General features: G+C 62.5%; 100 protein-coding genes, 3 tRNA genes and 1 pseudogene (1 of these 104 running past the window's edge). 48 read left to right on the top strand and 56 right to left on the bottom strand.

Annotation, left to right across the window (positions count from 1 at the left end; translation table 11 throughout):
* Positions 1-12 precede the first annotated feature (12 nt).
* The 5 genes from sufD to NKI24_RS15635 all read right to left on the bottom strand — a co-directional run bounded on the left by sufD (position 13) and on the right by NKI24_RS15635 (position 5370).
* A complete protein-coding gene (sufD, locus tag NKI24_RS15655; protein WP_352746449.1) occupies positions 13-1281 on the bottom strand; it encodes a Fe-S cluster assembly protein SufD in 1269 nt (422 codons plus the stop codon).
* 43 nt (positions 1282-1324) lie between these two features.
* Positions 1325-2080 (bottom strand): Fe-S cluster assembly ATPase SufC, encoded by a 756-nt coding sequence (gene sufC, locus NKI24_RS15650; RefSeq protein WP_352746447.1) that lies wholly within the window; start codon positions 2078-2080, stop codon positions 1325-1327.
* Positions 2073-2489 (bottom strand): hypothetical protein, encoded by a 417-nt coding sequence (locus NKI24_RS15645; protein ID WP_352702516.1) that lies wholly within the window; start codon positions 2487-2489, stop codon positions 2073-2075. The genes sufC and NKI24_RS15645 overlap by 8 nt, the downstream gene beginning before the upstream one ends.
* Complete coding sequence (gene sufB / locus NKI24_RS15640; RefSeq protein WP_352702518.1) at positions 2486-4003, bottom strand: Fe-S cluster assembly protein SufB; 1518 nt, start codon at positions 4001-4003, stop codon at positions 2486-2488. Before sufB ends, NKI24_RS15645 begins: the two co-directional genes overlap by 4 nt.
* 188 nt (positions 4004-4191) lie before the next feature.
* Positions 4192-5370 (bottom strand): cysteine desulfurase family protein, encoded by a 1179-nt coding sequence (locus tag NKI24_RS15635; RefSeq protein ID WP_352746443.1) that lies wholly within the window; start codon positions 5368-5370, stop codon positions 4192-4194.
* 255 nt (positions 5371-5625) lie between these two features.
* On the opposite strand from NKI24_RS15635, the gene NKI24_RS15630 reads away from it, so the two are divergent.
* Together NKI24_RS15630 and NKI24_RS15625 are read left to right on the top strand one after the other, a co-directional pair.
* On the top strand, positions 5626-6300 hold the full coding sequence (locus NKI24_RS15630) for an alpha/beta hydrolase (protein ID WP_023674683.1): 675 nt from the start codon (positions 5626-5628) through the stop codon (positions 6298-6300).
* A 6-nt stretch (positions 6301-6306) separates the two neighbouring features.
* Positions 6307-6957, top strand: a complete 651-nt coding sequence (locus NKI24_RS15625) for an FMN-binding negative transcriptional regulator (RefSeq protein ID WP_352746440.1) — start codon at positions 6307-6309, stop codon at positions 6955-6957.
* A 35-nt stretch (positions 6958-6992) separates the two neighbouring features.
* On the opposite strand, the gene NKI24_RS15620 is transcribed toward NKI24_RS15625, so the two are convergent.
* Entirely contained in the window at positions 6993-7325 is a 333-nt protein-coding gene (locus tag NKI24_RS15620) for a lipid-A-disaccharide synthase N-terminal domain-containing protein (protein WP_023674681.1), read from the bottom strand.
* On the bottom strand, positions 7318-8046 hold the full coding sequence (locus NKI24_RS15615) for a glycosyltransferase family 2 protein (protein WP_352717322.1): 729 nt from the start codon (positions 8044-8046) through the stop codon (positions 7318-7320). The genes NKI24_RS15620 and NKI24_RS15615 overlap by 8 nt, the downstream gene beginning before the upstream one ends.
* A 385-nt stretch (positions 8047-8431) precedes the next feature.
* On the opposite strand from NKI24_RS15615, the gene tyrS reads away from it, so the two are divergent.
* The gene (gene tyrS, locus NKI24_RS15610) at positions 8432-9697 is read left to right on the top strand and encodes a tyrosine--tRNA ligase (RefSeq protein ID WP_352746436.1); all 1266 of its coding nucleotides are present in this window, start codon (positions 8432-8434) and stop codon (positions 9695-9697) included.
* 378 nt (positions 9698-10075) lie between these two features.
* Here the strand turns inward: tyrS and NKI24_RS15605 are convergent, their stop codons facing one another.
* A complete protein-coding gene (locus NKI24_RS15605; RefSeq protein ID WP_352746434.1) occupies positions 10076-13453 on the bottom strand; it encodes a hypothetical protein in 3378 nt (1125 codons plus the stop codon).
* Between the two features lie 96 nt (positions 13454-13549).
* On the opposite strand from NKI24_RS15605, the gene NKI24_RS15600 reads away from it, so the two are divergent.
* The 14 genes from NKI24_RS15600 (at position 13550) to NKI24_RS15535 (ending at position 26625) form a co-directional block, all read left to right on the top strand.
* On the top strand, positions 13550-14017 hold the full coding sequence (locus NKI24_RS15600) for a peroxiredoxin (protein ID WP_352619156.1): 468 nt from the start codon (positions 13550-13552) through the stop codon (positions 14015-14017).
* 138 nt (positions 14018-14155) lie between these two features.
* Positions 14156-15448, top strand: coding sequence for a M23 family metallopeptidase (locus tag NKI24_RS15595; protein ID WP_352746431.1), 1293 nt, complete (start codon positions 14156-14158; stop codon positions 15446-15448).
* Between the two features lie 212 nt (positions 15449-15660).
* On the top strand, positions 15661-17097 hold the full coding sequence (locus NKI24_RS15590) for an FAD-binding oxidoreductase (protein WP_502901460.1): 1437 nt from the start codon (positions 15661-15663) through the stop codon (positions 17095-17097).
* On the top strand, positions 17094-17834 hold the full coding sequence (locus NKI24_RS15585; protein WP_352449366.1) for a FadR/GntR family transcriptional regulator: 741 nt from the start codon (positions 17094-17096) through the stop codon (positions 17832-17834). Before NKI24_RS15590 ends, NKI24_RS15585 begins: the two co-directional genes overlap by 4 nt.
* A gap of 2 nt (positions 17835-17836) precedes the next feature.
* The gene (locus NKI24_RS15580; protein ID WP_352746427.1) at positions 17837-18274 is read left to right on the top strand and encodes a VOC family protein; all 438 of its coding nucleotides are present in this window, start codon (positions 17837-17839) and stop codon (positions 18272-18274) included.
* Positions 18275-18364: 90 nt separating this feature from the next.
* Positions 18365-19393, top strand: a complete 1029-nt coding sequence (locus NKI24_RS15575; protein WP_352449437.1) for an ABC transporter substrate-binding protein — start codon at positions 18365-18367, stop codon at positions 19391-19393.
* Positions 19393-20166 carry an ABC transporter ATP-binding protein gene (locus NKI24_RS15570; protein ID WP_352449364.1) on the top strand — a complete coding sequence of 258 codons (774 nt, stop codon included), beginning with the start codon at positions 19393-19395 and terminating at the stop codon, positions 20164-20166. The genes NKI24_RS15575 and NKI24_RS15570 overlap by 1 nt, the downstream gene beginning before the upstream one ends.
* Complete coding sequence (locus NKI24_RS15565; protein WP_352746424.1) at positions 20163-20918, top strand: ABC transporter permease; 756 nt, start codon at positions 20163-20165, stop codon at positions 20916-20918. Before NKI24_RS15570 ends, NKI24_RS15565 begins: the two co-directional genes overlap by 4 nt.
* Before the next feature lie 121 nt (positions 20919-21039).
* Positions 21040-22206 carry an ROK family transcriptional regulator gene (locus NKI24_RS15560; protein ID WP_352746421.1) on the top strand — a complete coding sequence of 389 codons (1167 nt, stop codon included), beginning with the start codon at positions 21040-21042 and terminating at the stop codon, positions 22204-22206.
* Positions 22203-22967 carry an ATP-binding cassette domain-containing protein gene (locus NKI24_RS15555; protein ID WP_352746418.1) on the top strand — a complete coding sequence of 255 codons (765 nt, stop codon included), beginning with the start codon at positions 22203-22205 and terminating at the stop codon, positions 22965-22967. Before NKI24_RS15560 ends, NKI24_RS15555 begins: the two co-directional genes overlap by 4 nt.
* 39 nt (positions 22968-23006) lie before the next feature.
* Entirely contained in the window at positions 23007-24047 is a 1041-nt protein-coding gene (locus NKI24_RS15550) for a sugar ABC transporter substrate-binding protein (RefSeq protein ID WP_352449361.1), read from the top strand.
* Between the two features lie 162 nt (positions 24048-24209).
* Positions 24210-25205 (top strand): ABC transporter permease, encoded by a 996-nt coding sequence (locus NKI24_RS15545; RefSeq protein ID WP_352449360.1) that lies wholly within the window; start codon positions 24210-24212, stop codon positions 25203-25205.
* On the top strand, positions 25202-25972 hold the full coding sequence (locus tag NKI24_RS15540) for an SDR family oxidoreductase (RefSeq protein WP_352745740.1): 771 nt from the start codon (positions 25202-25204) through the stop codon (positions 25970-25972). The genes NKI24_RS15545 and NKI24_RS15540 overlap by 4 nt, the downstream gene beginning before the upstream one ends.
* Complete coding sequence (locus NKI24_RS15535; protein ID WP_352746414.1) at positions 25969-26625, top strand: GNAT family N-acetyltransferase; 657 nt, start codon at positions 25969-25971, stop codon at positions 26623-26625. Before NKI24_RS15540 ends, NKI24_RS15535 begins: the two co-directional genes overlap by 4 nt.
* Before the next feature lie 178 nt (positions 26626-26803).
* Here the strand turns inward: NKI24_RS15535 and NKI24_RS15530 are convergent, their stop codons facing one another.
* On the bottom strand, positions 26804-27166 hold the full coding sequence (locus tag NKI24_RS15530) for a hypothetical protein (protein WP_156937277.1): 363 nt from the start codon (positions 27164-27166) through the stop codon (positions 26804-26806).
* A gap of 187 nt (positions 27167-27353) precedes the next feature.
* Positions 27354-27429 (bottom strand) — tRNA-Val (locus NKI24_RS15525).
* 217 nt (positions 27430-27646) lie between these two features.
* Here NKI24_RS15525 and NKI24_RS15520 point away from each other — a divergent pair.
* A tRNA-Asp gene (locus NKI24_RS15520) sits at positions 27647-27723 on the top strand.
* A gap of 94 nt (positions 27724-27817) precedes the next feature.
* On the opposite strand, the gene rbsK is transcribed toward NKI24_RS15520, so the two are convergent.
* The 3 genes from rbsK to NKI24_RS15505 are packed head-to-tail and all read right to left on the bottom strand — an operon-like array spanning position 27818 to position 30306.
* Entirely contained in the window at positions 27818-28759 is a 942-nt protein-coding gene (gene rbsK, locus NKI24_RS15515; RefSeq protein WP_352745748.1) for a ribokinase, read from the bottom strand.
* Between the two features lie 4 nt (positions 28760-28763).
* Positions 28764-29216, bottom strand: coding sequence for an RbsD/FucU family protein (locus tag NKI24_RS15510; protein WP_352745750.1), 453 nt, complete (start codon positions 29214-29216; stop codon positions 28764-28766).
* A 31-nt stretch (positions 29217-29247) separates the two neighbouring features.
* On the bottom strand, positions 29248-30306 hold the full coding sequence (locus NKI24_RS15505) for an ABC transporter ATP-binding protein (protein WP_352449436.1): 1059 nt from the start codon (positions 30304-30306) through the stop codon (positions 29248-29250).
* A gap of 293 nt (positions 30307-30599) precedes the next feature.
* Here NKI24_RS15505 and NKI24_RS15500 point away from each other — a divergent pair, with 293 nt between their 5' ends.
* The 3 genes from NKI24_RS15500 to NKI24_RS15490 all read left to right on the top strand — a co-directional run bounded on the left by NKI24_RS15500 (position 30600) and on the right by NKI24_RS15490 (position 34429).
* Entirely contained in the window at positions 30600-32264 is a 1665-nt protein-coding gene (locus tag NKI24_RS15500) for an ABC transporter substrate-binding protein (protein ID WP_352575956.1), read from the top strand.
* Positions 32265-32376: 112 nt separating this feature from the next.
* Entirely contained in the window at positions 32377-33498 is a 1122-nt protein-coding gene (locus NKI24_RS15495) for a carbohydrate ABC transporter permease (protein WP_352746409.1), read from the top strand.
* A gap of 13 nt (positions 33499-33511) precedes the next feature.
* On the top strand, positions 33512-34429 hold the full coding sequence (locus NKI24_RS15490; RefSeq protein ID WP_352614125.1) for a carbohydrate ABC transporter permease: 918 nt from the start codon (positions 33512-33514) through the stop codon (positions 34427-34429).
* Positions 34430-34479: 50 nt separating this feature from the next.
* Here the strand turns inward: NKI24_RS15490 and NKI24_RS15485 are convergent, their stop codons facing one another.
* Together NKI24_RS15485 and hxlB are read right to left on the bottom strand one after the other, a co-directional pair.
* Entirely contained in the window at positions 34480-35223 is a 744-nt protein-coding gene (locus NKI24_RS15485) for a creatininase family protein (RefSeq protein ID WP_352745753.1), read from the bottom strand.
* 5 nt (positions 35224-35228) lie between these two features.
* The gene (hxlB, locus tag NKI24_RS15480; protein ID WP_352746404.1) at positions 35229-35795 is read right to left on the bottom strand and encodes a 6-phospho-3-hexuloisomerase; all 567 of its coding nucleotides are present in this window, start codon (positions 35793-35795) and stop codon (positions 35229-35231) included.
* A 184-nt stretch (positions 35796-35979) separates the two neighbouring features.
* Here hxlB and NKI24_RS15475 point away from each other — a divergent pair, with 184 nt between their 5' ends.
* A complete protein-coding gene (locus tag NKI24_RS15475) occupies positions 35980-37002 on the top strand; it encodes an aldo/keto reductase (RefSeq protein WP_352746402.1) in 1023 nt (340 codons plus the stop codon).
* A gap of 87 nt (positions 37003-37089) precedes the next feature.
* Here the strand turns inward: NKI24_RS15475 and NKI24_RS15470 are convergent, their stop codons facing one another.
* From NKI24_RS15470 to NKI24_RS15455, 4 genes are all read right to left on the bottom strand, one after another.
* Entirely contained in the window at positions 37090-37362 is a 273-nt protein-coding gene (locus NKI24_RS15470; protein WP_023674657.1) for an HU family DNA-binding protein, read from the bottom strand.
* A 196-nt stretch (positions 37363-37558) separates the two neighbouring features.
* A complete protein-coding gene (gene lon / locus NKI24_RS15465; protein ID WP_352746399.1) occupies positions 37559-39970 on the bottom strand; it encodes an endopeptidase La in 2412 nt (803 codons plus the stop codon).
* Positions 39971-40236: 266 nt separating this feature from the next.
* Positions 40237-41511: an ATP-dependent Clp protease ATP-binding subunit ClpX gene (clpX, locus tag NKI24_RS15460; protein WP_352449349.1), complete on the bottom strand. Its 1275-nt coding sequence runs from the start codon at positions 41509-41511 to the stop codon at positions 40237-40239.
* Between the two features lie 305 nt (positions 41512-41816).
* Positions 41817-42446: an ATP-dependent Clp protease proteolytic subunit gene (locus NKI24_RS15455; protein WP_023674655.1), complete on the bottom strand. Its 630-nt coding sequence runs from the start codon at positions 42444-42446 to the stop codon at positions 41817-41819.
* A 346-nt stretch (positions 42447-42792) separates the two neighbouring features.
* Here NKI24_RS15455 and NKI24_RS15450 point away from each other — a divergent pair, with 346 nt between their 5' ends.
* Complete coding sequence (locus NKI24_RS15450) at positions 42793-43383, top strand: hypothetical protein (protein WP_352746396.1); 591 nt, start codon at positions 42793-42795, stop codon at positions 43381-43383.
* A 4-nt stretch (positions 43384-43387) separates the two neighbouring features.
* Here the strand turns inward: NKI24_RS15450 and NKI24_RS15445 are convergent, their stop codons facing one another.
* Complete coding sequence (locus NKI24_RS15445; protein WP_352746394.1) at positions 43388-44491, bottom strand: NAD(P)/FAD-dependent oxidoreductase; 1104 nt, start codon at positions 44489-44491, stop codon at positions 43388-43390.
* A gap of 96 nt (positions 44492-44587) precedes the next feature.
* Here NKI24_RS15445 and NKI24_RS15440 point away from each other — a divergent pair, with 96 nt between their 5' ends.
* Positions 44588-45835 (top strand): cytochrome P450, encoded by a 1248-nt coding sequence (locus tag NKI24_RS15440; RefSeq protein WP_352746391.1) that lies wholly within the window; start codon positions 44588-44590, stop codon positions 45833-45835.
* A gap of 161 nt (positions 45836-45996) precedes the next feature.
* Here the strand turns inward: NKI24_RS15440 and NKI24_RS15435 are convergent, their stop codons facing one another.
* The gene (locus tag NKI24_RS15435) at positions 45997-46911 is read right to left on the bottom strand and encodes a LysR family transcriptional regulator (RefSeq protein ID WP_352449345.1); all 915 of its coding nucleotides are present in this window, start codon (positions 46909-46911) and stop codon (positions 45997-45999) included.
* A gap of 109 nt (positions 46912-47020) precedes the next feature.
* Between NKI24_RS15435 and NKI24_RS15430 the strand changes: the two genes are divergently transcribed.
* Positions 47021-48478 (top strand): LVIVD repeat-containing protein, encoded by a 1458-nt coding sequence (locus NKI24_RS15430; RefSeq protein WP_352449344.1) that lies wholly within the window; start codon positions 47021-47023, stop codon positions 48476-48478.
* Between the two features lie 159 nt (positions 48479-48637).
* Here the strand turns inward: NKI24_RS15430 and NKI24_RS15425 are convergent, their stop codons facing one another.
* From NKI24_RS15425 to NKI24_RS15405, 5 genes are all read right to left on the bottom strand, one after another.
* Positions 48638-48988 (bottom strand): cupin domain-containing protein, encoded by a 351-nt coding sequence (locus NKI24_RS15425; RefSeq protein ID WP_352449343.1) that lies wholly within the window; start codon positions 48986-48988, stop codon positions 48638-48640.
* 5 nt (positions 48989-48993) lie between these two features.
* Positions 48994-50274, bottom strand: a complete 1281-nt coding sequence (locus tag NKI24_RS15420) for an O-acetylhomoserine aminocarboxypropyltransferase (protein ID WP_352449342.1) — start codon at positions 50272-50274, stop codon at positions 48994-48996.
* Between the two features lie 154 nt (positions 50275-50428).
* Positions 50429-50950 (bottom strand): CoA-binding protein, encoded by a 522-nt coding sequence (locus NKI24_RS15415; protein WP_352571446.1) that lies wholly within the window; start codon positions 50948-50950, stop codon positions 50429-50431.
* Positions 50951-51026: 76 nt separating this feature from the next.
* Positions 51027-51449, bottom strand: a complete 423-nt coding sequence (locus NKI24_RS15410; RefSeq protein WP_352449340.1) for a VOC family protein — start codon at positions 51447-51449, stop codon at positions 51027-51029.
* Between the two features lie 9 nt (positions 51450-51458).
* The gene (locus NKI24_RS15405; RefSeq protein WP_352449339.1) at positions 51459-52280 is read right to left on the bottom strand and encodes an enoyl-CoA hydratase; all 822 of its coding nucleotides are present in this window, start codon (positions 52278-52280) and stop codon (positions 51459-51461) included.
* Between the two features lie 151 nt (positions 52281-52431).
* Between NKI24_RS15405 and NKI24_RS15400 the strand changes: the two genes are divergently transcribed.
* The 6 genes from NKI24_RS15400 (at position 52432) to NKI24_RS15375 (ending at position 55513) form a co-directional block, all read left to right on the top strand.
* The gene (locus tag NKI24_RS15400; RefSeq protein ID WP_352746384.1) at positions 52432-52887 is read left to right on the top strand and encodes a PaaI family thioesterase; all 456 of its coding nucleotides are present in this window, start codon (positions 52432-52434) and stop codon (positions 52885-52887) included.
* Positions 52888-52943: 56 nt separating this feature from the next.
* Positions 52944-53126, top strand: coding sequence for a type II toxin-antitoxin system HicA family toxin (locus tag NKI24_RS15395; protein WP_352449435.1), 183 nt, complete (start codon positions 52944-52946; stop codon positions 53124-53126).
* 27 nt (positions 53127-53153) lie between these two features.
* On the top strand, positions 53154-53552 hold the full coding sequence (locus NKI24_RS15390; RefSeq protein WP_352449337.1) for a type II toxin-antitoxin system HicB family antitoxin: 399 nt from the start codon (positions 53154-53156) through the stop codon (positions 53550-53552).
* A gap of 257 nt (positions 53553-53809) precedes the next feature.
* Positions 53810-54274: a 50S ribosomal protein L13 gene (gene rplM / locus NKI24_RS15385; RefSeq protein WP_023674645.1), complete on the top strand. Its 465-nt coding sequence runs from the start codon at positions 53810-53812 to the stop codon at positions 54272-54274.
* 1 nt (position 54275) lies between these two features.
* Positions 54276-54758, top strand: coding sequence for a 30S ribosomal protein S9 (gene rpsI, locus NKI24_RS15380; RefSeq protein ID WP_023674644.1), 483 nt, complete (start codon positions 54276-54278; stop codon positions 54756-54758).
* A gap of 224 nt (positions 54759-54982) precedes the next feature.
* Complete coding sequence (locus tag NKI24_RS15375) at positions 54983-55513, top strand: hypothetical protein (protein ID WP_352449336.1); 531 nt, start codon at positions 54983-54985, stop codon at positions 55511-55513.
* A gap of 87 nt (positions 55514-55600) precedes the next feature.
* Here NKI24_RS15375 and NKI24_RS15370 read toward each other — a convergent pair whose 3' ends face one another.
* Complete coding sequence (locus NKI24_RS15370; protein WP_352501538.1) at positions 55601-56509, bottom strand: LysR family transcriptional regulator; 909 nt, start codon at positions 56507-56509, stop codon at positions 55601-55603.
* A gap of 94 nt (positions 56510-56603) precedes the next feature.
* Between NKI24_RS15370 and NKI24_RS15365 the strand changes: the two genes are divergently transcribed.
* A complete protein-coding gene (locus NKI24_RS15365) occupies positions 56604-57482 on the top strand; it encodes an aldo/keto reductase family oxidoreductase (protein WP_352746379.1) in 879 nt (292 codons plus the stop codon).
* A 355-nt stretch (positions 57483-57837) separates the two neighbouring features.
* On the opposite strand, the gene NKI24_RS15360 is transcribed toward NKI24_RS15365, so the two are convergent.
* Positions 57838-58896, bottom strand: a complete 1059-nt coding sequence (locus NKI24_RS15360; protein WP_352746377.1) for a glycerophosphodiester phosphodiesterase family protein — start codon at positions 58894-58896, stop codon at positions 57838-57840.
* 305 nt (positions 58897-59201) lie between these two features.
* Here NKI24_RS15360 and speB point away from each other — a divergent pair, with 305 nt between their 5' ends.
* Genes speB through NKI24_RS15345 form a run of 3 tightly spaced genes read left to right on the top strand, consistent with a single transcriptional unit; the run spans position 59202 to position 62002 of the window.
* Positions 59202-60209 (top strand): agmatinase, encoded by a 1008-nt coding sequence (gene speB / locus NKI24_RS15355; protein ID WP_352746374.1) that lies wholly within the window; start codon positions 59202-59204, stop codon positions 60207-60209.
* A gap of 29 nt (positions 60210-60238) precedes the next feature.
* A complete protein-coding gene (gene argC / locus NKI24_RS15350; protein ID WP_352746372.1) occupies positions 60239-61165 on the top strand; it encodes an N-acetyl-gamma-glutamyl-phosphate reductase in 927 nt (308 codons plus the stop codon).
* Positions 61166-62002, top strand: a complete 837-nt coding sequence (locus NKI24_RS15345) for an aminoglycoside phosphotransferase family protein (RefSeq protein WP_352746369.1) — start codon at positions 61166-61168, stop codon at positions 62000-62002. It abuts the gene before it with no gap.
* On the opposite strand, the gene NKI24_RS15340 is transcribed toward NKI24_RS15345, so the two are convergent.
* Entirely contained in the window at positions 61992-63086 is a 1095-nt protein-coding gene (locus NKI24_RS15340) for a COX15/CtaA family protein (protein WP_352745893.1), read from the bottom strand. The two genes, NKI24_RS15345 and NKI24_RS15340, sit on opposite strands and share 11 nt — an antisense overlap.
* A 151-nt stretch (positions 63087-63237) precedes the next feature.
* Here NKI24_RS15340 and NKI24_RS15335 point away from each other — a divergent pair, with 151 nt between their 5' ends.
* Positions 63238-63465, top strand: coding sequence for a DUF2842 domain-containing protein (locus tag NKI24_RS15335; protein ID WP_023674629.1), 228 nt, complete (start codon positions 63238-63240; stop codon positions 63463-63465).
* On the opposite strand, the gene NKI24_RS15330 is transcribed toward NKI24_RS15335, so the two are convergent.
* A complete protein-coding gene (locus tag NKI24_RS15330) occupies positions 63462-64520 on the bottom strand; it encodes a polysaccharide deacetylase family protein (RefSeq protein ID WP_352449326.1) in 1059 nt (352 codons plus the stop codon). The genes NKI24_RS15335 and NKI24_RS15330 overlap by 4 nt on opposite strands.
* Before the next feature lie 90 nt (positions 64521-64610).
* Between NKI24_RS15330 and NKI24_RS15325 the strand changes: the two genes are divergently transcribed.
* Entirely contained in the window at positions 64611-65840 is a 1230-nt protein-coding gene (locus NKI24_RS15325; protein ID WP_352745894.1) for a GNAT family N-acetyltransferase, read from the top strand.
* 23 nt (positions 65841-65863) lie between these two features.
* Here NKI24_RS15325 and NKI24_RS15320 read toward each other — a convergent pair whose 3' ends face one another.
* The gene (locus NKI24_RS15320) at positions 65864-68113 is read right to left on the bottom strand and encodes a GumC family protein (RefSeq protein WP_352491883.1); all 2250 of its coding nucleotides are present in this window, start codon (positions 68111-68113) and stop codon (positions 65864-65866) included.
* A gap of 255 nt (positions 68114-68368) precedes the next feature.
* On the opposite strand from NKI24_RS15320, the gene NKI24_RS15315 reads away from it, so the two are divergent.
* The 7 genes from NKI24_RS15315 to NKI24_RS15285 all read left to right on the top strand — a co-directional run bounded on the left by NKI24_RS15315 (position 68369) and on the right by NKI24_RS15285 (position 74482).
* Positions 68369-68932: a polysaccharide biosynthesis/export family protein gene (locus NKI24_RS15315; RefSeq protein ID WP_023674625.1), complete on the top strand. Its 564-nt coding sequence runs from the start codon at positions 68369-68371 to the stop codon at positions 68930-68932.
* A gap of 12 nt (positions 68933-68944) precedes the next feature.
* Positions 68945-70069 (top strand): glycosyltransferase family 4 protein, encoded by a 1125-nt coding sequence (locus NKI24_RS15310; RefSeq protein ID WP_352746363.1) that lies wholly within the window; start codon positions 68945-68947, stop codon positions 70067-70069.
* A 116-nt stretch (positions 70070-70185) separates the two neighbouring features.
* Positions 70186-71721, top strand: a complete 1536-nt coding sequence (locus NKI24_RS15305; RefSeq protein WP_352746361.1) for an undecaprenyl-phosphate glucose phosphotransferase — start codon at positions 70186-70188, stop codon at positions 71719-71721.
* The gene (locus NKI24_RS15300) at positions 71718-73007 is read left to right on the top strand and encodes an O-antigen ligase family protein (protein WP_352746359.1); all 1290 of its coding nucleotides are present in this window, start codon (positions 71718-71720) and stop codon (positions 73005-73007) included. Before NKI24_RS15305 ends, NKI24_RS15300 begins: the two co-directional genes overlap by 4 nt.
* A gap of 36 nt (positions 73008-73043) precedes the next feature.
* Positions 73044-73120 (top strand) — tRNA-Pro (locus tag NKI24_RS15295).
* A gap of 786 nt (positions 73121-73906) precedes the next feature.
* Complete coding sequence (locus NKI24_RS15290) at positions 73907-74140, top strand: hypothetical protein (RefSeq protein WP_352449320.1); 234 nt, start codon at positions 73907-73909, stop codon at positions 74138-74140.
* Positions 74141-74287: 147 nt separating this feature from the next.
* Complete coding sequence (locus NKI24_RS15285; RefSeq protein WP_023674517.1) at positions 74288-74482, top strand: hypothetical protein; 195 nt, start codon at positions 74288-74290, stop codon at positions 74480-74482.
* Positions 74483-74520: 38 nt separating this feature from the next.
* Here the strand turns inward: NKI24_RS15285 and NKI24_RS15280 are convergent, their stop codons facing one another.
* Together NKI24_RS15280 and NKI24_RS15275 are read right to left on the bottom strand one after the other, a co-directional pair.
* On the bottom strand, positions 74521-74979 hold the full coding sequence (locus tag NKI24_RS15280) for a YbaK/EbsC family protein (RefSeq protein WP_352449319.1): 459 nt from the start codon (positions 74977-74979) through the stop codon (positions 74521-74523).
* Between the two features lie 119 nt (positions 74980-75098).
* Entirely contained in the window at positions 75099-75377 is a 279-nt protein-coding gene (locus NKI24_RS15275; protein WP_352449318.1) for a helix-turn-helix domain-containing protein, read from the bottom strand.
* A gap of 317 nt (positions 75378-75694) precedes the next feature.
* Here NKI24_RS15275 and NKI24_RS15270 point away from each other — a divergent pair, with 317 nt between their 5' ends.
* Entirely contained in the window at positions 75695-75886 is a 192-nt protein-coding gene (locus NKI24_RS15270) for a hypothetical protein (RefSeq protein ID WP_023674514.1), read from the top strand.
* A gap of 126 nt (positions 75887-76012) precedes the next feature.
* On the opposite strand, the gene NKI24_RS15265 is transcribed toward NKI24_RS15270, so the two are convergent.
* The 7 genes from NKI24_RS15265 to NKI24_RS15235 form a co-directional block, all read right to left on the bottom strand.
* The gene (locus NKI24_RS15265) at positions 76013-76354 is read right to left on the bottom strand and encodes a hypothetical protein (protein WP_023674512.1); all 342 of its coding nucleotides are present in this window, start codon (positions 76352-76354) and stop codon (positions 76013-76015) included.
* 74 nt (positions 76355-76428) lie between these two features.
* Positions 76429-76971: a MerR family transcriptional regulator gene (locus NKI24_RS15260; protein WP_023674511.1), complete on the bottom strand. Its 543-nt coding sequence runs from the start codon at positions 76969-76971 to the stop codon at positions 76429-76431.
* Positions 76972-77216: 245 nt separating this feature from the next.
* Entirely contained in the window at positions 77217-77540 is a 324-nt protein-coding gene (locus tag NKI24_RS15255) for an integration host factor subunit alpha (RefSeq protein ID WP_023717292.1), read from the bottom strand.
* 105 nt (positions 77541-77645) lie between these two features.
* Positions 77646-78617, bottom strand: a complete 972-nt coding sequence (locus NKI24_RS15250) for a beta-ketoacyl-ACP synthase III (protein ID WP_023674509.1) — start codon at positions 78615-78617, stop codon at positions 77646-77648.
* A 9-nt stretch (positions 78618-78626) separates the two neighbouring features.
* Complete coding sequence (plsX, locus tag NKI24_RS15245; RefSeq protein ID WP_352449317.1) at positions 78627-79697, bottom strand: phosphate acyltransferase PlsX; 1071 nt, start codon at positions 79695-79697, stop codon at positions 78627-78629.
* A gap of 123 nt (positions 79698-79820) precedes the next feature.
* Positions 79821-80369 carry a YceD family protein gene (locus NKI24_RS15240; RefSeq protein ID WP_352681620.1) on the bottom strand — a complete coding sequence of 183 codons (549 nt, stop codon included), beginning with the start codon at positions 80367-80369 and terminating at the stop codon, positions 79821-79823.
* Positions 80370-80409: 40 nt separating this feature from the next.
* Positions 80410-80949 carry a ubiquinol-cytochrome C chaperone family protein gene (locus NKI24_RS15235; RefSeq protein ID WP_023674506.1) on the bottom strand — a complete coding sequence of 180 codons (540 nt, stop codon included), beginning with the start codon at positions 80947-80949 and terminating at the stop codon, positions 80410-80412.
* Positions 80950-81063: 114 nt separating this feature from the next.
* Between NKI24_RS15235 and NKI24_RS15230 the strand changes: the two genes are divergently transcribed.
* Positions 81064-81597 carry an outer membrane protein assembly factor BamE gene (locus tag NKI24_RS15230; protein WP_352449315.1) on the top strand — a complete coding sequence of 178 codons (534 nt, stop codon included), beginning with the start codon at positions 81064-81066 and terminating at the stop codon, positions 81595-81597.
* Between the two features lie 124 nt (positions 81598-81721).
* Here NKI24_RS15230 and NKI24_RS15225 read toward each other — a convergent pair whose 3' ends face one another.
* Entirely contained in the window at positions 81722-83863 is a 2142-nt protein-coding gene (locus NKI24_RS15225) for a sodium-translocating pyrophosphatase (protein WP_352746354.1), read from the bottom strand.
* A 253-nt stretch (positions 83864-84116) separates the two neighbouring features.
* Positions 84117-84617 carry a DUF2165 family protein gene (locus tag NKI24_RS15220; protein ID WP_352746351.1) on the bottom strand — a complete coding sequence of 167 codons (501 nt, stop codon included), beginning with the start codon at positions 84615-84617 and terminating at the stop codon, positions 84117-84119.
* Positions 84618-84696: 79 nt separating this feature from the next.
* On the opposite strand from NKI24_RS15220, the gene NKI24_RS15215 reads away from it, so the two are divergent.
* On the top strand, positions 84697-84930 hold the full coding sequence (locus NKI24_RS15215; RefSeq protein ID WP_352746349.1) for a hypothetical protein: 234 nt from the start codon (positions 84697-84699) through the stop codon (positions 84928-84930).
* A 27-nt stretch (positions 84931-84957) separates the two neighbouring features.
* Here NKI24_RS15215 and NKI24_RS15210 read toward each other — a convergent pair whose 3' ends face one another.
* The 13 genes and pseudogenes from NKI24_RS15210 to NKI24_RS15150 all read right to left on the bottom strand — a co-directional run bounded on the left by NKI24_RS15210 (position 84958) and on the right by NKI24_RS15150 (position 97432).
* The gene (locus tag NKI24_RS15210) at positions 84958-85707 is read right to left on the bottom strand and encodes an ABC transporter permease (RefSeq protein WP_352746346.1); all 750 of its coding nucleotides are present in this window, start codon (positions 85705-85707) and stop codon (positions 84958-84960) included.
* Positions 85704-86642, bottom strand: a complete 939-nt coding sequence (locus tag NKI24_RS15205; RefSeq protein WP_352746344.1) for an ABC transporter ATP-binding protein — start codon at positions 86640-86642, stop codon at positions 85704-85706. The genes NKI24_RS15210 and NKI24_RS15205 overlap by 4 nt, the downstream gene beginning before the upstream one ends.
* The gene (locus NKI24_RS15200; RefSeq protein ID WP_352746341.1) at positions 86639-87814 is read right to left on the bottom strand and encodes an ABC transporter permease; all 1176 of its coding nucleotides are present in this window, start codon (positions 87812-87814) and stop codon (positions 86639-86641) included. The genes NKI24_RS15205 and NKI24_RS15200 overlap by 4 nt, the downstream gene beginning before the upstream one ends.
* A gap of 43 nt (positions 87815-87857) precedes the next feature.
* Positions 87858-88769 carry a glycine betaine ABC transporter substrate-binding protein OsmF gene (gene osmF / locus NKI24_RS15195; RefSeq protein ID WP_352449308.1) on the bottom strand — a complete coding sequence of 304 codons (912 nt, stop codon included), beginning with the start codon at positions 88767-88769 and terminating at the stop codon, positions 87858-87860.
* Positions 88770-88928: 159 nt separating this feature from the next.
* A complete protein-coding gene (locus NKI24_RS15190) occupies positions 88929-90146 on the bottom strand; it encodes an MFS transporter (RefSeq protein ID WP_352449307.1) in 1218 nt (405 codons plus the stop codon).
* The gene (gene nusB / locus NKI24_RS15185) at positions 90143-90643 is read right to left on the bottom strand and encodes a transcription antitermination factor NusB (protein ID WP_352746338.1); all 501 of its coding nucleotides are present in this window, start codon (positions 90641-90643) and stop codon (positions 90143-90145) included. The genes NKI24_RS15190 and nusB overlap by 4 nt, the downstream gene beginning before the upstream one ends.
* Positions 90640-91134 carry a 6,7-dimethyl-8-ribityllumazine synthase gene (gene ribH, locus NKI24_RS15180; protein WP_352449305.1) on the bottom strand — a complete coding sequence of 165 codons (495 nt, stop codon included), beginning with the start codon at positions 91132-91134 and terminating at the stop codon, positions 90640-90642. The genes nusB and ribH overlap by 4 nt, the downstream gene beginning before the upstream one ends.
* Positions 91135-91264: 130 nt before the next feature.
* Positions 91265-91882: a riboflavin synthase gene (locus tag NKI24_RS15175; RefSeq protein WP_352746335.1), complete on the bottom strand. Its 618-nt coding sequence runs from the start codon at positions 91880-91882 to the stop codon at positions 91265-91267.
* A 30-nt stretch (positions 91883-91912) separates the two neighbouring features.
* Entirely contained in the window at positions 91913-93043 is a 1131-nt protein-coding gene (gene ribD, locus NKI24_RS15170; protein ID WP_352449303.1) for a bifunctional diaminohydroxyphosphoribosylaminopyrimidine deaminase/5-amino-6-(5-phosphoribosylamino)uracil reductase RibD, read from the bottom strand.
* Positions 93044-93045: 2 nt separating this feature from the next.
* Complete coding sequence (nrdR, locus tag NKI24_RS15165) at positions 93046-93555, bottom strand: transcriptional regulator NrdR (RefSeq protein ID WP_023674492.1); 510 nt, start codon at positions 93553-93555, stop codon at positions 93046-93048.
* A 152-nt stretch (positions 93556-93707) separates the two neighbouring features.
* The gene (locus tag NKI24_RS15160) at positions 93708-94286 is read right to left on the bottom strand and encodes an invasion associated locus B family protein (protein ID WP_502898579.1); all 579 of its coding nucleotides are present in this window, start codon (positions 94284-94286) and stop codon (positions 93708-93710) included.
* 76 nt (positions 94287-94362) lie between these two features.
* Positions 94363-95676 (bottom strand): serine hydroxymethyltransferase, encoded by a 1314-nt coding sequence (gene glyA, locus NKI24_RS15155; protein ID WP_352681642.1) that lies wholly within the window; start codon positions 95674-95676, stop codon positions 94363-94365.
* 116 nt (positions 95677-95792) lie between these two features.
* Positions 95793-97432 (bottom strand): annotated as a pseudogene (locus NKI24_RS15150) (Na+/H+ antiporter).
* Between NKI24_RS15150 and NKI24_RS15145 the strand changes: the two are divergent.
* Positions 97427-97564: a hypothetical protein gene (locus NKI24_RS15145; protein WP_352449299.1), complete on the top strand. Its 138-nt coding sequence runs from the start codon at positions 97427-97429 to the stop codon at positions 97562-97564. The pseudogene NKI24_RS15150 and the gene NKI24_RS15145 sit on opposite strands and share 6 nt — an antisense overlap.
* Here NKI24_RS15145 and NKI24_RS15140 read toward each other — a convergent pair.
* Positions 97561-98073: the 3' end of a L,D-transpeptidase family protein gene (locus NKI24_RS15140; RefSeq protein ID WP_352746331.1), read on the bottom strand. Its footprint extends 741 nt past the window's final position; only the last 513 of its 1254 coding nucleotides appear in the window; its start codon lies beyond the right edge, outside the window — the gene reads right to left on this strand; it ends in the stop codon at positions 97561-97563. The two genes, NKI24_RS15145 and NKI24_RS15140, sit on opposite strands and share 4 nt — an antisense overlap.

Below are 98073 nucleotides of genomic sequence, written 5' to 3'. Positions count from 1 at the left end.
CCCTCATCCACTTTATCCGTGCGCCACGAACCAATTATCGAGTCTCGCTTCCAGCGCCTCGACGATGGCCTCGTCGTCCAGTTCCTCGATCACCTCGGCGACGAAGGCCTTGACCAGCAAGCCGCGCGCGGTCTTCTCGTCGACGCCGCGCGCCATCAGGTAGAACAGATGGCTGTGGTCGATCTCGGTGACGGTCGCGCCATGGCCGCAGACGACGTCGTCGGCGAAGATTTCGAGCTCCGGCTTGGTCGAGAACTCGCCGTCATCCGACAGAAGCAGCGTGTTGCAGGCCATCTTGGCGTTGGTCTTCTGCGCATATTGGTGGACGTTGATGCGGCCCTGGAAGACGCCGCGCGCCTTGCCGGTCACCACATTGCGGATGACTTCGGTCGAGGCTGTGTGCGGTACGGCGTGGTCGAGCACCATAGTGACATCGGTATGGGTATCGCCGGCGAGCAGATTGATGCCGCGCAAGGTGAATTCGGCGCCCTCGCCGGTCGTCTTCACAACGACCTCCTGGCGCACCAGTCTGCCGCCGGCATTCATGACGAACAGCGTCAGTTTCGAATTCTTGCCGAGATGCGCCTTGAACTGGGCAAGGTGCGTCGCCGTATCCGGATGCTCCTGCACGATGAGCCATGTCACTTCGGCGCCCTCGCCAAGCACAAGCTGGCTGACCGAACTGACCAGCGCCGCCCCCTCGCCTGCCTGGCGCTCGACGACGACAGCCTTGGCGCCGGCGCCGACACGGACGGCCAGCCGTACATGCGTCTGTCCACCGGCCTGCAAATTCTGCAATTCGATCGGCTTTTCCAGTTGGGCACCGTCGGCGATGTCGACGAAATAGCCGTCGGCGACAAAGGCGGTGTTGAGCGCGCCGATGGCATCGTCGCTGCCATAGGAATCCAGCCCCGGGGCGATGCTGCCGTCGGTCAGCTTCTCCGACAGGCGCTGCACGGCAACGCCTTCGATACCGGGCAGTTTCGTAGTCGAAACGCCGTTCAGCACCGGCAAAACGCTGGACCCTTCGACGATCGGCGCAATGGCTTTCGCGACCGCTGCCGGATCGAAGTCCGGCACCGAGGTCAGCAGCCGGCGCAGGTCCGTATAGTGCCAGGATTCGATGCGCCGCGTCGGCAGGCCGCTCTTGATCGCCTCGATGGCGTCGTCGCGCTTTAGCATCACCGCGCCGTCGCCGGGCAGCAGCGACAGCCGCTCGCCAAAGGCGTCGATCAGCGCCGTTTCGGCTAATGTCCGCTGGGGTGTCGTGTGCATATTCATCAGTATCGCCTTGTTTGGCTTGCCTTCCGGGCCCGCTTGCATCTCACGCGGCTTGCCCGATCACGCCGGCATAGCCATTGGCCTCGAGGTCGAGCGCCAGCGACTTGTCGCCCGACTTGATCACCTGGCCCCTGTAGAGCACGTGCACCGTATCCGGGACGATGTATTGGAGCAGGCGCTGGTAGTGGGTGATGACGACAATGGCCCGGTCCGGCGAGCGCAGCGTGTTGACGCCGTCCGCGACGATCTTCAGCGCATCGATATCGAGTCCGGAATCGGTCTCGTCGAGGACACACAGCTTCGGCTCGAGCAGCTTCATCTGCAGGATCTCGGCGCGCTTCTTCTCGCCGCCGGAAAAGCCGACATTGAGCGGCCGCTTCAGCATCGCCATGTCCATGTTGAGCGAGGCGGCAGCTTCCTTTACGCGCTTGAGAAATTCCGGGATCTTCAGCGGTTCCTCGCCACGCGCCTTGCGCTGCTCGTTCATCGCCACTTTCAGGAATTCCATCGTCGCCACGCCCGGTATCTCCATCGGATACTGGAAAGCGAGAAAGATGCCGGCGGTAGCGCGCTCGGCCGGATCCATGTCGAGGATCGACTGGCCGTTATAGAGGATGTCGCCCTCGGTGACCTCATAGTCCTCGCGGCCGGCGAGGATATAGGACAGCGTCGATTTTCCCGAGCCGTTCGGGCCCATGATGGCGGCGACCTCGCCGGCCCTGACCGTCAGGTTCAGGCCGCGAATGATCTCGGTGCCGTCGTCGACGATACGGGCATGGAGGTTTCTGATTTCAAGCATTCTCTTGCTCTATCGTTCCGTTAACTACATATCGCCGAGCTAGGGCAACGGCGACGTCGCTTTCAAGTTCAGGTGCCAAGTCAAATCGCATACTTCCGTCCTCGACGGCGTCGGCGGGATTCGGCCACCTGGTGATTTCAAAAATCTCAGGGCCGTAGACGGTGATCATCAACTCCGTGCCGTCTTCGCGCCCAGCGCTAATTCGGTTGGCTTCGACTTCGATCCTGACGACAACTTTCCTTTCGGCAGCAAAGCTTCGAAGGTAGTTCCCGAGCGACGTTGCCAATTCTCCGCAAATCCGCTCATCGAGGTCGGCCCGATAGTTGTCGGGTAGCTCACCAGAATGCCTGTCAAACTGGTGAACGCGTGCGACCAACGGCGGACCGTCCTCTGCCTCATCATCACTCACCCAACACTCCCCTCAAGACTAATCCCGATCAGCTTCTGCGCTTCGACCGCGAATTCCATCGGCAGTTGCTGGATGACGTCCTTGACGAAGCCGTTGACGATCAGCGCGATCGCCTCTTCTTCCGGAATGCCGCGCTGCATCACGTAGAACTTCTGGTCCTCTGAAATCTTCGAGGTGGTTGCCTCGTGCTCGAACTGCGCGGTCGAATTCTTGGCTTCCATGTAGGGCACGGTGTGCGCGCCGCACTGGTCGCCGATCAGCAGCGAATCGCAGTTGGTGAAGTTGCGGGCGTTGGTTGCCTTGCGGTGCGCCGAGACCTGGCCGCGATAGGTGTTCTGCGAATAGCCGGCGGCGATGCCCTTGGAGATGATGCGGCTCGACGTGTTCTTGCCCAAATGGATCATCTTGGTGCCGCTGTCGACCTGCTGATAACCATTCGACACGGCAATCGAATAGAACTCGCCGCTGGAATCGTCGCCGCGCAGGATGCAGCTCGGATATTTCCAGGTGATGGCCGAACCGGTCTCGACCTGCGTCCAAGAAATCTTCGAACGGTGGCCACGGCAGTCGCCGCGCTTGGTAACGAAATTGTAGATGCCGCCCTTGCCTTCGGCGTCGCCGGGATACCAGTTCTGCACCGTCGAATATTTGATTTCGGCGTCATCGAGCGCGATCAGCTCGACCACCGCGGCATGAAGCTGGTTCTCGTCGCGCTGCGGCGCCGTGCAGCCTTCGAGATAGGAGACGTAAGCCCCCTCCTCGGCGATGATCAGCGTGCGCTCGAACTGGCCGGTGTTCCTCTCGTTCATGCGGAAATAGGTCGACAGTTCCATCGGGCAGCGCACGCCCTTGGGCACGAAGACGAAGGAGCCGTCGGTGAACACGGCCGAATTCAGCGTCGCGTAGAAATTGTCGGAGGTCGGCACGACCGAGCCGAGATACTTCTTCACCAGCTCCGGATGCTCGCGGATGGCTTCCGAGATCGAGCAGAAGATGACGCCGGCCTGCGCCAGTTCCTTCTTGAAAGTGGTGACGACGGAGACGGAATCGAACACCGCATCGACGGCGACGCGGCCCGACTTGTAGACGTTGTCGCTGGCTTCCTCGAGCTCCGACGCATCGGTCTTCTGCACGCCGGCGAGGATTTCCTGTTCCCTGAGCGGAATGCCGAGCTTCTCATAGACCTTCAGCAATTCGGGGTCGACCTCGCTGAGCGAAGTCGGACCCGGCGTGCTCTTGGGCGCCGCGTAATAATGGAGATCCTGGAAATCGATTTTGGGATAGTGGACGCGCGCCCATTTCGGCTCGTCCAGCGTCAGCCAGCGGCGATAGGCTTCCAGGCGCCATTCCAGCATCCAGGACGGCTCGTCCTTCTTCGCCGAAATGAAGCGGATAATGTCTTCGCTCAGGCCCTTGGGGGCCTTGTCCATCGCGATTTCGGTCTGGAATCCGTATTTATACTGGTCGACATCGATCTTTCGAACTCGATCGATCGTCTCCTGCACAGCAGGCATCAGCGTTCTCCATCCACGCCGGGGTCAAGGCCCGGCAGTTTTCAAACTATGGCACCGCAAACGAGCACCCATCAGGCACCCGAGGCGGCGTAGGTGTCATATAGTGCGTTCATGCCGGAAATTCACCCGGCCAAATTCGAACGCACGGCTCTACCAGGCCGCAAGGCCCTACATTTCGTCTGCCGCGCTCAGGCGGCTCGTTCCCTGCTTGCCTTTTCCTTACCGGCTTGGCGCGCGACGATCGTCGCCAGCGCCGAACGGAACAGCTCAATGTCTTCGGCGCTGGTCGCGTGGCCGATGGACACGCGCAACGCGCCGAGGCCGTCACCGTAACCCATCGCTTTCAGCACATGGCTCGGGCCGACCTTGCCCGACGAACAGGCCGATCCCGCCGAGAGCGCCACACCGGCCAGGTCGAAGGCAATCTGCGCCGTCTCGGCCTTGATGCCGGCAATAGCGAAGAATGTCGTATTGGCAAGCCTTGGCGCGCCGGTCCCGAAGATTTCGGCGTCCGGAACAAGCGTTTTCACGATCGCCTCGATTTCGTCGCGACGCTGCCGCACCGTTTCGATCGTTTGCAAGCCGGCAGACGCCTCTCGCGCCGCCGCGCCAAACCCGGCAATCGCCGCTAGGTTTTCGGTGCCGCCGCGATGGCCTTTTTCCTGGCCACCGCCGCTGACCAGCGGCTTTGGCATCATCAGGTCCGACGCCGCGACAATGGCGCCGACGCCCTTGGGGCCGCCGATCTTGTGCGAGGAGAGAATCAGATAATCTGCGTAACCCGCTGACATATCAAGCGGAATGCGGCCGGCCGCCTGCACGGCATCGACAACCAGGATGCCACCCGCCGCCTTGACGATTTCGGCAATGCGGCCAACCGGCTGGATCACGCCGGTCTCATTGTTGGCAGCGTGGATGGCCACCAGCGGCAAGCCTTCGGCCTTGTCATGCTGGGCGAGAGCCTCGGCCAAAACGTCGAGCCTGACGACGCCGTCGGCGTCGACGCCGATCCGCGTTACCTGCCCCGTGGGGAAACGCCCGCCGTTCAGCAGGCAGGGATGGTCGGCCTCGGACACATGGAGCCGGCTCATGCGGACAGCGCCGCGCCCCATCTGCCAGTCCGGCGTCAGCAGCGTCGAGGCCGTTTCCGTCGCGCCGGAGGTGAATACGACATGCTCGGCCCTGGCGTTGGCCAGTCGAGCCACGTCGCGCCTGGCGTCCTCGATCAGCCGCCGTGCAGCGCGGCCCTCGGCATGAACCGAGGACGGGTTGGCGGCGACGTCGAGCGCAGCCACCACCGCCGCGCGCGCCGAGGCAAGCAGCGGCGCGCTGGCGTTGTAGTCGAGGTAGGCGCGTGCTCCGGCCATTTCCGTCCAACTGGTCCCTTCAAAAGCCGTTCCGCGAAGATAGCGCGTTATTTCCTTGAAATTGCAAGGCAAGACGTCCTATTTACGCGGCTTGCGGCGCGGGTGGCCGAGCCACAATTTTTGGCCGCCCAGTTTTGAACAATTCTAAACTAGCTTCTAGAAAGACGCTCGCCCTGCGTCAAGGCCTAGGGAAGACTGGGGCCAGAGGAAGAGTTGTTCCGGGCGCCGCGCAATTTATGCCAAGTGGAGTATTTCATGCCTGAGGTCATTTTCACCGGTCCGGCCGGCCGCCTGGAGGGTCGTTATCAGCCCTCGAAGGAAAAGAGCGCGCCGATTGCCATCGTCCTGCACCCGCACCCCCAGTTCGGCGGCACGATGAACAACAAGATCGTCTACGACCTCTTCTACATGTTCCAGAAGCGCAATTTCACCACGCTGCGCTTCAATTTTCGCGGCATCGGCCGCAGCCAGGGCGAGTTCGACCACGGCACCGGCGAATTGTCCGACGCCGCCGCGGCGCTCGACTGGGTGCAGTCGCTGCATCCGGATTCCAAGAGCTGCTGGGTTGCCGGCTATTCGTTCGGCTCGTGGATCGGCATGCAGCTTCTGATGCGCCGGCCGGAGATCGAGGGCTTCATCTCGGTCGCGCCGCAGCCCAATACCTATGATTTCTCGTTCCTGGCGCCATGCCCGTCGTCCGGCCTGATCATCCACGGGGACGCCGACAAGGTCGCGCCGCCCAAGGACGTGCAGGGCCTGGTCGACAAGCTGCACACGCAAAAGGGCATTACCATCACCCAGAAGACCCTGCCCGGCGCCAACCATTTCTTTGCCAACCATGCTGAGCTTCTGATCGAGGAATGCGCGGACTATCTGGATCGCCGGCTGGCCGGGGAACTGTCCGACCCACGGCCGAAGCGGCTGAGATAATCGGCGATGTACCAACCGCCTCACTTCCAGGAAACCCGGCCGGACGTCCTGCACGGGCTGATCCGGGCGCATCCGCTTGGCCTGCTGGTGTCGAACGGCGTCGAGGGGCCGGTCGCCAACGCGATTCCCTTTCTTCTAGACGCGGATGTGCCGCCGAACGGCAGGCTTCGCGCCCATTTGGCCAAAGCCAATCCGCAATGGCGGCTTTTGGCCGACAATCCCCTGGCGCGGGTGCTGGTCGTCTTCCAGGGCGCCGATGCCTATGTGACGCCGTCCTGGTACGAGACCAAGCGTGAAACCGGCAAGGTGGTACCGACCTGGAACTACGCCATCGTCCAGGTGCGCGGCATCGTCACGGTGATCGAAGACCAGGATTGGCTGGCCGAGCAGATTTCCGATCTGACGATGTCGCAGGAGGGCAGCCGCTCGGCGCCGTGGGCGGTGACCGACGCGCCGGCACCCTTCATCCAGTCGCAGATCAAAGGCATCGTCGGCCTGGAGATCGAAATCACCGAAATCAGCGGCAAATGGAAAGTCAGCCAGAACCGCCCGGCCGCCGACCGCGTCGGTGTCGCCGAGGGGCTCGAGAGCGAGACTGCCAACTCGGCCGACATGGTCCGGCTGGTAAGGTCTTACGGCGGGCTGGACGGCAAGTAATCTGGATTGCTTGCTCGACCGGTTTCGGTCGGGGCTCAATCGACCTTCGTCATCGCCGCCTTGCGCTCGTTGGCGATCAGCCAGAGATTGCGGATATAGATCAACAGGCCCATGGCCTGGCCGGCGATGAACACCGGATCCTGACGCTGGATGGCGTAGATCAGCAGCAGGCCGCCGCCGAACAGCGAAAAGAACCAGAAGGCGATCGGCACGACGCTGCGCTTGGCCTTTTCCGACGCTACCCACTGCACCAGAAAGCGCATGGTGAAGAAGAACTGGGCGACGAAGCCAAGCAGAACCCAGGCATCGAATTGCTTGACGAAAACATCGTGAAGCCAGGTCGCCAATTCCTGAAGCACGTTACCCATGCCTGATTTCCTCTACTTTGGGCATTCTGCGGCGCCTGCGGCGCAGCCACCAGACGCCGGCAAGATCAAGCACGCCCTGCAGGCCGCGATCGAAGATGCCGTAATTCGATTTGCCGTGACGGCGGGAGCGGTCGACGACGTCGCAATGGACGACGCGGTAGCCCTCCTGGATGACCAGCGCCGGAACAAAGCGGTGGGTGCCGTCGAAGAACGGCAATTTCCGCAAAATGTCGGTATGGATCGCCTTGAGGCCGCAGCCGGTATCCCGCGTCTCGTCGTGCAGGATGGCCTTTCTCAGTCCGTTGGCGAAACGCGACGCCAGCTGCTTAATCTTGCTGTCGCGGCGCTTCAGACGCTGTCCCTGCGCGGCCCCGACATCTGGACCAGCCTGCCGGAGCGCGTCAATCAACACTGGGATATAGCCGGGGTCGTTCTGGCCGTCGCCGTCGATGGTGGCGACGATATCGCCGCGCGCCGCCCAGGCGCCCGAACGCACCGAGAGCGACTGGCCAGCGGATTTCGCATGCCTGAGATGGCGCAGCGGGAACGCGCGAAGCGCTGCCTGGGCGGCGAGCACCGAAGGGGTATCGTCGGTTGAGCCGTCATCGACGACGATGACCTCGAAGTCGCGCCCGGCCATCGCGGCGCCGATCTCGTCGAGCAGAAGCGGCAGGTTCGCCGCCTCGTTCCGGCAAGGAATGACGATGGATATCTCCGGCATCTCGACTCTGTCATAGGATATGGCATTCGATCGATGCCGTGCGGTCCAGCGGATGAGACCCGTTGGCGGCGCCTCATTACGCCAGCCGAAACGATGACGCAAGCAGGCCGCACGCTTGGGGTTCTCCCTTCTCCCCTTGTGGGAGAAGGTGGCCGCGCGAAGCGCGGTCGGATGAGGGGTGTTCCAGCTTGGCATCACCTGCACTCCGTCCAGCACCCCTCAACCGTTTTGGCGCTGCGCGCCAATCCACCTTCTCCCACAAGGGGAGAAGGAAAGAGGGTGTCGCAAAATCGAATTCCACTTTTGCTGATCGCGCTTGAGTGCTAAACGCCCGCCTTCATGCATACCCGAGCCGCATTCGGCCGGAAGCCTTCGGGAAAGAAAAATGTCCGCCTTCAAATCCGATTTCCTGCGCACGATGAGCGAGCGCGGTTTCATCCACCAGACCTCGGACGATGCCGCCCTCGACCAGCTTTTCGCCACGGAAACGGTGAGCGCCTATATCGGCTTCGACGCCACCGCGAGGAGCCTGCATGCCGGGTCGCTGATCCAGATCATGATGCTTTACTGGCTGCAGCAGACCGGCCACCGGCCAATCGCGCTGATGGGCGGCGGCACCTCGATGATCGGCGATCCGTCGTTCAAGGACGAGGCGCGCAAGCTTTTGACGCCGCAGGACATCGAGGACAATCTCGCCGGCATCCGCCGCAACTTCACACCCTACCTCAAATTTGGCAGCGGCCCGAACGACGCCGTCATGATCAACAATGCCGACTGGCTGATGGACATCAACTACGTCAATTTCCTGCGCGATGTCGGCCGGCATTTTTCGGTCAACCGCATGCTGGCCTTCGATTCGGTCAAGCTCCGGCTGGAGCGCGAGCAGTCGCTGTCGTTCCTCGAATTCAACTACATGATCCTGCAGGCCTACGACTTCGTCGAGCTCTACAAACGCTTCGGCTGCCGGCTGCAGATGGGCGGCTCCGACCAGTGGGGCAACATCGTCAACGGCATCGATCTCGGCCATCGCATGGAAGGCGCGCAGCTTTATGCGCTGACGACGCCGCTGCTCACCACCTCCTCAGGCGCCAAGATGGGCAAGTCGGCCTCGGGCGCGGTCTGGCTCGATGCGGAGATGCTGAGCCCGTACGAGTTCTGGCAATACTGGCGCAACACCGAGGATGCCGACGTCGGCCGTTTCCTGAAGCTCTACACGACCCTGCCACTCGCCGAAGTCGCACGCCTCGAACGGCTCGGCGGCTCGGAGATCAACGAAGCCAAGAAGATCCTCGCCACCGAAATCACCGCCATGCTGCATGGCCGCGAGGCGGCGGAGGAGGCAGCTAGGACGGCAGAAGCGCTTTTCGAAAGAGGTCAGTCAACCGAGTCATTGCCGACAGTAACCATCGACAAAGGACAGGATGACAAATGGCAATTTGGCAGGTCGAATGCAGCAATTGCCGTCGCGTCGGGACTTGTGCCGTCCAATTCGGAAGCTCGGCGCAAGATGGCGGAAGGTGCTCTACGAATCAATGACAGGGTCGTCACCGACCCGAACGAAATTGTCTTGTGGACCGACCTGTACGAAAACACCGGAGCATTCAAAGTTCAGTTGGGAAAGAAGAAGGTCATTCTGGTACGGCCGGTCTGACCTCTGCTGAGGCTCAGGTGAGACCGAGCCGGCGACGGGCACAAGCAATGGATCGCTGCATTCCTCGGCAACTGTAACGGCATGGATCCTAGGGTCTCCGCGACGTCGCTTCGCTCCTGCTGCGCCCTAGGATGACGAAGGCATGGTGGCTCAAGGCTAGTCGCGGATGTCGGAGAGCGAGGCGGTCGCGTGGCGGCCGATGGCAAACGCGACCTTCGAGATTCGCTGAAGTCTCCCCTCGCTTCGTCATCCTAGGGCGAAGCAGGAGCGAAGCGACGTCGCGGAGACCCTAGGATCCATGCCGTTACCTCTAGGCGGTGCTACGCTGAACAGCACTTCACCCGGCCTTTTTGGCGCCACCCGCCTACCCTACCCGCCTCAGCGATACTCGAAGATCGACCGGAAAATCCCGGGCGCTATCACCGATAGCGGATTGACCTCCAGGTTCGGCTTGTTGGCGTTGCCCTTGAGCCTGTAGGTGACGCCGATCAGGCCGCGGTCGCGGCCGTTGCCGAGCAGCGCGCCGATCAGCGGCAGTTCGCCGAAGATGCGGTTTACGCCGTAGGCCGGCATGAACGTGCCGGTCATGTCCATATTGTTGTTCTGGTCGTAGAGCGTGCCCTGGAAGGTGGTGCCGATGCGCGAGCCGCGCAGCACGCCGTTGCGCAGCTTGAGATAGCCGCTGCCCTTGTCGATCTCGCTGAAACCGCGCTCGAACTTCACCCTCGACGTGTCGAGATTGCCTTTGACCGCCTCGTTGAGGCTGCGGTTGTCGCCGGCCGGCGTCGTCGACACGATCGAGGCGAGCTTCGGCTCGTTGACGATAAAGAAGTTCTTGGCGTCGACCTGGCCTTTCATCGGACCGTCGCCGGCCCCGGTGAGCGCCAGCGTGATCGAGCCGCCTTCCATATGCTCGTAGATGTTGAGGAAGCGCAGTATGGCGCCGGCGTCGGCCGACTTCATGTTGAGCGTGCGCAGGCCGCCGCCGGTCGTGTTGCTGATGGTGATGGCGGCTCCCGAACTTGCCGTGGCGCTCACCTTGAGCCCGTTCACCCGGGAGCCTGCGGCGCTGTAGTCGAGCTTCAGATTCGACAGCACCTCGTCGTGGAAGCCGGTCAGGGAGCTGACGTCGGCGCTGACCGAGATCGCATCGACGCCGGTGGTCTTGGTGGCGGTGTCGACATCGGACGTGAATTGCTTGATCAGCGAGCGTGCGTCCAGCGCGCTGCCGCTGACCTCGACAGCATAGGCCTTGCCCGACCGCTTCACCGAGACGGCGACGTCGTCGCCCCTGTTCAAGGTGACCTTGCTGAACCGGGCCGAGGACAAGGCGCCCTTGACCAGCACCGCGCTGCCGTCGATGGAAAAGGTCTTGCCATCGAGTTCGAAATTGGAGAGCGTCGTGGTGTCGCCGGTCTTCGCCATGGCGAAGACGACCTTGGCGGGAATGCCAGGCCCCTTGCTCCAGCCGGCCCAGGGGATGTCCAGCCTGGCATTGGTCAGGTCGGCCGACACGTTCTGGTTGCCGGTGCCACTCTTGTCGATCGCCACCTTGATGGTTCCGGAAAGCAGCGTCGACAGGCCAGGCATGGCGGTGGCGCGCGTCTTGTCGTCGAGCACCAGCGCCACTTTACGACTGCGCGGCGGGCCGCCATCCCTGAGCGGCTCGATCAGGTCGAGCTCGGCCGGAATGCCGTTGAGCAGCGCCTTCGCCGAGATCACCGCCCGGTCGGGCGCGACCGTGATCGAGCCGTCGGCATGGCTGACCGTCTGGCCCTCGAACGGCTTGCCCAGCGACAGGTCCTTGTAGTCGAGCGCCACCAGCCAATCGAGTTTGGAAGAGTCGACACCGGACTGCAACGGAATATCGGCCTTGACGTGGCCGGTCACCGTGCCGGACAGGTCGTCCGGCAGCAGGCCGACATGGCGCATGGCGTTGATCGGGTCAAACGATGCCAGTTCGGCGATTGCCGGCGCCTCGCCGGCGACATCGATGTCGAGCGCGCCGATCACCGGCGGATGGTTCGCGGCCTTGACGGTGAGCGTGCCGTTGCTCGCCGCCACCGTGCGGCCGCTCGGCATATAGACGCTGCCCGACGACAGCGCGACGTCGACGTCATTGCCGTGGAAGCCGACGACGCCGACGGCATCGCGGATCGGCGGAATGCGGCCGGCCGTGTCGAAGCGCGATCCTTCGACCTGGAATCGGCCGAACACTTCATCGGCGGAAAGCGGCACGCCGTTGCCGAGCCGTCCGGGCACGACCTGGAACTGCAGGCTGCCATCGACGACGCGGCCGCCGAACAGGTTCTTAAGCACCCACAGCCTGGCATTGCGCGCCGAAAACCATGGCCATAATTGCTTGACGTGCGAGACGGGCATGTCGTGGACATTGAGCGCCACCGATATGCCCGGCGCCTGGTTGGCGACGAATGAAACCGAAGCCGTGCCCAGCACTTCGCTGCCCGGTCCGGACCGGACGCCGATCTGCTCGGCGACCAGCTTTTGGCTCGTCGGCTGGTAGACGCCGGCAATACGGGCAATGAAGCTGAGCGCCGGCTCCGGCGAATCCGAAGGCGCCAGGGTCGAACCGTCGCTGGTCAGGTCGTAACGATAGGATGGCTCCTCGCCCGCTGCGCCGGTAGCGGGCTTCGGGCCGATCGAACCGGCGAAATCGAAGGTCGAGCGGCCGGTTTTCACCAGCAAGCTGTCGACCTGGATCTTGTTCGACCCGGCGACGAGCGTCGCATCGAGATCGATGTCGGCCGGAAGCAGGCCGCGCGAACCGAGATCGAGCACCGACCCGGTCAGTGACAGGGCAGCGGTCAGCCGCGAACCGTTGTCGCCGGTCCCTTCCGACCCCGCCAGCTTCAAGGCGATCGTGCCCAATTTGCCGCCTGCTGCCGCAGCTTCGGCATCCGCCGCCTGGATGCTGGCGTCCAGCGTGGTGATGCGTCGCGTCGCCGGATCGCGGGTGGCGGAAGCGGCGATGGTAAGTCCCCTGCCGTCGACATCCGCATCGGATGAAAACTCCATGCTTCCCGGTCCCGTCTGCGACACGGAGGCCTCGGCGATGGTGACCGACTTGACCGATCCGGTCTCGGGCAGTGCCAGCTCGACGTTGCGCAGATCGATCTGGCGCACCGAATCCTCGCGCACCGCATCGAGCGCGCGGTTGACGTTGGCGAAGACGGCGGCGGAAAGTTTTTCCGGATCGATGAGGCCGTCCTGGTTGCGCAGCCCGGCCGTCCAGTCGCCGCCGGACGGCATCGCGGCCATGACGATGTGCGCGTCGGAAATCCGGGCGCTGGTCAGCCGTACCTCGCCCGAAAGCAGCGGGATCAGCCGGATGCCGAAGCGGACCCGGCCGGCATCGGCCATCGGTTTGCCGTCGGCGGTCTTGAGGCTGACGTCGCTGACCTGCAGCGCAATGAAGCTCGACCCGTCAAGCGTCAGCCGGGCTGGCCCGACGGCAACGTCGACATCGAAGCCGGCCAATCTCTCGATTGCCGTTTCGGCTTCCGCGCGAAGCCGCTCCGAGCCGAAGCCGGACACGCCGATCGCGTAGACGCCGGCGCCAGCCAGCAGCACAAGGGCGACAAGGCCGGCAAACAGCCGCGCCATCAAACGGACGCCGCGACCGATCGACGCCTGGCCGAGCGGCGGGACGCGGCACGCGGACGGAAAGGTTCCCAGGTCGGTGATCTCGTCACGCCTGAACCTGATCTTCTCGTGCTGCGGTAGCTCCTGATCCACGCAATCTTCCGTTGAAACGAATTCGATCGTGGACGAATCCCCGCTCGACATTATATCGATGCAGCCTGGCGCGTAACCTCAAACAAGGGCATCGGTATGGCTGACCTCGACGTGGGCGATGTTGCGCCGCAGTTCGATCTTCCGCGCGACGGCGGCGGTTCACTCAGCCTCGCCGCATTGCTGGGAAAACCCATCGTACTCTATTTCTACCCACAGGACGACACCACAAGCTGCACCAACGAGGCGATCGGCTTTTCGCAGTTGAAGCCGGAGTTCGAAAAGGCCGGCGCTGTCGTCATCGGGCTCTCGCCGGACAGCGTCAAGAAACACGACAAATTCAAGGCGAAATACGATCTGAGCGTCAACCTTGTCGCCGACGAAGAGCGCAAAGTGATCGAGGCTTACCATTTGTGGGTGGAAAAGAAGCTCTACGGCCGCACCTATATGGGCGTCGAGCGGGCGACGTTCCTGATAGGCCGGGACGGACGCATCGCCAGGATCTGGCGCAACGTCCGCGTCAAGGGGCACGCCGAAGAGGTGCTGGAGGCGGTTCACGCCCTTTGAGAGCTGCGCCAGCCCGCTGCAATTCGATGCCCGTTTTGCGCGAAGACCTTTGGTTGTCGTTCGATCCGGCAAAACTTTGTTAACCCTAATAATGTGTAATCAGGCTCGTCGTTGGTGTCGTAACGAAAGCTTGGTCCCGTGAACGTAGCCAGTCAGTCAGCGGTCTTCGGCAGACGCAAAGAGCCCCACACGGTCATCATCGCCCGGGGCGACCAGATAAGGCATTTCACCATACGCCCGTGGCTTGCGGCATTTTGCGGCTCGGCGCTGGCGGCGATCGTCATCGGCTACCTGCTGGCGACCTCCTATCTGGTGCTGCGCGACGATCTGATCGGCGCCACGACGGCGCGGCAGGCGCGCATGCAGCAGGCCTACGAAGACCGCATCTCGGCACTGCGCAGCCAGGTCGACCGCATCACCAGCCGCCAGCTACTCGATCAGCAACTGATGGAAACCAAGGTCAGCGAGCTGCTGGAACGGCAGAGCCAGCTCAGCCTGCGTCACGGCCGCCTCGGCCCCATCCTCGAACGAGCCGAAAACGAGGTCGCAACGCCGCCCGCGCCGGCGGCAAAGCCGGACGAACATGCCGACGCGACCGGCAGCATCCAGCCGACGGCGTATACTGTCGCCAGCCTTGCCGCCCCCCTTGCCGCTCCTGTGGGCGTTGACGACACCAGGCCGTTCTCGCTGTGGTCGACCCGCGCCGATCCGCTGCCGAGCGAAAGCGCGGCCGACCGGGCAGACAAGCTCTTCGTTTCGATCAACAACTCGCTGAAGGCCATCGAGAGCCAGCAGCTCACCCGCATCGCCACACTTGCCGACAATGCCTACAAGAGCGCCGACGCGATCTCGCAGGCGCTCGAGGCCGCCGGCCTGCCCGTCGATAGCGAATTCGAAAAGAGCGACGTCGGTGGCCCGCTGATACCACTCGACAGCTCGTTGGTCTTCGACAGCAAGGTCAAGGAGTTGGACGAGGCTCTTGACGCGCTGGATCATCTTAAAAAGGAAGCGCGCCGGCTGCCGCTCGCCAACCCCGCCCCCGGCCGCAGCGTTACCAGCCCATTCGGCGTGCGCACCGACCCCATCCTCGGCACGGCCGCCTTGCATTCCGGCATGGATTTCAGGGCGCCGGTCGGTATGCCGGCCAAGGTCACGGCAGGCGGCGTTGTCGTCAAGGCCGGCTGGAACGGCGGCTACGGCCGCATGATCGAGGTCGACCACGGCAACGGTTTTGTGACGCGTTACGGGCATCTCAGCGAAATCGACGTCGCCGTCGGCCAGAAGCTCGATGCCGGAGACATCATCGGCAAGACCGGCAACAGCGGCCGCTCGACCGGCCCGCACCTGCATTACGAGGTTCGCCACAATGGCGAGGCAATCGACCCGCTACGGTTTCTGACGGTCGGCAAGAAGGTCGAGCGGTATCTGTAGAGCCGGGCTGCTCCCATCAATTGACCGGCATCGGCTGGCGCAGCCACACCAAGGCGGCCTCGCCTAAGTATCCTCGGGCGATCGCCCTCCGCTCTCTTCTCCCAGCAAACATTTCGCCTCCAGCCCTTGAGGGCTTGTGCCTCACAGCGTTGACTTCGACGCAGTTGTAGGATGATATGTATAAGCCTATCCCTTGGCCCAACAGGCTTGTAATGTCCGTTCATGGTATCCCGCCTGAAATTCTGAACGCCCTGGAGGGCGCCGTCGGACAAAGCGGCGTGGCCGCCGACGCTGGCGGCATGGCGAAATACCTCTTGGACTGGTCCGCGGATAATCGCGGCGGAGCCCTTGCGGTGCTGAAGCCTGCTTCCGTCAGCGAAGTCCAGGCTGTGGTGCGACTCTGCGGTACGCTCGGGCTCGGAATCATCCCGCAGGGCGGGAACACAGGGCTGGTGGCGGGCGCAATCGACATCGACAGCCGTGGCGCGGTGGTCGTCAGCCTGGAGCGGTTGAACGGCATCCGTCTCGTCGACGCCGACAATTTCATCCTGCAGGCCGACGCCGGCTGCATCCTGCAGCACATCAAGGATGCGGCAGAGGCACAGGATTGCCTGTTTCCGCTGGCGCTCGGCGCGCAGGGAAGCTGCCAGATCGGCGGCAATGCGGCCAGCAATGCCGGCGGCACCAACGTGCTGCGCTATGGCATGGCGCGCGATCTCATCCTCGGCCTCGAAGTCGTCCTGCCCGACGGCGAATTGTGGAGCGGCTTTTCCGGCCTGCGCAAGGACAATCGCGGTTACGACCTGAAGCAACTCTTCATCGGCAGCGAAGGAACTCTCGGCATCATCACCGGAGTCGAGCTCAAGCTGTTTCCGAAACCGGCCCGGGTCGAGACCGCCTATCTCGGTCTCGCCTCGTTCGAAGCGGCAATCACCTTGTTCCGGCAGGCTCGCCGGGCCTCATCCGATCTGATTTCTGCCTTCGAGATCATTGGTTCGGAGTGCATCGACCTCGCGCGCTTGATCGATGCCGATATCGTTTCGCCGGTCGAAGCTCCCGTCCACGTGCTGATGGAACTCTCCGCAAGTGCTGCGGTCGATCTGCGCTCCATGCTGGTCGATTTCCTGGCCGGAGCGATGGAGAGCGGTCTGGTTGCCGACGCCGTTCTTGCTGAAAGCATCGCGCAAGCCAGGGCGTTCTGGGCCATTCGCGAGGGCTTGGTCGAGGGCCAGGCAAGACGCGGCTACCATGTGCGCACCGACCTTGCGGTCAGGATATCGGACATCCCTGCCCTCATCGGTCAGGCCCGCCAATTCGTGGCGCTGGAACATCCCGGTTGGCTGCCGCAGGCCTATGGCCATGCCGGCGACGGCAACATCCATTTCAACGTCCTGCCACCGCCTGGGCTAGCCGAGGGTGAAGCTCGTGCCCAGGGCGCGGAGATCACCGCCGGGCTCTACCAGATCGTCGGCGCGCTTGGCGGCTCGATCAGCGCCGAGCACGGTATCGGCCGCACCCGTCATCGCACTTTCTGGGCCGGCCTGGCGCCTGCCCATCGCCGGCTCATCACGGCCCTCAAAACAACGATGGACCCTCAGGGATCAATGAATCCCGGCTGCCTTCTGCCATCGACGGAGACCTTTCCATGAAGCAAAGACTGGCCGCTATCGGCACGGTGGAGGCGCTGCCGCATCGCGTTGCCGCGTTCCTCAGCCGCGAGATCGAATCCGGCGAGCTCAATCCGGGCACGCGGCTGCCGACCGAGCAGCAGCTCTCGGAAAAATTCGGCGTCAGTCGCAATGTGGTGCGCGAGGCGATCGCTCAACTCAGGGCCGATGGCATGATCGAAGCCCGGCAAGGCGTCGGTGCCTTCGTGCTGGCGCCGGAGCAGCGCGCGTCGATCCGCATCGATGGCGAGGCGCTGAAAGCGACCGGGAATATGGAACGGCTGTTCGAGCTGCGTTGCATACTGGAAGCCGAGTCAGCCGCGCTCGCCGCCGAACGGCGCGGGCAGGAGCACCTCGACGCAATCAAGGCGGCGCTAGACCGGATGAGCGGCGAGGAGCGCTGGGAAGAAGGCAGCATCGACGCCGACCTTTTGTTTCATCGCGAGATCGCGCGGGCGACCGGCAACAATTACATCCACACCTTTATTTCCTTCGTTTGCGAGCAGATCCGCCGCTCGATCCACTACGCGCGCCTCACCAATCCGCTGCACGACCTGGTCGAAGTCAATGTCGGGGAGCATGTGCGCATCTACGAGGCGCTGGTCGCGGGCGACCCCACGGCCGCCGAGGCGGCGATGCGCGCCCACATCGTCGGCGCCGCCGACCGCGTCGGCGTCAAGCTGCCGGCATCGCGCGCCGCGCACAGCACAGGGAAGTAGCCATGCCGCTCGGAGGCGCCTATGCGATTTCGGACGTCTGCCTGCTCGTCGAAAACATCGAGCGGACGGTTGAATTCTATGTCGAGAAACTCGGCTTTCGCCTGCGGCGCCGCGCCGAGGGCTTTGCCGACTTCCATGGCGAGGGCGTCACGCTGGCGGCATGGGAGATCGATCACATCAACCGGCACACCGGCGTCTCGAAGTTGAGGTCGCCGCGCCACGCACACAAGGTCTGCGTGGCGGTCAGGCTAGACGCGCCCGGCCAGATCGACCGGCTCCATGACGAACTGGCAGCCAAGGGCGTGCCCTTCTACGGCCCGCCGGAGGATTATGTCTGGAAGGCGCGCTGCGCTTATTTCACCGATCCAGACGACACGCTTTGGGAATTATACGCCTGGCTCGACGGCGGCCCCGGCGACTATCACGACGAACAGCCGTAGACGACGCCGCGCCACGGGAACGGCGCGCAATGAAGAGACGAGAACGTCTTGCAACAGGAGCGAAAAATGAGTGGGAACAGAGACTACGACATGAACCGCCGCAGCTTCGTGAAAGCCGGCTTCGCCGCCGTCGCGGCAGTTTCGACCGGAACGCAGCTCGTGCTGACGCCCGGCGCCAGGGCTGCCGGAAAGATCGTCGTCCAGTATGACTGGCTGATGTCCAACGGACAGATCGGCGACATCGCGGCCGTCGCCAACGGCTATTTCAAGGACGTAGGTCTCGAGGTGGAATTCAGCCCGGGCGGTCCCAATGCGGCGACGGTGCCGCCGGTGATTTCGGGGGCCGCGCAACTCGGCCAGTTTTCCGAAACACCCCAGCTCTACGCGGCGCGTGCCAGCGGCGTGCCGGTGAAGATCATCGCCTGCGGTTTCCGCACCGGTCCCTATGCCTTCACCTCGAAGCCTGCCAAGCCGATCCGCGGCGTGGCCGATCTCAAGGGAAAGAAGATCGGCATCCAGCCGACGGCGCGCTTCGTCATCGATGAGATCCTGGCCAAGAACGGCATTGATCCGTCCGAGGTCACCGTCGTCAATGTCGGCTTCGACAAGGCGCCGCTGGTGCGCGGCGACGTCGACGCGATTGGCGGATGGATCACCAACACCCAGGCGCTGAGCGTCGTCGGCGACGACAGGATCGATCTTCTGGTGCGCGATCTCGGGCTGAACTCCTATGCCGACGTCTATTTCGCTACCGACACCGCGATCGAACAGCATGCGGAAACGCTGGCGAAATTCATCGGCGCCGTCGCCAAGGGCTGGGGCTGGGTACACGCCAATCCACAGGAAGCCGTCAAGAAAATGGTCGCGGCCTATCCGGAAATGGACTTCGGCTGGGAGCAGAAGACGATCGATCTGGTGCTGAAACTTTCCTTCGACGGTGCAACCGCCAAGGACGGATGGGGAACCTTCGACCCCGCCTCGATCGAGGAGCAGCTGGCGCTGCTGGACAAGGTCGGCCAATACCCGAACGGCCGGCCCGCAGCAGCCGACGTCTACACCACCAAGGTACTCGAATTGTCGGCCGCTGACCGACCCAAGCTCGACGCGCCCGCCGCTTGATGGCGAACGCGATCGAGGCCCGCAGGCTGGATGTCGGCTATGGCGGCCGGCAGCCGATGGTGAAAGTGCTCTCCGCTCTCGACCTGTCGGTCGAGGCCGGCTCCTTCCTGTCGATCCTTGGACCTTCGGGATGCGGCAAGTCGACCCTGCTCCGTGTGGTCGCGGACCTGCTCGATCCGCTCGGCGGCTCGATCAGCGTGCTTGGCGACACACCGCATGCTGTCCGTTCGCGGCGCGATGTCGGTTTCGTCTTCCAGGACTCGACCCTGCTGCCCTGGCGCACCGTGCGCGACAACGTCCGCCTGCCGCTCGATGTCGGACAAGGCCGGCTTACCCGGACAATAGACGATCGAACCGACGAGCTGCTTGATCTGATGGGGCTTGCCGGGTTCGGTGAGCGTCTGCCGCACCAATTGTCCGGCGGCCAGCGCCAGCGCGTGGCGATCGCTCGGGCGCTGCTCGGGCAACCCAGGCTGCTTTTGATGGACGAGCCTTTCGGCGCGCTGGACGAGATCACCCGCGACCGCCTCAACGATGAGCTTCTGTCCTTGTGGCGGCGCACCGGCGCGACCATCCTTTTCGTTACCCATTCGATCGCCGAAGCCGCCTATCTCGGAGAACGGGTCATCGTTCTCGCCACCAATCCGGGCCGCCTGGCCAGGGACCTCGATATCCGGCCGTTCAAGCAGGAGGGCAACCGCTGTTCGCGCGAGGATCCGGCGATCGTTGCCGCGATGGCCGAACTGCGCGGCGCGCTGGAGCAGGCCTCATGAGGCAGGCGCCCTTGCCATCGGCGCTGGCCGTCGCCCTGCCCGTTTTTGGCGCGGCCTCGATTCTGCTCGCCTGGCAGTTTCTGCTGCCATGGCTCGGCGTGCCGGCCTATATCGTGCCGACGCCGACGGCCATATCAGGCGTATTCCGGAAGAGTCTTGCTTTGCTGCTCAGCAATCTCTGGCCGACGCTGATCGAGGCGCTGGCGGGATTTGTCATCGGCAACCTTGCCGGTGTGCTGCTGGCGGTGCTGTTCGTGCATAGCCGCATCCTGCAGGCCGCCTATTTTCCGATCGTGCTGTTCTTCAACACCATTCCCATCCTGGCGCTGTCCCCGATCATCATCCTGATCTTCGGGCTCGGCATGACGCCGAAGATCGTGATTGCGGCGGTGATCTGCTTCTTCCCGACGCTGGTCAACATGATCCGCGGGCTGAACTCGGCCAGCGACAACGAGCACGAACTGTTCCGGGTGCTATCGGCCACGCGCTGGGAGATCTTGTGGAGCCTGCGCCTGCCAAGAGCATTGCCGATGCTGTTCTCCTCGTTACGAATCGCTTCGGCCACGGCCGTGATCGGCGCCATCGTCGGCGAGTGGATCGGGTCGGATAAGGGCCTCGGCGCGCTCATCATCCAGGCGACCTTCAACTATCAATCAGACCGGCTCTATGCGGCGATCGTGCTGTCGTCGTCGTTGTCGATCGCGATCTTCGCAATCGTGGTTCTGCTGGAGCGCCGTGCCATCCGCTATTGACCATGCCTCTGAGCGGCCATCCGCCAGCTTCGCTCTGCACGGGCTGTCAATTTTATTTTTGAATTCCATTTGACTGAATAAATCTTCAGTGCCAGTCTAGCCTCTCTCGGGGGCACAAGGCATGGCATTGCGCGGGACCAATCAGGAGTTCGGGCGGCCGTATAACCGGCGGATCGTGCTCGAATCCATCCGCCTTCACGGACCGATCGCCCGCGGCGACATTGCCAGGCGGGTCGGGCTCACCGTGCAGACCGTGTCTACCATCGTTCGCGAGCTGGAAGAGCACGGTTACGTGTTGTCGCTGCGCGAAGAGCCCAAGGGGCGCGGCCTGCCACCGGCAACGCTGCGCATCAATCCGGAAGGCGGCTATGCCGTCGGCATCCACGTCACCCCGCTGGGCATCAATGCCGCCCTGATCAACCTAAGCGGCGATGTTATCGAGAGCACCTACCGCGAAGCCCCAAATGCAACGCCCGACCACGCTTTCGAGCTGATCGGCGCCATGGTGCTCGAATTGACGGCATTGCGGCCCGGTGGCCGCGTTCTCGGCATTGGCATGGCGCTGCCCGGACCGTTCGGCGTGGAGTCCATGAGCTTTGTCGGGCCGACCACCATGACCGGCTGGAAGGATGTGGCGCTGCGCGAGCGGCTGGCCGCCTCGACCGGACTGCCGGCCTTTTTCGAAACCGATATGGCGGCGGCTGCTATCGGCGAGCGCCTCTACGGCCTCGGAACGGCATATTCCGAGTATTACTATCTTTATTTCGGCGTCGGTCTCGGCGGCGTCATGGTGCATGACGGGGCGGCATTGCGCGGCGCCTGGGGAAACGCCGGTGAAATCGGCCACATTCCCGCGGTGCCGGGCGGCGAGCCCTGTCCGTGCGGCAATCGCGGCTGCCTCGAACGGTATCTCTCGCTCGAGGCGCTGCGGCGCCGCAACATCGCCGACGCCGACTGGGTGAGCGAGATTGCACCGATCTTCCGCAACGCCGTCACCATCATCGAAAACCTGTTCGATCCCGAAACCATCATCCTCGGCGGGCTTGCCTCCACCGACCTGCTCGAAAGGCTTGCCGGCGCGGCCGCGCACCTGCCCAATTCGGTCTCGGCGCGAAGCGACCGCGCGACCCCCCGCGTCACCGTCGCACGCGGCGGCCAGCATGCGGTGTTGCGCGGCGCCGCCGCGCTTGCCGTCTCAGGAGTGCTTTCGCCACGCTTCGGCCAGATCTTCACCGCCGAGCGCGAACGCGGACGAGATCTCTTGCATAACAAGGGGATCGCGGCATGAGCGAACCGCTGCTGGTGCTCGACAACGTCGCCAAGAATTACGGCGCCATCGAAGCGCTGAAAGGCATCAGCTTTTCGATCGGCAAGGGCGAAGTGGTGGCGCTTCTGGGTGACAACGGCGCCGGCAAATCGACGCTGGTCAAGATCATTGCCGGCGGCCTGGAGCCGACCTCCGGCCGCATGCTGTTCGAAGGCAAGGAATTCCTGGCCAAATCCCCCGCCGAGGCCAAGGCCGCGGGGATCGAGACGGTCTACCAGGACCTGTCGCTTTGCACCAATGTCGACGTGGTCGCCAATTTCTTCATGGGCCGCGAGATCAGCAGGAAGGTTCTCGGCATTCCAGTGCTCGACGAGCGCGCCATGGAGCAGGTGGTACAAAAGGCACTGGCCAGCGCCGGCACCCGCATTCCCTCGCTTCGCACCAATGTCGAGCATCTTTCCGGCGGCCAGCGGCAGGCCATCGAGCTCAACCGATTCGTGCATTTTGGCGGCAAGCTGGTGCTTCTCGACGAGCCGTTCGCGGCACTCGGCGTCGAACAGACGCGGCGCGGCCTCGACATGATCCGCCAGGTGGCGAGCCAGGGCATCGGCGTCGTCATCATCACCCATATCATGCAACAGGCCTTCCAGGTCGCCGACCGGATCGTGGTGATCCGGCAAGGCGTCGTGGCGGGCGACGTCGCACGCAACAAAACAAGTCCCGACGCGGTGATCAAAATGATCACCGGAGAGACGCTCGCCGGTGCCGGACCGGCAAGCTGAGGGACATATGAGGGGTCCGGCGCAAGAGGAGCGAACGACATGAAGAAAATACTTCTTTCCGTCTTCGGTATCCTGGCACTGGCCTTTGCCACGCTCACGCCGGCATTCGCCCAGTCCAAGGGCACCGTCTACTACATGGTGCCGACATTGCTCGATGAGTTCCAGACCGGCTCGGTGAGCGCGCTGGAATTGTTCCTGAAGCAGGTCGGCTACGAGATGAAGACGCTGAACGCCGACAACAAGACCGACGCTCAGCAATCGCAGATGAACGACGTCATCGCGCTGAAGCCGTCGGCGATCATCCTAGCCGCCGTCGATTTCAATGCGCTGAAACCGTCGATCGAGGCCGCCCGTGCCGCCGGCATCCCGGTCGTCGAGTTCGACCGCCAGATCACCTCGACCCCGTCCGACTTTACCTCGGTGGCCGGAACCGTCGAGATCGGCTACGTCGCCGCCGATCAGGCGCAAAAGCTCCTGACCGCGAAAAACGGCTCGGTGAAGGGCAAGATCCTGCAGGTGCTCGGCGATCCGGGCGACCCCTACACGCTCGATATCCAGAAGGGTTTCGAGGAGAAGATGAAGGCGTTCCCGGACGTCAAGATCATCTCGCTGCCGGCCATGCAATGGGAGGCCAGCAACGCCGGCACCATCGTTGCCGACCAGATGCTCGCCAATCCCGACATCGACCTGATCTTCAGCCATGCCGCGCATCTTTCGGTCGCTGCCGTCGCCTCGCTCGAGGCTGCCGGCAAAAAACCGGGCGACGTCATGCTGATGAGTTCGAACGGCGCTCCGGTCGGCCTCGACCTGATCCGCAAGGGCTGGCTCAACGTCGAAGTCGAGCAGCCGCTCTACGCCCAGGCCGCGGCCGTCGCCATGTTCATGGACAAGGTGGTCAACAAGCAGGAGATCAAGCCCGGCGAATACGACGTGCTCGGCCTGAAGTCGACCGTGACCAAGGAAGCCTGGGGGCCAAACATCAAGATCCCCGGCGCTGCGATCACCAAGGAAAATGTCGATAACCCGGCCTTCTGGGGCAACATGAAGCCGCCGACCGAAACCATAAAGCCGGTCGAATAGCAACTCGCCAAACGCTCCGGGCCACAGGCCCGGAGCCTTAGCCCTGCAGCTGTGCGCGTTAGAACGGACGCGCACGGGAATGCTGCAGTAATTTTCAACCGCGCCTGATCTTTCCGAAGAACCGAGTGGTTTTTTGGGCTGACGCGCCAACCGGATCCGCAGATGAACCCCCGCACGCGCCAAACCCTCGAGTTCATCCTCGACAATCTCGTCTGGTTCATGCTGGTCTTCGTGCTGGTGGTCTTTTCCATCCTCATCCCCAACTATTTTCAGCTCGGCATCTTCGCCAACATTATCGAGGCCTCGAGCGTGCTCGGCGTCATGTCGATCGGCCTGGCGCTGGTCATCATCGCCGGCCATATGGACCTGTCGGTCGAATCGGTGGCGGCGCTCAGCGCCATGGCGGTCGGCATCCTGTTCTGCTCGTCGGGCATCGGCCTTGGCATCCAGTTGCAGCCGCAATGGCTGATGGTTCCCGTTTCGCTGCTCATCGCGCTTGCCGTCGGCGGCCTCATCGGCGCCATCAACGGCTACCTGGTGGTCAAGGTGAAGATGAGCGCCTTCATCATCACGCTGGCCTCCTACATCTGGGTGCGCGGCCTCGTGCTGGTCATCTCCGGCGGCCGCTCGGCGCAGGACCTTGCGCCGGCAATCCGCTGGTTCGGCATCCAGCGTCTGGGCGGCCTGCCGCTGACTGCCTGGATCGCCATTGCGTGCTTCGTGGTGTTCTCGCTGATCATGGCCAAGACGCCCTTCGGCAGGCACCTGGTCATGATCGGCGGCAACGAGACGGCGACCTTTCGCGCCGGCATCCGCGTCAACCGCAACCTGGTCATAGCCTTCGTTCTCGCCGGCGCCATCGCCGGCCTTGCCGGCTGGCTGCTGGCGATCCGCACCTCCGGCGCGACAGCTAATCTCGGGGTCGGCCTGTTGTTCAATGCCTTCGCCGCGGTCGTCATCGGCGGCGTCAGCCTGAAGGGCGGCGTCGGCACCTTGCCCGGCGTCTATGCCGGCGTGCTGCTGCTTTCGGCCATCAATACGGCGATCAATTTGATGGGTCTGCCGGCCAACTTCACCCAGGTGATCCATGGCCTGCTCGTCCTCGCCGCGGTGCTGCTCGACGCCTTCAAGCAAACCATCCGCCAGAGGCTGGCATGACCGGCCGTCTGGAAGACAAAGTCGCGCTGATCGTCGGCAGCGCACGTGGCATCGGCAAGGGCATCGCACAGCGTTTTGCCGAAGAGGGCGCGAAGCTTGTGCTCGCCGACACCGAGGCCGAGGCCGGGCAAGCGACTGCGGACGAGCTCGGTGCCGCCTTCATACGCACCGACATCTCGCAGATGGCCGATGCGCAGGCCGCTGTTGCACTGGCGCTCGACCGTCACGACCGGCTCGACATCATGGTGCAGAATGCCGGCATCTATCCCTGGCAATTGCTGGAAAACACCAGTCCCGACGACTGGGACCGGGTCATGGCGGTGAATTTGCGTGGCAGCTTCATCGCAGCGCGCGCAGCGCTCGTTCCGATGAAGGCACAGCACTTTGGCCGCATGCTGTTCACCTCCTCGATCACCGGCCCGCATGTCACCAGCCCCGGCCACGGCCATTATTCGGCGACCAAGGCCGGCATCAACGGCCTGATCCGTTCGGCTGCGCTCGAATTCTCCGGCTATGGCATTACAGTCAACGGCGTCGAGCCCGGCAACATCCTCACCGAAGGCATAGAGCTGCATCGCGGGGCCGCCTTCATCAAGAACATGGAAGACGCCATCCCGCTCGGCCGCCTCGGCAGCCCGCGCGACGTGGCCAATGCCTTCCTGTTCCTGGCCTCTGACGATGCCAGCTACATCACGGGCACGACCATCATCGTCGACGGCGGACAGCTTTTGCCCGAGGGCAAGGATTTCCGGCTGCTGCCGCCATGATCCTCGATTTCGGCGGCGGTTTCTTCCTGCGCCGGGCGACCACCGCCGATCATGCAGCGCTTGCGATGATCTGTCTCAAGACCGGCAATGCCGGCAAGGACGCCAGCGGCCGCGAGGACGACCCGGACCTGCTCGGCCTCCTCTACACCATTCCCTACCAGGTGCTCGAACCCGAGCTGGCCTTCATTATCGATAGTCCCGCAGGTGCGGCCGGCTACCTGCTTGGCGCGGCCGATACGGGCGCTTTCAATGCCAGCCTGGCATCAGACTGGTATCCCGACCTTCAGCGGCGCGTGGCAGACCCCGGACCTGACAGCTCGCGCTGGCGCGGCAGCGACTGGGCGCGGCATCGGGTCCATCATCCCGATTTCGCTGTTCCGCCTGCGCTGACCGCCTATCCGTCGCATGGCCATATCGACCTGTTGCCGCAAGCGCGCGGGAAAGGCATCGGCCGGCGCGCGATGGAATTTCTCGGGCAGCGCCTTGCCGCGAGCGGCTCAACCGGCATCCACCTCGAGGTCATGCCGGAGAATGATGATGCGCTAAGGTTCTACAAGGCGATCGGGTTTGATGTGCTGCAGGACGCTGATCCGCCGAAGCATCGCATCTTTGTTGCAAAACGGCTTGCTCATGCGGCGGAAGCTGCAGGCTGAGCGCGGCAGGCAATTGCATGAGTTGCACGGAACACGGTGACCGGGAGGTTTATAGAAGTACAATGCTGCGGTGCTGCAGCAACGAGCTACCCCGCGTGAACACCTTTGCCGCACGGAACCAAACCTTCGTCGCGGCAATGGACATGGAAGGGCCGCCGCATCAACGCGGTGCGGCTAATCAGAGTCTTGGCGGAGCGTCTACTAGTCCAGTTGTGAGCGGAATAGGAACATCCGTACGCGGTTCCCCCGCCACAATCGAGAACACATAAAGCAGATAGATAGCTAATACCAATAGCGCGAGGAATGAGCCATTGGCGAAAATTCCTGCAACCGTGGTGCTGCGATAAGGTTCAACTTTTTCTTTCTTAAAGATGTCTTCTTCGCTACGCGTTGTCTTCACAACCCGTTCGCCTGGAAGCCGGTTTTTTTCAGCCTCCTTCGATATCTTGTCTGCGAGATCTCCTGCGATCACGGCATCATTCGGAAGATGACTCGTAAGCCATCCAGGAATATTTTCGCTCCCGCCCATGCCCATGCGCAAGTGAAATACTGCAAGTTGTAGCTTTCGGCAATCGTTTCCCTCATGAGAGGCAAGCAGATCAGACTTAAGTCCCTACGGAAAGACAGTTCGAATCAGACCAAAGTCCGAGTAGCACAGTGGTCGGATGCGTCTCACCTGGGCAATCAGCTTGAGCGGTGTAGCCCAAACTGAACACGTCGATGGAAAGTGGTGGGCGATGACGGGCTCGAACCGCCGACATCTTCGGTGTAAACGAAGCGCTCTACCAACTGAGCTAATCGCCCGCCCCGGGCCGGACCTTTAAGCAGTTAGGACCGGCTTCGCAAGGCCAAATGAGCGGCCAGTGGCTTGGCCGGGAGCCAGTTTCGGCAACAAAGTTCGGCTTGTCAAAAAACCTTCTCCTGTTTGCTGTTATGCTGTCCGGGTCCGCTTGACACCCGGTGGCTTACCCCTTATCCACCGCCCCAACGACGAACACGGCTGATACGTGCTCGTCCATGCGCGGGTGTAGCTCAGTTGGTTAGAGTGCCGGCCTGTCACGCCGGAGGTCGCGGGTTCGAGCCCCGTCACTCGCGCCATTTCTCCTTTGGGGTCACGTCCCCTTGATGTCGGAGAAATGTCGACGTTGATTTGTCAAAAACCGTCTTCGTTCATGATGTAATCCATACGGTCTCACCCCTCGGCGAGCAGCGCCTCGACCTCCTGCAGCGTCGGCATGGACGGCGCGGTGCCTGGGCGCGTCACCGAGATGCCTGCGACGGCGCAGGCGAAGCGCACCGCTTCCAGAGGTTCGATCCCCCTCGACAGCGCCGCAGCCAGGCCGCCGTTGAAGGCGTCGCCAGCGCCTGTGGTCTCGACCACCGGGCCGGCGGCGACCGCTGCGACATGCTCGGAACGATCGGCCGTGTGCAGCAGCGCACCGTTTTCGCCAAGCGTCACGATGACCGCCCCAACGCCCTTCTCAAGCAGGCTGTCGGCGGCACGGCGGGCATCGTCGATGGAGGATACCTTGATGCCGGTCAGTTCCTCCGCCTCAGTCTCGTTCGGCGTGACATAGTCGCAAAGCGTGTAGATACGGTCCGGAAGCTTGTCCGCCGGCGCCGGGTTGAGGATGGTGGTCACCCCTGCCCCGCGCGCGATCTCCAGCGCCCGCAGCGCCGCCTCGATCGGCTGTTCTAGCTGGGTGACGAAAACGCCGGCCGCGCGGATCAGGCCGGCATTTGCCTCGATATCGGCGGGCGAGATCAGCATCGCCGCACCAGGACTGACGATGATCGCGTTGTTGCCGCTCGTCTCCTCGATGAAGATATAGGCGGCACCGGTGTAGCTTTCCGGCGTGTCGATGACGGCGCTCTTCACGCCGGCCTGCGACCAGGTCTGTCTCGCCATATCGGCAAAGGGGTCGACCCCGAGGCGGGTAAGGAAGGTGACATCGGCGCCGAGCCGGCCGGCTGCCACCGCCTGGTTCGAGCCCTTGCCGCCGGGGCCGAGCGTGAAGGACGTGCCCAGGATCGTCTCGCCCATGCGCGGCTGGCGGGCGGCGCGGTAGGCCGTATCGGCGACGAAGACGCCCAATATGACAACCGGCTTCATGACGATCGGTTTCGCCGGCATGCCGCTACTCCGCATCCGGTGGCACGACGCCCTTGCGGAACGCAAAACAGCCATAGAAGCGGCGCTCGCCGGTCTGGATGACGCAATAGGCCTTCTTGGCCCGTTCGTAGAAGGCGTAGCGCTCGACCGAGATCATCGGCCAGGCCTTGCCCTCGGCGGCATCGATCTCTTTTTGCACTTCCTGCTGCACGGCGGGAATGTCGTCCGGCTTGCCGACGATCTCCATGCGCGCGGCCGCGTCGTCGACGAAGGTGTCCAGCGGATAGAGCGACAGTACCGCCTTGACCACGTCGGCCGCCGACGCATCGACGCGCAGCAGCCGGCCAAGCACGGTCTGGCGCGCCACCGAATCGGACGGGAAATTGGTGTCGGCGATAATCAGATCGTCACCGTGGCCCATCGCCCGCAGCGCCTGCAGCACATCGGCATTGAGCAGCGGATTGATTCCTTTGAGCATGGTATTCCTCGCGAAGTTTGCTGGGGCGAAATCAGAGACGCTTGCCGGTCTCTGCGTCGAAGAGATGCACCTGGTCGAGCCGCGGTTTCAGGTGCAGTGTGTCGCCCGGCTTGAAGTCGTGGCGCTCACGGAACAGCGCCACCATCTCGCCCTCGCCGAAGCGCAGGAACACCAAAGTCTCGGAACCGGTCGGCTCGACCACCGAAATCTTCGCCGGAACACCATCGGGATGGATTTCGAGATGCTCGGGCCGCACGCCGTAGACGACATTACGGCCATCCTCGACGGCACTGGTCGCCGCAATCGGGAACGGCGTCCCGGCGATCTCGACGACGGGCTTGTCGCCCTTGCGCACGACGCCCTTGAGCAGGTTCATCGAGGGCGAGCCGATGAAGCCGGCGACAAACAGGTTGGCCGGCCGGTCGAATAATTCCAGCGGCGCGCCGACCTGTTCGATGCGACCGTCGCGCATTACCACGATCTTGTCGGCCATGGTCATGGCCTCGATCTGGTCGTGGGTGACGTAGATGGTGGTGGTCTTCAGCCGCTGGTGCAGTTCCTTGATCTCGGTGCGCATCTGGACACGCAGCTTGGCGTCGAGATTGGAGAGCGGCTCGTCGAAGAGGAACACCTGCGGGTTGCGCACGATGGCGCGGCCCATGGCGACGCGCTGGCGCTGGCCGCCAGAGAGCTGGCGCGGATAGCGCTTGAGGTAGGGATTGAGGTCGAGGATGTCGGCGGCGCGCTTGACGCGCTCAGTGACCACCGCCGGGTCGGTTTTGCGCAGCTTGAGAGCAAAGGCCATATTCTGCTCGACCGTCTTGTGCGGATAGAGCGCGTAGTTCTGGAACACCATGGCGATGTCGCGCTTGGCCGGCGGCAGATGGTTGACGATGCGCTCGCCGATGGCGATGGTGCCGCCGGAGACCGTTTCCAGCCCGGCCACCATCCTCAGCAGTGTGGACTTGCCGCAGCCGGAAGGCCCGACCAGCACCACGAACTGCCCGTCGGCGATGTCGACGCTGACATCGTGCAGAACCTTGACGGTTCCGAACGCCTTGGCCACATTGCGGATCGCGACTTGAGCCATCATTCCCCCTTCAGTTGCCGTGAAGCTAAACAACGCAAACGGCGAGGGCAAGTCAGTCTCTTATAGATAAAAAACCCATTCACGTTGACACCGCACTTCGTTGTGCGAATAGTGACAGTGTCCGGCTTATGACCCTGTTCCGGGCGCACCGGTACGCTTGTCCGGCACTGAATGCCAAGCGTCGCGGGAGGGAGAATTCGGGCCGCTATTTACCGGAGTCGCTGTCGTTGGGGAACATAATCGGCGCTCCACCATCTGAACCAATTCACAATTGACCTTCTGGGAGGAACGAAATGAAAGTCAGCCTTTATAACCAACTTGTCCGCGCCGGGGCCACCCGCCGCGACGTGCTGAAGGGAGCGGCCAGCATGGCCGCCCTCGCGGCGGCCTCAAGCGCCGGACTTGGTGCGCTGACGCGCACGGCTGCGGCCGCCGACGACCTGCGTGCGCAGATCCTGCAGATCCCGGGTGTCGGCAAGGGTCAGCCGACCGATGCCGACTTCCAGCAGGTCGGCGAGCTTTGCCTTGGCGCCACCAAGGCCAATGTCAAGGAAGGCGAATTCGCCGGTGTCGAACTCACCTTCATGGGGCTCAACAACCAGAACCTGCACAATGTGCTGTTTCGCGGCTTCCTGAAGCCGTGGGAGACCTATACCGGCGCCAAGATCAACTGGATCGACCTGGCGCAGGCTGACTACAACGCCCGCCTGCAGCAGTCGATCGCGACCGGCACCGTCGATTTCGACATCATCGAAATGGGGGCACCGTTCGAAGGCGACGTCTGCGGCAAGGGTCTCACCTCCGAGATGCCGGACTGGGTCAAGGACCAGATCGACATGAAGGATGTCGTGGCCTATCTGCAGCCGCCGGTGGGCACATGGGACGGCAAGCAATATCGCGTGACCGTTGACGGCGACGCACATAATTTCAACTACCGCACCGACGTGTTTGCCGATGCCGACCTCGCCAAGGCCTGGAAGGACGGCGGCGGAGAAGGCGAATGGGGCGTGCCGAAGACCTGGCAGCAGGTGCAGGCGGTGACGAAATTCCTCAAGGGCAAGCAGGTGAAGGGCCAGGATGTCTTTGGCTACCTCGATGCGCCCAAGCCCTGGGGCGGTTTCGGCTTTTATTTCCTCGGCAGCCGCGCCAGCGCCTACGCCAAGCATCCCGATGACAAGGCCTGGCTGTTTGATGCCGACACGATGAAGCCGCGCGTCAACAATCCGGCATGGGTGCGGGCGATCCAGGACGTCATCGATGCCCTGCCCTCCGAACCCGCCGACCAGATCAATGCCGACCCGAACACCACCGCCTTCCAGCAATTCCTGGCAGGCACCGGTTCGATGGTTACCTGGTGGGGCGACGTCGGTTCGAACGTCAAGACCAACGATTCCTCGGTCGTCGGCGACATCACCGGCTTCTCGATCCTGCCGGGCTCGGACGATGTCTACAACTCCAAGACCGGGCAGTGGGACAAGCTCGCCAGCGGCCCGAACCATGCACCGAACTGCGCCTATCTCGGCTGGGGCGTTTATGTCATGGCCCGCGTCGACAGCGACGAAAAGAAGAAGAAGGCGGCATGGTCTGCCGCTGCCCATCTCGGCGGCAAGGACCTGTCGCTCTGGTGCGCGGCCTATCCGTCGGGTTTCCAGCCCTATCGCAACTCGCATTTCAACATTCCGGAATGGGTGGCGGCGGGCTACGACGAGGCGTTCATCACATCGTATCTGAAGTCGGAAGCCGACAGCTACAACCATCCGAACGCGGCGATCGAGCCGCGCATCCCCGGCATCTTCCAGTACTACAGCGCTGCCGAGGACATTTTGGCCAACACCTTTGCCGGCAAGATGAAGGCGCAGGAAGGCGCCGACGCCATCGCAGCCGCCTGGGAGAAGCTGACCGACCAGATCGGCCGCGACAACCAGGTCAAGCTCTACAAAGCCTCGCTCGGCATGTAGGCTGAGATCGTGAAACTGGTTCGGCGGCGCACAGCCGCCGGACCTCACCTTGACCAACTTGGCCTCGACCGGCTCGGCCGGTCATCGAGCCTCCTGTGAACGGGCAAGACGCGTGGCTGACCGGACTTTGTCGACAAGTGAATGGCCGGCAGGCGCCGTGCCATCGGACCTGATACCGCGGAGCCGCAAACGGCTTGGCTGGGCGCTGATGGCTGCTGCAACGCTCGGCCTTCTGGCGGTGATCGCGCTGCAAATCCTTTACAGGAGCGATGTCGATGCTATCGGCTTCGAAACCTGGCGGCCGGTGGTCTACGCCTATGTGCTGTGGGGTGTCGCGCTCGGCATCGGCCAGGTACTGACGCGCGGCGAGGACGGCCAGCGCGCTCTGTTCCTGCTGCCGGCGCTGCTGTTTACCATTGCCATGGTGATCTTCCCGACGCTGTTCGGCTTCTACATCGCGCTGACCGACTGGAACCTCAGTTCCTTCAGCGGACGGCAGTTCAACGGGCTCGACAATTTCTGGCAGATGCTGAACGACGCCTATTATCGCAATGCGCTGTTCAACATGGTGCTCTACGTGCTGGCGGTGTTCGTCGAATATGTCATCGCCTTCGGCCTGGCGCTGCTGCTCAACGCGCAGATCCGGGCACGAAAATTCTTCCGCGTCGTGTTTCTCATGCCGCTGATGCTGTCGCCGGTGGCGGTGTCGTGGATGATCGGCAAGTCGCTGATGGAATACCGCTTCGGGCCCGCCGCGACGCTGGCGCGCCATCTCGGTTGGGAAAACCCGGCCTTCTTCTCCAACCCGATCACCGCCCGCATCTCGATCATGGTGCTCGACGCGTGGACGTTCATCCCGTTCATGATGATCATGCTGCTCGCCGGCCTGCAGGCGATGTCGCGCGAGGTGCTCGAGGCAGCGCGTGTCGATGGCGCCACTGCCTGGCAGACCTTCTGGCAGGTCACCTTCCCGCTGATGCTGCCGGTGTCGGTGACAGCGGTCATCCTGCGCATCATCTTCAAGCTGAAGCTCGCCGATATCATCATCACCGTCACCTCCGGCGGGCCGGGCGGCGCGACCGATTCGGTGTCCAGTTTCATCTACCGCGAATATCGCGACCGCTCGAACGTCGGCTACGGCACGATGCTGGCGATGGCCTATTTGATCATCATCATCGTGTTCGTGACCTGGCTGCTGAAATTCGCCAGCCGCTTCGTGCGCAACGTCAACTGATCGGGCCGGCGAGATGAGCGTTCAAACCACCGACTATGCCGCCTCCGAAATCCGCTCGCCGGCGAGCTTCGTCGCCAACCGCGTCTTCATCTACGGCGCCCTCATCTTCTGGGCTTTCATCTGCCTGTTCCCGATCTATTGGACGATAACCACCTCGTTCAAGACCGCGGTCGACGTCACCCAGGGCCATCTGATCCCGTTCGTCGACTTCCGGCCCGACTGGAAGGGCTGGCGTTCGCTCGGCCTGTCGCCGGACTCGATCTTTCGGACGTCGACGGTCCGCGACGAATTCATCAAGCGTTTCATGAATTCGGTCATCACCTCGGTCGGCGCGTCGAGCCTCGCCATCGTCATCGGCAGCCTCGCCGCCTACGGGCTGACCCGCTATCGTTACAAGTTCGCCTGGTTCAGGAACGAGGATATTTCCTTCTTCTTCCTGTCGCAGCTGATCCTGCCGCCGGTGGTTTTGGCCCTGCCCTTCCTCGTGCTTTACCGGGAGGTCGGCCTGCTCGACACGCGCGTCGGGCTGATCCTGCTCTACACGCTGATGGTGCTACCGATCGTCATCTGGATCATGCGCGACCAGTTCAACTCCATCCCGGTGGAGTTGGAGGAGGCAGCACTCGTCGACGGCCTGTCGATCTGGGGCGCCTTCTTGCGCATCGTCATGCCAATCGCGCTGCCGGGCATGGTCGCCGCCTTCATCCTGGCGATGGTGCTGTGCTGGAACGAGTATTTCTTCGCTGCGCTTTTGACCTCGACCGACGCAAAGACCATCCCTGTCATGGTGGCGAGCCAGACCGGCTCACAAGGCATCAACTGGTGGTCGATGGCAGCGCTTGCCACCGCCGCCATCACACCGCTCGCCGTCATCGGCATCGCGCTCGAGCGTTACCTGATCATGGGCATGACAGCGGGCGCGGTGAAATAACTGCGCCGGCTCTCCCTTCTCCCCTTGTTGTGGGAGAAGGGAAAAGCGCGCTAACCCGAAAGTGTTGCCCGCAAATGCTCGAGGATCATGGCAACCCCTTTTTGCCCCAATTCCGCCGAGGCTTCGGGCGCACTTGCCGTGTACCAGCCGGTGTTGTCGGCGAAGCGGCCGACATCCACCGCTTCCGGGCACAGCGCCAGCATCAGTGACGTCTCGCCGGTGCCGGCATGGTCGAACGGGTACCGGCTGTGCATTGAAGCCGGCATCAGCGGATGCACCTGCACCCAGTTGAAGAAATTGCTGCCCTCGGCGTGCTCGGCATAATAGTCGGCCATCGCCGGAGAGCCCCACCAGCCTTCGCCACGTTCTTTCTCCAGGAAGCGGAAGATCGCCTGCCGGCCGGCGGCCTTGAAGGCGAGATCGGTTGGCATGCCGGCGGCAAAATTTTCGGTCTGGTGGTGAATGATGGCGTGGATGTTGCGGAAGCCGATGCGCAGCAGGCTGTAGAACAGTTCTTCCGCAAATGGCGCCAGCACATTGCCGCCGACCTGCACCGAGCCGCTGCCTTCCGGTGCTGCAACAGCATAGCTCGCCGCGCCGTAATAGAAGGGCGGCAGAATGACGATCTCGGCTTCTTTTTCGAACAGTTCCAGGCTCTTGACCACCGCCAGCGTGTCCATGCCGACGGCCATGTGCTCGCCGTGATATTCGAGCACACCCAGCGGCAACACGACCGGCCAGTTCTCGGCGATCGCCTTGCGGATCTGGTGCGGCAGCATCAATTCGTAGCGCATGACACCTACTCCATATTGGTGTGGCGGGCGCGCATCGCTTCCGGCGAGACGCCGGTCAGATCCCTGAGCTTCAGCACCATCACTTCGAAGAGGACGAACAGCGCGCCTTCGAAAACCGAGCCCATCGGCAGGACGGATGTCTTTTCCGGCCCCTGGTCGTCGGCCATGGTCTGAGCCGGGATAAGCAGTGTGAAGTCGGCCAGCTTCGCGGCAGTGCTCTCGGCTTGCGCGGTGAGCAGCAGGACTGTGGTACCGGCCTCGCGCGCGACCTGCATCAAGGTCAGCACCGTCGACGTCTCACCCGGGCCGGAACTGGCGAGGAAGACATCGCCCTCGCCCAGCGGCGGCGTGGTCATGTCGCCGACGACCGACACCGGCAGACCGAGATGGTAGAGCCGCATGGCAAAACCCTGGACCTGCAGCGCCTCGCGGCCGCAGCCATAGGTGACGATCTTTTTCGCACCGGCCAAGATGGCGCAAGCCGCGTCGATGCGGCTTTCGTCGATACGCTCCAGCACGGTGCCAAGCTCGCTCAGCGCAATCCCAAACAGGTTTTCGCCGGCAGCCGTCATGACATTTGCACCAGCTTGCCGGTGCCGGAGAACCATTTGAATATCTCAGTCACATCTGCCCCGAACAGCTTGTTTTCATTCATGCTATCACCGCGAAAATCGGTGTCCAACGACACACAGAGCTTTTGATGCGCCACAGCCGTGATAGTGTCACGGCAAATCGCAAATGAGGAAACGACGGCCTATGAAGACACGGCATTTCGACCGCATCGGCAATGGCGGCATCAATTTCACCGAGCTCGGCTTCGGCACGGCGCCGCTCGGCAATCTCTACCGCGCCGTATCCGATGAGGATGCCAATGCCACGCTGGAGGCGGCATGGCGGGTCGGCTGCCGCTACTACGACACCGCGCCGCTCTATGGGCTGGGCCTTGCCGAAACGCGGCTCAATCCGTTCCTGCGTTCGAAGAAGCGTGACGACTACGTGCTGTCCAGCAAAGTCGGGCGCATCATGCGCGCCTGCCCGCCGGAACAGCGCACCGGCATCGGCAAATTCTTCGACACCCCATCGCGCCGCGAGGTCTACGATTACAGCTATGACGGCGTCATGTGCTCCTTCGAAGCCTCGCTGGAACGGCTCGGCGTTGACCGCATCGACATCCTCTTCGTGCACGATGTCGACATCTTCACCCATGGCAGCAAGGAAGCCTCGGACCAGCGCATCCAGGAATTCATGAGCTCCGGCTATTACGGATTGCTGGCATTGCGCGACCAGGGCGTGATCAAGGCGTTCGGCGGCGGCATCAACGAGTGGCCGGTTGCCCAGACGCTGGCCGAGCGCGGCGATTTCGATCTGTTCCTGCTTGCCGGGCGTTACACGCTGCTGGAGCAGGAAGCGCTGCAGTCTTTCCTGCCGCTATGCCAGCAACGCGGCATCGGCATCGTTCTCGGCGGGCCGTACAATTCCGGCATCCTGGCAACCGGGCCGAAGCCCGGCGCCTACTACAACTATTCGGAGGCGCCGCAGGACATCATCGACCGCGTCACCCGCATTGAGGCCGTCTGCAAGCGCCACGGCGTGCGCCTGATCGAGGCGGCGCTGCAGTTCCCGCTGCTGCATCCTTCCGTCGTCTCGGTAATCCCGGGCGGCCAGCGGCCGGGCGAAGTCGAAAGCAATCGCTCGCTGCTCGACACAAAACTGCCATCGGCGCTGTGGGCCGATCTCAAGACAGAAGGCTTGATGCGCGCGGATGCGCCGACGGCATAGTGCCGCCTTTCCAACGACGCTGCGGGCACAGAAAAGAAAAACCGGACATACCGGCTTTTCTTTTCTCTGAAAGACTTAAGGAGGCGCTTAGTTGACCGCGTCCTTGAGGCCCTTGCCGGCCGAGAACTTCGGCACGGTGCGCGCCGGGATCTTCACTTCCGCACCGGTCTGCGGATTGCGGCCGGTCGACGCGGCGCGTTGTGACACGGTGAAATTTCCGAAGCCGACAAGCCGGACATCGCCGCCCTTTTTCAGTTCGCCGGTGATGACGGAAAACACCGCATCAACCGCCGACTGCGCGTCACCCTTCGAAATACTCGCGGCATCGGCGACAGCGGACACCAGTTCGTTCTTGTTCATAAAAATTCCCTTCCATGAGAAAACCGGAACACTCGACTCATCCGGCAGGAAACGGACTTTAGAAAGAAGCGCTCCGGCAACCAAGTCGAAAAGCGCCGGGAAAGTCGAAAAAAGCCCGGAAATCCGGGGTTCTTCACATGAAAAAGCCGGGCTCAAGGCCCGGCTCTCTCTTTGTGCATTGCAACTTTAGCAAGAGCTAATGCGCCAGCGATTTACCAGCTTCGTCCCCGACATCGACCACGGCCGGCGCATTGACGGGTTCGACCCACTGGATCGGTTCCGGCATGCGCACCAGCGCATGGCGCAACACTTCGCCAACCCGTGAGACCGGAATGATCTCCATGCCGCTCTTCACGTTCTCCGGAATCTCCGCCAGATCCTTGGCGTTCTCTTCCGGGATCAGCACCTTCTTGATGCCGCCGCGAAGTGCGGCAAGCAGCTTCTCCTTGAGGCCGCCGATCGGCAGCACCCTGCCGCGCAGCGTGATCTCGCCGGTCATCGCCACATCGGCCTTGACCGGGATTCCGGTCAGCACCGAGACGATCGCCGTCGCCATCGCCACGCCAGCCGACGGTCCGTCCTTGGGCGTTGCGCCTTCCGGCACGTGGACGTGGATATCGCGCTTGTCGAACAGCGGCGGCTCGACGCCGAAATCGATGGCCCGCGAGCGGACGTAGGACGCCGCCGCCGAAATCGATTCCTTCATCACGTCGCGCAGATTGCCGGTCACGGTCATGCGGCCCTTGCCGGGCATCATGACGCCTTCCACCGTCAACAGCTCGCCGCCGACTTCGGTCCAGGCGAGCCCGGTGACCACGCCGACCTGATCGTCGCTCTCGACCTGGCCGAAGCGGAAGCGCGGAACACCAAGGTAATCGGCAAGATTGTCCGCCGTGATGTTGATCGTCTTCTTCTTCGTCTTCAGGATCTCGGTCACGGCCTTGCGCCCGAGCTTCATCAGCTCGCGCTCCAGGCTCCTGACGCCCGCTTCACGGGTGTAGGTCTGGATGATGCCGCGGATCGCGTCCTCACCGACGGAGAATTCCTTCGGCTGCAACGCGTGGTCGCGGATCACCTTGGGCATCAGGTGACGTTTGGCGATCTCGATCTTCTCGTCCTCGGTGTAGCCGGCGATACGGATGATCTCCATGCGGTCCATCAAGGGCGCAGGGATGTTCAGCGTGTTCGCCGTCGTCACGAACATCACGCTCGACAGGTCGTATTCGACCTCGAGGTAGTGGTCCATGAACGTCGAGTTCTGCTCGGGATCGAGCACCTCGAGCAAAGCCGATGACGGATCGCCGCGGAAATCCTGGCCCATCTTGTCGATCTCGTCGAGCAGGAAGAGCGGGTTGGATTTCTTCGCCTTCTTCATCGACTGGATGACCTTGCCGGGCATCGAGCCGATATAGGTGCGGCGGTGACCGCGGATTTCGGCCTCGTCGCGCACGCCGCCCAGCGCCATGCGGATGAACTCACGGCCGGTCGCCTTGGCGATCGACTTGCCGAGCGAGGTCTTGCCGACGCCGGGAGGTCCGACGAGGCACAGGATCGGCCCCTTCAGCTTCTTCTGGCGGCTCTGCACGGCGAGGTATTCGACGATGCGGTCCTTGACCTTGTCGAGGCCGAAATGATCGGTATCGAGCACGTTCTGGGCAAAGGCCAGATCCTGCTTGACCTTGGAGTTCCTGCCCCACGGGATTGACAGCAGCCAGTCGAGATAGTTGCGCACGACGGTCGATTCAGCCGACATCGGCGACATTGTCCGCAGCTTCTTCAGCTCGGCTTCCGCCTTTTCGCGGGCCTCCTTGGAGAGCTTGGTCTTCTTGATGCGCGCCTCGATCTCGGCGGCCTCGTCGCGGCCGTCCTCGCCCTCTCCGAGCTCCTTCTGGATCGCCTTCATCTGCTCGTTGAGGTAGTATTCGCGCTGCGTCTTCTCCATCTGGCGCTTGACGCGCGAGCGGATACGCTTCTCCACCTGCAGCACCGAGATTTCGGCTTCCATGAAGCCCATCGCCTTTTCCAGCCGTTCCTTGACGGACAGCGTGGCGAGCATCTCCTGCTTCTCGGGGATCTTGATGGCAAGATGCGAAGCGACCGTGTCGGCGAGCTTGGAATAGTCGTCGATCTGGCTGGCGGCACCCACCACTTCGGGCGAGATCTTCTTGTTCAGCTTGACGTAGTTCTCGAAGTCGGTGACGACGGAACGGGCCAGCGCCTCGATCTCGACCTCTTCCTCCTCCGGTTCGACCAGCGCCGCAGCACGGGCTTCATGGAAGTCAGGACGGTCGGTGAACGCGACGATTTTCGCGCGCGAGGCGCCTTCGACCAGCACCTTCACGGTGCCGTCCGGCAGTTTCAGCAATTGCAGCACATTGGCGAGCGTGCCGATGTCAAAGATGGCATCGGGCTCCGGATCGTCGTCGGCGGCATTCATCTGGGTCGCAAGCAGGATCTGCTTTTCCTGACCCATCACTTCTTCCAGCGCCTTGATCGACTTTTCACGCCCGACGAAGAGCGGAACGATCATGTGCGGGAACACCACGATGTCGCGCAGTGGGAGGACTGCGAAGACGCCGTCGCTGGGAGCCTTGGATAATTTGGCCATTGTCCAACCTTTCATGTCGCGGCCGCCAATCGGCCAACCGCGAATCTCATATTAACGACCGGGGATCGTTCCGCCTACCACCGTTTGTGACGGGAGTTTTACAGCACAGAATTCGGCACCACGGCCTTCTGCCATTAGTTGGAGGCACAGGGGGTAAAGATCAAGGGTCAACACGGTCCGTCCCTCCAATCCGCAGCGATGACGCGGTGTGACAGCAAAACGGCGCCCTGCGGCGCCGTTTCAGAAAAATCCATTGCCGGCTCACGTCAGGCGCTGACGTTGCCCTTCTTTTCCTTCTGCTCGGAATAGATGTAGAGCGGCCTGGCGTTGCCTGACACCACCTCTTCCGAAATAACGACTTCGCGCACGCCTTCCAGCGCCGGCAGTTCGAACATGGTGTCGAGAAGGATCGCTTCCATGATCGAACGCAGGCCGCGCGCGCCGGTCTTGCGGTCGATGGCGCGCTTGGCGATCGCCGACAGCGCGTTCTCGTGGAAGGTCAGGTCGACATTCTCCATCTCGAACAGCCGCTGGTACTGCTTGACCAGCGCGTTCTTCGGCTCGGTCAGGATCTGGATCAGCGCCGGCTCGTCGAGGTCCTCCAGCGTCGCCAGGACAGGCAGACGGCCGACGAACTCGGGAATGAGGCCGAACTTCAAGAGATCCTCAGGCTCGACCAGGCGGAAAACATCGCCGGTGCGGCGATCCTCGGGCGAAGCAACGATGGCACCGAAACCGATCGAGGTCTTCCTGCCGCGATCCGAGATGATCTTGTCCAGGCCGGCGAAAGCGCCGCCGCAGATGAACAGGATGTTGGCGGTGTCGACCTGCAGGAATTCCTGCTGCGGATGCTTCCTGCCGCCCTGCGGCGGCACGGAGGCGACAGTGCCTTCCATGATCTTCAAAAGTGCCTGCTGCACGCCCTCGCCCGAGACGTCGCGGGTGATCGAGGGATTGTCCGACTTGCGCGAGATCTTGTCGATCTCGTCGATATAGACGATGCCGCGCTGGGCGCGCTCGACATTGTAGTCGGCCGACTGCAACAGCTTCAGGATGATGTTCTCGACATCCTCGCCGACATAGCCGGCCTCGGTCAGCGTCGTCGCGTCGGCCATGGTGAAGGGGACGTCGATGATGCGGGCCAGCGTCTGCGCCAGCAGCGTCTTGCCGCAACCGGTCGGGCCGATCAGCAAGATGTTCGACTTCGCCAGCTCGACGTCGTTGTTCTTGCCGGCATGGGCGAGGCGCTTGTAGTGGTTATGGACGGCCACCGACAGCACGCGCTTGGCGTAAGGCTGGCCGATGACGTAGTCGTCGAGAACCTTGAGGATTTCCTGTGGGGTCGGCACGCCCTCGCGCGACTTCACCATCGAGGTCTTGTTCTCCTCGCGGATGATGTCCATGCACAGTTCGACGCATTCGTCGCAGATGAACACCGTCGGCCCGGCGATCAGCTTGCGCACTTCGTGCTGGCTTTTGCCGCAAAACGAGCAATAAAGCGTGTTCTTGGAATCACCGCTGTTGTTGCCGACCTTGCTCATTTTCCTGTCCTTTCATGGCCGCCCGCCGATGGTCTGGTTGAAAGGGCGCATATTCAATCTATCGCGGGAATCCGCTGCCGCCAGTGCCCCGGCTCCCGCAACGCATTCCGTACGAAACACAAATCGGAAAACGGGGCAATGATTCGAACAACCCCTACGCAAAGCTAAGCCGTCGAAAATCAACATAGCCTTAACGTAGGCAATTGCACCCGTCGAGGGAACAGCCAATTGTGGCCGAAATGCCGCAAGCCGCGCCAAAAGCGCGCGATCCCGCCACTCATTGCCACCGCGGGACCACCGCGGGCCTATAAGGCAATACCTTCGACCGGCTCACGTGACGAAATGACCTTGTCGATGAGGCCGAAATCCCTGGCCTCGTCGGCAGTCATGAAATGGTCACGGTCGAGGGTTTTTTCAATCTCATCGTAGCTCTTGCCGGTGTGCTTGACGTAGACCTCGTTGAGGCGGCGCTTCAGCTTGATGATGTCCTGGGCATGGCGCTCGATGTCGGAAGCCTGGCCCTGGAAGCCGCCGGAAGGCTGGTGGACCATGATGCGGGCGTTCGGCGTGGCAAAGCGCATGTCCTTGTGGCCCGCCGTCAAGAGCAGCGAGCCCATCGAGGCGGCCTGACCGATGCAGAGCGTCGACACCGCAGGCTTGATGAACTGCATGGTGTCGTAGATTGCCATGCCGGAGGTGACGACGCCGCCGGGCGAGTTGATATAGAGGTTGATTTCCTTCTTCGGATTCTCCGCCTCGAGGAACAGCAGCTGCGCGCAGACAAGCGTCGCCATGCCATCCTCGACCGGGCCGGTGATGAAAATGATGCGCTCCTTGAGGAGCCGCGAGAAAATGTCGTAGGCCCGCTCGCCGCGATTGGTCTGTTCGACCACCATCGGAACGAGGTTCATGTAGGTTTCGACGGGGTTCTTCATGGACTATCCCTTTTTGAGGATGGGATTCCGGCGCCGGAGATTTGCAATCGGGCAGAATCGGTTCTGGATCGTTATTGTGTAAATAGGATGCCGGCTCACCCTAGCGCAAGGCCGCCTCTACTAGCCATCCGGTTAAGTCGAATCAAGGTTTCCAAACCAGTTTCGCCTGTCGCCGTGCCTGTAGCCCCTCTCCTGCCGTGGGAAGGGGCGCTCATGCTTGGCCGTTGTTTAGCAGTTTCTTAACCCCATCGCTTAACGAAAAGTGGTGAAACCGCTTTTTCCGGCCACGGCTTACCCTACAATTCAACGTTGAACTCGCTTCACTCAGTTCAAACAGGGGAGTGCTATGATCAAGAAAGTTGCTTCCTTGGCCCTTACCGGCATCAGCGTTCTCGGCATGGCGTCCGAAACGGCTGCCGGCGGACACGCGGTCGAATGCTACGAGCAGGTCAATCGGCCGGCCGTCTACGACACCGTCTACGAGGATGTGCTCGTCAGCCCAGCCGGCCAGCAGGTGCAGTATGAAGCGCCGATCTACGGGACGCGCGAGCGCGTGGTGCAGATCGCGCCGGCGCGCGTCAGCTACGAGATCGTGCCCGCCATCACCCGCACCATCTACCGCACCGTGAGGGTCGATGACGGCGGCTATTCCTGGGAATGGCGCATCATTCATGGCCGCAAGGTGCTGTGCAAGGTCAGGCACAGGGCGCGCTATGAACGCGTGGCCGAAATCGTCGTGGTTGAGCCGGAACGCCGGCGGCGCGTTGTCCTCCCCGCCGAGTACGAGGGCGTCGCCGAAGAGGTTCTCGTGCGGCCGGAGCAACGGCGCATCATCGACATTCCTGCGTCTTATCAGACAGTAGCTCGCCGCGTGGTGGTCAGGGAGGGCTCATCCAGCTGGCGGCGCGTGCATATTCCGAGGCATTGCCGATACTAGGCGCTCAGGCGCCCTCCGCCCTGAGCCATATCTTCAGGCCGTCGACATCGCCATTGCCGACGCAGGCCGCAACACGCCGGCCGACCGCCGCGCCGAACTTGTAGCCGTGGCCGGAGCAGGCCGAGACGACCAGGCATCTGCCTTTCCGGTGGGCCAGAAATTTCTCGTCGGCGGTGAAGGTGTAGGCGCAGGTGACCACTTCGGTGACCTTGTATTCCTCGATACGAGCGATCGGCGGCGAAAACAGGTTGCGGATCGCCTCACCCTCGCCCGGCACCGGCTGACGGTTCCAGTCGGCATCGCTGGTCGGCACCCTGTGCAGGCCCGAGCCGAATTTCATGCCGGCCCCGCCCGAGGGCGGGATGGCGTAGCCGTCGACAGTGCCGCCGATGTTGAGGACGACCGGTGCTTCCTGCCAGACCGCTTTCAGGTCCGTCGGCGGTTCGACATAGGCGAGCGCGGTGCGCCAGGTTTTCAGCTCGCCATCCAGCTCCGGGAACAGTTTTAGCACCCAGGCGCCGGCAGCGACGACGATCCGGTCGGCCTGCATCGTTTCGCCGCCCGCCAGCACGACATGCCCGGCCTCGGCGTCGATCTCGACCACCTTGCTGTTTTCGTAGACATTGGCGCCGTTCGCGCGCAGCCACCTGGCGAGGCCGGCAGCGATCTTGCGGCAGTGCAGCGCGCCGCCGTCCGGCGAAAAATACGCATAGCGGAATGAACCAGGTTCTAGGAACGGCCAGCGTTCGACCGCGGCATCCGGCTCGAACAATTCGAACGGGTAGTTCCCGGCTTCCATGCCTTCGCGGTATTCCTCGGCCTCATCGCCCGGCTGGCGCGAAATGCAGATGAAGCCGCGCGGATCGAGATGGCTTTCACCGAGATCGTCCCACATCTCATCCCAGGCTTCATACGCTTCGGTGATCAGCCGGCCATAGCCCGTTCCGGCCCGGTAGGCGCGGCGGATGATGCGATGATGGTCGCCGGAGGCGGCGAGCGGATTGGGGATTGGTCCCTGCTCGACGATCGAGACGAGGTGACCGGCCTTGGCCAGCGACCACGCCGTCGAAAGCCCGGCAATGCCCGCACCGACCACGATCACATTCATGAAACCGTCCTTCCGCAACCGCTTCGGCGGCTCACCTCACGGGAGGGCCAACATACGGTCTGGCACCAGACTGGCAAGCCGCGCTAATGATCTGGCATGACCGAATTGAAGCCGCCCTATCTTGCCTTTGATCCAGCCTCCCGCCGCCTGCGGCTCGATCCGCACGAACCGGCTTTTTTCCAGAACCCTTACGAAGCCTATGCCTTCCTGCATGGCGCATTGAACGCCTTCTTCTGGGAGGAGTTTGGTTTCTGGTGCTTTGGCGGCTTCGACGACGTCAACCGGCTGCTGCGCGATCGCCGCTTCGGCCGGCAGAACCCGGCCGGCATTCCGGACAGCCGAGGCATCGGTCAGGACCGCACGCACCTCAGCGCGTTCGACGGCATCGAGGCCAATTCGATGCTGGAGCTGGAGCCGCCTGTCCACACACGGCTCAGGACGCTGGTCAACCGCGCCTTCGTCTCGCGCCAGGTCGAGCGGCTCAGGCCACGTGTCGAGGCGCTGGCCAACGAGCTGATCGACCGTTTCGAACCAGGGGAAGTCGACCTGCTGACGGCCTTCGCCGCTCCCTTGCCGATCACCATCATTGCCGAGATGCTAGGCGTGCCGGTCGACATGGGGCCGCAGCTGCTCGACTGGTCGCATCGGATGGTCGCCATGTACATGCATGGCCGCACCCGCGAGACGGAGGACACGGCCAATCGCGCCGCGCGCGACTTTTCGAATTTTTTGCGCGGCTACGTCGCCGAGCGGCGAAAGAGGCCGGGCGAGGATCTTCTGTCGCTGCTGATTGCGGCACAGGAGGACGGCCAGAAACTGTCGGAGGACGAGCTGGTATCCTCGGCCATCCTTTTGCTCAATGCCGGCCATGAAGCAACTGTCCACCAGACCGGCAATGCGGTGCGCTCGATCCTTGCGCAAGGCGGCGACCCGCGCCGCTTCTTCGCCTCACCGGAAGCAACAGCCGCGACGGTCGAAGAGTGCCTGCGCTTCGACGCGCCGCTGCACATGTTCACGCGCTACGCCTATCAGGAGGTCGAGGCCGGGCCGGGGATCATCGTCCAGCCGGGCGAGACGATCGGGCTGTTGCTCGGCATGGCCAATCGCGACCCTACTGCGTTTGCCGAGCCCCTCGCCTTCAGGCCGGACCGTGCCGACCAGAAGAACGTATCGTTCGGCGCCGGCATCCATTTCTGCATCGGCGCGCCGCTCGCCCGGCTCGAACTGCAGGTGTCGCTGAAAACCTTGTTCGAACGCCTGCCGCGGCTCCAAATGGCCGAACAGCCGCGCTTCCGTGACACGTATCATTTCCACGGGCTGGAAACGCTTGCCATCAGAATCTGAGGACGGCTTCCGACGACAGGCTTCGAAAGCCGGCTCCGGCGAATTCCGGTCAAATAGGTAACATCTCAAGGTCGCGAGTGCCAAATAATCGCCGATCGAACGATGAAGCTACCGGAAGCAAGACCTCACACTAACAATCCCGGATGCCTACAGAAATTCGGTCATGAAGCTTGAAGAGAGACGGGATTTGAATCTTTTTGCGTCGTCTCGCGGACGATGTCGAGGAAGGCCTTCAGCACCGGCGAGGGTTGTTCATGCCGGTAGATGATTGAAGTGTCGATGGACAAGGTTCGTCCCTGGATGGGGCGATAAACGACGCCGTGCCGGCGCAAATTTTGCAGACAAGCGGGCAGCAACGAGACGCCCAGCCCGACGGATACAAGTCCGATGATTGTCTGCTTGGGCGTTGCTTCTCGAACGATCCTCGGGCTGAACCCGGATGAACGGCACAGCCCGACGATCTCGTCATAGAGGGATGGATTGATGCTGCGCGGGAACTGAATCAACGCTTCGGAGGCCAGGTCGGCCAGCGCGACCTCTGCTTCCGAGGCCAGCCGATGCGTTTCCGGCAAGGCCACGATCAGGGGTTCGACCAGTATGCTTTCGACCCTCAATGCCTCGTGAACGACGGGAGGATGGACAAAACCGATATCGAGCTGGCGTTCGGCCACTGCCCTGACTTGATTGGGAATGCGCAGGTCGGTCAGGCTCAACTCGACCTCGGGATAGCGCTTGGCGAAGCGTTGGACGACAGAAGGCACCACACTGTAGATAGCCGCGTCGATGAATCCGACAGCAAGATGGCCGGTTTCGCCACGATCGGCTTTGCGAGCAAGCTCCACCGCCTGCTCTGTCTGGTGAAGCACGGCCCTAACCTCATCAAGGAACACACGCCCCGCCGCAGTCAGTTCGACCTTGCGCTTGGTGCGCTCCAGCAAGCGCACACCCATCGCCTGTTCCAGTTGCTGGATCTGCTTTGTCAGGGGCGGCTGTGAGATATGCAAGCGCGCTGCCGCGCGCCCGAAATGCAGCTCTTCGGCGACGGCCATGAAGGACTGCATCAGCTTGTGGTTCATCTTCAGCCTTTAATTTCCCAAATAGAATTACCCATGGCTCAAACGATATTGGACGGAAAGTATCGGAATCTGCAAAATCCGGAAAGCTGCAAAATCCGGGAGACGCGCTTTGAAAAATTCCGAGATTTCACGCCGCCAGATGCTGAAAGTGCCGCTCATCGGCGCGACGATCGCCGCGACATCTCAATCCGGTCTTGTCTGCGAGGCCCTTGCCCAACCCGTTCCAGCTTCGTCGCCAGCGCCCCCTGGCGCTTTCGCCCACAATGTCGAAGCAGTGGGTTATACCGATCTCGATCATCGCCCAGCCTTCAAAATGGCGATCAGGCAGGTTGGCGAACGTTGGTATCTCTACACTGGGCACTTCTGGCACTCCGGCTGGAGCATCGTGGACGTGACCGACCCGGCCAAGCCCGAGACGGTCAAGTTCGTGCCCTATCTCGGCACGAATACTTGGACTCTACAAATAGATTTGTCCGGCGACACGATGGTGACCGCCCTCGAAAAGCCCTTTGCTAATTTCGGCGGTGACCCCGACGCACCGTTCGGCGAAGGCGTTCTGATCTGGGATATCGCGGATCCCATCAATCCGAAACAACTCAGTCATTACCGCACCGGCGGAAACGGCACGCATCGCAACCTCTATCCCGGTGGACGTTATGTCCACCTTGCCGCCGGCATGCCGGGTTACAGGGGCAACATCTACGTCATCCTCGATATTTCGGATCGCTCGAATCCGCGCGAAGCCGGACGCTGGTGGGTGCCGGGCCAGCACGAGGCCGGCGGCGAGAGCTTTGCGGCTGCGAAGCCCGCCGCCGACCAGGAGACCGCCGATCGCTACCGGTTGCGACTGAAGCCCCAATGCATGTGCGGCGCCTTCTGCGCCAGCACGGGCGAGGATGTCTCGCTGCACGGCCCGCCTTATGTCACCGGCGATCTTGTCTATTTGCCTTATGGTGCGGCGGGAATCGTTGTGCTCGATATTAGCGACGTCTCCCAGCCGAGGCAGGTCGGCGGCCTGAGCTTCAGCCCTCCGTTTCATTCGCGCTTCGGTGTGCATAGCGTGCTGCCGATTCCAGAGCGCGGCATTGCCTTCGCCAATTCGGAGAACGTCACCTATGGACTTGGTCCGATGCATCACGCTTCGATCGTCGATATTTCCGATTCCAGTGAACCCTTCCTGCTGTCGCTGTTGCCCGAACCAGTGCCACCCGAAGGCGCTCCCTATTCGGATTTCACAACTCGTGGCGGCTGGCGCGGGCCGCACAACATCAACCACCACCAGCATCATCCCGATGTCCAGAAACAAGGCGATCTGTTCTATATCGCGCACTTCAACGCTGGGCTCAGGGTCTATGACGTCTCGAATACTCGGCTTCCGCGCGAGGTCGGCTACTTCATCCCGCCGGAGCCAGTCCGACGCTACGGCCCTATGCCGGAAGACAAGCTGGTTGTTCAGACCGAGGACGTGGTCGTGGACCGGCGCGGCTTCATTTACATAACTGACAAGAACCAGGGGCTCTGGATTCTCCGCTACACCGGCCCGCGGCCGGAAACGGATCGAACGTGACGGTCACATTCACCCTGAATGAAGCCTTAGTCGGAGCGCGGAAGCGGAGGCAGTCATGATTTGCTGGGAAAGTTTCATGGCACCGCGACATGATGAGCCGATACGGATTTTCCGACACGGACATCGATTCCCTTTTGTAAAGTCCGGCGCGATGCGAGATCAAAGCTTGATCACATACTCCTTGCGAGTCGTTTCAAGCACTTCCCAGCTCCCCTTGAAACCCGGCCTCAGCACGAAACTATCGCCGGCTTTGACGGTGCGCGCATCGCCGCCGTCTTCGGCGATCACCGAAACCCCTGACAGGATGTGGCAGAACTCCCACTCATCATATTCGATGCGCCATTTGCCCGGCGTTGCTTCCCAGATGCCGGCATAAAGGCCACCCGCCTGTTCCTCGACATTCCAGGTGCGGAATTTCGGTTCGCCTGAAATCAGGCGATCCGGCGCCGGTGCGCCATGCTCGGCTTCGACGGTGTCGACGCCGACGGAAAGAAACTTCGGCGTGGTCATGGCGATCAAACCTTGGCGAGAGCCTGTTCCAGATCGGCGACGATGTCGTTGACGTCCTCGATGCCGACCGAAAGCCTGACCGTGTCCGGCCCTGCCCCGGCGTTGATCTTCTGCTCGTCGGAAAGCTGGCGATGCGTGGTCGATGCCGGGTGGATGACCAGCGACTTGGTGTCGCCGACATTGGCCAGGTGCGAGAACAGCTCGAGCGCCTCGACGAACTTGATGCCCGCGGCATAGCCGCCCTTCAGCCCGAAAGTGAACACCGCGCCGGCGCCAAGCGGCGAGTACTTCTTCTGCAGCGCATTGTTCTTGTCGCTGGGCAGGCCGGGATAGGACACCCAGGCGACCTTGGGATGGTTGGAAAGCCATCCGGCGACCGCCGCCGCATTGTCGCAGTGGCGCTGCATCCTGAGCGGCAAGGTTTCCAGACCGGTCAGGATAAGGAATGCGTTGAACGGCGAAATCGCCGCGCCGATGTCGCGCAGGCCGAGCACGCGAGCAGCGATGGCGAAGGCGAAATTGCCGAAGGTCTCGTGCAGGACGAGGCCGCCATATTCGGGGCGCGGCTCCGACAGCATCGGATATTTGCCCGACTTCGACCAGTCGAAGGTGCCGCCGTCGACAATGGCGCCGCCGATCGAGTTGCCGTGGCCGCCGATGAACTTGGTCAGCGAATGCACGACGATGTCGGCGCCATGCTCGATCGGCCGCAGCAGATAGGGCGAGGCCAGCGTGTTGTCGACGATCAGCGGCAGGCCGTGCTTGCGGGCAATGTCGCCGATCTTCTCGATATCGACGAAGACGCCGCCCGGATTGGCCAGGCTCTCGATGAAGATTGCCTTGGTCCTGTCGTCGATCTGGCTCTCGAAGGTCGAGATGTCACTGGTGTCGGCCCAGCGCACCTGCCAGCCGAAATTCTTGAAGGCGTGGCCGAACTGGTTGATCGAGCCGCCGTAAAGCTTTGTCGCTGAAACGAAATTGTCGCCCGGCTGCATGAGATTGTGGAAGACCAGCACCTGCGCGGCATGGCCGGAGGCGACCGCAAGGCCTGCCGTGCCGCCTTCGAGTGCCGCGATGCGCTCTTCCAGCACCGCCTGGGTCGGGTTCATGATGCGGGTGTAGATGTTGCCGAACGCCTTCAGCCCGAACAGCGAGGCGGCATGGTCGGCATCGTCGAAGACGAAGGAGGTGGTCTGGTAGATCGGCGTCGCTCGCGCGCCGGTCGCCGGATCCGGCTTGGCGCCGGCATGGACGGCGAGCGTGTTGAAACCGGGCGTGCGGGCCATCGAAAAAAACCTCCCTGAATGGTGAATGGTGAATGGTGAATGGTGAATGGTGAATGGCAAAGTCGGCCAGCCCTACCCTGATTGCAAGCGGCTCATATGCCGCCTTGCCGGCCTTCCAGAAAAATCCTTCTATTCACCATTCACTATCCATTACCTACTTCTGGCGAACGCCGAAACTCTGGAACCCCGGCCGCATCAGCGGCTTCTTCGACGACAGCACGCCTGAATTGACGCCGGTCCAGCCGATCTCGCCGGACAGCTTGCCATATTCGATCTTGGGGCAACGGTTCATCACCACCTTGATGCCGGCGGCTTCGGCGCGTGCGGCCGCCTCGTCATGGCGTATGCCAAGCTGCATCCAGATGACCTTCGGCAGCGGATCGAGCCGCAACACCTCGTCGACAATGCCCGGCACGGCAGCGGAAGCGCGAAACACGTCGACCATATCGACAGGTCCTGGAACGTCGGCGAGTCTGGCATAGGTCATCTGGCCCAGAATCGCCTTGCCAGCCTGGCCGGGATTGATCGGGAACACCGAGAACCCTTTGCCGAGCAGATATTTCAGCACGAAATAGCTCGGCCGCACGTCATTGGCCGATGCGCCGACCATGGCGATGGTCTTCACCGAATTGAGGATGCCGGCGATATAGGCGTTGTCGTAGGCGTCGTGGTTCATGCCTCGTCATACAGCGCTTCGGAGTGAGGTGCCAACAGCCGAGCAAGTGGCTTGCAATGGGCCAGGGAGAACGTCGTCAGCCCGGCAGCGAAATCGATCCGTCTTCCGCGATCGGAAAAGCCGGATTGTGCGCGACTTCCCAGACATGCCCGTCCGCATCGGCGAAATAGCCGTACCAGCCGCCCCAGAAGGCGCGCCCGGCCGGCTTGACGATCTTGCCGCCGGCCTTCTCAGCCGCCGCAAGCACTTCGTCGACCTCGGCGTCAGAGCGGGTGTTGTAGGCGAGGTAAACGGCCGACGGCGCCTTCGAGAAGCTGACGCCCGAATCCTCTTCTGCGCTTGGGCGCGGAAACAAGCCAAGAATAGCGCCGCCCATCTGGAAGAAGGCAACGCCGTCGGTGATCCCGGCATGGCGGGTCAGGCCCATCGCCTCATAGAAGCGGGTCGCACGGTCGAGATCGTCGGTGGCGATGGTGATGATGGAGATGCGCGGTTCCATATCCGCCTCCTATTCCTCCGGCCATTCCGGCCTGCGCTTTCCGATGAAGGCGCCAATGCCCTCTTCCGCATCGCGCGCCAGCATGTTCTCGACCATGACGCGCCCGGTGTAATCATAGGCCTCGGCCAGCCCCATTTCTGCCTGTTCGTAGAAGGCTTCCTTGCCGATCTTGACGACCAGGGAGGATTTGGACGCAATGGTTTGCGCGTATTTGGTGACAATCTGATTCAGATATTCGCGCGGCACGACGCGGTTGACCAAGCCGAATTCCTTGGCGGTTGCCGCATCGATCGTCTCGCCGGTCAAAAGCATCTCCATGGCGTGCTTGCGCGAGACGTTGCGCGACAGCGCCACCATCGGCGTCGAGCAGAACAGTCCGATATTGACGCCAGGCGTGCAGAAGGTCGCCTCGTGCGAGGCGATGGCGAGATCGCAGCTGGCGACCAGCTGCAATCCGGCCGCCGTCGCCAGGCCGTCGACTTCGGCGATCACCGGCTTAGGATGGCGAACGATCGCCTGCATCAGCGCGGCGCAGGCGGAAAAGGTCTTTTCGAAAAAGGCCCTGCCGCGATCGGCATCGGCGCGGTGCGTGCTCAACTCCTTGAGGTCGTGCCCGGCGCAGAACACTTTGCCGGCCGCCCCAAGAATGATGACGCGGACGGATTTGTCGGCCTTGGCGCGGTCGAGTTCCGCCATCAGCGCCGCCATCACTGCAAGCGAAAGAGCGTTGGCCGGCGGATTGGCGAGCGTCAGGCGCAGCACGCCGTTGTCCAGCCTGGAGACGACCGGCCCTTCGGCAACGGCAGGTTTGATGGCAACGATTTCGGCCATGGGGTCATTCCTCCGCGATTCCGGATCGGTGATCGACTAATCTAGTATGCCGGTCTCGCTTCGTCCAACACCCCGCTTCTGCCATAATGAATGGCTGTTGCCAGAAACGGCACGCTACGCTCATACAGGCAGGCGCAAACGAGGGACCGACATGCCTGCCCAAAGCAACCTCAAGCCGGTGCTGACGGCTGCTGATGTCAACGCGCTGATGGCGACCGTTTTCCCGCAACTCAACGACCAGTTCACCTTCTATGAGGCGTTGGAGGTGTTTCCAGGCGGCTGTATCGTGCGGCTCAACGCCGACGAGCGCCATTTGCGTCCCGGCGGCACCGTGTCGGGTTCAGCGCTGTTCACGCTGGCCGACATAGGCGGCTATGTCTGCGTGCTCTCGCATGCCGGACCGGATGCACTTTCGGTCACCACCAGTCTCAACATCAATTTCGTCCGCAAGGCCGAGAGTGGTCCTATCGACGGCCATTGCCGCATCCTCAAGCTCGGCAAGAGCCTGATGGTGTTCGATATCGACATCGTCGCCGGCCCGGAGGGACACACGGTAGCGCACGCAACGGGCACCTATTCGATCCCGCCAAAGCGAGCGCCGGCCTGATGCTTTCGATTGAATTTTTCCTTGATGTGTATATATGTGCGCATGGGTGATCTTTGCTGGAGCGTGACAGCCGCAAAATCGTGAAGCGTCTCAAGGACGACGGTTTCGAGCTGGTTTCCATACGCGGCTCACATCACAAGTTCCGAAAGGGCGAGATCGTGTTGATCGTTCCGCATCCGGAGAAGGATCTACCAACCGGTACAGCTCGCGCCATCGCCAAGCAAGCGGGCTGGATATAGGCGACCTGAAGCGGCTTGGAGGCTGAGATGAAGAACTATTTCGCGTTGGTCGATAAAGATCCCGACAGCGCGTTCGGCATTCGCTTTCCCGACATTCCCGGCTGCTTTTCAGCCGCGGACGAGGCGGAAGACATCGTACCGAATGCAGTCGAAGCATTGCAACTGTGGGCGGAGGATATGCCTGTTCCCGAACCGTCCAGCCACGAGGCGATCATCGCGCTTGCGGATATACGCAAAGCACTTGCTGAAGGAGGCTATCTGGTCTCGGTACCACTCATCGACAATGACAGCGCCGTCGTGAGGGCGAATGTGACTTTCGAGCGTGGCGTTTTGCGGGCGATCGACGCCGCAGCGCGCGACCGAGGCATAACGCGATCGGCATTCCTCTCCAGCGCAGCTCGCAAGGAAATCGAGGCAAAGCACTGAGACTTGCCCGACATAGAGCCAAAATCGCGATGTGGTAAAATCATACCTTTAACACAAGTCCTTGTTTTCATTTGGCTTTATCTTCTGGCAAGTGTTTCATGCGCCTTGACGCGGTCGAACCCCTCCCCTATAAGCCGTGACGAAGCAGCGGCCCGCAAAGGCCGCCGTTTTGTTATTGGCGGCGGGCAAGCGCCTTTCGCCAATCCAAGCAACAAGAAACGCCTTCTTTTGAAGGTCCGAACCGAAAGCAACAATCCATGGCAACCTTTTCGCAGAAGCCTGCGGATGTGGTGAAGAAGTGGGTGCTGATCGACGCCGAGGGTCTCGTCGTCGGCCGTCTCGCCACTGTCATCGCCAATCATCTTCGCGGCAAGCACAAGCCCACCTTCACCCCGCACGTCGACGACGGCGACAACGTCATCGTCATCAATGCCGACAAGGTGGTGTTCACCGGCAAGAAGTTCACCGACAAGGTCTATTACTGGCACACCGGCCACCCCGGCGGCGTCAAGGAGCGCACCGCGCGCCAGCTACTCGAGGGTCGTTTCCCCGAGCGTGTCGTCGAGAAGGCCGTCGAACGCATGATCCCGCGTGGCCCGCTCGGCCGTCGCCAGATGAAGAACCTCCGCGTCTATGCAGGCACGGAACATCCGCATGTCGCCCAGCAGCCCGTCGTCCTCGACGTGGCCAAGCTGAACGCCAAGAACAAGAAGGTTTCGTAAGATGGCTGAGCTTTCCTCGCTCGCAGAACTCGGAGCTGCCACCGGCAATACCAACACCCAGCCGGCCGCACCCGTCCACGTCCAGAAACTCGATAAGTCGGGCCGCGCCTACGCCACCGGCAAGCGCAAGAACGCCATCGCCCGCGTCTGGGTGAAGCCCGGCTCCGGCAAGATCGTCGTCAACGACAAGGTGTTCGCCGAATATTTCGCGCGTCCGGTGCTGCAGATGATCCTCAACCAGCCGATCATCGCCGCCAATCGCGCCGGCCAGTACGACATCGTTGCCACCGTCATCGGCGGCGGCCTTTCCGGCCAGGCCGGTGCCGTGCGCCACGGCATCTCCAAGGCGCTGACCTATTACGAGCCGGCGCTGCGCGCCGTGCTCAAGAAGGGTGGCTTCCTGACCCGCGACAGCCGCGTCGTCGAGCGCAAGAAGTACGGCAAGGCGAAGGCCCGCCGCTCCTTCCAGTTCTCGAAGCGTTAAACAAAGACCGGTTTTCTATCGATTTTTTCAGAGGGGCTGCGTATTCGCAGCCCCCTTTTCTTTGTCGACATAGCAATCCCGCATCTTCAGGTGACCCTACGTAATATTAGTAGTATCTTAATTACAGGCGCGTTCCAGATCCCAGGGCAGCAGCCAACTCCACAGAGCGGGAGCTGTGCACGTTGCGACGCGCCGGTAACCCGACGCTCGCGAAGGAGGAGGCAATGCGCATCCATTCCAGCAGTGTGTTTCTGGCAGCTGTCGCCGCCACTTGGGCATTCGCCGCGCCTGCGGCCGACAAAAGCGACGAGCAGCTGATCGAGAATGCGATCACAGCGGCACCGGAGGCTGTCGGCAAAAACGCCGCCGTCGTGAATTGGGAGATGAAGACGTTGAGGAAGGGCACCAACGGATTCACTTGCATCCCGGACGACCCGAGCACTCCCGCCGACGACCCAATGTGCACGGATGAGAACGGGATGGCGTGGATGCACGCGATCATGTCCAAGAAGGAGCCGCCTGCAGGGAAAGTTGCTTTCGCCTACATGCTAAAAGGAGGCGATGCGGCCAGCAATACCGACCCCTTTGCAACCAAGCCGCCGGAGGGGGCCGAATGGCTGCATGATGGTCCGCACGTGATGGTCATGAACGCACCAGACATGATGGCCTTGTATCCCCACGAGCCGAACCCCACACAGCCATACGTCATGTTCCCCGACACGCCCTACGCGCACCTGATGATTCCAGTCAAATAGATCAAGCAAGAGCTGCCGCGAAGCGTAGTGGCGGGTCACCTGAGGGAAGCGAGCCGCGCTTATTTTCGGGCGCGGCTCTCCCGGGTGTCAGGGCTGGCCGGCGGACGCCTTGATGAAGTCAATGAACGCCCGCAACGGTGCCGGCACGAGGCGCCGGCCGGGATAGTAAAGGAACGGCCCGGAGAAGCTCTGCCACCAGGGTTCGAGCAGCGGTTCGAGCGCCCCGCTCTCGAAGTGAGGGCGTAGCCAATCCTCGAACAGGCTGATGATGCCGGTGCCGGCGATGGCTGCATCGACTTTGAGGTCAGTCGCCCCGCCCAGGGTCACGACAAGCGGCCCCGTCGGGTCGACCCGCACCACCTCGCCGTCGCGCTCGAATTCCCACGGCGGCATCGCACGGCTGGCAAAGCGGCCGCGCAGGCAGGCGTGGCCGAGCAGGTCGCTCGGGTGTTGCGGCCGGCCATGACGATCCAGGTAGGCCGGGCTGGCGGCGGTGGCGAAGCGCTGCACGCGCGGTCCGATCGGCACAGCGATCATGTCCTGCTCCAGCCGCTCCTCATAGCGAATGCCGGCGTCGCACCCCGCCGCCAGCACATCGACGAAGCTCTCCTCCGAGATCACCTCCAACCGGATGCCTGGATAGGCGGCGAGAAAAGGCGGAACGATGCTGGGCAGTACCAGCCGCGCCGCGCTGACCGGCACATTGAGGCGCAACGTACCTGCCGGCCTGTCGCGAAAGCCGTTCACTACGTCGAGGGCCGACTCCACCTCGGTCAAGGCAGGACCGAGCCGCGCCAGCAGGCCTTCGCCGGCTTCCGTCAGGACAACGCTGCGGGTCGTCCGGTTGAGCAGCCTGACACCGAGCTGCGTCTCCAGGCGCCGCACCGCCTCGCTCAAGCCGGACGCACTGCCGCCGCTGGCGCGTGCCGCATCGCGAAAGCCTTTGGCGCGCGCTACGGCCACGAAGGCGTTCAGATCCCCGAGATCAATCTGCATTGTTCGTCATTCCGCACAGCCCGTGCGAATTGTACCCAATTATCATGAGATCGGACAGCGTCTATCTCTGCACCATCCCTGAAGGAGAAAGACCATGTCCAGCGTCGACCAGTCCGGCACATTCATCCTCGGCGACCGCAAGGTGAGACGGCTCGGCTACGGCGCCATGCAGCTCGCAGGGCCAGGCGTCTTCGGCCCACCAAAGGACCACGACGCGGCATTGGCCGTACTGCGCGAAGCCGTTGCACAAGGCGTCAACCACATCGACACCAGCGACTTCTATGGCCCGCACGTGACCAACCTGTTGATCCGCGAAGCGCTCGCACCCTATCCCGACGACCTCGTTATGGTCACCAAGATCGGTGCCCGACGCGGCACGGATGGCTCATGGCTGCCGGCCTTCTCGGCAGAAGAGCTGACACAGGCGGTGCACGACAATCTGCACAATCTCGGACTCGAGGTGCTGGAGGTGGTCAACCTTCGGGTCATGTTCGACGCGCATGGCCCCGCCGAAGGGTCGATCGAGGCGCCGCTTGCGACGCTTGCCGAGCTCCAGCGACAGGGCCTTGTGCGCCACATCGGGCTGAGCAACGTCACCGCCGCACAGATCGCCGAAGGCCGCAGGATGTGCAGGATCGTCTGCGTGCAGAACCAGTACAATCTGGCGCATCGGGGCGATGATGCCTTGATCAACGATCTCGCCCGCGACGGCACTGCCTATGTGCCGTTCTTCCCGCTTGGCGGCTTCAACCCGTTGCAGTCGTCGACCTTGTCCAAGGTCGCGGCACGCCTCGGCGCCACGCCCATGCAGGTCGCGCTCGCCTGGCTGCTTCGCCGCGCGCCCAACATTCTTCTGATTCCCGGCACGTCTTCCGTCGCGCATCTGCGGGAGAACCTCGCCGCTGGCGACCTCGAACTGTCGGACGATGTCATCAAGGAGCTGGATGGTGTGGCAATGGCGGCCTGCGGGTAGATTACCGAAGGCAGTGATGAGCCAATCTCCCCCAAGTGGGTTCCCTCGCGGGGGAGATTGCCGGCAGGACAGCGAAGGCGCGCGACCTTGCAGGCGGGACATCCGAGGCGCTGAAGGATCGTCGCATTTTTCTGCCACTACGCCACATTTTGTTCTTGCTTTGTGCCGGCAGCTATGCTACTAATCTGGATATGGTGCCAATTGGCTCCAACGACCCGCCCGCAGAGGCGGGTTTTCCGTTTCTGGGTCCCTTCGAAAGTTTGGCGCTGCCGGCCTGGGGTCGGCGGGACAGCGCCCTTCTGCCCTGCCGGGCATCGTCCCCACAAGAGGGAGATCCAATTCTCGCCGCGCCGGTCTAGTTGATGCTGGCCGTGTTGGCCGGCTCGGCCGGGCGCTTCTCACCGGCATAGGGCACGCGAAAACCGTTCGCCGCCAGCCAACTGATGGCGGCCTTCGGTTCGTCGGTCTGGATGATGGTGGCGCCGCGCTCGACCCAGAAGCCATAAGTCTCGCGCGGCAGGCTGGCCGCAACCGCCAGCTCGTCGCCGCGACCGCCGGCGAGGAAGCCGCCCGGCTTGTTAACGATGGCATAGGTGTCGGCCCAGATGTGCCAGTCGCCCCTTACCGCCAGCGCACGCATGCGCGGGCTGAACAGCGGGCCGCCGGTCTCGGTCAGTGTCTCTGATCCCGTGCGCCAGTTGATCATCTCGACCGCGCGCATCGGGAAGGCCCGGCTCACTTTCTCGGCAAACATGGCGTCGCGAACCGCGTCATCGGCGATAATCGGCATGAACTGGAAGCCGCTGCCGATCGCGTCCATGGCGGCCTTGACACTGGCAATCCGCTCCGCATTCCACAGGTTCTCCTTGACGATCACCTGTTCGGTCATGCCGAGGTCGCGCGCAACCGCGACCATGCCGACGAGGCTTTCGGTATCGAGCTTGTTGTCGAGATTGATGAGTATCCTGTCCCTGGTCGTCATCAACATCTCGCGCAATGTCGAGACCGTCTCGCCCGTAAGGGCGCCGGTGCCTTCGATCACCAACCGGCACGTCTTGAGTTCGGCCATCGTGCGGTTGACCACCTCACCCTTGCAATTCGTCGTGCGGTCGAGCCAACTGTCATGCATGACGACGAACTGTCCGTCCTTCGAGCGCCTGATATCGACCTCGACGATTTCGGCGCCCATTGCGATCGACGCCTCGACGGCGGCGATCGAATTTTCGGGATAGAGCGTCTTGCCGGATTGCATGCCGCCGGCGCGGTGCGCGGCCACTATCACATGGTCGCGCCATTGGTTGGCGTGCTCGAAGCGGTCGAGAATCTGCCTGGCGCGCGTTTCGCCTGCCGATGCCTGGCCAAGGGAGAGCGCCAGCGCCGCGGAAAGCAGAAGGCTCAGCCAAATCGTTCGCATGAGACAGGTCGTTCGCACGAGAATCGCTCCGTACCGGGATCGCACCCCGGTTAAGCGATGCCCGTGACAGGCAGGTGAACGAAGCCGGCTTGCAAAATGCCGGAAAATCAGGTCAGCGCCGGCCGAGGCAGTCTTCGGCGGCTACTTTCGGGTGCTTGCCAGGCAATCTCCTGGCGAGCCATGCCGGGTTCGCCTGGCGAGCAAGGATTTGTGACCGGATCGAATGGCCACGATCCTCCGCAGGGGTCGCAATTCTGAGAATTATGTCCAATAAGGTTGCGCGTCGACGCACAGGAGATCGCTTCATGCCGCCAAGGACCATCGATCATGCCTTCACCACCCGCTCCAGGACGGGTGCGTCGTTCGAGCCGACCTATGCCGGCGCCCTGTCGTTCATGCGGCGCAAATATTCGAAGGACGTGAAGGACGCCGATGCGGTGGTGTGGGGCATTCCCTTCGACGCTGCGGTCACCAATCGGCCGGGCGCCCGTTTCGGACCGCAGGCAATCCGCCGCGCCTCGGCCATCCTCGACAACGATCCGCAATATCCGTTTTCGCGCGACCTGTTCGAACAGCTTGCCGTGGTCGATTACGGCGACTGCCTGCTCGACAGCGGCAATCACCAGAAGACGCCTGCCACGATCGAACGCGAAGCGGCGAAGATCCTGAAATCCGGCGCCTTTCTGCTGTCACTCGGCGGCGATCACTTCGTCACCTGGCCGTTGCTCAAGGCGCATGCCGCCATCCATGGCCCGCTGGCTCTGGTGCAGTTCGACGCACACCAGGACACCTGGCCCGACGACGGCAAGCGCATCGATCACGGCTCCTTCGTCGGCCGTGCAGTCAAGGAGGGCATCATCGACCCCGACCGGTCGATCCAGATCGGCATCCGCACCCACGCGCCCGACACGTTCGGCATCAAGATCCTGTATGGCCATGAAGTGGAGGAAATGCGTGCGTCGGACATCGCCTATGCCATCGTCGACCGTACGGGCGGCAAGAAGACCTACGTCACTTTCGACATCGATTGCCTGGACCCGGCTTTTGCGCCCGGCACCGGAACGCCGGTCGCGGGAGGCCCGTCTTCGGCAAAGATCCTGTCGGTGCTGCGCCAGATCAATCAGCTCGATATCGTCGGCGCCGACGTCGTCGAGGTTGCGCCAGCCTATGATCACGCCGATATAACGGCAATTGCCGGGTCGATGGTGGCCATGCACTATCTCGGGCTGTTGGCGGAACGAAAGGCCCGACTCGAAGAAATGAACCAGGGCAATAATGGCGTTGCCGGATTGAACCAGGCAAGCGGCATATAGCTTTGAGATAACAGGAATTTTGGCAAGCAATGAAACCGAAAATCTTCATCGACGGCGAGCACGGCACCACCGGTCTGCAGATAAGGGCGCTGCTTGCCGAGCGTGGCGACTTGGAAATCATCTCCATCCCGACCGAGCGCCGCAAGGAAACGGCAGCGCGCGCCGAGTTCCTCAATGCTGCCGATGTCGCGATCCTCTGTCTGCCGGACGCAGCCGCCAAGGAAAGCGTTTCGCTGATCGCCAATGACACCACCAAAGTGATCGACGCCTCGACGGCGCATCGTGTCGCCGATGGGTGGGAATATGGTTTCGCCGAAATGGACAAGGACCAGGCGAAGAAGATCGCTTCGGCGAAGCGCGTCGCCAATCCGGGCTGCTGGCCGCAAGGACCAATCGCGACGCTGCGGCCGCTGGTTGCGGCGGGGCTGCTGCCGGCCGATTTTCCGGTCACCGTCAACGGCATTTCCGGCTATTCCGGCGGCGGCCGGCCGATGATCGAGGATTATGTCGGCAAGGGCGAGGATGCGCCGGAATTCCTGCCCTACGGGCTGACGCTGCAGCACAAGCACGTGCCTGAGCTTAGGACCTATGCTAAGCTTTCGCACGATCCAATCATGCAGCCGGCGGTCGGCAATTTCGCGCAAGGCATGATCACGGTGGTGCCGCTGCAACTCGGCGGCCTCTACCATGTGCCGACCGGCGCCGAGCTTCACGCGGCGATCGCCGATCATTTCGCTTCCATCGATGGCGGCGTGGTCGAGGTGGCGCCGTATCTGCATCAGGAACGCATGCCTGACATCGATCCGGAGATCTATAATGGCACCAACCGGATGAAGCTCTACGTCTTCGCCAATGACGATCGAGCGCAGGCGCTGCTGCTTGCGGTCTATGACAATCTCGGCAAGGGCGCCTCGGGCGCCGCCGTGCAGAACATGGATCTGATGCTCGGCCTCTAAATGGATGCGCCAGCATTTCCGAAGCGCTGGAAGGTCGGCGCGCCCGAACTCATCGCCGAAACGTTCAGCAGCCGCATCTGGAAGGTTCCTCGCGAAGACGGCTCGGCAATCGTCAAGGATCTAAAGCCTTTCGACGATGTCGAGGACGAGTTGCGCGGCGAGCATTTCCTCGCCTGGCGACGCGGCGAAGGCGCGGTGCGGCTGCTGGGCCGCGATGGCCACTGCATGCTGCTCGAATATGCTGGCGAAACCTCGCTGTCACAGATGATTGCGGATCAGGGCGACAATGCCGCCACCGCGATCGCGGCGGAGGTAATGGCCAAGCTGTTCTCGCCGTCGAAGCACCCTGCCCCGCCGGACCTTCAGCCGTTGCGGACCCGGTTTTCCAGCCTGTTCAAAAAGGCGAAGGCCGATCGCGCCGCCGGCGAAAAGAGCCTGTATGTCGAAGCTGCCGAAATCGCGGAACGGCTGTTGTCCAATCCGCACGACGTGCGGCCGCTGCATGGCGACCTGCATCACGACAACATCATGCACGGTCCGCGCGGCTGGCTGGCGATCGATCCAAAGGGCGTTCTCGGCGACCCCGGCTTCGATGCCGCCAATGTGTTCTACAACCCACTCGACCGAGACGATCTTTGCCTCGATCCGCGGCGGATCGCGCATATGGCGCATGTCTTTGCAGCAACGCTCGGCCAGTCGCCGCCCGCGATACTGGACCACGCCATCGCCTATGGCTGCCTGTCGGCTGCATGGCACCATGAAGATCGCAATGCGGTCGACGAAAACCGCGAACTGGCGATTGCCGCGGCAATCCGGCGGGTGCGGCTCAGCCTCTGAGAGCGATCTCGTGGGGCAGCGGGTAAGCGCCCTTGGTACCGCGCCAATGCGCGGCGGCGAAGCCCAGCAGAAACAGCGCGAATGCCTGATGCGTCAGGGCCATGTGCAGAGGCACCTGCATCAATAGCGTGCCGATGCCGATCGACGCCTGCACCACGACAATCAGGAACAGCAGCGTCGCGCGTCGGGCATGCGTCGTGCCCGGCAGGCGCTGGCGTGTCGCAATCATGTGCCAGAGCGCGACCGCGAAGATCGTGTAGGCGCCGACCCGGTGGACGAATTGCACCGTCTTCGGGTTTTCGAAGAAATTGCGCCATGCCGGCTCCAGCAGCAGCAGGTCGCCGGGAACCAGCTTGCCGTCCATCAGCGGCCAGGTGTTGTAGCTCAAGCCGGCGTCTAGCCCTGCGACCAGCCCGCCGAGATAGATCTGGACCAGCGCCAGCAGCACCAGGAAGCCGGCCAGACGTTGCGTCGAGCGGTCGGCAGCAGGTTCCGAGTGCGGCGCCAGCCCACGCGCGACCACCATGGTCGCCGTGAAGATCAGCGCCGCCAGCGTCAGATGCGTCGCCAGCCGGTATTGGCTGACCGAAACCCGGTCAACCAACCCGGACGCCACCATCCACCAGCCTATCGCGCCCTGCAGGGCGCCGAGAAGGAGGATGCCCGACAACTTCGTGCCGAGGCCCCGCTCGATGCGGCGCGTCGCCCAGAAGAGCAGCAGCGGCAGGGCGAAGACCACGCCGACACTACGCGCCAGGATGCGGTGCACCCATTCCCACCAGAAGATCGACTTGAACGCCTCGATGCTCATGCCGTTGTTGAGTTCGGCATATTGCGGGGTCTGCTGGTAGCGCAGGAACTCCTCCTGCCACTCGGCATCATTGAGCGGCGGGATGACGCCGTGTATCGGCTGCCATTCGGTGATCGACAGGCCGGAATTGGTGAGCCTTGTAGCGCCGCCGACCAGTACCAGCGCAAACAGCACCAGGAGCACGACATAGAGCCAACCGCGTACCAGCGCGCGGTTGCGAAGGTCGCGATCGCGGGCGGCGAAAGGCGCGGCATCGGATATGGCAGCAGCCATGGATTTGTCCCGGCGGTTGAAGTCGCGGATTGGTGAACCATCGCAACCCGGCTTGCAAGACCGGACAGCGCGGCACGCCGTCGCGCCGTTTCTGGCGGGTTGCGCGTATTGGCTGTTCGGCCTAAGCGATAGCGATCAACGAGATCGCGCCATGCCCATTCGCCTGAAAAAGCTGATCGGAAGCTTCCTGCTGGTAGTGCTGGTCATAGTCTATGCGCTGGTCGCCTCGATTGTGGCGGTCGCCCAATTGTCGCAGTCCGGGCCGCTGGCGCACTTCATCTTCTTCCTGCTCAGCGGGCTTTTGTGGGTGCTGCCGGCGATGGGCATCATCAAATGGCTGATCCTGGAGCCGCGGCCGAAGGGGCGAGGCAACAGTTAGATCGTCACCACCGTCTTGCCGGCATTGGCCAGCGGCGTCGTCACGCCCGACAACATTGTTCGGATGTGGGCGACGCTCTGGTAGCGGCCATTGACCGAAATGCGCGGCAGGGCGTGCAGGAAGCCGGCATGCTCGGCGCGGAGTATGCCGTGGCGGGTCGTCACCGCCGAGGCGTAGCCGGCATCGCGGACTAGGCCTACTTCGCGGCGGCCGACGGCACTGGCATAACCGTAGGGATAGGCGAAATGGCGCGGCTCCTCGCCGAGTTTGGCCTGCAATATGCGCTTGACATCGCCGATCTCATGTCGCGCATCGCTCTCGGAAAGCCGCTTCAGATTGCAGTGATTGACGCTATGTGCGCCGATCGTCACCAGCGGGTGCCCGGCCATGGTGCGGATCTCGTCCCAGTTCATCAGCGTGCTCGGGCGCGGACCACCCAACTCGATGCCGTTCGAGCGCGCCAGATCCCGCAACACCGCACGCTGGTCCTGCTCGCGCACCTTCAGCGTCAGATGAGCGTGCAGGCGCGCATTGGCCTGGACCTTTTTTCCCGGACTCGAGCAGTCGATTGTCACCGGGCCATCCGGCGTCGTCAGCGTCAGGCGATCGCGCGCATTGACGATGTCCTCGACCACGTCCCACCACAAATCGGCAGCGCCGTCGATCAGCCCCGGCGCGACGTAGATGGTGATCGGCGCGCCGTGTTTCTCCAGCACCGGCAGCGCCTCGGTCATGTTGTCTCGATAGGCGTCGTCGGCGGTGATTGTCGCAAACTGGCCGTCCTTGTCGCCAGCCTTGATGCGCTCGATCGCCTCGTCAAGCGTGACGAAACTGTAGCCGTTCGCCTTCATGTCGGCGATCACGGTGTCGAGGAACCCGGGCGCGATGTTCAAGTGGCGGTTGACGCCGTTCGGCTTTTCCGGCGTCGCGGTAACCCGATGCAGCATCAGGATGGCGCCAAGGCCGCCGATAAACGGCTTGGCCAGCGGCGCGAGACCGGAATAGCGGGCGATATTGAGCGCCAGTTTGCGGATTGCCTCGCCCCCGTCGATCATTCATTCACCTTTTGCGCCTAAGCTCATCAAGCATGGAATGCGCCTGCGCGGGACCCCCAATCGCGACGAATACGCCCTAAGGATTGAGGTATGGTTGACGCCACCGCGTCATTTGACGGCAATCGGCTGGCAAGCAGCGAGGCGTCGCCGTGTGCCTTGCCGGCCGGCAAAGCCGGCCTGTCAACCTCGGTCGCCGATAGTGCGGCGTTGGCGGCGTACGCAGAATTCTGCCATTCGGCGCTTTTTGCCCCTGCGCAAAGCGCAGGCTGGATCCTGAACTGGGCCGCACATACCGGCGCCGACGTTGTCGTTGCGACGCTGCGCGCCGAGGACAGGCCGGTTTTCTCACTGGCGCTGGAGGTCACTCGCAGTGGAGCGTTCCGCGTCGCCCGGTTCATGGGCGGCCGCCATGCAAACGGCAATTTTGCCGCCGCCGACCCGCAATGGCTGGCGAATGCCGATAGCGCGGCGATCCGCTCGATGCTGGCTGCGATTGCCAAGGCGCGGCGCGACATCGATCTTGTTGCGCTGGAGCGGTTGCTGCCCGATCTCGACGGCGTTGCCAACCCGCTCTCCGCCTTGCCGCATTTTTCGAGCCCCAATCTGTCGCTGGCCGCCGGTCTTGTGGGAGGATTTGACGCACTGCTCACCCGCGTGAGCGGCAAGCGCAGGCGCAAGAAGCATCGCTCGCAGGCGCGCAAGTTCGAGGCCGTTGGCAGCTATCGTCGCATCGAGGCGAGAACTGCGGACGAGGTGCACATGCTGCTCGATGCCTTTTTCGAGATGAAGGAATTCCGCTTCCGCAAGATGGGCATCGCCAATGTTTTCGGTGAGGCGGAGGTGCGCGCTTTTTTCCGCTCGCTGTTTGCCGACGCGCTTCAAGAGGAAGATCCGTCCTTCGTCCTGCATGGGCTGGAAGTCGCCGGCAAACTTCGTGCAGTCACCGGGTCGAGCCGCTCGGGCAAGCGGCTGATCTGCGAATTCGGGGCGATTGCCGAGGACGACCTCGCACACACCAGCCCGGGCGACTTCCTGTTCTTCGAGAACATCCAGGAAGCCTGCGAGGCGGGTTTCGAAATCTATGATTTCTCGGTCGGCGACGAACCCTACAAGCGATTGTGGTGCGATGTCGAAACGCAGCATTTCGAGGTGCTGGTTCCGCTGACGCCGAAAGGTCGTGCGCTGGCGCTTGCGCTCAGGCACGGCGCAAGCCTGAAGGCATTCATCAAGCACAGCCCAATGGTCTGGAAGCTGACCAAGCTGCTGCGCCGTAAAGCCGTGGGGCGGACAGCACCGGCCGCAGGCGAAGACGACAGCTGATTTCGATTTGAGAGAAAACTGCCTCAGGCGGCCGAGCGCCGTCCCGGCATTGGGCCCGGCGCCACATGGCCGATGGGCGTGACCAGCGTCAGGTCGGGATAGCCACTCTCGATGAGCGCGACCGCGGCCTGCGTCACCTCGTCGTCCGGCTCAAGCATGGAGAGCAAGACCTCGGTCCCCTCGCCCACCAGGCGGCTGATGCCTTGCGCGTCGGCCGGTCCGCATTCGACCACGACCAAATCATAGGCGGTGGTCAGCGACTGCATGATGATCGGCAGCCGGTCGGCGGCGCGCATGGCGCGGACCGGATCGGCTGTGCCGACGGGAATAACGTGGCAGTCCGAATAGAGATCGGGGTGGATCACATCGCTGAACTGCGCTTGCGAGGCGAGCAGATCGGTGATGCCCGGAAACAGCCCGCTGTCCAGCATCGGCCGCGAGGCGGCACCCGAAGCGGTGAGATCAAGCAGCAGCACGCGAAGCCCGGCGTCGGAGACTGCGCGCGCCACCAGCACTGCCGAGGCAGCCGCCTCGTCGCCTTCTGGCGACACGAATATGGCGCGGGCGGCACCGGTGGCGATCAGTTTTTCCGCGGCCTTGTCGATGTCGACCTCGCCGAGGATAGAACGTGCCGGTTCAATGTCTCCAGCGGCCATTTCAGAGTACTCCGGTTCGATTTTCTCGGCAGCCGCTTCCGCCACCGCGACGGGTTCCGGCTCCACTTTGCTTTCAATGATATTGTCGTCGTCGGCCTCATCGATCTCGACGACTGCCGGTTCGGACCGGCCAACCGACGGGTCGGGCTCGGCCATCACGCGTTCGGCCTGGACAGCCGGCATCGCAACCTGCTCGATGCGCTCGAAATGGGCACCGGCGGCCGGACGCATGGCGCGGCCGGAAAACAGTTCCTGCAGCAGCGTGACGATCGCCATGATGAGCAACGAGCCGACAAAGGCCGCACTGACAATCGGACCAATCTTGGGGAAATAAGGTTCGGCCGGCACCTGGGCGTCCGAAAATACGCGAGCGTCGACGGGCAGATAGTTGCGATCCTTGCGTGCGGCCGCCTGGAGATAGCTGGATGAATAGAGATCGAGCTGCTGACGCTTGGTCGCGGCATCACGCTGCAGCGCATCGAGTTCCACCTGCTCTTCGCCGGCGCGGGCGGACGCCGCCTTCAGCGTGTTGACGTCTGCCACGAGTTGAGCCTCTCGCGCCTTCGCCGTCTCGGCCTGCGCCATCAGACCTTTCATGATCTTTTCCGCTTCGTTGCGGATCTGGCGGTCGAGATCCGCGAGCTGCGACTTCAGCGCGCGGATGCGCGGATGGTTGTCGAGCAAGGTGGTGGAAAGGTCGGCGATGTTGTTCTTGAGTTCGACTTGCCGCTCGCGCAGGCGCTGGATCAGTTCGGAAGACAACACCTCCGGAACGGCATCCAGCGAGCCGCCATTGCGCAACGCCCTGCGCACGCTGTCGGCGGTCGCTTCCGCCGAAGCGCGATTGGCGCGCACGCGTGACAGTTCGCTCGACAATTCGGACAGCTGCTGGGTGGCAAGCACCGAATTGTTGCCGCCCATCAAAAGATCGGACTGCGCACGGAATGCGGCAACCTTGGCTTCCGCCTCCTTCACCCGGTTCTGCAGATCCGCGATTTCCGGCGCCAGAAAGTCGGTGGCGGCGGAATTCGATTCGAGCTTGGCATTGCCCTTGGAGGCGATATAGGCGTTTGCAATGGCGTTCGGGATCGCGGCGGCAAGCTTTGGATCCTCTGACGAGAACTCGATTGCGATCGCGCGGGTTTTTTCAACGCCATAGACGTTGAGCTTCTCATGCATTGCGTCCAGCACGCGCTCTTCCAGCGGAATCTCGAACGGATCGCTTTTCAAGCCAACAAGGACAAGGGCGCGGCTCAGCGCCGACATCTTCAGCGCCTCGTCGAATTCGGGCAATTTCGCCAGGTTGAGCTTCGCCGCCACCTGCTTGAGGATGTCGGGGGACGAGATGATCTGGACCTCGGTGGCCACAGCCTCTTCGTCGGGAATCGACCGCTCGTTGCCGTTGGCCCCGGCTGGCCGCGTGAACTCCGATTCTCGAGGCCCGATCTCCAGCTTGGCTGCCGCCTTGTATTCGGGCGTTGCAAGCCAGGCGAGCGCAAAGGCCAGGCCGGTTACAACCAGTGCGACGACAAGGATGCGCAGCCAGTTTCGCGCCAGGCTGGCGAAAAGCTGCCTGAGATCGACGTCGACATCTGCGGCCGCGGATTGAACGGACATGCATCCCTGCTCCGGTACTGAGTCAGCATGCACCGTAAACAACTATGGTAACTCAGCCGTTAATATCGCGGTAAGAACCTGTCAGGCTCTATTAATAAGCCGCAAACAAGAGGCTGAAAACCATCTGCATTCGTCGATCCGGCCCGCATCGGCCGCGCGCCTTTACCGGCCATTAACCCTAACAGGATGATAACCGAGCTCGATCGTTAAGGTTTGCCGCAGAGTCGCCGGCTATTCAAAGGTACGTGTCCGCTCATGAAAAGCACTGCTCCCCTTTTCCGCGCGCTGCTTGCCGTATCGATGCTTTCGGGCTGCTCCAGCTACCGGCCGACGCCGGCCGCATTCCATGAAGTTCTCGACCAGCCCTATCGCCTCGGCGCCGGCGACCGCGTCCGCGTAACCGTGTTCGAGCAGGAAGGACTGACCAATACCTACAGCGTCGACCAGTCCGGCTATCTCTCGCTGCCGCTCGTCGGCAACGTGCCGGCGCGCGGCCACACCGCCCAACAGCTTGAAAGCGAGATCGCCGAGAAACTGCGCCAGGGTTATTTGCGGGATCCCGATGTTTCGGTCGAAATCGATCGCTACCGGCCGATCTTCGTCATGGGTGAAGTGGGTGCGGCGGGGCAGTATTCCTACGTTCCAGGCCTGACCGTGCAGAAAGCCGTCGCCATCGCCGGCGGGTTCACGCCACGCGCCAACCAGGAAAGCGTCGACATTACCCGCGACATCAACGGCAAGGTGATAACCGGACGCGTGGTGACCTCCGACCCGCTACTGCCCGGCGATACAGTCTATGTTCGCGAACGCCTGTTTTGATGTGCTGACAAAGTGGCGGACACACTCAGGATCGTCCACTGCTTTCGCTCACCGGTCGGAGGCATCTTCCGGCATGTGCGCGACCTGACCGAGGCTCAGGTCGAGGCCGGCCATGCCGTCGGCATCGTCTGCGATTCGACGACGGGCGGCGATTTCGAGGAACGGCTGTTCGAACAGATGAAAGGCAGCCTGGCGCTCGGCATTCACCGCACCCCGATGCAGCGGCATGTCGGGCCAGGCGATCTCGCCTCGGCCCGGCGCACCTATAGGATCATAAAAGAATTGCGGCCGGACGTGCTGCACGGGCATGGCGCCAAAGGTGGCGCCTATGCCCGTCTGTTCGGCTCATTGTTGCGGGTATCCAGGTCTCGCGTAGCCCGCCTTTATTCGCCGCATGGCGGCTCGCTTCACTATGACGAGACCACCGCCATGGGGAAGCTGTTCTTCGCGCTCGAGCGCTTCATGGCTCGCTTCACCGATTGCCTGCTGTTTGTTTCCGATTATGAGCGGCGGACCTATCGCAGGAAGGTCGGCGAGCCGCCCATTCCGAACGCTCTCGTCCACAACGGCCTGCGCGCCGCCGAGTTCGAGCCGGTGCGGACCGAGCACAATGCGGTTGACCTCCTCTATATCGGCATGATGCGCGATCTCAAGGGCCCGGACATCTTCATCGATGCGCTGGGGCTAGCCGCGACACGGCTCGGCCGCCCATTGAAAGCGCTGATGGTCGGCGACGGCGACGACCTGGCGCGCTATCGCGCCCAGGTGAATCAGCTCGGCCTCGAGGTCAGCTTCCTGGCGCCGATGCCGGCCAGGCTCGCCTTCAGGCTGGCCGAACTGGTCGTCGTTCCCTCGCGCGCGGAAGCCATGCCCTATATAGTTCTGGAAGCGCTCGCCGCCGGCAAGCCGATCATCGCGACGGCGGTCGGCGGCATACCGGAAATCTTCGACACCGGCTCACCTGTCCTGATCCGGCCCGACGCGCGCGAACTTGGCGACAAGATAAGCGCCGCATTGGCCGATCTCGACACCTACAAAGGCCTGATGCCCGGCCTCGCCGACCTCAAGGCACGCTTCGGCGCCGATGTAATGGCCGCCGAAATCGAAAAGGCCTATTTCGCCGCGCTCAAAAAATAGAGCAACGGGTTTCCACCGGGCTGCTCCTGGTGAAAGCGTCTCCAAAGCCATCTGTTGTTTCAAGGGTTTCTTAGCTCTCTTTTGCTATTCACCTGAGGGAAACCTGCGGACGCCCCATGAACGAAATCGACCCAGCGCGCCGTTTTTCGCTAGACGCGGTGCGCAAATTCGACGCCCCTGCCGAAAACAATACGGCCGGCGGCATGAACGATGTTGCCCGCCAGGTCGCCTCGCAATACCGGCGCGATACGATGTCGCCGATCATGGTGAGCGGCGTCCTGCGCATGGTGGAATTCGCGCTGCTGTTGGTCTCAGGTCTTGTCGTCTATTTCTATTATGTCGGCTTTTTCAACTATCTTGCCTGGCAATACCCACTGACGATCGCCGCCACCTCGTTCCTCGCGGTCGTTCTGTTCGACGTCACCGACCGCTACCAGATCGTCGCGCTGATGCGGCCGATCGCCAATTTCGGCCGTCTCCTGCTGGTCTGGGCCGGAACATTCGCCTTGATGGCGCTCACCGCCTTCACCATGAAAATGTCGGAAGACTATTCGCGCCTGCTCTTCGGCACATGGTTCGTCGTCGGTTTCGTGCTGATCCTGGGTCTCCGACTGGTGATGTCGAAGCTGATCCGGCGCTGGGCGCGCGACGGGCGGATGGAGCGCCGCGCCGTCATCGTCGGCGGCGGCAAGGCGGCGGAGGTATTGATCCGCTCGGTCGAAAGGCAGCCCTACAACGACATCCGCATCTGCGGCATTTTCGACGACCGCGGCGACAAGCGGTCGCCGCCGGTTGTCGCCGGTTATCCCAAGCTCGGTACAATTTCCGAACTCATCGAATTTGCCCGCATCGCGCGCATCGACATGCTGATCGTATCGCTGCCGCTGACCGCCGAATCGCGCGTGCTGCAGTTATTGAAGAAGCTGTGGGTGCTGCCGGTCGACATCCGGCTATCGGCGCATTCGAACGCGCTGCAGTTCAGGCCGCGCGCCTATTCCTACATCGGCTCGGTGCCGATGCTCGATATCTTCGACAAGCCGATCAACGACTGGGATTCAGTCGCCAAGCGCGCCTTCGACATTGTCTTTTCGATCATCGGCATCATCGTGTTCTCGCCGGTGATGCTGGCGACCGCAATCGCGATCAAACTCGACAGCAAGGGGCCGGTGCTGTTCCATCAGAAGCGGCACGGCTTCAACAACGAGATCATCGACGTCTACAAGTTCCGTTCGATGTATACCGACAAGGCGGACCCGACGGCCAAACAGACCGTGACCAAGAACGATCCGCGCGTCACCCGCGTCGGCCGCTTCATCCGCAAGACCTCGATCGACGAACTGCCGCAGTTCTTCAATTCGCTGTTCGGTTCGCTGTCGCTGGTCGGGCCGCGCCCGCACGCCATTGCGGCGCAGTCGCACAACCTCCTCTACAATGAAGTGGTCGACGGCTATTTCGCCCGCCACAAGGTCAAACCCGGTGTGACCGGCTGGGCGCAGATCAATGGCTGGCGCGGCGAGATGGACACCAACGAGAAGATTCGCATGCGGACGGAATACGACCTCTATTATATCGAGAACTGGTCGCTCTTGTTCGACCTCAAAATCCTGTTCCTGACGCCGATCCGACTGCTCAACACGGAAAACGCATATTGAGCGCGACGGCCTATGAATTGCCGGCGGCGGCGGTCAACGCCAAGCTCATCGCACTGATTGCGTCGGGGGCGGTTTTCCTCGGCGTCTTCCTGTCCGGTTTCGTCATTGCCGAGCCGGCGCCATACGACCTCTATATGATCGGGCTGATCGTGGTGTGGCCCTTGTTCGGCATGCGTATACAGCGCGCGGCGGTGCCACTTCTGGTGCTGCTGGTTATCATGAACATCGGCGGTATGATCTCGATGACGCAGATGTCGGACCTCGCCGGCACGCCGCTCTATCTCGCCGTCTCGCTGTTCCTGGCCCTAACCGCGGTTTTTTTCGCTTCGGTAACGGCCGTCCGGCCCAGTCTCTACCGGGTGATCTTCGTCGCCTATGTGGTGTCGGCAGTGCTGACTTCGCTGGTCGGCATAGCCGGCTATTTCCATGCCTTTCCAGGAGCGGAGATCTTCACCAAATACGACCGTGCCGCCGGCGCCTTCCAGGACCCGAACGTGTTCGGTCCGTTCCTGGTGCTGCCCGGCATCTACCTGCTCTACCTGCTGCTTACCGGCTCCGTCGCACGCATGCCGCGATTGGCGGTGCCGTTGCTGATAATCACCGCCGGCATCTTCTTTTCCTTTTCGCGCGGCGCCTGGGGCATGTTCGCCGTTTCGGCGATCCTGCTGACCGGTGCCTTGTTCCTGCAGAGCGCCAGCGGCAAGTTCAGGCTGCGCGTCGTCGTCATGACCATCGCCGCCGTCGGACTGCTGGTCATCGCAATGATCGTCATCCTGCAACTGCCAGGCGTCGCCGAGATGTTCTCGAACCGCGCACAGCTCGAACAAAGCTACGACACCGCCCGGCTCGGCCGCTTCGCCCGCTATACGATCGGCTTTCAGGTGGCACTGGAGCATCCGTTCGGCATCGGCCCGCTCGTCTTCGGCAAGATGTTCGGCGAGGACACGCACGACATCTGGCTGAAGATGCTGATGGATTACGGCTGGCTCGGCTTCGTGTCGTTCCTGACGCTGACGTGCTGGACGATCGCCGCCGGCTTCCGCATTCTGCTGCGCGACCGGCCGTGGCAGCCTTATCTTCTATGCGCCTACGTCGCCTTCATCGGCAATATCGGGCTCGGCACCTTCATCGACATCGACCACTGGCGCCATGTCTACCTGCTGCTTGGCTTGATCTGGGGTGCCATCGCGCTCGAATACCGCCACCAGTGGCAGCTGCGGGCGGCGCAGCGACCGGCAATCCCCGTCGCGGTTGCTTCAGGCAGGACAGCAACCGAATTCGGTTGACCGGACCCGGTCTATCACGATACATCGCGACCGGTCCGGAGTGTAGCGCAGCCCGGTAGCGCACTTGACTGGGGGTCAAGGGGTCGTCGGTTCGAATCCGGCCACTCCGACCATTAAAATCCAAAGGCTTAGCCAGTTTTCCCCCCAAACTGGCTGTACAGACATAGCCGCACTGCAGCCAGCGCAACATACGCAGGCGCGTGATCTCATCGAGGAAACCGATCACGCATCACTCGTGCGCGAGGCACGGAGGCTGGCGTCTAGCCAGAAGCCCACCGAGAAACCGCGCGGTAATGGCTAGGTAAGCTTTGCTGCGTACGCCAACCTTTATCGTGAGCCCGTATTCCAGCTTCAATAAGAAAAGGTCCCGCCGCACATGCCAGAACGGCGGGACTCGATCAGGCGCCTTGCATCAGGCAGGGGTGACTCGGGGGTTGGGCATGCCCGGTGCGCGCGGATCGAAGTGAACCCTAGGCGCATCAGCTGCAATGCGTCCACCAACCGTCGGTTGGAAAGAACTAATCCCGACGGCTGGCCTGGCCTGAACAGGCGCGCGCTCAAGGCTCAGTTTCTTCCCGGGGAGGAGCTTTTTGGTCAGGACAATCAGGATAGGGCAATTCTTCACACGGAGAAGGCCTGTCGCCAACGCTGCGATAATGTTCCGCGAGTTTTGCGAAACCGTAGGCGAAGGCGAAAAGAAGCGCGAGGACAACCGCTATTCGGACGGCCATACCGTATTGTAGCAGGATCCTCCCATTGGAGCGCGCGGCGTTTTGGTACGTTTGAATGTTGAGTTCGAAAAAGGTTGGCTGTAGTTGAATTGCCGTCGTCCGCAGTTGTAAGGGCGAGCGGACGCTTCGAAGATGCCACGCGCTTTCGCCCTTTCCGGGAGAGATGCAATGTCGCTTCAAGGGGTTGCCTGTCCTGCCGATCTGACCATGTTGACCAAGGCACTCGATGCCCGATGCCGTGAACTAGGCCTCGCTGATGGAGATCCAGGCAGAGAACTGCTCGGCCGCAGGGTGATGGATTTATTTGAAAGTGGTCAGCTCAGCGCCGAAGATTTGAGACTGGCTCTGAGCGGCGAGATCTTTAACGCCAAAAATCCTCCGGCCGGAGCCAGTGGGCTTTGATACGGCAAGCGGCTATCCGCGCAACCATTTGAATTGCTGGCCCAGCGTCGGCTTCCGCGTGCGCAGGAGCGCGTGTGAACAAATGTGATTTTGCGGTCGGTGCCAGACGGGCTAACTTTACCCATCGAACGAAAGAGGAGAATGATCATGAAGACATTCCTCGCAATAGCCGCGGCACTGACCATGTCCATATCAGCTGCCTCTGCGGATTGCCCCGCGCATTCCAAGGTCCAGGCATCGGTCGACACGCAGACGAAGACAGCAAGCGTCGAGAAGGCCGATATGTCGACTGTCACGGACGCTCAGACGATCAAAAAAGAAGAGCCACAGAAGACCGAGTAGCGGTAACGCTCAGCGGATCCCACGACCCGGATAAATGGCTACTGGCACACATCCACCCACTCGGCGTCGACGAGTTCGGCCAGTCGTTGCGGGCTGAGCCGTACGGCGGCATTCGTCGCGCCTGCCGCCGGGACGACCTCGTCAAAGGCGCGCAGCGAGATGTCGCAGTAGACCGGGAGCGGCGCCGGTAGGCCGAACGGGCACACCCCACCGACGGGATGATCGGTCGCGGCGAGCACCTGCTCGGCGTCCAGCATTCGCGCCTTGCCACCAAACCGATCCTTGAATTTGCGATTGTCCAGCCTGGAGATCCCGCTGGCCACGATCAGCATCGTCTGGTCGCCGGCGCGCAAGCAGATCGTCTTGGCAATCTGCGCCGGCGCTACGCCATGCGCTTCGGCGGCCAAAGGCACCGTCGCCGAGCTTGCCTCCGTGACGATGACATCAATGTCGGGCGCGTGTGCGGCGAAGAAGGCGCGAACGGATTCGAGGCTCATCTCCAGCAATTTCCGTCTGGCGTCGCCGTGACGGCCGGCAAGTCCACTACGTGGCCGAAAAAACGAAGCCCGCCAGGGCGACCCATGGCGAGCTCGTGGAATAAAAGCATGGCACGCCGCTACGACACGGATCGCCTTTTGGCAGACAACACGACTTCGTCAAACAGAGCGCTTTCCGGAAGTTGAAGCGCGGAGGCAATACGCCGACGTTTCGAGGGATCGGCATCCTTGCCGCTTTCAATGTCGGCAATCTCATAGGCTGCCAGCCCGCACGCCAGGGACAGCTCTTCGATGCTGTATCCACGGGCTTCCCGGGCGGTTCGGACGGCACTGCGTTCAGGCGTAACCGCGCTCGCCGCGAGTTCGGAGTAAGGTTCGCGTTTTGCTATTTGGGGCATTGGCAACTCCGTGGGATGAAAGAGTTAGATCAAATCATGTTGTTGCCTGAGACGATCGGGAGAATGCCCGCTCGCCGGTGATTTGCCAAGCATCAAAGATAGCGTCACGGCATCGTGAACCGACGCCGGAATGAATGGCGGATGCCGGCGCGCCGACATCTGGCCGGATCGTCAGCAGACACAGTTCGGAAACAAAATTCTACAGGCCGGAAAAACTGCCGAAAAACTCCAAGGCGATAGTCCCAACCGCAGCGCTCGAGTCACCGACCTGAATCAGTGACGCTCAAATTCCGGCTGCGCAAAAAGGAAACGATGTCATGAAGAAGCCTCTTCTCTCCGCCCTTGGACTTGCAATCGCACTTGCCCTCTCGATGCCGATCATCGGCGCAAGCAGCGCGAATGCAACGACGATGCACACCACCGTCAAGAAGCATCACCGCCATCACTACCATCACCGCGTCCACCACTACCGCCACCATCACAAGAAGGTTGTCGCGAAGAAGTACTGAAAACACCCTCGGGCGAACAACCCGCAATCAGGCGTTCTGGTGCTTGATCAAGGGCGGCGCGCTTGCCGGGCTTTCCGTGTCGGCGAAAAATGGCGGCGGTCCGCTGACCACCGCCATTTGCTTATCTCAACGTGCCGATCTTGAACGCGCTCGCGGTGCTTGTTGCTGCCGGCCGCCGAGGAACAGACTGGCGACGAGCCCGACCAGAACCAGCCCGACAGCGGCCGCCGTCGCCGGGTGATCTCGGGCGGTCTTCTCGATCGCCCGGCCTTGCCTTCTGATTGCCGGCAAGGCGTCGCCGAGGCGCTCAGTGATATCCGAATAATAATCCGACGCGGTATCGCGCCCGTCTTCGTAAAAGGCGCCGCCCCGCTTTAACACGGCTTTCTTCAAGGTGGCCAGTTCCCTGGTCAGGGCCGCGACCTGTTTGTCCAGATCGGTGTCGGAGATGCTCGAAAGCGATGCCATGACGTGCTTCCTTCATCTGTAGAAGGAAGCCTAACGCATGACCCTGAAGACCGTTCCGGTCAGCCCGGCGGGCTCTAGCGAACCTGATCGAGCAGGCGCTTGCATTCCAGGAGGTCGAACAGCGCCTCCTGCAGCAATGCGCGATTGTCACGGGAAAGTTTTGACGTGTCCGGCGGAACCGGACCTTCCTCGTCGGTCTTGCCTATACCGAAAAAACGACGGCTGGGTTTCACCCTCGGCTGGCCAACCAGCATTTCGTCGTCCGGGCCGCGCGGCTGCGCCGCTTGCGTCAGCGGTACCGTGTCGGCCTGTCGGCGCTGCGAGATCGCCTCGACCGCCGCCATGTCGCCACTGCCGACGGCGATCAGAAACTGGTTGCCGTTCTCGCGCAACAGCTTCTGCACGCCCTTGATCGTATAGCCCTGGTCGTAGAGCATATGACGAATACCCTTGATCAGTTCTACGTCCTGCGGACGGTAGTAGCGGCGGCCGCCGCCGCGCTTCATCGGCTTGATCTGGTTGAAACGCGTCTCCCAGAAGCGCAGCACGTGCTGCGGCAAATCCAGATCCTCCGCGACCTCGCTGATGGTGCGGAAAGCATCAGGGCTCTTGTCCATGGGCGAATCCTCACGCTAGAGCATGATCGCGAAAGGCGGGAACCGGGTTCGGGCGACATCACGCTTAACAAGGAGAGCAGCTTTCCGTCCCGCCGGAACGGATCACACCCAAATACCGATCCGGCGTACCGAATCGCATCTTATTTCAGCGGTTTATGAAACAATATTCAAGCCCGGCGCAAAAGCAGGGTTCGCTTTTCAACCGAAGCCTGGAGCATGATTCTTGGCAAAGGGGGATTGGGCGGCTACTTGCTGCCCTTGGCTTTGCTGTTTTGATGGGAGCGCAGGATACGATTCTTCAGCACGTTCGACGACTTGAAGGTCATCACCCGGCGCGGCAGGATCGGCACTTCCTCACCGGTCTTGGGATTGCGCCCGATGCGCTCGTTTTTGGAGCGCACGTGGAAGGTCGCGAAGGACGACAGCTTCACCGTCTCGCCGCGAACGATCGCCTCGCAGATCTCATTCAGCACCGCCTCGACAAGCTCGGCCGATTCAGTACGCGACAGCCCAACCTTGCGGTAAACGGCTTCGGCGAGGTCGGCGCGCGTAAGTGTCTTTCCCCCCATACGAACCGTCCCATCAGCTCAAAAACATAAATCGATACAAGCAACGGCAGAACCTAAGTAATTGATCCGTCAAGGTCAAGGGACCCGAACCCGATAGTTCGGCACTTACCAGCGGAGCAGGACGGCACCCCAGGTGAAGCCGCCGCCCATCGCCTCGAGCAGTACCAGGTCACCCTTTTTGATGCGACCGTCGGCGACGGCTGCGGACAGTGCCAGCGGCACGGAAGCCGCCGAGGTATTACCGTGCAAATCGACGGTCACCACCACCTTCCGCTCCTCTATCCCGAGCTTTTTGGCCGAAGCGTCAATAATTCGTTTATTGGCTTGATGCGGCACGAACCAGTCGAGATCGGCGGCGCCGATGCCGGCCTGTGCGAACGTCGCCTCGATGACGTCGGTGATCATGCCGACCGCATGCTTGAACACTTCGCGGCCTTCCATCCTGAGGTGCCCGACCGTTCCGGTGGTCGACGGCCCACCGTCGACAAAAAGCTTGTCCTTGTGGATGCCGTCGGAGCGCAGGCTGGCCGCCAGAACGCCTCGGTCGGCGATGCCGCCTGCCCCCGTGCCTGCTTCCAGCACCATCGCGCCGGCGCCGTCGCCGAACAAAACGCAGGTCGAGCGGTCGTTCCAGTCGAGAATACGCGAAAATGTTTCCGAGCCGATCACCAGTACCCGTCTGGCCAAGCCGCCGCGGATATAGAGGTCGGCGGTCGTCACTGCATAGACGAAGCCGGAGCAGACCGCCTGCAGGTCGAAGGCAAAACCGTGGTGCATGCCGAGCCGGTTCTGGATCTCGACCGCGGTCGCGGGAAAGGTGTTGTTGGGCGTCGAGGTCGCCAGCACGATCAGGTCGATGTCGTCAGCCGTCAGGCCGGCGCTGTCGAGGGCTGCGCGCGCTGCCGCCTCGCCCAGCGAGGCCGTCGTCTCGTCGTCGGCCGCAATGTGGCGCTGGCGAATGCCGGTGCGCTGGACGATCCACTCGTCCGACGTCTCGACCATGCCTTCGAAATCGGCATTCTTCATAATGCGGCGGGGCAGCGCGGCGCCCGTGCCGCGCACGACTGATCTGATCAATGCTCTTTCCTATTCCTTTGCGTCGATGACGACGTCGGATTTCCGGATTGTCTGGGCATTCGGATTGCGGGCATGGAACAGGTCGAGATCGGCTTCGATGCGGTCAAGCAGATTGTTGCGCACCATGTCGTAGCCAAGCTCGATCGCCGCCGCGAAGCCATCCGAATCAGCCCCGCCATGGCTTTTCACCACGATGCCGTTCAATCCGAGGAAGACGCCGCCATTGGAGCGGCCGACATCCATCTTCTCGCGCAGGCGATCGAAGGCGGTCTTGGCGAAGATATAGCCGATCCTGGCCATCAGCGTCCGGTTCATCGCCGCGCGCAGATAGCCGGCGATCTGCCTGACGGTGCCTTCCGCCGTCTTCAGCGCGATGTTGCCGGCAAATCCTTCGGTAACGACGACGTCGACACTGCCCTTGCCGATGTCGTCACCCTCGACAAAGCCGTGGTAGTTCATCGAGGCCATGTTGGCCTCGCGCAACATACGACCCGCCTCCTTGACCTCTTCCTGGCCCTTGATCTCCTCGACGCCGACATTGAGCAGGCCGACGCTCGGCCGTTCGATGCCGAAAACCGAGCGCGCCATGCCGGTGCCCAGAATGGCAAAATCAACCAGTTGATGCGCATCCGCGCCAATGGTGGCGCCGACGTCCAGCACCACGCTCTCGCCGCGCAATGTCGGCCAGAGCGCCGCGATTGCCGGGCGATCGATGGTCGCCATGGTGCGAAGGCAGAATCTGGACATTGCCATCAGCGCGCCGGTATTGCCGGCCGAGATGCAGGCGTCGGCAGTGCCTGCCTTGACCGCCTCGACGGCCTTCCACATCGATGACTTCCAGCGGCCATGGCGCAGCGCCTGGCTCGGCTTGTCGTCCATCCGCACTGCGATCTCGCAGTGGATGAACTCGCTCACTTCCGCTAGCTTGGGGAATTTCGCGAGTTCGGGCCGTACCACTTCTTCGCGCCCATAAATGACGAAGCGTATATCCGGACGGCGGGTGGCGACAGTCATGAGCGCCGGGATGACCACGCTTGGCCCGTGATCGCCGCCCATGGCATCGATGGAAATCCTGATCACGCGGTGTTCATCTCACGGTTGCTTGGCCAGCGGGCTTGCCAAGGTGCGGGGCTCGCGAAGGTTCGGCGAAAATAACGGTTTTGGGCTGCCGCACAACCAACTTTTCTCAAATTGGGTTAGCTATCAGGATTTTCCCAACAGTGATCTGAGCTTTTGCTGGAATTCATTCTCCACAGGCTCGGCATCGCCGGCGGCCTCCAGCGATACACCCGGCTTGCGCGGATATGGATCGATCGCCAAGCCAAAGAACTGCTCGGCAAGCGCCCCGACGTCGATCGCATCGCCGGAAAAGGTTTCCGGGCTGTCCGGGCCTTCGGCGTCGAGCAGGATCTCACCGCCGCCGTCGAAACCTTGCCGCCCGAGCTTGGATTGCTCCGGCAGGAACAGCGCTTCGACCGCCTCATCGATATGCGCCTCGACCGGGTCGAGGGTGACGATACAGGCCTGCGTTATATCGGCCTCGACATGGCCGCTGACTTTCACCCCGTTGCGCTTCCAGGGCTCGACCAGGAGTTCGGCGCGATAGTTCTCGACCGATAGCAGCTCGTGCTCGACGGCCAGCAGGGCGCGCTGCCCAGCGTCGGCATCGATGACCACCGGCAGCCCCTTTTGCGGCAGCCGGGCGACATTTGCCAGGAATGACACTGGGCTGTGGGTATCAGGGTGTTTCATCTTCGCCTCCACTTCGCCACCTTCATCGGCCTGCCGTCGCTCAAGCGTTGGCCACGGGAAATGCCACCGTTCCGGAAACGATCGATTCGGTCGGCTGTTCCGCGAGTTGCCTTGATGCATCGGCGGCATAGAGTGCCAGTTGCGACGCTTGCGGCCAGGCGCCGGCATCCGGCCTGACATTGCGGGCAAGGGCGGCGGCGAGTGCATCATGGTCATTTCGTTGCAGCGCATCATCATAGGCGGCGGTACGGCCATAGAACATCTTCGCCAGTTTCCGCATTCGCTTCGGCACGCCGACGTCGCCAATGCCCAATTCACGCAACGAATGTTCGACATCCATGAAGAACTCGTCGATCAGCACCTGCGCAACCTCTGCCGCAGCACCGCCCTCGCCGCGCAACCGGTGCTGGAACAGGAACATGTGCAACGACAGCATCTCGAAGCGGCCGAGCGGCGTGTCCGGCACGTTCCAGGCGGAATAAAACACCGTTTGCCGCGCCGCCGCCACGATTTGTGCGTAAAGCGCCTCGGTGATGGCGCGGTTGGCATGTCGTTCGCGGCCAAAGAGGCGCTGGAACATTTGAGGGTGGTCTCCCGGGACCGTTTGTTGAAGTGGCCTTGTTGCATCGGCAAGCAAGCTGGTTTACCGGTTTTGCGGCCCAGCGCAAGTTGCGGCCAGCTTATGGAGTTGTAGTTGCGCGCGCTGAAATTCAAGTCGACTTTCCTGCCCAGGCCCGGCGGTGCGGTTTCGCTGCTGGTGATCGCTGCGGCGCTTTCCGCCTGCAATTCGTCTAAGATGATCGGCGATCTCAATCCGAGCGAGACGCTGACGCAAGGCTACGTCATCGACCAGCAGGCGATCGACCTGGTGCCGGTCGGCTCAAGCCGCGAACAGGTGCTGCTGGCGCTCGGCACTCCCTCGACGAAGGCGACCTTCGATAACGAGGCCTTTTATTACATTTCTCAGACGCGCAAGCGCTATGTCGCCTTCGACAAGCCGCGGCTGGTCGACCAGCATGTGCTGGCGGTCTATTTTGGCGATGACGGGCGCGTCACCCAGATCGCCAATTACGGCTTGAAGGACGGCAAGGTGTTCGACTTCATCTCGCGCACCACGCCGACCGGCGGCAAGGACCAGAACTTCCTCAGCCAGATCATCAGTGGCGCCAGCAAGCTGGCGCCTGGTGTTCCCGGCGCCAGCGGCGGCAGCACGCTCGGCGGCTCCTGATCCACCCGAGGGTGTCGGCTTCCTTCCGTTCCTTTCGCTTCCCTGTAAGCGGCATATCTCAGGCAATGAAAAACCCGCGGGAGCGATCCCGCGGGTTTTTGTCTTAAGGCCATAGCGACCGAGCTTAGCCGTGCGCGAGAACGGCCAGCAACAGCAGCGCGACGATGTTGGTGATCTTGATCGCCGGGTTGACCGCTGGGCCGGCAGTATCCTTGTAGGGATCGCCGACCGTGTCGCCGGTCACCGAAGCCTTGTGCGCTTCGGAGCCCTTGAGGTGCTTGAGGCCGTCCTTGTCGACGAAACCGTCTTCGAACGATTTCTTGGCGTTGTCCCAGGCGCCGCCGCCGGAGGTCATCGAGATGGCAACGAACAGGCCGTTGACGATGACGCCGAGCAGCGAGGCGCCGAGCGCGGCAAAGGCGGATGCCTTCGAACCGGAGATCAGGAGGATGCCGAAATAGACCACCAGCGGCGCCAGCACCGGCAGCAATGACGGAACGATCATCTCCCGGATCGCTGCCTTGGTCAGAAGGTCGACGGCGCGCGCATAGTTCGGCTTCGAGGTGCCGGCCATGATGCCCGGATCCTCGCGGAACTGCTTGCGCACCTCCTGGACGATAGCACCCGCGGCGCGGCCGACGGCGGTCATGGCGATGCCGCCGAACAGATACGGGATCAGGCCACCGAAGATCAGGCCGGCGACGACGTAAGGATTGGAGAGGTCGAAGGAGACGTCGCCCATGCCCTGGAAGTACGGGTATTTGTCGCCATTGGCGGCAAAGAACTTCAGGTCGTTAGAGTAGGCCGCGAACAGCACCAGCGCGCCGAGGCCGGCCGAGCCGATGGCGTAGCCCTTGGTTACCGCCTTGGTGGTGTTGCCGACAGCGTCGAGCGCGTCGGTTGACTGGCGCACCTCCTTGGGCAGGCCGGCCATTTCGGCAATGCCGCCGGCATTGTCGGTGACCGGGCCGAAGGCATCGAGCGCGACGATCATGCCGGCGAGGCCAAGCATCGTCGTCACCGCGATCGCCGTGCCGTAGAGGCCGGCAAGCTGGTATGTCGAGATGATGCCGCCGACGATGACGATCGCCGGCAACGCCGTCGCTTCCAGCGAGACCGCGAGGCCCTGGATGACGTTGGTGCCGTGACCGGTGACCGAGGCCTGGGCGATGGAGTTCACCGGACGCTTGCTGGTGCCGGTATAGTATTCGGTGATCACCACGATGAGGCCGGTCACCACAAGGCCGACCAGGCCGCAGATGAACAGGTTCGTGCCAGTAATGGCCATGCCGGCGACGGTGCCGATCTCACCCCAGCCGATGCATGCCGAAGTGGCGACGGCAAGGCCGACAATCGACAGCAAGCCGGTGACGATCAGGCCCTTATAGAGCGCGCCCATGATCGAGCCGCTGGAACCGAGCTTGACGAAGAAGGTGCCGACGATCGAGGTGAGAATGCAGGCGCCGCAGATGGCCAGCGGATAGAGCATGGCCGCGCCGAGCACGGCGGTGCCACCGAAAAAGATGGCGGCGAGGACCATGGTGGCGACGACGGTCACCGCATAGGTCTCGAACAGGTCGGCGGCCATGCCGGCGCAATCGCCGACATTGTCGCCGACATTGTCGGCGATGGTGGCCGGATTGCGTGGATCGTCTTCGGGAATGCCGGCTTCAACCTTGCCGACAAGATCGCCGCCGACGTCGGCGCCTTTTGTGAAGATGCCGCCGCCGAGACGGGCGAAGATCGAGATCAGCGAGGCGCCGAAGCCGAGCGAAACAAGCGAGTCGATGACGACGCGATCGTCGGGCTGCAGACCCATGAACTGGGTCAGGATCAGGTAGTAGATCGAGACGCCGAGCAGGGCCAGGCCAGCAACCAGCATGCCAGTGATGGCGCCCGACTTGAAGGCGATCTCGAGGCCGGCAGCGAGGCTGTTGGAAGCCGCCTGCGCGGTGCGCACATTGGCGCGCACCGAGACGTGCATACCGATGAAGCCAGCGGCGCCCGATAGAACGGCGCCGATCAGGAAGCCGATGGCGGCGGTGATCGAAAGCAGCCACCAGGCGAGCAGCAGGACCACGACGCCGACGATGGCGATGGTGGTGTACTGGCGCGCCAGATAAGCCTGAGCGCCTTCGCGGATGGCCGCGGAAATTTCCTGCATGCGTGCATTGCCCTGATCGGCCGCGAGGACCGAACGTGTCGCCCAGATGGCGTAAAGGACTGAAAGCAGACCGCAGGCGATGACAGCTGAAAGTATGGTCATTGCCGAATTTTCCTCGATTGGTGGCCCAAAAGAACCCCTCCCCGGGCCGTTGAGACAGGGGACGAATTTTCCGCAACTGGAATCCGTCCCTTCGCAGCGGCTTATGCGAAACAGGGCTCGGAACGTCAAGATATTGTTCGGTTTTTGTCCGGTTTTCGTCCAAAAGATCCCGGGTTTCGCCCAAAAGGCTGGACGGCAGCGCGCCTGTCGACACTGCCATCCGATTAGATCGATTGAAATCGGCGAACGGCCGTCAAGCTTTGCGCCGGTCGCCGTCCGGCTGGACGACGAAGACCAGCACCACCAGCATTGTCATATAGAATTTGAACGCCGCCTCCTGACCATTCCATGTCGAAGACTGCCACATGGCAAACCACTCGCCGCCAACGACCATGAAGCCGAAGTACCAAACAAGGAAACCCGTGGTGGCGGCTATGATGACGAACTTCTTGGCATCGTTGAATGCCTGTCCGCTGGCTTTGCGCGCCTGCCAGAGTTGCCAGACGGCGATTAGGTAAAGCAGGCAGGTCAGCGCCTCGCCAATGATGATCAGCCAGTAGCCAGCCGTCCACAGCGACGGGTTGGTGATCGAGCGGTACATCAGTGCATTGCCGGGAAAGGTCGTGTCCATGCTCAGCACATGCTGGACAAAGGCGAAGTTTGAGCCGTAATCGGTGATGTTGCCGAAGGCGACGAGGAAGGCGAAAGCCGCCAGACACAAACACATGACGATCTTGGAGAAACGCGCGGTCATGGCAAGAACTCCTGCTGAAAGATCGGGGCATCGCACTCATCAATCGCCGAGTCCCGAAGATCGCGCAACGGGTGGGCCAGTGATCATCGTGCTCACAGCCGTTGCGAGACATTATGCCGGCAAGCAAGACATTGCCGAGACTGTCGAAGCCCTCGATCTCGACAGTGATTGCGCGGTGGGCGACTTGGTCTCTGTGGTTAGAGCCGACACACAGCACGATTTCGCCATCATCTGCCGCCGCTGGATCACCGGCGAGACGGGCACAACGCTGGAACTGACGCTCGATCATCCGACGCGGTCGACCGGCCACTGAAAAAAGAGCGAACTTCGCCCCGAGACGCTACTCGGGCTCGCGTCCCATGCGCCGGGCGGTATAGCGCTCGACCGCCGACAGCCCGTCATAGATCAGCACGGCAAGGGCGGCGACGATCAGGCCACCCTGCAGGATGAAGGCGAGGTTGTTCGACAGCAGGCCTGCGATGATCACCTCGCCCAGTGTTCTCGCCGCTACCGTCGAGCCGATGGTCGCGGTGGCGAGGCTGATCACCACCGACAGCCGGATACCACCGAGAATGATCGGCGCGCTGAGCGGCAGCTCGACCTTGACCAGTCTTTGCCAGCCGGTCATGCCGGCGCCACGCGCCGCCTCGACTACGTTGGCCGGCAGCGTCGTCAGGCCGGTCAGCGCATTCTCAAAGATCGGCAGCAGTCCGTAGAGAAACAGCGCAATCAGCGTCGGCTTTTCGCCGAAGCCGACGGCCGGCACGGCAAGCGCCAGCACCGCCACCGGCGGAAACGTTTGGCCGATATTGACCAGGCTGCGCGACAGCGGCAGGAATTCGGCGCCGGCTGGCCTGGTGACCAGAATGGCGAGCGCGACCGCAACGATCGTCGCGGCAACCGTCGCGATCAGCACGGTCCGCAGATGCAGCAGCGTCAACGTCAAAAGGCTGCCCTGATTGTAGATTACCGGCGCGTTGTTCTCTGTCAGCGGCTTCAGCAGCGGTTCGAACCAGCCGGGATTGGTGACGAAGGCAATAAGCACTACTACCAAGGCCAGCCTGAGCAGCGACGGAAGCCAGGCTTTCATGCCGGCCTCGCCGCACGCTTAACCAGTCCGTCCACAGTGACGCGGCCAAGCGATTTGCCGTCAGAATCTTTCACCGGAAGTGCCGGGCGGCCCGACCACAGGAGTTCGGCCAACGCGTCGCGTTGGCTGGCGTCACCGGGGATCGCCTCGCCTTCGGCCGTGCCTTTTTCCACCGCGTCGCGCACCCGGCCAAGCGACAACAGCCGGAACGGTCTTTCACTGGCGCCAACCAGGGTCTCGACAAACGCGCTGGCCGGTTTCGCCAGTATCTCGGCCGGCGCGGCATATTGCGCTACTTTGCCGCCATCCATCACCGCGATCTTGTCGCCCATGTGAACGGCCTCTTCCATGTCATGGGTGACGAGGATGATGGTGGTGCCGAAGCGTTTCTGGATCGCCAGCAGATCCTCCTGCGCCTTGTTGCGGATGATCGGGTCGAGCGCGCCGAACGGCTCATCCATCAACAGCACGTTGGGTTCCGCGGCAAGCGCCCGGGCGACGCCGACGCGCTGCTGCTGGCCGCCGGAAAGCTCATGCGGATAGCGTGGCCCGTAGGCTTGCGGGTCGAGCTGGTATAGCGTCATCAGCTCGTCGACGCGGGCCTTGATGCGGTTGGCGCCCCAGCCGAGCAATACCGGCACAGTGGCGATGTTCTGCGCCACCGTGCGATGCGGAAACAGGCCGTGGCCCTGGATGGCATAGCCGATGCTGCGACGCAGCTCATAATCCGGGACCGAGCGGTTGTCGACGCCGTCGAGCTTGATCATGCCCGATGTCGGCTCGACCAGCCGGTTTATCATGCGAAGCAGCGTCGTCTTGCCGGAGCCGGAGGTGCCGACGATGACGGCGATGCTGCGCGGCTCGATTACTATCGACACGTCGTCGACGACTGTCGTCTCGCCGTAGCGCTTGGTGATGCCTTCGATCTCGATCATGCCGTTTCAACCCTGCGCTTGCTGGCGCTCATTTCGATCACTGCATCGAGGATGATGGCAGCGGCGAAGGCCAGCACCACCGTCGGAACAGCACCGAGCAGCACCAGGTCCATCGCCGTCTGGCCGACCCCCTGGAATACGAACACGCCAAAGCCGCCGCCGCCGATCAACGCGGCAATTGTGGCGAGGCCGATATTCTGCACCAGCACGATGCGGATGCCGGTGAGGATCACCGGGAAAGCCAGCGGAAACTCGACGCCGAACAGCCGCTGGCGGTCGGTCATGCCCATGCCGCGCGCTGCGTCGTTGGCGGCACGCGTCACACCGGCAAGGCCGACCACGGTGTTGGCCACTACCGGCAGCAGTGAATAGAGGAACAGGGCGACGAAAGCCGGCGCTGTGCCGATGCCGCGGATCCCGAGCGCGGCAGCACCCGGCACATGCGAAGCTACCCAGCCGAGCGGTGCGATTAAGAGGCCGAACAGCGCGATCGAAGGAATGGTCTGGATGATGTTCAGCACGTTGAGCACGCCGGCCCGCAATTTCTCGACGCGATGGCAGAGGATGCCGAGCGGCAGGCCGATAATCACCGCTGCCGCCAGCGAACCCAGCGCCAGCGTCACATGCTTGGAGCCTTCCGCCCAAAAACTATCGGAGCGATTGAAATATTCCTTGAGGATCGACAGGCTGTTCCAGCTTCCCGAGACGAGCAGCAGCCCGATCGCCGCGGCGGCGACAACAAGCACGCCGATCCGTGCCTGCGGCGACAGGTTCAGCCGCGTAAGCACGTCGGCGAGCAGAAGCGTGAAGGCGAAGATAAGCAGCCAAAAGCCCGAAGCCGGCGAGATACGGGCGAAGGTGTTGCCGGCAGGTGTCAGGAAACTGCCGGCGATGCCGATCAGCAGCGCCAGCGCCGCAAGCGCAACCACACTGGCGGCGAGGCGCAGAACAAGCGGCGTTTTCAGCAGCGCAATGAGCGCTGCTGCGACGACAATCGCCATCAACAGCGGACCGACGGTCGCAGGCAAAGATTCGAGGATCGAGCGCGCCTCGCCGGGTACGATGCGATTGGCGCGGAACGTGGCGAATGGTGCCGCAAAAGCCGCATAGGCTGATATCGCCGCGATGACCACGCCGAGCTTGTCGAACCGGATGCGCACGCTCTCCCCCATCGGCCGATCCGGCGCACCTCGAAAGCGGAGCGCCGGAATCGCCTTACTTCAGGAAGCCGTTCTTTTTCAAAAAGTCCTCGGCGACGCCCTTGACCGGCTCGCCGCCGACCTGCACGCGGCCGTTCAACTCCTGCAACGTGACGAGATCGAGCTTGGCGAACACCGGCTTCAGCAGCGTCTCGATTTCGGGATGCTCCTTCAGCACCGCCTCGCGGATGATCGGCGCCGGCTGGTAGACCGGCTGCACACCCTTGTCGTCCCCAAGCACGACGAGGCCGGAGGGCGCGATGCCGCCGTCGGTGCCGTAGACCATGGCGGCGTTGGCGCCGTTGGTCTGGTTGGCCGCAGCGGCAATGGTGGCCGCCGTGTCGCCGCCCGACAGCGTGATCAACTGGTCCGGCTTCAGCGTGAAGCCATAGGTCTTCTGGAAAGCGGGCAGCGCGGCCGCCGAATTGACGAACTCGGCGGAGGCCGCCAGCACCACCTTGCCGCCGCCCGAGACATATTTGCCGAAGTCGGAAAGGGTGACGAGCTTATTGGTATCGGCGACCTCCTTGCGCAGGGCGATCGCCCAGGTGTTGTTGGCCGGTGACGGTGACAGCCAGACGATCTTGTTGGCGTCGTAGTCGAGCTTCTTGGCAGTCTCGTAGGCCTTGGCGGCGTCTTTCCACACCGGATCGTCGGCCTTCTCGAAGAAGAAGGCGGCGTTGCCGGTGTATTCCGGATAGATGTCTATCTCGCCGGCTGTAATCGCCTTGCGTACCACGGGCGTGCCGCCGAGTTGGATGCGGTCGGTGGTCTGGATATTATTGGCGTTCAGCACCAGCTGGATGATATTGCCGAGCACACCGCCCTCGGTGTCGATCTTCGACGACACCACCACCTGGGCACTCGCCGAGGCCAACGCAATTCCGAGCGCTAGTACAGCGCCGGCCAGAATCTTGATTGAAAACATCTCACAAATCCCTTGCTGTGAACCGGAATACGGCTGCCGCATATGAGCATGGCTTCGATGCCCCGTCGGGGTACACGGTTTCATAAGAGGGGGGATGGGCGCAATAATTTTGTTCGGATGTGAGTGAATCCGCTGCCGCGACGTCCCGACAGGGTGACGTCAGTTGGCCGCGCGCAGGCCCGTCATCTTCAACACGCCCAGTGCCACGAAGCACAGCGCGACGACCGGGAAAATCATCCAGTTCAGCATCTCCCAGCCCCAGGCATTGTAGACCGCCCCCGACATCAGTGAGGCGAAGGCGACGGAGCCGAACAGGACGAAATCGTGGAACCCCTGGACCTTGCCTTTTTCGGATGACTGGTAGCTGTCGGCCACCATGGCGGTGGCACCGATGAAGCTGAAGTTCCAGCCAAGGCCGAGCAGGATCAGCGCCGTCCAGAACTGCCACAGTGCCAACCCTGACAGCGCCACTATGGCGCAGCCAATCAGCAGCACCAGGCCGATGGCCACGATCCGCTCAGCGCCGAAGCGATAGATCAGCGACCCCGTGAAGAAGCTCGGCGCGAACATCGCCATGACGTGCCAGGAAATGCCGAGCGTGGCGTCGTCGGTCGAAAGGCCGCAGCCGACCATGGCCAGCGGCGCGCCGGTCATCACGAAGCTCATCAGTGCGTAGCTGCCGATGGCGCAAAACAACGCCGCGACGAAGCGTGGCCTGGTGACAATTTCCGAGAGCGGCCGGGCGTCGCTGTCGGAAATTTCCACCTTGTCGGTTGCCTTGGCCGGGATGCGCAACAAAGAGAGAATGGCGGCGCCGACCGCCGCCAGCACCAGGATGGACGCAAACGAGCCGGCAAACTTCACCGGCGAGAACAGATCGCCGGTGAAGATGACGATCTGCGGTCCAAGGATGGCGGTGACGATGCCGCCGGCCAGCACGAAGGAGATGGCGCGCGCCTTGAATTCAGGCGGCGCATTGTCGGCGGCGGCAAAGCGGAACTGCTGGACGAAAGCGCCCCCGATGCCGATCACGGCCAAGCCGAAAGCGAATAGCCAGAAGCTGGGATGAAACAGCGCCAGCGTGGCGACCAGCCCGCCAAGCGCCGTGACCGCTGTGCCGGTCATGAAGCCGTCGCGCTGGCCGAGCCGGCGGATGATCGCCGCGGCCGGCAGGGAACCGAGCGCCACGCCGACATTGAAACCGGTGATCGGCGCGGTTGCCAGCGACTTGTCAGCATCGAGCAGGTACTGCCCGGCCAATCCGCCCATGGAAATGGCGATGGGTGCGGCCGAGCCGATGATCGCCTGCGAGGCTGCGAGGATGAAGGCGGTGCGACGCGCTTCCTTGCCCGCCCCAACGGCGACGATAGCAGTCATGAGGCGTCCTTGCCGCGGCCCTCGCCACGCACCCGGCGCGACACGCGATCAAGCACCGCATTGACCAGTTTCGGCTCGTCTTCCTCGTAAAATGCCTTGGCGATGTCGACATATTCGGAGACGATGACCGCCACCGGCACGTCCTCGCGCTGCATCAACTCGTAGACGCCGGCGCGCAATATGGCGCGCAACGTGGAATCGAGCCTCGACAGAGGCCAGTCCTCGGTCAGCGCCTGTCGAATGACTGGATCGATGGTCTTCTGGTGCTCGACAACGCCGGCAAGAATGGCACGAAACCATTGCGCATCGGCTTCGCGATAGAGCGCGCCGTCGACTTCCTTGCCGAGCCTGAACGCCTCGTATTCGGCGGTGATCTCAAACACACCGCTGCCGGCGACGTCCATCTGGTAGAGCGCCTGCACGGCGGCCAGACGGGCAGCACCGCGCTTGTTGGCATGGCGAAGCGCAGGCTGGCCGGGCGAAGCGGGTTCGCTCACGTTCGCTCTCCCAACTGTTCCTTTAGAGCGATCATGGTCAGCGCCGCACGCGCCGCAAAGCCGCCCTTGTCGCCTTCCGAACGCCTGGCCCGTGTCCAGGCCTGTTCGTCGTTTTCGGTGGTCAGGATGCCGTTGCCGATGCAGACCGCATCCTGCACGGACAGGTCCATCAGGGCACGGCTGGATTCATTGGCGACGATATCGAAATGATAGGTGTCGCCGCGGACCACCGTGCCGAGGGCGACGAAGCCGTCATAGTTCGTCCCGCCTTCGGAGGCACCGTCGAGCGCGAAGGAAATCACCGCCGGGATTTCGAGCGAGCCCGGAACAGTGACGACGTCGTATGTCGCGCCCGCTTCCTCGAGGGCCTTTGTCGCGCCTTCGAGCAACGCGTCGGCAAGGTCGTCGTGAAAGCGCGCCTCGATGACAAGAAGGTGGGCCTTCTTCTTCGGACGGATGAACGCTTTGCCGTGTTGGGATGTGCCTGCCATAGATGTCTCCGGGGATCGCCGGTGACTTAGGCCGAAGCCGGTTTGATCGCAAGCGGAAGATTGCCGAAGGAACTTTCAAGGCCAACTCGGCGGCGGTCGCATCAGGGAATGGGCTTTATGGACGAGCGCCTCAAAGCCCCTCCTTCGCCGCCTCCACCAGTCGCGCCGCGTAGCGGGCCATGGTGTCGATCTCAAGGTTGACGCGATCGCCGACCTGGCGTTCGCCCCAGGTGGTGACGGTCAGCGAATGGTGGATCAACAGCACGTCGAAGCGGGTGCCCTCGACCTTGTTGACGGTGAGCGAAGTGCCGTCGAGCGCGACGGAACCCTTGGGGGCGATGAATTTGGCAAGCTCGCGCGATGCTTCCAGGGTGAAGCGAACGGCGTCGCCCTCTTCCTTACGCGCCACGATCTCGGCCATGCCGTCGACGTGGCCGGACACTATATGGCCGCCAAGCTCGTCGCCGATCTTCAGAGCCCGCTCCAGGTTGATGCGCGTGCCTGATTTCCAGCCCATCGCGGTCGTCAGCCTGAGGGCCTCTTCCCAGGCCTCGACCTCGAACCAACGTGCGTTGGCGCCATCTTCCGGCAATCCCGTTACCGTCAGGCAGACGCCGCCGCAGGAAATCGAGGCGCCGATGGCAATGGTCTGCGGATCGTAAGCGGTGTCGATACGCAAACCGACGCCTTCCCTGAGCGGCTTCACGGCAGCGACAGTGCCGACATCGGTGACGATTCCAGTGAACATTAGTTTGGCCCCGTGAACATCAGTTCGGTCCTAGATGTCTCTTATCCATTCCGCATATGTATCTTCGCCGAAACGCATGTTGCGCAATTTGCGAAATCCCGGCGGGATATTGTTGGCATCGATCGGCGATACAATGCCGCCCTCGCCGATCGCGCCCGGCCCCTGAAACAGCACGATACGATCGACCAGTTGTTCGTCGAGGAACGCCTTGGCCACCCTCGCGCCGCCCTCGACCAGGACGCTTGCCATGCCGAGCGCCGCCAGGTCCTCGAGCAGTTCCGGCAGCGCAATATCGCCTTCATAGGTCTCAGTACCGATGAAGCGAACGCCGGCGCGTTCGAGCGCGGCGCGCCGGTGCGGATCGGCCTCGGCGCAGGCAGCGACATAGAGCGGCACACGGTCGACGCCGGCGACCAGTTTCGAAGTCTCGGGTAGCCTGATCTGACGGTCGAGTACGATGCGCGCCGGCGAACGGCTCTCCAGTCCCGGAAGCCGAACCGTCAGCGCCGGATCGTCCTCCAATGCGGTGCCGATGCCGATCAATATGCCATCGGCTTCGGCGCGCATCAGATAGACTTCGCGCCGCGCAATATCGCCGGTGATGGAGACCTGTCCCTCGCCTTTCACGCCGATCTTGTTGTCGCTCGAAAGCGCAAGTTTCAGGATCACTTCCGGGCGTTTTTTCAGAGATCGAATTAAATAGCCGGCCATCTGCTCCGCGGCCTCGGCCGCCAACACTTTTTCCACCACTTCGACGCCGGCGGCACGCAAGATTGCATAGCCCTTGCCGGAAACACGCGGGTCCGGATCGCTGGCAGCGCCGACCACACGCGCCACGCCGGCACTGACCAGCGCATTGGCGCAAGGCGGCGTGCGGCCGTGATGGGCGCAGGGCTCCAGCGTTACATAGGCGGTGGCGCCGCGCGCCAGTTCGCCGGCCTCTGCCAAAGCCTCGGTCTCGGCATGCGGCCGGCCGCCGACGGCGGTGACGCCGCTGCCGACGATCCTCGGCCCGTCGCCGTCATCGCGCACGATCAGCGTGCCGACGGAAGGGTTGGTCGAGGTCCGCCCGGCATTCTTGCGCGACAGCCTGAGGGCTGCCGCCATATAGCGGCGATCGACGACCTCTTGCTCAGCCGTGCTGCGTTCGGACCCTGCCATGCTCAGCTGGCGTCCTCTTCGCTCTTCAGCTCTTCGCCCCTGGGCTCGTCGGTTTTGAGCTCGTCGCCTTTGAGTTCGCCCAACACGTCGTGGAAATCCTTGGCCTCGCGGAAATTGCGGTAGACGGAGGCAAAGCGCACATAGGCGACATCATCGAGCGACTTAAGCGCCTCCATGACCAGCCGGCCGACTTCCCCCGAGGCCACCTCGGTCTCGCCCGAGCTTTCGAGCTGGCGCACGATGCCGGTCACCGCGCGGTCGATGCGCTCCGGGTCGACGTTGCGCTTGCGTACCGCAATCTCGACCGAGCGCAGCAGCTTGTCGCGGTCGAACGGCACCTTGCGTCCCGACTTCTTCACCACGACGAGGTCGCGCAGTTGTACCCGCTCGAAAGTGGTGAAGCGGCCGCCGCAATCCGGGCAGACGCGCCGCCTGCGGATCGCTGCACCGTCTTCGGCAGGGCGCGAATCCTTCACCTGCGTATCTTCGGACTGGCAATAAGGGCAGCGCATGGAGAGCCTTCGGTTCGCGATTCTCGTGGAGCGAAAGGCTTAGAGGTTTTTGCCGCCGTGGCAAAGTATGGCCGATGACCGATCGCGCTTCAGAGATAGCGAGGCGCGAGGAAAATTGCGAGAGCGGCAATCAGTTGACAGCGGTCCGCCAATCAGGGCGCGACGTCGCCGGTCGGGAAGCCGCAAGACGTGCCGAGATAGCGATAGGCCTTGGTGAAGCCGTCCATCGATATGGTCGCGACCGGCTTGTCGGCGAAGCTGACATCGAGGGCGCTGGTGCGGCGCATGGCGCGCAGTACCGCGAGCGTGGTCTCGGACTTGTTGTCTATCATCCACTGTCCGTCGGCGATAAGACGAAAACCGGCCTTGATCTTGTCGTTGACGTCCCGGAACACCACCGGGATGTTATCGCCCTTGGGCAAGTCACTGTTTCTCACGGCGATGATGAGGCTCGGATAACCATCGGGTGGCAATACGTCGCCATTCGAGATGGCCAGCGTGAGGGTGCCACTGGTGCCGTTAGCGTCGAAAAAGACCGTCGAGGCGGCGCAGGTCTTGCGCACATCCTCGCCGGTGTTGACCTCGTCCACCGTGGTGGACCAACTGCCGAAGGTCTCTGTCTTGGGTGCTGCCGGGGTCGGCTCGGTCTGCGCAAAGGCCGCGCCGAGTAGCGGCGAGGTGGCTAAGGTGAGCAAGGCAGCGCCAACACTGGCGAAACGGAAAATTCGCATCATCATCAAGCGTCTCCGAGATGCAGCCGTGCCCAGTTGATCGGCGCCGTCACAGTTGGGGGAACGACGCCCTGCGTCAACCAAGATACGGGTAAAGCGGAAAACGATCCGTCAATGTCGCCACCTTGGCCTTCACGGTTGCCTCGACGGCCGCATTGCCTTCGTCGGAATTGGCGACCTTCAGTCCATCCAGCACTTCGGCGATCAGCTTGCCGATCTCGCGGAACTCGGCCTGACCGAAGCCGCGCGTGGTGCCGGCCGGCGTGCCGAGCCGAACGCCCGATGTCACGAAAGGCTTTTCCGGATCGAAGGGGATGCCGTTCTTGTTGCAGGTGATGTTGGCGCGGCCAAGGGCAGCCTCGGCGCGCTTGCCGGTGGCGTTCTTGGGACGCAGGTCGACCAACATCAGATGGTTGTCGGTGCCGCCGGAGACGATGTCGAGACCGGTTTCCTGCAGACTGGAGGCCAGCGCCTTGGCATTGGCGACGACGCTCTCCGCATAGATCTTGAAGCTCGGCTTCAGCGCCTCGCCCAGAGCCACCGCCTTGGCGGCGATGACATGCATCAGCGGTCCGCCCTGCAGGCCGGGGAAGACGGCCGAATTCATCTTCTTGGCAATATCCTCATCATTGCAAAGGATCATGCCGCCGCGCGGCCCGCGCAGCGATTTGTGCGTCGTGGTGGTGACCACATGGGCATGCGGCAGCGGCGACGGATGCATGCCGCCGGCGACCAGGCCGGCGATGTGGGCCATGTCGACCATCAGATAGGCACCGATCGAATCGGCGATCTCGCGAAAACGCTTCCAGTCCCAGACACGTGAATAGGCTGTGCCGCCGGCCAGGATCAATTTCGGCCTGGTCTCATGGGCGGTCTTCTCGATCGCATCCATGTCGAGCAGATGATCGTCCCGGCGCACGCCATAGGAGACGACCTTGAACCATTTGCCGCTCATATTGACCGGCGAGCCATGTGTCAGGTGTCCGCCGGAATTGAGGTCGAGGCCCATGAAGGTGTCGCCGGGCTGCAGCAACGCTAGGAACACCGCCTGGTTCATCTGGCTGCCGGAATTCGGCTGGACGTTGGCGAAGTTGCAGCCGAACAGCTTTTTCGCGCGTTCGATGGCCAGTTCCTCGGCGACATCGACGAATTGGCAGCCGCCGTAGTAGCGCTTGCCCGGATAGCCCTCGGCATATTTGTTGGTCATGATCGACCCCTGTGCCTCGAGCACGGCACGCGAGACGATATTTTCCGAGGCAATCAGCTCGATCTCGTGGCGCTGGCGGCCGAGTTCGTTGCGGATTGCGCCGAAAATCTCGGGGTCGGCATCGGCAAGCGTGGTTTCGAAAAAGGATTCGAATTTGTTCGACACTGCCGCTGCTGTTGCCATGGGCTGAAATCCTCAAGGTTCGGGGTCTGTCGCGCCATTAACACAGTTGCTTTCGGCCCGCCACGTTTGCAGCGCGAAATTTGCTAGCCGGATTGCGCCAGAGAGACTGGCAGCCTCTATTTCCTTGCCTGCCGGCCCTTCAGCAGGGCCTCGGTGAGCGTGATCTCGGTGAACAGCGCCTGCATCGTATGGTCGTTAATCTGGCCGCTGCGAAACATTGCGCGAACCGCTGCGCGTTCGGCCTCAATGCCCGCCAGCCTCAATTCGAGCTCCAGCCGTCCGGCCTCGCGGGCCTCGGCGCGCGCCTCGTCGGCCTCGTCGGAGGCAGCGATGCGGCGACGGTAGCCGGCGACGATGCTGTCGGCGGCGGCAAGCCGGGCGCCGGGTGTTTCCCCTTCATCGCTGTCGGTCGCGCCGGCCATGCTCTCGATGCGGGCGATGGCGGCCTTGGCCGCGCCCACGCGCGCAAAACGCTCCTCGGCAGCGCCAGGATCCTCGCCCGGCTCGACCAGCCCGCGTGCCACCTTGGGCAAGGCAAGGCTGGCAATGAGCAGATGATGACGCCTGCGGCGAGGAAGATCACCACGTCGCGCGCCGGAAAGGGCGAACCATTCGGCGTGGTGAGCGGCAGCGACAGGATGCCGGCCAGCGTGATGGCGCCGCGCACGCCGGCAACAGAGCCGGCGATCCGGACCCGCAGCCCGAACGGCTCGGCCTTCTGCTCGCGTAATCGCGCCGAGACGCGCGTCGCGATGTCGCCGACCCAGATCCACAGGAAGCGCAGCCCGATCAGGCATAGTGTCAGCGCGACCACCGTGGCGATTGGCTGGATGACCGGATAGCGGCTGCCGAGCTCAGGCGGCACGTTGCCGATGATTTCGGGAAGCTGCAACCCGAGCAGGATGAACAGCGCGCCGTTGAAGACGAAGGATAGCGTCGTCCACAGCGATACGGTCTGTATGCGCGCCGAGACGCCGAGAAAGCGGAAAATCCCGGAGCCGCCGGTGAGCACTCCGGCCGTGACCGCCGCCAGAATGCCCGAGGCGCCGACATTCTCGGCGCCGAGATAGGCGATGAACGGCAGCAGGACCATGACCAGCACCTGCGCCTCGGCCGGCACGCCGCCGATACGGTTCAGCAATTGCAGCACCTTGGCGGCGACGAACAAGGCAGCCACGCCGGCCAGGATGCCGGCAGCGACGGCATAGAGGAAAGTCACGGACGCCGCGACGAAGGAGAAGCTGCCGGTCAAGGCAGCTGCCACCGCAAAGCGGAACATCGCGAGGCCCGACGCATCGTTGAGCAGCGCCTCGCCCTCCAGGATGTGCATCAGCCGGGCCGGGACCAGGCTCTTGTCGACGATCGAGGAGACGGCCACCGCATCCGTTGGGGACAGCACCGCAGCAAGTGCGAAAGCGACGACGAGCGGGATGCTCGGGACAAGCCAGTGCAAAGCGTAGCCGAAGCCGACAATGGTGAAGAAGACCAGCCCGATGGCGAGGTCGAGGATCGGCCCGCGCAGCGCGATCAGTTCGCGCTTGGGCGCACCATAGGCGTCGCTGAACAACAGCGGTGGGATGAACACCAGCAGAAACAGCTCGGGATCGATCTCGACATGCATTCCGCGCACCGGCCAAGCCAGTGCCGCGCCGATGGCGATCTGCAGCACAGGTAGCGGAACCCGCACCGGCCGGACCAGCGCGCCCGAAACGGCGACGAAGATGAGCACGACCAGAATGAACATTGCGAAATGCATGATGCGATTTCCGAATACGGCACCGCGCGTTCTTTTGCCGGCGATCAGTCCAGCAAAGCTTGCCGCGAAAGACTCGGCAACGAAAAAGGCCGCCCTTCCGGCGGCCTTTTGCAAATGAGCTCAACTGCTTAGAGCGCGGATGTGATCTGCAGCTCGTTGGCTCCGTCGAGGCCGTAAATGTCGTCACGGAACTGGACCACGCCCGGCCCTGTCGACCAGGCCGAGACGTAGAGAAAATAAACCGGCACCGGATTGGTGACCTGCACCGGCGTGTTCTCCCCGGTCTTGATCGCCGCCTCGAAATGCTGGCGATCCCAGCCCGGCGTGTCGCGCAGAATCCAGGTGACGAGGTCGCGCACGTTCTGAACCCGCACGCAGCCAGAGGAATCGAAGCGCATCAGCTTGCCGAACAGGCTCTGCTGCGGCGTGTCGTGCATGTAGACGCCGTCCGGGCTGGGGAAATTGATCTTGACCGAGGCCATCGCGTTGCCGGAACCGGGATCCTGGCGGAAGCGGTATTTGGCGGCATCGTCGGTCGACCAGTCGACCGTCATTGGGTCGACCTCGCTGCCGTCCGGCGCAAACAGGCGGATATGGCTATCCTTGAGATAGTTGGGGTCCTTCCGCATCAGCGGAATGAT

This window comes from Mesorhizobium sp. M0701 (genome assembly GCF_040320365.1).
Classification (GTDB): domain Bacteria; phylum Pseudomonadota; class Alphaproteobacteria; order Rhizobiales; family Rhizobiaceae; genus Mesorhizobium.
The sequence above is the reverse complement of the archived record's forward strand: the minus strand, read 5'-3'. Positions and strand labels throughout refer to the sequence as shown.

Bases quoted from the DNA above. Each gene is read 5' to 3' on its own strand.
- NKI24_RS15445 (WP_352746394.1), bottom strand. From the start codon at position 44,491: ATGAATGTGATCGTGGTCGGTGCGGGCATTGCCGGGCTTTCGACGGCG.
- NKI24_RS15565 (WP_352746424.1), top strand. From the start codon at position 20,163: ATGAGGCAGGCGCCCTTGCCATCGGCGCTGGCCGTCGCCCTGCCCGTT.
- NKI24_RS15625 (WP_352746440.1), top strand. From the start codon at position 6,307: ATGTACCAACCGCCTCACTTCCAGGAAACCCGGCCGGACGTCCTGCAC.
- sufC (WP_352746447.1), bottom strand. From the start codon at position 2,080: ATGCTTGAAATCAGAAACCTCCATGCCCGTATCGTCGACGACGGCACC.
- NKI24_RS15505 (WP_352449436.1), bottom strand. From the start codon at position 30,306: ATGGCTCAAGTCGCGATCCGCAATGTGGCCAAGGCGTTCGGAACCGTC.
- NKI24_RS15375 (WP_352449336.1), top strand. From the start codon at position 54,983: ATGCGCATCCATTCCAGCAGTGTGTTTCTGGCAGCTGTCGCCGCCACT.
- speB (WP_352746374.1), top strand. From the start codon at position 59,202: ATGCCGCCAAGGACCATCGATCATGCCTTCACCACCCGCTCCAGGACG.
- NKI24_RS15615 (WP_352717322.1), bottom strand. From the start codon at position 8,046: ATGCCGGAGATATCCATCGTCATTCCTTGCCGGAACGAGGCGGCGAAC.
- NKI24_RS15550 (WP_352449361.1), top strand. From the start codon at position 23,007: ATGAAGAAAATACTTCTTTCCGTCTTCGGTATCCTGGCACTGGCCTTT.
- NKI24_RS15635 (WP_352746443.1), bottom strand. From the start codon at position 5,370: ATGGCCGGAGCACGCGCCTACCTCGACTACAACGCCAGCGCGCCGCTG.
- NKI24_RS15225 (WP_352746354.1), bottom strand. From the start codon at position 83,863: ATGACCATACTTTCAGCTGTCATCGCCTGCGGTCTGCTTTCAGTCCTT.
- NKI24_RS15200 (WP_352746341.1), bottom strand. From the start codon at position 87,814: ATGGGGGAGAGCGTGCGCATCCGGTTCGACAAGCTCGGCGTGGTCATC.
- NKI24_RS15450 (WP_352746396.1), top strand. From the start codon at position 42,793: ATGATCAAGAAAGTTGCTTCCTTGGCCCTTACCGGCATCAGCGTTCTC.
- NKI24_RS15510 (WP_352745750.1), bottom strand. From the start codon at position 29,216: ATGCTCAAAGGAATCAATCCGCTGCTCAATGCCGATGTGCTGCAGGCG.
- NKI24_RS15535 (WP_352746414.1), top strand. From the start codon at position 25,969: ATGATCCTCGATTTCGGCGGCGGTTTCTTCCTGCGCCGGGCGACCACC.
- NKI24_RS15475 (WP_352746402.1), top strand. From the start codon at position 35,980: ATGAAGACACGGCATTTCGACCGCATCGGCAATGGCGGCATCAATTTC.
- clpX (WP_352449349.1), bottom strand. From the start codon at position 41,511: ATGAGCAAGGTCGGCAACAACAGCGGTGATTCCAAGAACACGCTTTAT.
- NKI24_RS15315 (WP_023674625.1), top strand. From the start codon at position 68,369: ATGAAAAGCACTGCTCCCCTTTTCCGCGCGCTGCTTGCCGTATCGATG.
- NKI24_RS15240 (WP_352681620.1), bottom strand. From the start codon at position 80,369: ATGAAACACCCTGATACCCACAGCCCAGTGTCATTCCTGGCAAATGTC.
- NKI24_RS15485 (WP_352745753.1), bottom strand. From the start codon at position 35,223: ATGCGCTACGAATTGATGCTGCCGCACCAGATCCGCAAGGCGATCGCC.
- NKI24_RS15415 (WP_352571446.1), bottom strand. From the start codon at position 50,950: ATGAACCACGACGCCTACGACAACGCCTATATCGCCGGCATCCTCAAT.
- NKI24_RS15400 (WP_352746384.1), top strand. From the start codon at position 52,432: ATGCCTGCCCAAAGCAACCTCAAGCCGGTGCTGACGGCTGCTGATGTC.
- NKI24_RS15345 (WP_352746369.1), top strand. From the start codon at position 61,166: ATGGATGCGCCAGCATTTCCGAAGCGCTGGAAGGTCGGCGCGCCCGAA.
- NKI24_RS15410 (WP_352449340.1), bottom strand. From the start codon at position 51,449: ATGGAACCGCGCATCTCCATCATCACCATCGCCACCGACGATCTCGAC.
- NKI24_RS15570 (WP_352449364.1), top strand. From the start codon at position 19,393: ATGGCGAACGCGATCGAGGCCCGCAGGCTGGATGTCGGCTATGGCGGC.
- tyrS (WP_352746436.1), top strand. From the start codon at position 8,432: ATGTCCGCCTTCAAATCCGATTTCCTGCGCACGATGAGCGAGCGCGGT.
- NKI24_RS15435 (WP_352449345.1), bottom strand. From the start codon at position 46,911: ATGAACCACAAGCTGATGCAGTCCTTCATGGCCGTCGCCGAAGAGCTG.
- hxlB (WP_352746404.1), bottom strand. From the start codon at position 35,795: ATGACGGCTGCCGGCGAAAACCTGTTTGGGATTGCGCTGAGCGAGCTT.
- NKI24_RS15235 (WP_023674506.1), bottom strand. From the start codon at position 80,949: ATGTTCCAGCGCCTCTTTGGCCGCGAACGACATGCCAACCGCGCCATC.
- NKI24_RS15285 (WP_023674517.1), top strand. From the start codon at position 74,288: ATGAAGACATTCCTCGCAATAGCCGCGGCACTGACCATGTCCATATCA.
- ribH (WP_352449305.1), bottom strand. From the start codon at position 91,134: ATGGCAGGCACATCCCAACACGGCAAAGCGTTCATCCGTCCGAAGAAG.
- NKI24_RS15190 (WP_352449307.1), bottom strand. From the start codon at position 90,146: ATGACTGCTATCGTCGCCGTTGGGGCGGGCAAGGAAGCGCGTCGCACC.
- nrdR (WP_023674492.1), bottom strand. From the start codon at position 93,555: ATGCGCTGCCCTTATTGCCAGTCCGAAGATACGCAGGTGAAGGATTCG.
- NKI24_RS15585 (WP_352449366.1), top strand. From the start codon at position 17,094: ATGAAGCAAAGACTGGCCGCTATCGGCACGGTGGAGGCGCTGCCGCAT.
- NKI24_RS15160 (WP_502898579.1), bottom strand. From the start codon at position 94,286: ATGCGAATTTTCCGTTTCGCCAGTGTTGGCGCTGCCTTGCTCACCTTA.
- NKI24_RS15280 (WP_352449319.1), bottom strand. From the start codon at position 74,979: ATGAGCCTCGAATCCGTTCGCGCCTTCTTCGCCGCACACGCGCCCGAC.
- glyA (WP_352681642.1), bottom strand. From the start codon at position 95,676: ATGGCAACAGCAGCGGCAGTGTCGAACAAATTCGAATCCTTTTTCGAA.
- NKI24_RS15555 (WP_352746418.1), top strand. From the start codon at position 22,203: ATGAGCGAACCGCTGCTGGTGCTCGACAACGTCGCCAAGAATTACGGC.
- NKI24_RS15175 (WP_352746335.1), bottom strand. From the start codon at position 91,882: ATGTTCACTGGAATCGTCACCGATGTCGGCACTGTCGCTGCCGTGAAG.
- NKI24_RS15205 (WP_352746344.1), bottom strand. From the start codon at position 86,642: ATGATCGAGATCGAAGGCATCACCAAGCGCTACGGCGAGACGACAGTC.
- sufD (WP_352746449.1), bottom strand. From the start codon at position 1,281: ATGAATATGCACACGACACCCCAGCGGACATTAGCCGAAACGGCGCTG.
- NKI24_RS15260 (WP_023674511.1), bottom strand. From the start codon at position 76,971: ATGGACAAGAGCCCTGATGCTTTCCGCACCATCAGCGAGGTCGCGGAG.
- NKI24_RS15405 (WP_352449339.1), bottom strand. From the start codon at position 52,280: ATGGCCGAAATCGTTGCCATCAAACCTGCCGTTGCCGAAGGGCCGGTC.
- NKI24_RS15420 (WP_352449342.1), bottom strand. From the start codon at position 50,274: ATGGCCCGCACGCCCGGTTTCAACACGCTCGCCGTCCATGCCGGCGCC.
- rplM (WP_023674645.1), top strand. From the start codon at position 53,810: ATGGCAACCTTTTCGCAGAAGCCTGCGGATGTGGTGAAGAAGTGGGTG.
- NKI24_RS15455 (WP_023674655.1), bottom strand. From the start codon at position 42,446: ATGAAGAACCCCGTCGAAACCTACATGAACCTCGTTCCGATGGTGGTC.
- argC (WP_352746372.1), top strand. From the start codon at position 60,239: ATGAAACCGAAAATCTTCATCGACGGCGAGCACGGCACCACCGGTCTG.
- NKI24_RS15270 (WP_023674514.1), top strand. From the start codon at position 75,695: ATGAAGAAGCCTCTTCTCTCCGCCCTTGGACTTGCAATCGCACTTGCC.
- NKI24_RS15600 (WP_352619156.1), top strand. From the start codon at position 13,550: ATGGCTGACCTCGACGTGGGCGATGTTGCGCCGCAGTTCGATCTTCCG.
- NKI24_RS15330 (WP_352449326.1), bottom strand. From the start codon at position 64,520: ATGATCGACGGGGGCGAGGCAATCCGCAAACTGGCGCTCAATATCGCC.
- NKI24_RS15220 (WP_352746351.1), bottom strand. From the start codon at position 84,617: ATGACCGCGCGTTTCTCCAAGATCGTCATGTGTTTGTGTCTGGCGGCT.
- ribD (WP_352449303.1), bottom strand. From the start codon at position 93,043: ATGGCAGGGTCCGAACGCAGCACGGCTGAGCAAGAGGTCGTCGATCGC.
- NKI24_RS15490 (WP_352614125.1), top strand. From the start codon at position 33,512: ATGAGCGTTCAAACCACCGACTATGCCGCCTCCGAAATCCGCTCGCCG.
- NKI24_RS15425 (WP_352449343.1), bottom strand. From the start codon at position 48,988: ATGACCACGCCGAAGTTTCTTTCCGTCGGCGTCGACACCGTCGAAGCC.
- NKI24_RS15390 (WP_352449337.1), top strand. From the start codon at position 53,154: ATGAAGAACTATTTCGCGTTGGTCGATAAAGATCCCGACAGCGCGTTC.
- NKI24_RS15580 (WP_352746427.1), top strand. From the start codon at position 17,837: ATGCCGCTCGGAGGCGCCTATGCGATTTCGGACGTCTGCCTGCTCGTC.
- NKI24_RS15360 (WP_352746377.1), bottom strand. From the start codon at position 58,896: ATGCGAACGATTTGGCTGAGCCTTCTGCTTTCCGCGGCGCTGGCGCTC.
- NKI24_RS15500 (WP_352575956.1), top strand. From the start codon at position 30,600: ATGAAAGTCAGCCTTTATAACCAACTTGTCCGCGCCGGGGCCACCCGC.
- NKI24_RS15440 (WP_352746391.1), top strand. From the start codon at position 44,588: ATGACCGAATTGAAGCCGCCCTATCTTGCCTTTGATCCAGCCTCCCGC.
- NKI24_RS15470 (WP_023674657.1), bottom strand. From the start codon at position 37,362: ATGAACAAGAACGAACTGGTGTCCGCTGTCGCCGATGCCGCGAGTATT.
- NKI24_RS15335 (WP_023674629.1), top strand. From the start codon at position 63,238: ATGCCCATTCGCCTGAAAAAGCTGATCGGAAGCTTCCTGCTGGTAGTG.
- NKI24_RS15210 (WP_352746346.1), bottom strand. From the start codon at position 85,707: ATGAAAGCCTGGCTTCCGTCGCTGCTCAGGCTGGCCTTGGTAGTAGTG.
- NKI24_RS15575 (WP_352449437.1), top strand. From the start codon at position 18,365: ATGAACCGCCGCAGCTTCGTGAAAGCCGGCTTCGCCGCCGTCGCGGCA.
- NKI24_RS15630 (WP_023674683.1), top strand. From the start codon at position 5,626: ATGCCTGAGGTCATTTTCACCGGTCCGGCCGGCCGCCTGGAGGGTCGT.
- NKI24_RS15305 (WP_352746361.1), top strand. From the start codon at position 70,186: ATGAACGAAATCGACCCAGCGCGCCGTTTTTCGCTAGACGCGGTGCGC.
- NKI24_RS15290 (WP_352449320.1), top strand. From the start codon at position 73,907: ATGTCGCTTCAAGGGGTTGCCTGTCCTGCCGATCTGACCATGTTGACC.
- NKI24_RS15370 (WP_352501538.1), bottom strand. From the start codon at position 56,509: ATGCAGATTGATCTCGGGGATCTGAACGCCTTCGTGGCCGTAGCGCGC.
- rpsI (WP_023674644.1), top strand. From the start codon at position 54,276: ATGGCTGAGCTTTCCTCGCTCGCAGAACTCGGAGCTGCCACCGGCAAT.
- rbsK (WP_352745748.1), bottom strand. From the start codon at position 28,759: ATGCCGGCGAAACCGATCGTCATGAAGCCGGTTGTCATATTGGGCGTC.
- NKI24_RS15560 (WP_352746421.1), top strand. From the start codon at position 21,040: ATGGCATTGCGCGGGACCAATCAGGAGTTCGGGCGGCCGTATAACCGG.
- NKI24_RS15590 (WP_502901460.1), top strand. From the start codon at position 15,661: ATGTCCGTTCATGGTATCCCGCCTGAAATTCTGAACGCCCTGGAGGGC.
- NKI24_RS15145 (WP_352449299.1), top strand. From the start codon at position 97,427: ATGCATGATGCGATTTCCGAATACGGCACCGCGCGTTCTTTTGCCGGC.
- lon (WP_352746399.1), bottom strand. From the start codon at position 39,970: ATGGCCAAATTATCCAAGGCTCCCAGCGACGGCGTCTTCGCAGTCCTC.
- NKI24_RS15540 (WP_352745740.1), top strand. From the start codon at position 25,202: ATGACCGGCCGTCTGGAAGACAAAGTCGCGCTGATCGTCGGCAGCGCA.
- NKI24_RS15255 (WP_023717292.1), bottom strand. From the start codon at position 77,540: ATGGGGGGAAAGACACTTACGCGCGCCGACCTCGCCGAAGCCGTTTAC.
- osmF (WP_352449308.1), bottom strand. From the start codon at position 88,769: ATGTTTTCAATCAAGATTCTGGCCGGCGCTGTACTAGCGCTCGGAATT.
- NKI24_RS15620 (WP_023674681.1), bottom strand. From the start codon at position 7,325: ATGGGTAACGTGCTTCAGGAATTGGCGACCTGGCTTCACGATGTTTTC.
- NKI24_RS15325 (WP_352745894.1), top strand. From the start codon at position 64,611: ATGGTTGACGCCACCGCGTCATTTGACGGCAATCGGCTGGCAAGCAGC.
- NKI24_RS15545 (WP_352449360.1), top strand. From the start codon at position 24,210: ATGAACCCCCGCACGCGCCAAACCCTCGAGTTCATCCTCGACAATCTC.
- NKI24_RS15320 (WP_352491883.1), bottom strand. From the start codon at position 68,113: ATGTCCGTTCAATCCGCGGCCGCAGATGTCGACGTCGATCTCAGGCAG.
- NKI24_RS15275 (WP_352449318.1), bottom strand. From the start codon at position 75,377: ATGCCCCAAATAGCAAAACGCGAACCTTACTCCGAACTCGCGGCGAGC.
- NKI24_RS15265 (WP_023674512.1), bottom strand. From the start codon at position 76,354: ATGGCATCGCTTTCGAGCATCTCCGACACCGATCTGGACAAACAGGTC.
- NKI24_RS15365 (WP_352746379.1), top strand. From the start codon at position 56,604: ATGTCCAGCGTCGACCAGTCCGGCACATTCATCCTCGGCGACCGCAAG.
- NKI24_RS15340 (WP_352745893.1), bottom strand. From the start codon at position 63,086: ATGGCTGCTGCCATATCCGATGCCGCGCCTTTCGCCGCCCGCGATCGC.
- sufB (WP_352702518.1), bottom strand. From the start codon at position 4,003: ATGCCTGCTGTGCAGGAGACGATCGATCGAGTTCGAAAGATCGATGTC.